The sequence below is a fragment of the Streptomyces sp. NPDC049970 genome (assembly GCF_040660235.1).
Classification (GTDB): Bacteria; Actinomycetota; Actinomycetes; order Streptomycetales; family Streptomycetaceae; genus Streptomyces.
This window is the reverse complement of the sequence record NZ_JBFALP010000004.1, coordinates 227,917-339,193: the sequence shown is the minus strand read 5'-3', so window position 1 is coordinate 339,193 and position 111,277 is coordinate 227,917. Positions and strand designations below refer to the sequence as shown.

The window sequence follows — 111,277 nt, the reverse complement described above, 5'->3', positions numbered from 1 at the left end:
CTCCGGCGGCCCCGTCGGTACGCAGGGGCGGCGAGCGCGTCGCGCGGCTCTGGACGCGGGCGGCGGTCTGTTTCGGGGTGCTGCTCATCGGGACCACGGCCTTCACGCTGCGCACGGCCCCCACGCAGTACGAGCAGCCTCTCTCGCCCCCCGAACGGGTGGGCGGCGTGCCTCCGAGGGGCGGACCGGAGCGGCTGACACCTCAGGACCTGAAGTTGCAGAAGGCGCTGCGGGAGAAGCTCGTACACGGACCGGAACGACTGGTTCCCCGCATCCCCTGAGACGCGTTCTCCGGCCGGCACTCCCTGACCGATGCTCCCTGGCCGACGTTCCCTGCTCCGCCCGCCCCGACGCGCGTGGGCACCGGTGTCCGCTCCGCCGTCCGGCCACCGGGTACGGAAACGGCGCGGGCCCGCGCCCCGTCGTGAACGGGGTGCGGGCCCGCGCCGTTTCCGCGCGGTGACGCGGTGACGCTGCGGCGGTCAGCCGCCGAGGATCGCGCGCGCGAGCTCGGCGGTCTCGGTCGGCGTCTTGCCGACCTTGACGCCGGCGGCCTCGAGGGCCTCCTTCTTGGCCTGCGCGGTGCCGGAGGAACCGGAGACGATGGCGCCCGCGTGGCCCATGGTCTTGCCCTCCGGGGCGGTGAAGCCCGCGACGTAGCCGACGACCGGCTTCGTGACGCTCGATGCGATGTAGTCGGCGGCACGCTCCTCGGCGTCGCCGCCGATCTCGCCGATCATCACGATGAGGTCGGTCTCGGGGTCCGCCTCGAACGCCGCGAGGGCGTCGATGTGCGTCGTGCCGATGACCGGGTCGCCACCGATGCCGACGGCGGACGAGAAGCCGATGTCACGGAGCTCGTACATCATCTGGTAGGTCAGCGTGCCGGACTTGGACACGAGACCGATGCGGCCGGGCTTGGTGATGTCGCCCGGGATGATGCCGGCGTTGGACTGGCCGGGGGTGATGAGGCCGGGGCAGTTCGGGCCGATGATCCGGGTCTTGTTGCCCTTCGAGCCGGCGTACGCCCAGAAGGCCGCCGAGTCGTGGACGGCGATGCCCTCGGTGATCACGACGGCCAGCGGGATCTCGGCGTCGATCGCCTCGACGACGGCGGCCTTCGCGAACGCCGGCGGGACGAAGAGGACGGACACGTTCGCGCCGGTCTTCTCGATCGCTTCCTTGACGGAACCGAAGACCGGGACCTCGTTGCCGTCGAAGTCGACGGAGGTGCCGGCCTTGCGCGGGTTCACGCCGCCGACGATGTTGGTGCCGTCGGCGAGCATGAGCTTGGTGTGCTTCATGCCCGTCGCGCCGGTCATCCCCTGGACGATGACCTTGCTGTCCTTGGTGAGGAAGATAGCCATGGTGTTGGAGTCCCTCGTCCCTTACTTCGCAGCCGCGGCGAGCTCGGCGGCCTTGTCGGCCGCGCCGTCCATGGTGTCCACGCGCTGCACGAGCGGGTGGTTGGCGTCGGAGAGGATCTTGCGACCCAGCTCCGCGTTGTTGCCGTCGAGGCGCACGACCAGCGGCTTGGTGACGTCCTCACCCTTGGACTTGAGCAGCTCCAGGGCCTGGACGATGCCGTTGGCGACCTCGTCGCAGGCGGTGATGCCGCCGAAGACGTTGACGAAGACGGACTTGACGTCCGGGTCGCCGAGGATGATCTCGAGGCCGTTCGCCATGACCTCTGCGGAGGCGCCGCCACCGATGTCGAGGAAGTTGGCGGGCTTCACGTGGCCGTGCTTCTCACCGGCGTACGCGACGACGTCCAGGGTCGACATGACCAGACCGGCACCGTTACCGATGATGCCGACCTCGCCCTCGAGCTTGACGTAGTTGAGGTTCTTGGCCTTGGCGGCGGCCTCGAGGGGGTTGGCCGCGGCCTTGTCCTCGAGCGCATCGTGGTCGGGCTGGCGGAAGTCGGCGTTCTCGTCGAGAGACACCTTGCCGTCCAGTGCCAGGATCCGGCCGTCCTTGGTCTTCACCAGCGGGTTGACCTCGACGAGGAGGGCGTCCTCGGCGACGAAGGTGTCCCACAGGGTCACCATGGCCTCGGCGACACCCTCGGCGACGTCGGCCGGGAACTTCGCCTGGGCCACGATCTCGCGGGCCTTGACGATGTCGACCCCGTCGACGGCGTTGACCGGGACCTTCGCGAGGGCCTCGGGGGTCTTCTCCGCGACCTCCTCGATGTCCATGCCGCCCTGCACCGAGGCCATGGCCAGGAAGGTGCGGTTGGTGCGGTCGAGGAGGTACGAGACGTAGTACTCCGCCTCGATCTCCGGGGACAGCTCGGCGATCATCACGTTGTGGACCGTGTGGCCCTTGATGTCCATGCCGAGGATGTCGGTCGCCCGGGCGACCGCCTCGTCGGGGGTGGCGGCCAGCTTGACGCCGCCGGCCTTGCCGCGGCCTCCGACCTTCACCTGCGCCTTGACGACGGACTTGCCGCCCAGCCGCTCGGTCGCCTCGCGGGCTGCCTCAGGCGTGTCGATCACTTCACCGGCCAGCACCGGTACACCGTGCTTGGCGAAGAGGTCCCTCGCCTGGTACTCGAACAGGTCCACGCGCGTCCGTCCCTTTTAGTGGTCTCGCGGTTCGTTTTCTGCGTGGGCGTGCCGCGAGGGCAACGTGACTGCGCAGTCACTAGGGAGGCGCACACGGTGACCCGGTACGCGGCATGTCCATCCGGCAGGTTATCCCCGCGCCCGGTCGGACCCTAAATTGCAGATCACACCTGAGCGGTGATAACAGTCACAGATCGCGCTGGTGACCGCCGTACGAGGGACAAAACGCCACGTCCTCGGGGCGGGCCGGAGCGACCCGCGCCCTGGAGCACGGACCGGTCGCGCCGCCGGACGGACGCGCCGGTACGCCGACGATCCGCCCCGGCGGCCTCATCCTCCGTGGTCGGGTATCGGCAGGGGCCGCCTCTCGAGCGCAGCGGCCATGACCTCGGGGAAGAGGTCGGGCGTGCAGGCGAAGGCCGGTGCGCCGAGCGCCGCCAGTGCGGCGGCGTGCTCCCGGTCGTAGGAGGGGGCGCCCTCGTCCGACAGCGCGAGCAGGGTCACGAACTGCACCCCCGACGCCTTCATCGCTGCGGCCCGCCTGACCATCTCGTCGCGGATGCCCCCCTCGTGGAGATCGCTTATGAGGACGACGACCGTCTCCGCAGGGCGGGTGATCCTCGACTGGCAGTAGGCGAGGGCCCGGTTTATGTCCGTACCGCCGCCCAGCCGGGTGCCGAACAGCACGTCGACCGGGTCGTCGAGCTGGTCGGTGAGGTCGACGACGGACGTGTCGAAGACGACGAGCCGCGTCGACAGGGTCCGCATGGAGGCGAGGACCGCGCCGAAGACGGAGGCGTGGACGACGGAGGACGCCATGGAACCCGACTGGTCGACACAGAGGATGACGTCCTTCTTCACCGATCGGTCCGTACGCCCGTATCCGACGAGTCGCTCGGGAACCACCGTGCCGGCGCCGTGCTGTCCGGGGAGCGGGACGTAGTTCCTGAGGTTGGCCCGGATCGTGCGGTCCCAGTCGATGTCCCGGTGGCGTGGCCTGCGGGCCCTGGCCGAACGGTCCAGCGCGCCGGTGAGCACGGCCCTCGTCCGGGTGGCCAGGCGGCGCTCGAGGTCCTCGGTGACCTTGCGCACGACGGCTCGCGCGGTCTCCCGCGTCGTCTCCGGCATGGCCTTGTCGAGGGCGAGCAGCGCGCCGACGAGGTGCACGTCCGGCTCGACGGCCTCCAGCATCTCCGGCTCCAGCAGCAGTGCGGCCAGCCCGAGACGGTCGATCGCGTCACGCTGCATGACCTGGACGACGGGGACCGGGAAGTACGTACGGATGTCGCCGAGCCAGCGGGCGACCGAAGGGGCGGACGCCCCGAGCCCGGCGGACCGCTCGGATCCGCCACGGCCGCTCTGTCTCCTCCCGCCGCCGTACAACGTGCTCAGCGCGCCGTCCATCGCCGCGTCACGGCCGGTGGGCGTGTGCCCCGTGCCCTCGGCACCGTCCGCGCCGAGCACCATGCGCCAGCGCCGCAGCCGCTCGTCGTCCCCTGATGCCCCGGTCATCGTCCTCTCCTCCTCCGCCTCCCTCTGCTCCGTCGTGGGCCGCGTCCCACCGGCCCCGGTGCCCGCCGTCGGGTGCGCGGTCATCCCGCCACCGCCCGTTCCTCGGGGGCGGGGAGGCCGAGCAGCAGCCGGACCACCGGGGTCACGGCGTCCGCCCGCTCCTCGTCGAGTCCCTCGCCGAAGCCCGGTGCCGGCGTTCCGCCCCCGCCGGCCGCCCTCCCGGGGCCCGGTCCGCGACGGACGAGTTCGCCCAGCGTCCGCCGGACACCTGGCTCGTACGACGCGAACGTACGGCGCAGCAAGGGGAGTACGCCGGTGAACGTCTCGGCCGGTATGCCCGTCAGCCAGGCGTCGACCAGGCCGAGGAGCCGTGTGTCGTGGACGAGCAGCATGCCGCCGCCCGAGGCTCCCCCGACGAAGCCCTCGATCCAGGCCGCCGCCTCGGCGGGTGGGGCGCCCGGGGACAGAGCCAGGGCCATCAGCCGTGCCGCCTCCTCCTCGGTCGCGCGCCCTTCGTCGAGGAGCACTCGCGTGGCGCGTCCCCGGACCGGAGGGGCGACCGTGTCCCTGGAGGCGAGTCTGCGCAGGGTCCCCGTCCAGCGCTCCGTCAGCCCGTCCGCCCCCACGGCGTCGCCGAGCAGTCCGATCGCGCCGTGGACACCGTCCAGCCGTCGGCGCGCCAGGTCGGCACTCTCCGCGTCCAGGCCGGTGCAGGCGGGCGGCAGACCCACGCAGACACGGCGGGCGAGACCGACCGCGACCTCGCCGAGTGCCGTGGTGCCCGTGGACCGCACGTCCCCGTACCTCATGGAGCGGGCCAGGGCGGGCAGGGCGTCCGCGAGGTGGCCGACGTCCGCGTCCAGGGCCGCCCGGTCGGCGAGTGCCCGCATCACGACGGGCAACGCCTCGGGCAGCCCGGCCAGGAGGCACTGCTCGGCGAGCGTGGTGACCTCGGCGAGTGAGGACGCCGAGACCGCATCCGACTCGGCCCTGGCGGTCGCGGCGCCCAGCACGGTGGTGCCCCACACACCGGCTTCCGCGACCCGCACGAGGAGTTCGGGCTCCCAGCGCAGCCGCCAGCTCTCCCGGAACGTGCCCGTGCTGCCCCGACCGGCGGCGGGTGTGCCCCACGACACATCGAGGAGCCGCAGCCGGTGCAGCAGCCTGCTGCGGGCCGCGTCGTTGTCCTTGCGCAGATCGAGCTCCAGTTCGCGCGGCTCCGCCTCCGGCCCGAGCCGCAGGGAGCGTTGCTGCCGGGTCAGGTCGCGCTGGAGGGGAACGGCGGGGGCGCCGTCCGGGACCTCACCCAGGATCTCGCCGACGACCAGGCGGTCGTGCACGAGGGCGAGCGGCACGTCGGAGCCCCCGCACATGACGGCCCTGACAGCGTCGGTGGCCTCCGCGAGCCCGACGGCCGGGCGCCCCCGGAGGGCCGCCAGTGTCCCGGCCAGCCGGACGGCCTCGATGACATGGGCCGAGGAGACTGGCATGTCCTCCCCGCGCAGGAGTCCGGCGACCCTGGTCATCCAGCGTTCGACGGGGCGGTCGGGCGAGCCGAAGAGGTGCCCGTACCAGCCGGGTGACTCGATGCCCGCGCCGTATCCACTGCGCCGGGCGAGCCTGCGATGGGTCCACGGCACCCAGGTCAGCTCGGTCCTGATCCTGGGGATGCCTCTGAGGAGGGAACGGTCGGCGGCGACCGTCGTCCTCGCGGCGAGCGCGGGGACGTGCCAGGCGCCGCAGACCACGGCGATGTCGTCTCCGAACTCCTTGCGGGCGGAGCGCAGTCGCAGGCGCATGCAGGCCTCCCGGACGGCGTCCTGGGGGTGTCCCCCGTCCCCGTACGCCTCGCGCAGCGCCGTCATCGCTTCGGCGAGTGCGGCGAACGGCGCACACGCGTCGGTCCGCGCCCCGGCCTGAGAGCGGTGCTCGACGACGTCCTCCCACCATCGCTCGGGGTCGTCGTACCCCGCGGTCCCGGCCAGGATGCCGATGGGGTCGATGCCCAGGTCGCCGTCGTCCTGGCCGTCCTCAGGACGCTCCCTCATCGCAAGGGAGTTGGCGGCGGGCAGGTCCACGAAGCGCACCGGCACCGCGTGCGCCAGCGCCCAGCGGATCGCCACCCACTCGGGCGAGAACTCGGCCATCGGCCAGAACGCGGCCCGCCCGGGGTCGTCCACGGCATGGGCGAGCAGCGCGACGGGTGGCCGCATACGGCCGTCGGCGGCGAGCGGCAGCAACGCGTCGCCCTCCGGCGGCCCTTCGACGAGCACCGCGCGCGGGCGCGCCGCTTCCAGGGCGGCCAGCACCGCGCGGGCGGACCCCGGACCGTGGTGGCGCACCCCCAGCAGCAGCGGTCCCCCGGACGGGGCGGCGGCCCCCGGTGCGCGGGGCGTCATACGGAGGCCTCTCGGCAGGCGCGGTAGAAGTCCTTCCAGCCCTCGCGCTCCCGGACCACGGTCTCGACGTACTCCTGCCAGATCACGCGGTCCGCGGTGGGGTCGCGGACGACGGCGCCGAGGATTCCGGCCGCCACGTCGTCCGGACGCAGGACGCCGTCGCCGAAGTGGGCCGCCAGCGCGAGGCCTCCGGTGACGACGGAGATGGCCTCGGCCGTGGACAGCGTCCCGGAGGGGGACTTGAGTCTGGTGCGGCCGTCGGTGGTGACGCCGTCGCGCAGTTCCCGGAAAACGGTGACGACGCGGCGGATCTCGGCCATTCCGTCCGGGGCGGCGGGCAGGTCGAGCGAGAGTCCGATCTGGGCGACGCGCCGGGACACGATGTCCACCTCGGCCTCGGCGGTCGCGGGCAGAGGCAGCACCACGGTGTTGAACCGGCGGCGCAGGGCGCTGGAGAGCTCGTTGACCCCCCGGTCGCGGTCGTTCGCGGTGGCGATGAGGTTGAACCCCCGGACCGCCTGGACCTCCTGGCCGAGCTCGGGGACGGGGAGCGTCTTCTCCGAGAGGACCGTGATGAGCGCGTCCTGGACATCGGCCGGGATACGGGTGAGCTCCTCGACCCTGGCGGTCATCCCCTCGGCCATGGCCCGCATGACGGGGCTCGGCACCAGGGCCTCCCGGCTGGGCCCGCTCGCCAGCAACTGCGCGTAGTTCCAGCCGTAGCGGACGGCTTCCTCGGGGGTGCCGGCGGTGCCCTGGACGAGCAGTGTGGAGTCCCCGCTGACGGCCGCGGCGAGATGCTCGGAGACCCAGGTCTTGGCGGTGCCCGGCACGCCGAGGAGCAGAAGGGCGCGGTCCGTGGCGAGTGTGGTCACGGCGACCTCGACGAGTCGGCGCGGGCCCACGTACTTCGGCGTGACGAGCGTGCCGTCCGGGAGCGTCCCACCCAGCAGGTACGTGGAGACGGCCCAGGGCGACAGCTTCCAACGGGTGGGCCGAGGACGGTCGTCGGCTGCCGCGAGCGCCTTCAGCTCGTGGGCGAAGGCATGCTCGGCATGCGGTCTCAGAACTTGGCCGCCGGCTGCGCCGGTCTGTGCGGACACGGTCATGGATCCCCCTCCGAATCGGTCGAACCGATGCGGTTTCCACCGTGCACCACGGCACTGACAATCGGTCCCGGCCGCCGCTCGCTCGGAACTGCTCCCCTTCGCCCGGACGTCTCCCAAAGACTCCGCAGGCTCACTCCGCGGCAGGCATGACCGCAGGTCCGACGGCATTGTCAGTGGGGCGCTCTACCGTCGGTCCCATGCTGCTTTCACAGGGGGAGGAACCCGCGCGGACCGCCGACCCGGCGACCGGCCGGACCGTGGCGGACCGCCTCGGCGGGGCTTCGGGAGGCCGGGCTTCGGACGGCGGGGCTTCGGACGCCTCGGCCGCCGGGCGGTCACGCGCGGCGGAGCGGCGCGCCGACCGCAGGGCCGAGCGCATCACGGGCGGGGCGCGGGAGCTGGAACAGCGCCTCGCCGATCTGCTGCGCGGTGGACTCGCGTCAGCGGAGAGATCCGACCACACGCTCTGGGAGGAGACGGCGGCCCGCATGGTCGACGCCCAGGCGCCCGGACTCGCCGGCCGTGTTCGGGAGTTGGGATCGGTCCCGGCATCGGGGCCGGGCTGGCCGGCGCGGCTGCTGGAGGAGTGCGCGCTGCTGCACCTGCTGGACACCGCCTGGATCGGACTGGACGGGCTGCCCGCCCCGCTGGCCGCCACCGTGCGTACGAGAGTGGGGCTGACGGCTTCGGCCGAGGGCCCCGCCGTCCGCGACCGCTGGCTGGTCCTCGCGCAGCACGACGCACCGGACGGCCGGATCGTCACCCGCCGCATCTGGCTGTACGGAGGTGAGTCGGGGCAGACCGCGCTGCTGCTGTCCTTCGGGGCTGCCGGACGCGCTCCGGCGCTGAGCCTGCCGGCGGGTTCCGTGATCGACGCCGAGGTCACTCCTTACCCCGGGGGCGGGCGGCTGAGGGCCGAACTGGGACAGCGGTTCGGCGATCCCGCGCCGGCGGCCTCACCTCCAGTCGGCGGTACGACGGCCGACGCGGTCGCCGCCTACGGCCGGGCGCTGAGGGACGACCCCTGGCTGGACGCCTGGCCGGTCGTGCTGCGCGAGGTCATACCCGCGCCGTCCGGGGACGGCTGGCGGTTGATCAGCTCGGTGGACGGCTCCGCCCTGCCGGTCGCGCCCTCAGCGTGGGCACGGCCGGGGCTGTGGCGGCTCGTGGCGTTCTCCGGCGGTGAACCCCTGACCGTGTTCGGCGAGTGCGGGCACCGGGGCTTCGAGCCGCTCGCGGCGTGGTTCCCCGAGTTGTCCGACGGCATCGGCGCGAGGGGGATCGTGACGCTCGCCTGACGCACCGGCCGACGGTCCACGTCGACGCCGGACCCTGCGGCGGCAATGCATGCCCACGACCCGCGATCCCCGATTCCCGGACGACCGGAGGGAACCCGATGCCCATCACCAGCACGACAGCCGGTGCGCCGACGAGCCCGGCAGCGCCGATGAGCGGCCCCTGGGAGGATCTCGTCACCGCGGCGCTGCTCGGCACAAACCGCCGCCCCCTACGGGCGGACGACGGGAAGCCGGCCGGTCCGGTCGCGCTCCTGGATGCGGCGGCTCTGCACACCGTCCGGCGCCGTGCCGCTCTGCGCCCGGCACCGAAGGCCGTGCCGCCCGCTCCCGCACCCGCCGATCCCCGGCCGCCGATCCCGGCGGCCGCCCGGCTCCGGCTCGCACAACTGCTCGCGGACCGCTCGGGTTCGTCGGGCGGCGGACGCCGGGGCACGGCTCCCGATCTCACCGAGCTCATCCCCCAGTGGCTGGCCTCGGCGGGTGCGCGCGGTTACCGGGCGCCGGCCGAGCTGCTGCCGGCGCTGCTGGACGCGGCCAGAGCACGCACGGATCTGCGTCCGCACGTGCTGGCGTTCGCCGGGCCGCGCGGGCTCTGGCTGGCAGGGCTGAACCCCGAGTGGAGGTTCGCGCTGCGCGCCACGTCACGTGGGGCGCACCGGCCGGACGCTGCGGACCCGGAGTCGGTGCGCCGACTTTGGGCGGAAGGGCTCTTCGCGGAACGGGTGGCGCTGCTCGGTGCCGTACGGGAGCGTGATCCAGGCGCGGCCCGGGCCCTGCTCGCCGGAACATGGTCCACGGAACGGGCGGAGGACCGGCTGATGTTCCTCGACTCCCTGCGGGCGGGCCTTTCCGGTGCCGACGAGCCCTTCCTGGAGGAGGCCCTGACGGACCGCAGTCGGATGGTCCGCACCACTGCGGCCGAACTGCTCTCCGCGCTGCCGGAATCGGCACTCGCCGGGCGGATGGCGGCCCGCGCGACGTCGTGCGTGAATCCCGACCGCGCGGGGGACGTCCTGTCCGTAGCCGTGGAGGCGCCGCACGAGTGCGACGCGGGGATGGAGCGCGACGGCCTCGTGCCGGTGCCTCCCTCGGGTCGGGGCGAGCGGTCCTGGTGGCTGGGGCAGTTGGTGGAGGCGACTCCGCTCGGCGTCTGGCGCGTGAGGTTCGGGGGCCGGGGGGCGCGGGAGCTCGTGGCGCTCCCGGTCGCCGACGGCTGGGGCGCTGAACTGCACGCCGCCTGGTGCCGGGCGGCAGTGCGGCAGCGGGACCCTGAATGGGCGCGGGCTCTGCTCGGCACCCCGTCGACACCTCCGGCGAACGGCCCGGGGACCGCGTCCCTGGCGCAGCGCTCGCAGCTCCTCGCCACGCTGCCCCCGACCGAACGGGCCCTCTGGGTGGCGGACTTCATAGCGGCGCACGGTCTGTCCGAGGCGTTCCAACTGCTCGGCGTCTGCCCCGTGCCGTGGGAGGGCCCGCTCGGCCGGTCGGTGGTCGACGCCCTCGACATCGCGCGGGACGCCGGGAGTTACCCGTGGAGCTTCAGCGGGGTGATGGGCCTCGCGGAGCGCTGCCTGGACCCCGCCGAGGCGGACCGGCTCGCGGTGCTCACCACCACACCGGACGAACCGGAAGGGGCGTCACCGGGCGCGGGCGGCTACTGGTCGGAAGCGTTCCAGCGCCTGGTGTCCACGCTGCGCCTGCGCGCCACGATGGAAGCGGAACTGACGCCGGACAGCGCGGACTGAGCGCTCGCCCCGACCCGGGCGGCCCGGCAGAGGGACGGCCCGGCAGGGGCGCCCGGCAGCGCCATCAGGCCCCCGCGGCGCGGAGCCCGAGCCGCCCGGGCACCGATCCCGGGCGGGCCCTTCCCGAGCACCTGCTTCGGGGCCTCGCCGGGGGCGGGCACAAGGGGGCCTCGCCGGGGCCACACCGGGACACCGCCGGGCGGCATGCGGACCTCGCCGGGGCCTCCGGGCGGCATGCCGGGCCGTGTCCCGCCGGCGTACGGGCGGTGTTCCCGGGCAGCCCGCCGGCGGACGCTCCGGTTCAGGCCTCGGCGGGCTGGCGGACGTGAGCGTTGACCCAGTCGACGATCGAGGTCGTCGTCGCACCAGGGGTGAAGATCTCCGCGACGCCCTGCTCCTTCAACGGCGCGATGTCCGCCTCGGGGATGATGCCGCCGCCGAACACCTTGATGTCCTCCGCGTCGCGCTCCTTCAGCAGCTCGATCACCTTCGCGAAGAGCGTGTTGTGCGCGCCCGAGAGGATCGAGAGGCCGATGGCGTCGGCGTCCTCCTGGATCGCCGTGTCCACGATCTGCTCGGGGGTCTGGTGGAGCCCCGTGTAGATGACCTCCATGCCCGCGTCACGCAGGGCCCGCGCGATCACCTTTGCACCTCGGTCATGGCCGTCGAGGCCCGGTTTGGCAACCACCACACGGATCGGACCGGTCACACCCATCAATGCCTCCACACGCGTCTCCCGTACCTGAAGGGCCGGGGATGTGAACGAACGTTATCCACAGCATCCCGCACAGCGTCGTTTCGCGGTGGACCGGGAGGGGGAAATCACACACGGGACATGTTCGCCAAGCGTCGTTCTCCGCACCGAGCGGCCCAGGGGCCGTGCGGTGAACGGCGCCAGGGGAGCCGCAACGAGGTCGTCGTACCACCGTGCCGTCAGCCGCACGGCACGGTGGTACGGCCCCGGCCGCTCAGGCCGCGGGCCGCCTCCGCAGCGACTCCCCGTGAGGGCGTACGGGGCAGGGAGCCGCCTCCCCCGCATGCCGGTGCAGGAGGTCGGCCATGAAGGTCCTGTCCTTCCTACCCCCGTTGCTGCGCGGGCCGTGCCCGCGTCCCACCTGGCTGTCCTCGGCGCTGGTCAGAGCCACCGCCCTGGAGCTGGCGATCCTGGCCGGGCACGTGCTCATCTATCCCACGGGCCTCACTCCCGAACGCAGAACCCCCATCGCGCCGTCCGACCGGACATCCGGAACCCGGCCCCGTACACCACCGAAGCCGGACTCCGGACCGGCCGGCGGCGCGGAACCGGGTCCCGCGCCCGCAACCACGCCCCCGCCCACATCCGCACCCACGCCCGCATCCGGATCCGGCAGGATCACCCGTTCGGCCGACACGTCCGCCCCGCCCACGGCGATCGGCGAGCGCCCGCCGGTCGTCCTGCTGCACGGTTTCATCGACAACCGTTCCGTGTTCGTGCTGCTCCGCCGCTCACTGGCGCGAAACGGCTGGCGTCGCCTGGAATCACTCAACTACTCGCCGCTGACCTGCGACATCCGCGCGGCGGCCGAGCTGCTGGACCGCCATGTCGAGGAGATCTGCGCCCGCACCGGGCACGATCGGGTCGATGTCGTGGGCCACAGCCTCGGCGGCCTGATCGCGCGGTACTACGTGCAGCGGCTCGGCGGCGACCGCAGGGTGCGCACGCTCGTCACCCTCGGCACACCGCACGGCGGCACCGCCGTCGCCCCACTGGCCGGGGCGCACCCCATCGTCCGGCAGATGCGCCGCGGCTCCGACCTGATCGAGGAACTCCGCCTCCCCGCCGCTGGTTGCAGCACACGGTTCGTCAGCTTCTGGAGCGAACTGGACAGGGTGATGCTCCCGGTGGAAACGGCCTGCGTGGACCACCCCGACCTGGACGCGGTGAACGTGCGCGTCACGGGCATCGGTCATCTGGCCCTTCCGGTGCATCCGGCGGTCGCCACCGCCATACGCGAGGCACTGGGGGCCCCGCTCGGGTGCGCACCCGAAGGCACGCCCGAGTCGGGCAGTTCGGCCATCCGCACCCCGGGGGCCGCCTCCGTGGCCTGATTCCTGGCGGCAGATCACCCGACATCTCCGACGGAAAGGACCGCGAACCGCCCCTCGATTAGAACGAATTTCGAACATAGAGCCAAACATGGTTCCGCCGTCCACCGAAAGGCAGCCGATTGCCCGATTCCTGAGCGGCTGGAGGCCGCCGAAGATTGTCGTCCCCTCGTACCGCCGGGTACAGTCGCGGCCACTGCTCACCCCGGGATCCCCCCACAGACCCCGGAAGAGGTCCTGCTGCCGAGGCGAGAGAGAAGTTGGTGAACGACCAGCACCCCCACGCCGGGTACGTCGGATACGACAGTCCCACCGGCAGCTACGAAGTCGACCCGCTCTTCGGAAACCTGCCGGGTCAGCAGGACAGCAGCCATGAGACGTACGGCGGCGGTTACACCACGTACGACGGTTCCTACGGCGGCAACGACGTCGGGTCCTGGGACACCGGAGCGCACCAACAGGCCCAGTACGACGCCTATGCCGCCCAGGCCCACCCACAGGCCCCGCAGAGCTACGACACCGCCGACACCGCGGCCTGGCAGCCCGGTTCCGGGATCCCCGCCCAGTACGGCGCGCCCGACGCGACGGGCCAGTGGGACACGAGCGGTTGGGACCACACCGGCGGCGCCGACCAGTGGGCCACGGGCGACACCGGCGCCTTCGCCACCACGACGTTCGACAGCACCGTCTACACGACAGGCACCTACGCCGCCCCCGCCTTCGAGACCGCGGGGTACGAAAGCTACGCGGCCCCCGACACCGGCACCTACGACGCCACCGCCTGGAACACCGGCGCCACGCCCGAGAACGCCGCGTACGCACCCGAACAGACGTCGTATCCCTCGTACGAACACCAGCCGGCTTCCTACGAGTCGTACGGCACGGCCGAGTTCGGCCCCCAGGACACCCCCGGCTCGCACGAATCCCCCGGCTCGCAGAGCACCGGCTTCTACGACTCCCCCGGCGCGCACGTCGATTCCGGCACCGCCGACACCGGGCAGACCGATCTGTACGCCCCCGAGGCAGGCCGGACCGACGGGTACGACACGCGGTCCTCGCAGACCGAGGCGTACGAGGCCGAGCACGCGCACCCCGCCGACCGCGACGAGGCCCACGAGGCGGGGACGGGGCACGCGGAGCAGACTCAGGACGTCGCCGACCTGACAGCCGAACCGGCGTCCGTCCCCGTACGCCCCGTGAGCCGCTCCGCCCCGCGCAACGGCGGCGGCCGGGGCCGCCGCCGTACCCCGGCGAAGCGCTCCGCGCTCCTCACCGTCGCCGTGCCCTCCGCCTGCGTCATGAGCGTCGCCGGTATCGCCGCGGCCTCCGTCGGCGGTGTGGGCGGTGCCGAGGAGACCAAGGAGGACACCACGTCGATGGCGGCCGCCGACACGGTCAAGCCGGCCGTCGCCAACAACAAGCTGGACACCCAGCTGGCCAACCTCAGCGCCGACGCGGAGAACTTCGCCGACCGTGCCAGCCGCACCCAGGAGCGCATCGACCTGAAGGAGCGTCAGGCCGCTGACAAGAAGAAGCGCGAGGAGGACGCCGCGCGCCGCGAGGCCGCGCGCCCCAAGTTCGCCCTGCCCGTCTCACAGCACGGCCTCAGCGCCAGCTACGGCCAGGCCGGTGTGAACTGGATGTCCGTGCACACCGGTATCGACTTCCCGGTCACCTACGGCACGCCCGTGATGGCGGCGACGGACGGCACCGTGCGGACCCAGTGGAACAGCGCCTACGGGAACATGGCCATCGTGACCGCGGCCGACGGCACCGAGACCTGGTACTGCCACCTCAGCACCACCAAGATCCGGTCGGGTCCGGTCAAGGCGGGCGATGTCATCGCCTACTCGGGCAGCTCGGGCAACTCGACCGGCCCGCACCTGCACTTCGAGGTACGGCCCGGCGGCGGCTCGGCGATCGACCCGATGCCGTGGCTCGTCAGCCACGGCCTCAACCCGAACTGAGACCGTCCGGCACCTGGAGGACGGCGGTGCAGGACCGCGGTGCAGGACGGCGGGGGCCCGGCGCGCGGCCCCACGCCGTCTCCACGTACACGACAACTTCGCGCGCACGCCACGCCCCCGCACGCGAAAACGGCACGCGACCCTGCGCCGCCCCCCGCACGCGACAGCGGAACGCAGCCCCGGCCCTCCCAGCCGGAGGGCCGCCCGCAAGCACGCCCCCCGTTCCGGCGGGTCCGGGTCAGAGTTTCTCGACCGGTGCGTAGCGCAGCAGAAGCTTCTTGGGCCGCTCGTCGCCGAAGTCGACCGTCGCCTTCGCCTGGTCGCCGAACCCGTCGACCGCCGTGACCGTCCCCAGGCCGAACTGGTCGTGCGTGACCCGGTCCCCCACCACCAGCGTGACGACGGGCTTCTCGGAGGTGCGCCGGGTCGCGAACCCCGCCGGCCCGGACTTCGAGCGCGACGAGGACAGCGACGACGTGATCCCCGAAGTCGGGCCCGCCGGAGCCGCCATCGGCCCCTTGCGCTTCCACTCCAGGTGCTGGTCCGGGATCTCCTCCAGGAAGCGTGACGGCGGGTTGTACGCGGGCTGACCCCACGCACTGCGCATCGCCGCCCTGGTGAGGTAAAGGCGCTCACGGGCACGCGTGATGCCCACGTACGCCAGCCTGCGCTCCTCCTCCAGCTCCTTGACCTGTCCCAGCGCCCGCATGTGGGGGAAGACGCCGTCCTCCATGCCGGTCAGGAACACCACCGGGAATTCGAGCCCCTTGGCGGTGTGCAGCGTCATCAGCGTGACGACACCGGAGCCGTCCTCGTCCTCGTCGGGGATCTGGTCGGCGTCTGCGACGAGCGCGACCTTCTCCAGGAACTCGGCCAGTGTCCCGGAACCCTCGTCCTCCGCACGCTCCTGCTCGAACTCGAGCGCGACGGCGGCGAGTTCCTGGAGGTTCTCGATACGGGTCTCGTCCTGCGGATCGGTGGAGGCCTGGAGCTCGGCGAGATAGCCGGTCCGCTCCATGACGGCCTCCAGCACGACCGCCGGACCGGCGCCGGACTCCACGATCGTGCGGAGTTCCTCCATCAGCGTGTTGAACCGCCTCACGGCGTTGGTCGACCGGGCCGCCATGCCGTACGCCTCGTCGACGCGGCGCAGGGCCTGCGGGAAGGAGATCTTCTCGCGCATCGACAGCGCGTCGATCATCGCCTCGGCCCGGTCGCCGATACCCCGCTTGGGCACGTTGAGGATGCGGCGGAGCGGGACCGTGTCCTCGGGGTTGGAGAGGACCCGGAGGTAGGCCAGGACGTCCCTGACCTCCTTGCGCTCGTAGAAGCGCACTCCGCCGACGACCTTGTAGGGGAGCCCGACCCGGATGAAGATCTCTTCGAAGACACGGGACTGGGCGTTCGTACGGTAGAAGACGGCGACGTCGCCCGCCTTCGCCTCCCCGGCGTCCGTGAGGCGGTCGATCTCGGTGGCGACGAACTGCGCCTCGTCGTGCTCGGTGTCGGCGACGTAGCCCGTGATCCGGGTTCCGGTGCCGGCGTTCGTCCAGAGGTTCTTGGGGCGGCGGCTCTCGTTGCGCTCGATCACGGCGTTGGCCGCGGAGAGGATCGTCTGGGTGGAGCGGTAGTTCTGCTCCAGCATGATCGTCTTCGCGTCCGGGTAGTCCTCCTCGAACTGGAGGATGTTGCGGATGGTCGCGCCCCGGAAGGCGTAGATCGACTGGTCCGCGTCACCGACGACACACAGCTCGCCGGGGGCGTCTGCCTCGCCCGCGGGTCCGACCAGCTCGCGCACCAGGGTGTACTGCGCGTGGTTGGTGTCCTGGTACTCGTCGACCATCACGTGCCGGAAGCGGCGGCGGTAGTGCTCGGCGACGTCGGGGAACGCCTGGAGCAGGTGGACCGTGGTCATGATGATGTCGTCGAAGTCCAGTGCGTTGGCTTCGCGCAGCCGCGCCTGGTAGAGCGCGTACGCCTGCGCCAGGGTCTTCTCGAGACCCTCGGCGGCCTGACCGGCGAAGGTCTCCTCGTCGATCAGCTCGTTCTTCAGGTTCGAGACCTTCGCCGTGAACGACTTCGGCGGAAAGCGCTTCGGGTCGAGGTCGAGATCGCGGCAGACCAGTGCCATCAGTCGCTTGGAGTCGGCGGCGTCGTAGATCGAGAACGACGAGGTGAAACCGAGGAGCTTCGACTCGCGGCGCAGGATCCGCACGCAGGCGCTGTGGAACGTCATGACCCACATGGCGTTGGCGCGCGGGCCGACGAGGTCCTCGACGCGCTCCTTCATCTCGCCCGCGGCCTTGTTGGTGAAGGTGATCGCGAGGATCTGCCCCGGGTGCACCCCGCGCTCGGCCAGCAGATGAGCGATGCGGTGGGTGAGCACCCTGGTCTTGCCCGACCCGGCACCCGCGACGATGAGCAGCGGGGACCCGGCGTGCACGACGGCGGCGCGCTGCTCGGTGTTCAGCCCGTCGAGCAGCGCGGCGGAGTCGACGACGGGGCGCGGCGCGCCGTCGCGGTAGTAAGCGTCGCGGGGCTGCGGCGGGGCGTCGAAGACCTCCCCGAAGAGGCCCTCCGGCACCGCTTCGGGCGCGTGCTCCTCGGGGGGCGGCGGGGGGCCTGCCTCTGCTTGCTGGAGGCCGGTCAGGAAACTGTCGTCAAAGAGGCTGCTCATCGCCTCACAAGTCTAGGCGGACGCACCGACAGCCCGGGCCGCATCGGTGACAAGGACCCGCTCCGCGCACGCAACGGGACGAACCGCCGACGGTGCGTGAGTATCCGGACCGCCGCGCGACGGCCCGGAACCGCGTCGGAGAAAGGTCACGAAAACGTATCGGGCATATCGACCATCAACCTTCACACAGGCACCACAAGTTGGTTAGCGTGCTGCGACGGGTGTCCCGTAACCGATCGAGGCGAACCACGCCGCGCGGGCACCCTCCGCCGAATCCGTACTCCCACGAGGGAGCGCGGAACCGGGGACCCACACGCAACACCGGGGTGAATCGGTCCGTCTCCGCCGGACCGTAGGGCAGCCTTCCGTTCCGCCCGAACCCGACAGCTAACCCGGTAGGCGGTCCACGGAAGGAGATGCCGGTCTTGGCATCGCATCGCAAGCGGCGCACGCGGCTGCGCACGACCACACCTGTGGTCGGTCTCACGACGGCGGCGCTCGCCTCCGTCACCCTGCTCTCCACCCAGAGCGCGACGGCTGCCCCGGCCGAGCCCAAGCCCAGCATCGAGGAAGTGCAGAAGAAGGTCGACGCCCTGTACCGGCAGGCCGGTACCGCGACCCAGCAGTACAACCAGGCGAAGGCGTCGTCGGCCGAGCAGCGCTCGAAAGTGGACGCACTGCTGGAGGCGGCGGCCCGGCGGGCCGACAAGCTCAACGAGACGCGCCGCGAACTGGGGGGGTACGCCGCGGCCCAGTACCGCAGCGGCTCGATCGCCCCGACGGCGACGTTCTTCCTGGCGGACGACCCGCAGTCGTACTTCGACCAGGACCAGCTGATGGCAAGGATGACCAGCCAGCAGCAGAAGACGGTCACCGACTTCCGTACGCAGCAGAAGGAGGCGGCGGCGAAGCGCGTCGAGGCGACGAAGAGCCTCGAGACGCTGACCAAGTCGCAGGCCACCCTGCGCGGCAGCAAGCAGCAGGTGCAGACGAAGCTCACCGAGGCGCGCTCGCTGCTGTCGAAGCTGACCGCCGAGGAGAAGGCGCGGCTCGCCGGGCTGGAGCGCAGGAAGGAGGCGGAGGCCAAGCGCAAGGCCGACGAACTGGCCAGGCAGCAGGCCGCCGCGGACAAGGCGCGGTCCGGGCGCGCCTCGAAGGAGACCGCCCAGAAGGACGCGGGCTCCGGCACGGGAACCGGCTCCGACAGCGGCTACGCGTCGAAGGCCGACAAGGTGCTGGCCTTCGCCCGCGCCCAGATCGGGAAGCCGTACGTCTGGGGTGCGACGGGGCCGTCCTCGTACGACTGCTCCGGGCTCACCCGGGCGGCCTGGAAGGCGGCCGGTGTCGATCTGCCGCGTACGACGTGGGACCAGGTCAAGGTGGGCACACGGGTATCGACCTCGAATCTGCAACCCGGTGACCTGGTCTTCTTCTACGACGACATCAGCCACGTCGGCATCTACAAGGGCGGCGGCATGATGATCCACGCGCCCAAGCCGGGTGCGAACGTCCGCGAGGAGTCGATCTACTACATGCCGATCTACGGCAGTGTGCGCCCGGCGTGACACGTCGGGGGCGACGCACCCGGTGACCGCACCCGGTGCGACACACGACTGACGGCTCACCGCCGGGAGCCGTGGAGGGGGCCGGGATCGCTCCCCGGGCCCCTCCACCCGCACGAACAGGCCGCTCGGGCCGCCTCGGGGGCCGGGAGCCCGGCCCGACCGCTCAGGTCCAGAGCACGGCGATGAAGATGTTGGCGACGGTGAGCCCGCCGACCGCGGCGAAGGCCCCCTTGCCGGCCTTCTCGTCGTCGCGCTTCACATAGACGAGCGCGAGGATCACGACGAGGATCAGCAGCTTGATCCCGATCTTGACGTTGTTCACGCTCTGGTCGTCGGCCTGGTTGAGCCCGACGAGGGCGATGCCCGTGACGAGCATGGTGAGCGCGCCGTGCAGCATGGCCGGAACGAACCGGGCCGTGCCCGCGCCCATGGCCTTCGTCTGGGTCAGGAACCCGCCCAGCAGGGAGGCGATCCCGATGATGTGCAGGGCCACGAAGACATTGATGAGTACGTCCATGGCCGCAGCCTAGGGCCCGGCCATATCACCACTCTCCACCAGGTACTACTTACCGATGAGTTGACGCGAGGCCTGCGCGGATTGCCGGACTCCGACTGAATTTCCCGGTCATTCGGTGGAAACGAAACCGCATCCGAGGGCAATAGCTGTCATTACGCCTCTTCCTCGCGCCCCGGGCTTAGCGTCCATCCCAGGTGACCGATTCTGAACCGCCGCTCCCCGTACCGAGCGGCATCCCGGTCGCCCCGCCAGGAGATCCGGCGGCGGGCCACTCCCCCCTGTGGTGGCCCGCCGGCGGACCCGGGCGGGCCCGCCGGTCCCCCCGACGGGCAGTCGAACGGAAGGACGCACCACCCCCGTGGCCGCCCATCGAGAAGCCGCTCACCGCAAGCCCAGACAGCGCCTGTTCACCGGGCCCGCCGCTCGGACCGCAGCCACCCTCGCCCTCGCGGGCGCGGCGTCCGCGACCGCTCTGGAGGGTGCGGCCCAGGCCGATCCCCAGGTCACCCCGGCCCAGGTCCGGAGCAAGGTCGACCGGCTCTACCACGACGCCGAGGTCTCCACCGAGCGGTACAACGGCGCGAAGGAGAAGGCCACGGCGTCCGAGAGGTCCCTCGACGCCCTGCGCGACGAGGCCGCCCGCAGGACCGAGCGCCTCAACGCCGCGCGCGACGCCCTCGGTGCGTTCGCCACCGCCCAGTACCGCAGCGCCGGCATCGACCCCGCCGTCCGGCTGGTCCTCTCCTCCGACCCCGACGAGTACCTGGAGCGCGCCTCCTACGAGGACCGGGCGGGCGACCGCCAGGCCGGCGCGATCAACGGTGTGCGCAGGCAGATCAGCGACATCGCGCAGCTGCGGGCACGGGCCGAGGACGAAGTGGCGGTCCTCGCCTCGCGCCGGGCCGAGCTGAAGAAGCACAAGGACGCGGTCCGCACCAGACTGGCCGACGCCCGCAAGCTGCTGGCCACCCTCACCGCCGAGCAGCGCGCCGACTACGAGCGCTCCGCCGACGCCGCACACGGCGGCACCGTCCGCGCGGACCGCGGCACCCCGCGCGGCTCCGTGGCAGCGCCCAACGCCCGCGCAGCGCAGGCCGTCGGCTTCGCGTACGGAGCACTCGGCAAGCCGTACGTCTGGGGCGCCACCGGCCCGGCCTCCTTCGACTGTTCCGGCCTCACCCAGGCCGCCTGGCGCGCGGCGGGTGTCTCCCTGCCCCGTACGACGTACACCCAGATCAACGCGGGCCGACGTGTCTCCCGCTCCGAACTGGCCCCGGGTGACCTGGTGTTCTTCTACTCAGGGGTGACCCATGTCGGGCTCTACATCGGCGGCGGCCAGATGATCCACGCCCCCCGCCCCGGCGCCCCCGTACGTATCGCGCCGATCTCGGAAATGCCTTTCGCCGGGGCGACCCGGGTGGCATAGGGTCCCGGTCCCATGGACACCGCCATTCAGCAGTACGCGCGTACGAACACCCTGCGCTCCCCGGACCACTACCGGGTGGGCCCGTTCACGGTGCGTCACAATCCGGGCTGGGAATTGAAGTTCGCCAACTACGCCATCCCCGACCGGGACGCGGAACCCACCGAGAGGGATGTGGCCGAGCTGGTCGCGGCGTTCCGCGAGCGCGGGCGGCTGCCCAGGCTGGAGTTCCTGCCCGCCTGGGCGCCCGCCGTCGAACCGGCGCTGCTGGCGGCCGGTTTCACGGTGGAGAACCGCGCGCCGGTCATGTCCTGCGCCCCCGACGGCCTGCTCGTACCGAAGCCGGTGGACGGGCTGCGCGTCGCCGAGCCCGTCACCGACGCGGAGTTCACGTCGGCCGCGGCCGTGCAGCACACGGGCTTCGGCGGCGAGGGCGGTCCGGACGACGGCGAGATCGCCTGGCTCAGGGCGGCGACGGAGGGCGGCGGGGTCTCGGGGGTGGCCACCGTGGGCGGCACACCCGCCGGTGCGGGCGGCTGCTCGGCGCCCGTCGACGGCATCGGCGAACTGGCGGGTCTGGCCGTCGCCGAGGGCTTCCGCCGCCGGGGCGTCGGCGCGGCGCTGTCGGCCTGGCTGACCCGCACCGCCTTCGACCGGGGCTTCGACGCCGTCTGGCTGGAGCCGGGCGGTCCGGAGGTCGAGCGGATCTACGCGCGCATCGGCTACCGGAGGGTCGGCGAGAAGCTCAACATCTCGCTCGACCCCGCGTGAGATCGCCACGGCCGCCCGCCCCTCGTGAGATCGCGCCGCCCGAGCCCCGACCCCGGGGTAGGGGCTCAGACCAGTCGGCGCGCCGTCGCCCACCGGGTCAGCTCGTGCCGGTTGGACAGCTGGAGCTTGCGCAGCACCGCCGAGACGTGCGACTCGACCGTCTTCACCGAGATGAACAGCTGCTTGGCGATCTCCTTGTACGCGTATCCACGGGCGATCAGCCGGAGCACCTCCCGCTCGCGCTGGGTCAGCCGGTCCAGGTCCTCGTCGACCGGCGGCGCGTCGGTCGAGGCGAAGGCGTCGAGGACGAAGCCCGCCAGCCGCGGCGAGAACACGGCGTCGCCCTCCTGGACCCGGAAGACGGAGTCGACCAGGTCGGTGCCGGTGATGGTCTTGGTGACGTAGCCACGGGCGCCGCCGCGGATGACGCCGATGACGTCCTCGGCCGCGTCGGACACGGACAGCGCCAGGAAGCGCACCGGGTTCTCCACCGCGCCCGTCATCGGGGCGCAGCGCCGCAGCACCTCCACGCCGCCGCCTCCGGGGAGGTGGACGTCGAGGAGGACGACCTCGGGCCGGGTCGCGGTGATCACCGTGACCGCCTGGTCGACGTCGGCGGCCTCACCGACGACCTCGACCCCGGTCTCCTCGGTGCGGCCGATCTCGGCCTGGACCCCGGTGCGGAACATCCGGTGGTCGTCGACGAGCACGACCCGTACCCGGCGCTCCGGGCCCCCGGTCGCTTCGGTGTTCTCGGTCATTCGCTCGCCCTCTCCATCTCCAGCTCGACTTCCGTGCCCCCGCCGGGCACCGAACGCAGCCGCGCGGTACCGCCGTTGCGCTGCATCCTGCCGATGATCGACTCCCGTACGCCCATCCTGTCGTCCGGCACGGCGTCCAGGTCGAACCCCGGCCCCCTGTCCCGTACGGAGACGAAGACCGTGCGGCCCTCGACCTCCGCGTAGACCTGGACGGCGCCGCCCTCGCCACCGTACTTGGCGGCGTTGACCATCGCCTCGCGTGCGGCCTGCATCTGTGCCGCCAGCTTCTCGTCGAGCGGGCAGTCGCCGACGACCACGACCTCCAGCGGGACGCCGTGCTTGTCCTCGACCTCGGCGGCGGCGCGCTTGACCGCGTCGGCGAGGTTCGACGGCTCGTCGCCCTCGTCCTTGCCGGTGCCGGTCGGGTCGTACAGCCAGTTCCGCAGCTCGCGTTCCTGGGCGCGGGCCAGCCTCCGGACCTCGGCGCCGTCGTCCGCGTTGCGCTGGATCAGTGTGAGCGTGTGCAGGACGGAGTCGTGGACGTGTGCGGCGACCTCGGCACGCTCCTGGGCCCTGATGCGCATGAGGCGTTCCTCGGAGAGGTCCTGCATCATGCGCACGAGATAGGGGCCGGCGAGCAGCGCGATGCCGGTGAGCACGGCGACGGCGGCGGTCAGGGCGGTGCCGAGCTGGGCCGCCGAGCCGCGCACCACCAGGAAGGCCGCCAGGCCGAGGCCGACGAGGGCCACGCCGGCGAGCCCGCGGGCCAGGTGCAGCACACGGCGGCGCCGGCCGACCTCGATCCAGCGGGCGCGGCGCGCGTTGTCCGCCTGGCGCCACACCAGGACGGAGCCCGCGCCGATCAGCAGGGCCGGCCAGACGTAGCGGTCCGCCTCGCTGCCCATGTCGACGTTGCCGACGAAGATCACGGCGCCGACGAGCAGGCCGATCAGGGCGAAGACCTGGCCCTTGTCCGGCTTGCGGAGCCTGCGTCGGCCGTCGGGTCCGGTGTCGAAGACGGAGCGCGTGGTCTCGACCCCGCCGACTCCGAGCGGCACGACGATCCAGAACACGGCGTACAGCAGGGCGCCGAGGCCGTCCGCGAAGAACAGGCCGAGGAAGACGAACCGGACCCAGGCGACGGGCAGGCCGAGGTGTCCGGCGAGCCCGCGCGCGACGCCGCCGAGCATCCGCCCGTCGGCGCTGCGGTAGAGCTTGCGCGGCGCCGGCTCCTCCTGCTCCGGGGCGTGCGGGCCCGGGGCCCGGGTCGTGGCTGCTGGCATGGAACGATCGTCACATGTCCGGGTGGGCCGCTGCATCAGGGTCGGCCCCGGACTCGACCCTGATGCCCGCGGGCTCGGAAGCTCCCGGCGCGGCGGCCCGCTCGCGGGCTCGGGCGGGCCTCAGGGGCCTGAGGGCGCAATATCAGGGATCGGCCAGGGTCGTCGCGGGTCCCACGAGGGCGTACGGACCGTCACCATGGAGCCATGACCGTTCCTCAGGACGCCTCTCCCGGCGTCACCCCCGCCGAGCCGGTACCGCGGCTCGAGCGCACCCGGCGCCAGAAGGTGGTGGCCGGGGTGTGCGGCGGGCTCGGCAGGTACTGCGACGTGGACCCGGTGATCTTCCGGATCGTGCTGGGCGTCCTGGCGGTGACGGGTGGAATCGGCCTGATCGTCTACGGCTTCGCGTGGCTTCTGCTCCCGCTGGAGGGCGAGGAGGAGAACGAGGCGCGCAGGCTGCTCTCGGGCCGGGTGGAGGGCGCCTCGCTGATCGCTCTCCTGCTGGCCCTGGTGGGCTGCGGGCTGCTGCTGTCGATGCTGCACAACGGCGGGATGCTCGCCTTCGCCGCGATGCTGACGCTGACCACGATCGGCTTCGCCGTCTGGACCCAGCACCGCAGGACGGTCCCCCCGCAGAGCACACCCGGCGCCACGGCTCACACCCCCAGGAGCACTGCGCACCCCCCCGGCCACGGGGCGCCGCCCGAGGTGAAGGCTCCGCCCACACCCACCGGGCCGTCGTGGTGGCGGGACCCGATCGTCAAGGACGGCACGACGGGCCCGTCCGCCAGCGGCTATCTGTGGGGCCCGGCGAGCGCGGTGGCCGAGGTGGCGGACCTCGGCCGGAGCCGGGCCGCACCGGACGCCCCCTACCGCGTCCCCCGCCGCACGCCGGGCACCCGGGGCCCGCGTCCGATCGGCGGCTTCGTCTTCCTGCTGGCGCTGACCGCGGGTGGTCTGGGCACGGGGCTGAGCTGGCAGAGCCACCCGCTCGGGCCGAGCCTGCAGATCGGTCTGGCCGCCGCGCTCGGGGTGTTCGGCCTCGGTCTGCTGATCGCGTCGGTCATCGGCAGGACCGGATTCGGCACGATCCTGCTGGCCATGACCACGGCGGTGCTGCTGGCCGGGGCCTCCGCCGTCCCCGAGGACATCGGTACCGACTGGGCGCGTGAGCAGTGGCGTCCAGCCTCGTCGGCCACGGTCGAGCCGCGGTACAAGCTGGGTACCGGCGTCGCGAAGCTCGACCTCTCCCGGATCACCGTCCCGAGGGGCGAGACCCTGCGTACCCGTGTGGAGGTCGCGGCGGGCCGCGCGCTGGTCGTCGTACCGGCGGGGGTGACGGTGAAGGTGGACGCCGAGGTGGGCTTCGGGGACATCAGGTTCCCCTCGGATCCTCGCGGGGACGTGGACATCGCCCCCGACCTGCGTACACGGCGCACCCTCGTGCCCCCGAAGGGCAGCGAGCCCGCCGGTACCGTCGAGCTGGGCATGGGAATGGGCGTCGGACAACTGGAGGTCACCCGTGCCGCGTCATGAGACCAAGCCGGGCCGCGCGGTGGCGGGCCTCGTCATGCTGACCCTGGCGGGCGGTTACGCGGCGGACGCGGCGGGGTTCTGGGACGCCCCGTGGACGTTCTTCGCCCCGGTGTTCCTCGGCGGCCTGTGGCTGGCGGCCACGGTGACCTGGGTGAGCTACCGGCTGCGGCGGCGGCGCGCGGCGCGGAAGGCGTCGGCGGAGAACTCGGGGGCGCCCGCGAGCAGCAGGGGCAGCCAGGCCATGAGGTAGACCAGGTCGTTGCCGTAGTAGTACGGCTCGGTCTGCCAGCTCACGGTCAGCCACAGGCTCAGCGAGATGAGCGCTCCGCCGAACGCCGCGAGCCGTGCCCACAGTCCGACGAGGGTGCCGAGGCCGACGAGGAGCTCGCCGATCGCGATGGCGTAGCCGAATCCCTCGGGGCTCTTCAGGGCCAGGTCGACGAGGCCCGGGACCGCCGCGCCGTCGCGCACGGCGTTCATCATCTCGCCGATGGATCCTGCGCCGCTCGCCGACAGGAACGCGCTGTCGGTCAGCTTGTCGAGCCCCGCGTAGACGAACGTGACGCCGAGGAAGATCCGCAGGGGGATGAGCGCGTGCTCCCGTGCCCGGTCCCGGAGACTTCGCGGCTCGTCCAGTCCGTAGGAACCGCCCCTGTACCCGTACATCACTGCTGCCCGCCTTCCGTTGACCTCCGACAGACGATACGTACGCCGGTCGGGCGACGCTCACCTGGTGTGCGGTTCAGTCCGTGACGTCGATCGGGCAGGGGCTGGTCTCCACCCCGGCGGCCGTGACCACCTGCACCTCGACGACACCGGGTTCGACCTCCACGGGCACGGGAACGGTGAGCGCGGTGTCCGAGGGGTTGGCGAAGCCGCCGGTGACCGGGATCAGGGGGACGTGGACGTGTACGCGCCCGATCCTGACCACCACCCGCGCCAGCCGGTCGGGGCTGCCGGCCCCGGGCGGCACGAATCCGGCGCCCCGGATCTCGATGTCGTCGCCGGTGCGGATCGGGGCGTCCAGGTCCCCGGCCTCCCTGGCCCGGACCACCGACAGGATGACCGGACGGCCGCCCTCCGCGTACTTCCCGGCGAAGTACGTCGCCGCCGAGACGGCCACCAGGACCGCGAGGCCCCACGGCAGATCGGGCAACTGCTCGGGGCGCCGGGCCAGCCGGACCGCGGCGAACAGCACGGCGACGGCGCTGACCAGCACGTACTGCACATCCGTGAAGCTGCCGCGGCCGGAGTCGTCCGTCAGCAGGTCGGCGGCCCGGGGACGGTCGGCGCGCAGCTTCTGGAGCCGTTGCGCGAGCACCCTGACGGTCACCACCCGGCGTACGACGACGGCGACGGCGCACACCAGCGCGAGCACGGTCAGCACACCGGCCGAGCGGACCAGGTCCAGGCCCTCGATGAGCGCGTCCCGGTCCGCGTGCTGGGACGCACCGGCGAGCTGGAGGGCGAGGACGAGTACGGCGAAGACGGCGAGCAGCACCCAGGAGGCGGCGACCGTGCGTGAGGTGGAGAGCCGGTTGTCCTCGCCGATGAGCGGGGCGAGGAGGCCGCCGCGGGCTCGGTGGACGCGGGCGGCCACGGTCAGGAGGCCGGCGGTGACGAGGGCGGCGATCAGCCCCGCGGTGCGGGCGGTGGACCAGCCGGCGCCGATGGCGGTGAAGGACTCCGCGAGGGCCAGCAGGACGACCCCGCCCCAGACCACGGCGAGCGTGCGCCTCCAGAGCGTGTGGAGCCATGCGTCACCGGCCTCGCGGCCGCGGGCGGCGACGGCGCGGGCGGACTCGGTCAGCTCGTCGGACACCCACTGCCGGGAGGCCGACACGGATCGGGCGACTCCGGCGGGCAGGCCCTGACCCGCGGCGAGTTCGTCCCTCTTCGTGAGGAAGGCCGCGACCGCGCGCCGGTGTCCCTCGTGTGCTCCGTGCGGGCAGTCGCCGCACGTACAGCCACCGCCGTGCGCACTTCTCGCCCTCGCCTCGTCCAACGCCACGGAGAACGCCGCCCTTTCCCGCCCCGGTACAACCAACTCGCCTGTGATTTCTGCGAATTGTGCCGTACGGAGTGGGCCCGTCCCGCATCGGGGCGGGCTGCGCGTACATGTCGTCCACATGTGCGAATGTCAGGAGCTGGGCACACGGGCCGGGGGCCCGGACCTCTTCGGCGGGCAGGGCGGTGGAGCGTTCCACGGACGAAGAGCGGGTGCCACGGGATCGGCGCGGGCGTCGGATCGCGGTGACGTCGACGCCGAGGGGAAAGGAGATGCCGCTGCCGCCGCCCGAACGAACGGGCGACGGCAGCGGCACCGACCTCAGGGGGTGGGGGTCACTCCCACTCGATGGTCCCCGGCGGCTTGCTCGTCACGTCGAGCACCACACGGTTGACCTCGGCGACCTCGTTGGTGATGCGGGTGGAGATCTTCGCCAGCGTCTCGTACGGCAGGCGCGACCAGTCGGCCGTCATGGCGTCCTCGGAGGAGACCGGGCGCAGCACGATCGGGTGGCCGTAGGTGCGGCCGTCGCCCTGGACCCCGACGCTCCGGACGTCCGCGAGCAGGACCACGGGGCACTGCCAGATGTCCCGGTCCAGGCCGGCCGCTGTCAGCTCCTCGCGGGCGATGGCGTCGGCCTCGCGCAGCAGGTCGAGCCGCTCCTTGGTGACGTCGCCGACGATGCGGATCCCGAGGCCGGGGCCGGGGAACGGCTGACGCTGGACGATCTCCTCCGGCAGGCCGAGTTCCTGGCCGACCATCCGGACCTCGTCCTTGAACAGCTGGCGCAGCGGCTCGACGAGCTGGAACTCGATGTCGTCGGGGAGCCCGCCCACGTTGTGGTGGGACTTGATGTTGGCGGTGCCGGTGCCGCCGCCGGACTCGACGACGTCCGGGTAGAGGGTGCCCTGGACGAGGAAGGCGACCTCGGGGCCGTCCTCCTGGAGGATCTCCAGCTGGGCCTGCTCGAATACGCGGATGAACTCGCGGCCGATGATCTTCCGCTTCTGCTCCGGGTCGGACACACCGGCCAGGGCGTCGAGGAAGCGCTTCTCCGCGTCGACGACCTTCAGCTTCGCGCCGGTCGCGGCGACGAAGTCCTTCTCGACCTGCTCGGTCTCGCCCTTGCGCATCAGACCGTGGTCGACGTAGACGCAGGTGAGCTGGGAGCCGATGGCCTTCTGGACCAGGGCCGCGGCGACCGCGGAGTCCACGCCGCCGGAGAGGCCGCAGATGGCGCGCTTGGTGCCGACCTGCTCACGGATGAGGGCGACCTGCTCCTCGACGACGTTGGTGGTCGTCCAGGTCGGCTCGATGCCCGCGCCGCGGTAGAGGAAGTGCTCCAGGACCTGCTGGCCGTGGGTCGAGTGCATGACCTCCGGGTGGTACTGGACGCCGTACAGCCTCTTCTCGTCGTTCTCGAAGGCGGCGACCGGTACGACGTCCGTGGACGCGGTGACGGTGAAGCCCTCGGGGGCGGCGGAGCAGGCGTCGCCGTGCGACATCCACACCGGCTGCTCGGAGGGCGTGCCCTCGAACAGGGTGGAACCGGCCTTGGAGACCGCCAGTGCGGTGCGGCCGTACTCGCGCGCGCCGTTGTCGTCGACCGTGCCGCCGAGGGTCGTGGCCATGAGCTGGAAGCCGTAGCACATGCCGAAGACCGGGACCCCGGCCTCGAACAGCGAACGGTCGATACCGGGCGCGCCCTCCGCGTACACCGAGGACGGACCGCCCGACAGGATGATCGCCCGGGGGTTCCTGGCCAGCATCTCCGCCACGGGCATCGTGGACGGGACGATCTCGCTGTAGACCCGGGCCTCACGGACGCGGCGGGCGATGAGCTGGGCGTACTGCGCGCCGAAGTCGACAACCAGGACGACGTCGGTCGCGGTGTCGGGGGCGGCGGGGGGTGCTGCTGGCACGGGGCGGCCTTCCGGCGGTGGAGAAGGGGGTCGGTCCTCCCGATTCTACCGGCCGTGGAGCACCGCCCCACCGGGCTCCCGTCTCACCATCCGGGCCCGGCGTGGAACCGGCCCCGGGTCGGGTCCATACTTGCCCCCATGCGTCAGCACACGACCTTCGTCTTTACCTATGGCACCCGGCCCGCCGGCTGCCATGGTCGTGCTGCTTGAGCAACTGACGAGCAAGCTTTCCAAGGCGCCCCGGGCCACAGGCCCGGGGCGCTTCGGCGTTCCTGACCTGTGGAGCCGGGGCCACGGGCCCACCAGGAGTCACGGATGAACAGCACCGCACCCACGAAGACGGCCGCCGAGCGGACCGGCGCGCACAGCGACGAGGCCGCGTCCCTGATCGGGGACGCCCGGACCCGCATCGACGCGCTGGACGACAGGATCATCGGACTCGTCCAGGAGCGGATGGCGGTCTCGGCGGTCATCCAGGAGGCCAGGATGACGTCGGGGGGACGCCGGGTGAACCTCTCCCGCGAGATGGACGTCCTCGGCCACTACAGCGACGCCCTGGGCAGGCCGGGCACGGCGCTCGCCATGACACTGCTGGAGCTCAGCCGCGGCCGGGTGTGACGCACGGGAAGGCTGTACGGACGCACCCGCGTTCGGGCCCGGTCTCACCCGTACGGCGCGTGACCGGGCCCGCGGCAACCTCGTTGGTCCGTGTGTCCGTGCCGGCCAGGCGCGGCGACGGTGGGATCCACGCGTGGCTCCGCCGGATCGTGTGGCGCACCTCTGGTACGCCGTGGGACCGCGGTCCGGCGCGTGTGGCCGGTCGGCAGGGGACAGCAGCCCGGTCACCGATGTGCGGCCGGCTCCGGGGACGCCCGGGACCGGCCGTCCTCGACCCGCGTGGCCGGACCGTCAGCCCCGTCCGGCCCGGCGTCGGGCAGTGGTGAGGAGCACCCCGCCCGCGAGCAGCGCTGCCGCCGCGGCGGCAGCGGCCGCCGGTGCGGCCGAACCGGTCGAGGCGAGCACACCCCCGGTGCCGGCGGAGCTGGAACCCGACGTGCCGGAGGCGCCCGTGGAGGCGGCCGGACCGGCGGAACCCGAGGTGGACATGGAGCCCGGGGTGTCGCCTCCGGTGGAGCCGCCCGCCGACGTACCGCCGGTGTCCCCGGAACCGGACCCGGAACCAGGTCCGGAGCCCGTGGGGTTCAGCACGATCCGCGCGGTGTTGTCGCCCTCGCGGGGGTCGAAGGGCAGTGCAGGCTCGCCGGGCGAAGTGTTCCGGACCGTGACCGCGCCGGAGGCGTCCGGGACCACTTCACCGATCTCCAGCTCGAACCGCAGCCCGATGTCCGCCCCGTCCCGCACGGTCGTCGACGTGTCGCAGAGGTAGCGGGGCGCGCCCAGCTGCTCCTCGCGGTACCGGCCTGCGACCGTCACGCCCTGGCAGGAGTCCGGCTTCCCGGTGACCTCCGCGCCGGCGGGGACCGTGACGTCGAGGGTGGCGACGGGCTCGCCGGAGCGGAGGTTGGAGATCCAGGCGGGCCCCTCGTTGCGGAAGCCGACCTCGGCTGTCACCGTGTCGCCCTCGGCGCCCCCGGCCTCGGCCCCGTACGCCGCGAAGTCGGCCGTGTTCTCCGTGTGGAAATCGGCTTCCTGCTGGTTGTCGCCGGGTTCGAGGTCCGTGCGCAGGACCGTCGCCGTGGCCTTCCTCAGGGTCAGTTCGGGGCCGGCGCCCCGGGTGGAGGGCCCACCGGAGCGGAGCGCCGGGCGCCGCGCCGCGCCGTCCTCGTCGATGCGGTAGACGAACGTGTCGTCGTACGCGCGCTCGGTGGCGCCGACGGAGAGCGGCACCCCGAGCGTGTAGGTGGCGCCGGGCTCGTAGGAGCCCTCGACGGAGCACAGCGCGGTGGACCACGCGAAGGCGTTCCGCGGGTCGTCCCCCGCCTCGGCGTCGTAGACGCAGTTGGCGTAGCGCTCGGGGATGTCGAGACCGCGCGAGTACTTCAGGGTCAGCAGGACGCCGTCGGCGGCCCTGGTGCCCTTGTTGGTGAAGGTGATGGGGGCCGGCTGCAAGTCGCCCGGTTTCAGCTGCCGCTCGAACGGGAGCCGCCGCATGACCAGGTCGGGTCCGCCGACGGTGACCTTCGTGGAGAACGGCGTGAAGGTGGCGCCCCGCGCCGTGCCGGTGACCCGGATGACGCCGGACGCGCCTTCCTCGGCGCCCTTCGCGGCGGTGAGGTCGAAGTCCGCGATGCCGCCGAGTCCCGCGTGCACGCCGTGGCCGTGGCAGACGGCAGTGGCTCCGGTGATCTCGCAGTCCGCGCCGGTGTCCTCGGCGACGGCCACGTCCGCGAGGCCCGCGACGCCGCTGAGGTCGACGGTGTAGGTGGCGTCGCCCTCGAAGCTGTCGCCCTCCGCGTCGTCCGCGTCGGGGTTGTCGACGGTGAGTCCGAGCGTGGCCTTCTGCGGGGCGCCGCTCGCCGGGTACGGATGCAGCGCGGTCTCCGCCGGGCCGCCGAGCGTGAGGACCGGGCCGTCGGCCCGCGCGGGGGCGCCGAAGGCCAGTGAGCCGGCGGCGAGGAGCCCGACGGCGAGGCCGCCCGCCGTGCGGCGTGGCGCGGTCCTCGGGGAAGGCGGCACTGCTTTCGGGGAAGGGCGTGTCATCGCGGACCTCTGGAACTCGGCGGAGCTGTGCGGCTGCTGTGGCTCGTCATGGGTTCGACCACGGCACGGCACCGAGAGTTGCCTCGAACAAGATCACGAATTGGGTACGGCGGCCGAGTGTGGCGAGGGACACATGAGGATTCCGCGAAGGCCGGGACAACCGTTGCCCCTGTTCACAGGTCATGCATGACAACCACACGGCGGGTAGGCCGAGGGGCTGCACTCGGAGGGGGGTGCAGCCCTTCGGCGTTCCCGTGCTCAGGCGTCGGTGGCGGTCTTCCTGGGCGGGACCACGGGCATTCCGAGGAACGGCAGCCGCAGCGCGCCGAAGGCCTTCTCGGGGACCGTCGGAGCCAACGGCTCGACCGCCGGCAGCCGCCGGTACGCCTCGTCCTGCGCCGGACGCGGATCCGTCTCGCCCTTGTTGGGCCAGAAGGACATCGCGCGCTCCGCCTGCGCCGTGATGGTCAGGGACGGGTTGACGCCGAGGTTGGCGGAGACTGCGGAGCCGTCGACCACGGAGATGCCCGGGTGGCCGTGGAGCCGGTGGTAGGCGTCGATGACGCCCTCGTCCGGGCCCGCTCCGATCGGACAGCCGCCGAGGAAGTGCGCGGTGAGCGGGGTGCCCATCAGCTCACCCACGTTCGAACCGGCGAAGCCGTTGATCTCCTGGGCGAGCAGCGTGGCGCCCCGGGTGGCCTCGGCGATCTGCGTCGGGTTGGGCGCACCGTGTCCCTGCCGGGCCGTGAGCAGGCCCTTGCCGACGCCTCCGGGCTTGCGGTAGGCGATCAGGGAGTTGTCGAGCGACTGCATCACGAGGCCGATGATGGTGCGCTCCGACCAGCGCAGGTTGGACAGCGAACGCATCGTGAGCAGCGGGTGCCTGGCCACGTTGCCGAACCAGCTCAGTACCCGGTGCGTGCTGTACGGCACCTGGAGGATGGTCAGCGCGCCCATCGCGTTGGAGCCCTTGCCGTAGCGCACCGGTTCGATGTGGGTGTTCTCGTCGGGGTGGATCGACGAGGTGATGGCCACGCCCCGGGTGAAGTCGGCCTTGGCGGTGCCGTGCTTCCTGCGGTAGCGGCGGTCGCTGGTCTGCGCGCCCACCAGCCCCTCGGAGTTGGTGCGGGTCAGCTCGCCGAGCCGGGGGGAGAGCCGGGGCAGCAGCCCCTCGTCCTTCATCCGGTGCAGCAGCGTCTGCGTGCCGTACGTACCCGCCGCGACGACCACCTCGCGGGCCCGCAGCACGGACGGCGGCGCCTTGCGGCGCCGGTTCGTCGGCACGGTCGACACGCGGTAGCCGCCGTCCGGGGCCTCGGTGACGGCGGTGACGGAGGTCATGGGGTGGATGACCGCGCCGGCCTTCTCCGCGAGGTAGAGGTAGTTCTCGTTGAGCGTGTTCTTCGCGCCGTGGCGGCAGCCGGTCATGCACTCGCCGCACTCGGAGCAGGCCTTGCGGGCCGGGCCCGCGCCACCGAAGTAGGGGTCGGCGACCTCTCCCCCGGGCTTCGCGCGCACCGAGCCGTCGGCGTCCTCGCCGTCGCCGAAGAAGACGCCGACCGGTGCCAGGTGGAAGCTGTCACCGACGCCCATGGTCTCCGCGACGGCCTTGAGGTGGACGTCGGCGGGGGTCATGCTCGGGTTGAGGCGCACCCCGAGCATCCGCTTCGCCTGGTCGTAGTAGGGGGCGAGCTCGGCCTTCCAGTCGGTTATGCCGGCCCACTGGCGGTCCTCGAAGAAGGGCGCCGGCGGCACGTACAGCGTGTTCGCGTAGTTGAGCGAGCCCCCTCCGACGCCCGCGCCGGCCAGCACCATCACCTTGCCCAGCAGATGCACGCGCTGGATGCCGAACAGGCCGAGCGCCGGTGCCCACAGGTAGTTCTTGATGTCCCAGGAGTTCTTGGGAAGCGTCGCCGGGGTGAAGCGGCGGCCCGCCTCCAGGACGCCGACGCGGTACCCCTTCTCGGTCAGCCGCAGGGCGGAGACCGCGCCGCCGAAGCCCGAGCCGACGACGAGCACGTCGTAGTCGTACGCGTCGTCGTCCGCCGCCGCCCGGGCGGCAGGTCCGGACTGGTTCTGGGCAGGGCTGTCCTGGGACATGGCACTCCTCGGTGCGGAAGGGGCGGGTGGCGGAGTCGTCGGGCGGGTCAGCGCAGCCGGAGGGCCTTCATCACCTTGAGGCTGTTGCTCATGAACGCGGCGTACTTCTCGTCGTCCATCCCGAAGGACGGGGCCAGGGGCATCAGGCGCTGCTGGGCGACCGTCTGGGCCTCGGTGTACTTGAGGATGCCCTCGGAACCGTGCCGCCGGCCGAGGCCCGAGTCCTTCATGCCGCCCATCGGTGACTGGACGCTGCCGTAAGCGGGCGCGTACCCCTCGTTGATGTTGACCGTGCCGGTCCGCAGCCGGGCGGCGACACGGTGGCCGCGTCCCGAGCTCCGCGTCCAGACACTGGAGTTGAGGCCGTACGGGGTGGCGTTGGCGAGGGCGACGGCCTCGTCGTCGTCGCCGAAACGGTAGACGGAGACGACCGGGCCGAAGGTCTCCTCGCCGCAGACGGCCATGGGCGACTCGACGCCGTCGAGGATGGTCGGCTCGTAGAAGAGCGGGCCGATGTCGGGGCGGGCGACGCCGCCGGCGACGAGTGTCGCGCCCTTCTCGACGGCCTCGGCCACGTGCCTGCTGACGGTCTCCAGCTGCCGCTCGCCGACGAGGGAGCCCATGTCGGCGCCGTAGGCGAGGGAGTTGCCGAGCCGCATGGCCTTGGTGCGGGCGGCGAAGCGCTGCACGAAGTCGTCGGCGACCGACTCGTGGACGTACAGCCGCTCGATGGAGATGCAGAGCTGCCCCGCGGAGGAGAAGCAGGCTCGGACCGCTCCCTGGGCCGCCTTCTCCACGTCCGCGTCGTCCAGGACGATCATGGCGTTCTTGCCGCCGAGTTCGAGGGATACGCCGACGAGCCGGGCGGCGGCGCCCTGGGCGACCTCGCGGCCGGTGCGGGTGGAGCCGGTGAAGGAGACGTAGTCCGCGCGGGCGACCACCTCGGGGCCGACCACGGGGCCCTCGCCGATGACGACCTGGAACACCTCGGCGGGCAGCCCGGCCTCGATCATGAGCTCACGGGCCCACAGGGCGGTCAGCGCGGTCTCGGTGTCGGGCTTCATCACGACGGCGTTGCCGGACACGAAGGCGGGCAGCGCGTCCCCGATGGAGAGTTCGAGGGGGTAGTTCCAGGGGGCGATCTGGCCGACGACCCCGCGCGGCTGGCGCAGTTCGGTGACCTTGGTGAGGGTCGGGACCACCCCGGTGTGCCGCTTGGGCTTCAGATACGCGACGGCCCCGCGCCCGTAGTGCCGGGCCGAGACGGCGACGGCCAGCACCTCCTCGTGGGCGTGCAGCCTGGCCTTGCCCGTCTCCAGCTGGACGAGGTCGAGGACCTCGGACTGGCGCTGCAGGACCAGGTCGTGGAAGCGGAGCAGCACGGCGGCCCTGGCACGGACGGAGGTCGCGGCCCACGCGGGCTGGGCGGCCCGGGCGCGGTCGAAGGCGGCCGCGACGTCCTCGGGGGTGGACTCGGGCAGGTCGGCCAGCTTCTCCCCGGTGAAGGGGCTGTGGTTCGCGGTGCGGCCGGAGCCGGCCACGCCACGGGTCAGCCGGGCGATCACCTCGGAGGTGAGCACGTCGGCCGCGGTGCGCGCGCCCGCGGGCGCGGCGGCGACCGGGTTGGTGCCCACGCGGGCGGCGGGCGTGGTCGTGGAGGCCTGCGAGTCCGTCATGAGGGCGAGAGTATGTCCACGCGCCCACTTTTGGTACCCGTGGGTAACAGGTTTTCACAGACCCTGCCAGGGTGCCCCGCAGCACCCGGTCATTCAGCCAGTGATCACTGGCCGAATAACAGCTGATCAGGGGCGATCCACTGTCGATATCGGCAGCGGCGGCCGGGAACCGTGAATCTTCGGCGGCCCGGCCGGCTCCGGGCGGATCCGCCCTGCGACCGCGCCGGGCCCGGCCCGACCCGCGGAGCTCAGTCGGTCTGCTCCGGCGGCTCCCAGCCGCGCAGCATGGTCTCGAAGACCTTCCGGGTCTCGGCCCGGTCCTCCTCGGGCCCGGTCATGTAGAGCGCGTACTCCGGCCCGCCGGTCTCGGCGAAGTACATCTGGTCGATGCCGTGGCGCGGGCCCGGATGGTCCTTGGACTCGACCCAGGTGAACTCCCAGCGGGAGCCGGAGCGGTCGCGGAAGACGTTCTCCTCCAGCGCGATGCGTTCGTACTCCGGCAGACGCACGGACAGGTCCTTCTCGATGCTCCGCATGTGCGCGTACGAGCTGTCGAAGTCCGGCTGCGGATCGAGGCTGATGCGGAGGCTGTGCGCACCGTTGTCCGGGCTGTAGTCGATCTGGTCGCTGCCCGTCCGCCGCTCCCAGCCGTCGGGGACGGCCAGGCTGAAGCCCTCGGGGGCGGTGATCCGCTTCCAGCCGTCGGGGACCTTCTTCAGGACGGGCTCGTCGTCCTTCCCGGTGGAGCCGTCGACCTGGTCCGCGGAGGCGGAGGGGACCGGGCCCGACCGGCCGCCGCTCGTGTCACCGTCGCCGTCCGACGCCTTCATCGCGACCAGACCCGCCGCCCCGCCGATGACGGCGGCCGCCGCGACGACGACCATGACGGTGCGCCACCGGCCCTGGTCCCGCCGGGCGGTGGGGGCCGAGGCGTGCGGGGGCGCGGGAGGCGGTGACTGGGGCTGCGGCAGCCGGGCGGTGGAACCGTCCGGTGTGGCGTAGTAGTCGCGCAGGTCGTCCTCGGAGACCCGCTGCGTCGGCACGTGCGCCTGCGCGGCACGGGGTCTGCGCCCCTCCATCGCGTCCAGCAGCATGCGCTCCGTCTCCCCGGCCGTCGGACGGTGCGCGGGGTCCTTGCGCAGCAGCGCGGTGATCACGGGTGCCAGTGCGCCACCGCGCCGCGGCGGGGCCGGCTCCTCGGTGACGACGGCCTGCATGGTGGAGATGGGGGACGTACGGCGGAAGGGCGAGGTGCCCTCGACCGCGGTGTAGAGCGTGGCCCCGAGCGACCACAGGTCCGACGCGGGGCCCGGATCGCCGCCGCGGACCCGCTCGGGGGCCAGGTAGTCGATGGAACCGACAAGTTCGCCCGTCCTGGTGATGGTGGAGTCGCCCTCTATGGCGGCGATCCCGAAGTCGGTCAGCAGGACCTGGCCGTCGCGGGCGAGCAGGACGTTGCCTGGCTTGACGTCCCGGTGCAGGACTCCGGCGTCGTGGGCCGCCCGCAGGGCACTCAGCACGTGGAGACCGATCCTGGCCGCCTCGCGCGGCTCGACCTCGCCCGACTCCTTCGTCGCGTCGGCGAGCGAGGGGCCGTCGACGTACTGCATGACGATCCACGGGCGGTTGTCGTACTCGATGACGTCGTGGACGGTGACGACCCCCGGATGCGTGATCCTGGCCGCGGCGCGCGCCTCCTTCTGCGTGCGGGCGTGCAGCACCGCACGGTCCGCCTCGGCGGCGTACAGCCCGGCGGTCAACTCCTTCACCGCCACCGTCCGATGGAGCACTTCGTCATGGGCCCGCCAGACCTTGCCCATGCCGCCGCGGCCCAGGACGTCACCCAGCCGGTACCTGCCGGCCAGTACGATCCCCGCGTCCGTTCCCTGCGCGTGTTCCACGTGTGTCCTCGCCCCGTTCCTTGGACGACAGGTTACGGAGGGCAGGCCGCCGCACGGAACCTCACATCGCGCACGAGACCGCACTGTGATGCTTGACGCGCGCGGTCGACGTCCGGTCAGGATCCGGCACGGTAACTGGAGATGGCCTGACCGTAGATCTCGGAGACCTTGTCGCGGTCGTTCTCCGGGCCGATGACCTGGACGATGTGGTACCTGCCGTCCACGATCATCACCAGGTTGCGCACGTACACCTGACGGCCGCTGCCCTCCTGCCAGGTGAACTGCCCCTCCGCCATGACCTGTCGGCCGACGTCCACCCGGCGCAGACCGGTGGAGGTGGCCCAGCTGGACTCGCGGAAGGGCTTCAACTCCGGTTCGCCGGTCCGCTGGTAGTCCAGCGGGTCGCTGCCGTTGGCCTTGACGGTGTCCCGGCCGGGCACGATCAGGACGCTGAACCCGTCGCTGCCGTAGAGGATCTGACGGTCCGAGTTCGCGGGACTGCGCTGCCATCCCTTCGGTACGCCGATCTCGAAGCCCTCGGTGTCCTTGCGCAGTTCGTACCCGGAGGCGAGCGCAACGGCGGAGCCGCTGGTCTGCGGCTTCTGCGAACCCGACGAGCCCGACGAGCCCGACGAACCGGCCGAGTCGCTCGGACCGGCCGACGCGGTCGGCCCGCCGGCGGTCTCCCGGCCCGCGGGTGCCGCGGAGTCCGAGGGCGCGGCGCCCGTTCCGGAGCCGTCCTTGGGCATGAACAGCATCGCGTAGGCGACGGCGGCGGCCATCACCAGCAGGATCAGGACCAGGAGCAGCCGTCCGAGCCTGCGCGGGGGCCGGCCACCGGGCGGCGGCTGGCGCAGGACCTTGGGGCCCTTGGGCTCACGCGGCGGGCGGGGCGGCTTCTCGTACCTCCGCGGCTCGTCCTGGTGCTGCGGCCTGCCCTGGCGGTGCCGGCCGTGCGTCGCGCCCCGGCCCCGGCGCCTGCGCACCAGCTCGCCCCGGCGGCGGACGACCGGCAGGCGGGTCGCGTCGGCGGGGGGCAGCGTGACGACGTCGGCGCCGGCCTCGGGTTCCGGCGCCGAGCGGACGAGGGAGCGCAGCCAGCCGCGCAGCTCCTCGAAGTCCGGTCGCTCCGTGGGGTCCTGACGCAGCAGCGACTCCACGACGGGGCGCAGCGGACCGCACTCCTCCGCGAAGGCGGGCGGCTCCCCGCAGACCATCTGGACCAGCTCGGCGGCGTTCTCCTCCGGATAGGGGGCGTGGCCCTGCACGGCGCGGTAGAGCAGCGCTCCGAGCGCCCACAGGTCGGTGGACGGGCCGATGGGCGGAGCGAGCTGCCAGTTGTCGTGGACGGGACCCGCCTGCTCGGGGGCCCACCGCTCGGTGACGGCGCCGACGACCGCGATGCGGGCCTGCCGGGCACGCTCGGCTGCGAGGGGCGTGGCGGGGCCGCGATACGCGGGGGTGCTGCCTTCGGCGACGACCTCGTCCCACCCGGCCGCAGGGGCGCCGGCCATGACCGGGCGCGGCAGCCGGTCCGTGCGCTCCGCGGGTCCGCTGCCGAGGCGCCGGGCGTCGGCGCGCAGCGCGTCCTCGCCGTAACCGCCGGAGCCCGAGGAGCCTCCCGCGGGCACGGGGCGGCCGGAGCCGGGCCCGTCGTCCCAGGTACCGGCGAGGTGGACACGCCGGCCGGAGTGCCCGGGGCCTTCGTCGTCATCGTCGTCGTCACCGTCATCGTCGGTGTCTTCGTACGGATACGGGTCGTCGGCCGCCTGCCCCCAGCCGCCGGTCAGCCGAGGGAGTCCCGGGGCCGGGGAGGGGCCGGGGGCGGGCTCGTCGTGGTCCCGCTCTGCTCCGGGGAGCGCGCCGGTCTCCTCGCGTCCGTCCGGAGCGGCGCCGGTCCCACGCTCGCGCTCCGCCCGCTTCTGGTCCTCGCCTGCCCGTGCGGCGGCGCGGGCCCCCGCCCGGTACGCGGCGATGGCACCGGCTCGGGCGGCACGCAACTGCGCCGGGCTCCCCGCCCCCGGCGCCGCGGGCAGGGACGGCGGCGCCACCTCGGCCTCGGCACTCCGGGCGGGCGCGGGCATGACGCCGGTGGACGGCCTGGGCGCGGGCAGAGCCTCCGGCCCTGCGGCGGCACGCGGTTCCGGCGCCCCGTACGACGTGGGCGGGCCCGAGGGATCGTGGTCGTCGTCGGGGTCCTGCGGCTCGTAGGCACCCGGCTGCCCGTACGCGTCCCGCCGGTCCGGCTCGTGCGCGTCGGACGGCTCACCGGTGCCGTGCGGCCCGTAGGGATCGGTCGTCGGCTCACCGCTGGCCCGTGCCCCGTAGGACTCGGGCGGATCCAGCGGCCCCAGCGCCCCGTAGGCCTCGGACCGCTCGTACGGGCTCGGCAGCTCCGGCAGTTCGTACGGCGTGGCAGGCCGCTGCGGGCCGGGGAGCCCCGGCGGCCCGTAGGACGCGTACGACTCCTGCGGACCGAACGGCTCCGGCGGTCCGAACGACTCCTGCGGGCCCGTCAGCTCCAGCGGCTCGTACGACTCATGCGGGTCCGGCAGCTCCGGTGGCTCGTACGGGCCGGTGGGGCCCGATTCGACCGCCGGGGGCCCGTAGGCGTTCTCCTCGTCGGGCCGCGGCGCCGGGACGTAGCCGCACAGCGCCTCCTCGGCGGCGCCGGCCGCGAGTCCCGTCAGCACGACCCGGCCGTCGTCGCAGACCAGGACCGTGCGCGTGGTGATGTTGCGGTGCGTCCAGCCGTGGGCGTGCAGCACCCGAAGTGCCGTGAGCACGTCGGAGCCGATCTCGGCGGCCCGGTACGGGTTGAGGGGCCGCTCCGCGAGGAGCGCGGCGAGCGGCCGGGCTGCGACGAGCTCGCTCACTATCCAGAGCGATCCCGCCTCCGCGAACACGTCGAAGACCTGGTCGAGGCGGGGGTGGTCGGGCACCTGGGCGGCGGCCTGCGCGGCCTCGATCGCCCGCCGGACCGCGGGGTCCGTGGGCCGGCGCACCGCCCGCCCGGTGGAGCGCCTCGTCGCCGAGGGGAGCCCGTCGGCGTCGAGCACCTCCGCGTCCACGACTTCCGGCAACGGCACCTGCCGTACGAGGACTTCCTGCCCGCTGTATGTGTCGAACGCCCGGGTGACGACCAGTTCGTACCCATCGGACGGGGGCAGCGGAAGGCGGTAGCGGTCGGCGAGTACCCGACCCGCGTAGTCGTCCACGACGCCTCCCCAGAGCGCACTGTCCCCCGGTCACGGAGACCGCGTGAATCCATGAATTGCGGTCACTTGCTGTGCAGTTGATCAATGATTCCGGCCGCGTACGGTCCTCGGTCTCTCACCATACGTGGCAAGTACCGGCCGCGCGGCCGGGTCACGGCAACCCGGCCCACTCCGTCTCCTGCCCGCCTACCGCCTGTCCACCGCCCCGAGTCCGGTCAGTCGGTGGGGGCGAACGTCGCGTACGCCGTCTTGCGCAGCGTCTTGCACTCCTCGCCGTCCCAGGCGTCCGCCTTGCAGCTGATCATGATCGAGTAGCCGTGGTCGGCGTCCGCCTTGAAGCCCCGGTTGAGTACGTGGACCGGCACGCCCTGCTGGGTGCGGGTGAACTCCCAGTCGGCGACGGTCGGGTAGCCGTTGTACTCGACCTTCCTTATCCCGATGTGCTTGTAGCCGTTACTGAGGCTCCTGGTGGCCCCCACCGCCGCCTTCCAGGCAGCCGCGGCGTCGCTCTTCGGGGAGGGGTTGTAGTCGATCTGGACGCGCGGGAAGCCACCGTCCGCGTTGTAGATGGCACCGGAGTTCTGCCCCGCTATGGCGTCGAACCGGAAGTCCCCGGGCATCGCCATGGAGAAGTGGAACTGCTTGTTGGTGACCTTCTTGTAGCCGGCGGGCAGTGCGTCCGGGTCCGGGGCGGCCTCCCCCGTCTCCGCCGAGGGCGAGGCGTCGGCGGACGCTTCCCCCTTGTCGTCGCCCTGGCCGTCCTTGCCGCCGTCCTGCGTGTCGCTGTCCTTGTCCTTGCCCGCGCCTCCACCGGTGGCGGCCTCGGCGTCGCCGCCAGACCCGGCGCCCGCCGACGCGGCGGTGTCGCCCTTCGATCCGGTGCCCTCGTCACCCGCACTGCCGTCACCCAGGGTGAGGGCGAGGACCGTGCCGAGGACGGCGAGGACGACGACGCCGGCGATGATCGCCAGCGTGCGGCGCGGCACGACGTCGGTGATCGAGGCGCGCGTCCGATCGGGCCGCCCGCCGGGACCGGCGGCGGAAGCCGTGGCGGCCTGGGTGCCCGAGTCCTGCGCGGGCACCGGGGCTACGGCGCCTGCCGGGGCCTTCGCGTTGCGCACGGACCGGAGCGCGCCGCGCAGCCGCTCCCGGGTGCCCTCCGAGGTCCCGGATCCGCCCGTCGCGTCGCTCGCGGAGGCGGTGCCGGACGCCTGCCCGGTCCGGCCCGCGCTCCCGGCGTCGGCGACGGACGCGCCGACGGCCGCCGCGGAGGCCGCTGCCGCGGCCTTCCTGGCACCGCCGCCCGATCCGCCCCGGTCGCTCCTGCTGCTCTTGGGGCCCTTGCCGCTCTTGGGCGTCCTGGGGTCGCCGATCTTGGGCAGCGCCATGATCTGGGTGCGCTCGGCCGGGGGCGTGACGGGCGCGTCAGGAGCGTTGATCACTGCGTTGAGCAGGACACGCGCCCCGGCGTCGTCCAGTCGCTGGTCGGGGTCGCGGGTCAGCAGGCCGTAGATGACCTCTTCCAGCGGGCCCGCGTGCTCCGGCGGCTCGACCGGCTCGGTCATCACGGCCGTCAGCGTGGCGATGGCCGAGCCCTTGTCGTACGGCGGGCGTCCCTCGACGCTCGCGTACAGCAGTCCGCCGAGGGACCACAGGTCGGCGGGCGGCCCCGGCTTGTGTCCCCGGGCCCGCTCGGGCGAGATGTACGAGGGTGCGCCGACGAGCATGCCGGTCGAGGTGACGGAGGGGTCGCCCTCGACCTGCGCGATGCCGAAGTCGGTCAGGACGACCCGGCCGTCCTCGGAGATCAGTACGTTGGAGGGCTTCACGTCCCGGTGCAGGATGCCCTCCCGGTGCGCCGAACGCAGCACGTCGAGAATGGCCAGGCCGACCTCGGCCGCACGCCTGGGCGTGAGCGTCCCGTCCTCACGGATCACCTCGGCGAGGGACTTGCCCTCGATGAGCTCCATGACGATCCACGGCCGGTCGTCCTCGTCCACCACGTCGTAGACGGTCACCGCGCTGGTGTTGCGGATCCGCGCGATGGCCTTCGCCTCACGCAGGGTCCGCGTGATCAGACGGCGCTTCTCGTCGTCGTCGATGGCCGACGGGAACCGCAGTTCCTTGACCGCGACGGTCCGCCCCAACGTCTCGTCGGCAGCACGCCAGACCGTGCCCATGCCGCCCCGGCCGAGCACCTCCCCGAGGCGGTAGCGCCCCGCGAGGAGACGTCCTTCCTTGTCCCGTTGGGGCTCCTGCGCCTGCTCCGCCTCCGACATGCGTCCCCTCTGCGATCAACCCGCCCTGGCAGAGCGTTCATTGTCCCTCACCCCGGGACCGGTCATGGTGCCGGGTCCGGGGTCGGCCATCATGTGGCCGGAGGAAGGAACCCCCTGCCATGCCGATTTCCAGGGCGCTGCTCGCCACCCCGCTGGTGCTGTTACTTCTCGCCCTGGGAAGCACGAGTATGCCCAGCGAACCACACCTCACGTCCGCATCGTCCTACCTCCCCCGGCTCGTCGTCGAGGGCCGCGCTCCGGCGGCCGCCTTTCTGGCACGTCACAACGGCCGTGGCCACTACGGGATCTACGACTCGGCGGGGTCCGGGATCCGGGCCGCCGATCGCTTCCGGGCGGGCAGCGTCACGAAGTCGTTCGTCGCGACGGTCGTCCTCCAACTGGCCGAGGAGGGTGCGCTGCGGCTGGAGGACAGCGTCGAGGACCACCTGCCGGGTCTGGTGCGCGGCCACGGGAACGACGGCACCCGCATCACGCTGCGCGCCCTGCTGACCCATACCAGCGGCCTCTACGACTACACGGCGGCCCTGCCCGCCGACGACCCCGCGTTCACGGGCGCCGCCGGTCCGTCCGCGCAGCCGCTGAGCCCCGAGGCCGCGATCCGTACGGCGACGGCCAGGCCCCCGGCGGCGCGCGGCTCCTACGCGTACTCGAACACCGACTACGTCCTGCTCGGCATGGTCGTCCAGCGCGTCACCGGGCGCTCGTACGCCGCCGAGATCGGACGCCGCATCCTCACACCGCTCCGGCTGACCGGCACATCGCTGCCCGGCGCCCGCACCACCCTCCCGCTCCCGCACTCGCGGGGCTATCACCGCTCCGCCGCGGACGGGACACTGCGCGACGTCACCGCCATGGACCCGAGGTTCGCCGGCGCCGCCGGGGAGCTGGTCTCCACCCTGGAGGACCTCGACCGCTTCTACGCGGCGCTGCTGGGCGGCCGGCTCCTGCCACCGGCCCGGCTGGCCGAGCTTCTCGACACCCGGGCCACGGAGGGCTGGTACGGCATGGGTGTCTATCCCCGGAAGCTCTCCTGCGGCACCACCGTCTGGGGCCACAACGGGCACTTCACCGGCAGTTACGTCCGGTCCGCAGCGACCCGCGACGGCCGGCACGTCTTCACCTTCCGGGTCAACATGGACACCTTGTCCGCTCCCGGCCTGGAAACGGTGCTGCTGGAGGCGGAGTTCTGCGCCCGGAGGCGTCCGTAGCCCTCCGGGCGCAGACCCGGAGCCGCAGAACCGAAGCCGCGGCACCAGGGGACGCGGCACTCCGGCGCGGGCTCAGACAAAGCCCGCACGCCCCCACCGCCGCCTCCCGTAGCCGCCCTCAGAGCGGCGAGATGTCCGGCGCGCCCAGCCGCGCCGCGTCAGCCGTCAGGTCGTCGGGCTGCCGCTGCGACTCCCGCTCCGCCTCGACCCGCTTGCGGTAGTGCTCCACCTCGCGCTCGACCTGGTCCGTGTCCCAGCCGAGGACCGGCGCCATGAGATCGGCGCACTCGCGCGCGCACCGGGTGCCCCGGTCGAAGGTCTCGATGGAGATCCGGGTGCGCCGGGTCAGGACGTCGTCGAGGTGCCGGGCGCCCTCGTGCGACGCGGCGTAGACGACCTCGGCTCGCAGGTAGTCCTCGGCGCCGGCCAGCGGGTCGCCCAGCGAGGAGTCGGCGGCGATGAGTTCCAGGAGCTCCTCGGTCATGGAGCCGTACCGGTTGAGCAGGTGCTCCACACGGACCACGTGCAGTCCCGTCCGGGCCGCGAGCCTGGCGCGGGCGTTCCACAGGGCCCGGTAGCCCTCGGCGCCCAGGAGCGGGATCTCCTCCGTGACGCATTCGGCCACCCGCTGGTCGAGTCCGTGCACGGCCTCGTCGACGGCGTCCTTGGCCATCACCCGGTACGTCGTGTACTTGCCGCCCGCCACGACGACCAGCCCGGGCGCCGGGTGGGCGACCGTGTGCTCGCGTGAGAGCTTGCTCGTGGCGTCGGACTCGCCGGCCAGCAGCGGACGCAGCCCGGCGTAGACCCCCTCGACGTCGTCCCTGCCGAGCGGGGTGTTCAGCACCGAGTTGACGTGTTCGAGCAGGTAGTCGATGTCGGCGCTGGAGGCGGCCGGATGCGCCTTGTCGAGGTCCCAGTCGGTGTCCGTCGTGCCGATGATCCAGTGCCGGCCCCAGGGGATCACGAAGAGCACGGACTTCTCGGTCCGCAGGATGAGGCCGGTCGAGGAGTGGATGCGGTCCTTGGGCACCACCAGGTGGATGCCCTTCGACGCCCGGACGTGGAACTGCCCGCGCTCCCCGATCAGCGCCTGGGTGTCGTCCGTCCACACCCCGGTGGCGTTGACGACCTGCTTGGCCCTGATGTCGTACTCGCCGCCGTTCTCGACGTCCTGCACGCGCGCGCCGACGACCCGCTCGCCCTCCCGGAGGAAGCCGGTCACCCGCGCGCCGTTCGCCACGTGCGCGCCGTATCCCGCGGCCGTGCGCACCAGGGTCGCCACATAGCGCGCGTCGTCCATCTGGGCGTCGTAGTACTGGAGGGCCCCGACCAGTGCGTCCTTCTTCAGGGCGGGGGCGACGCGCAGCGCGTGGCGGCGGGAGAGGTGCCGGTGCACGGGCAGACCCCGCCCGTGGCCGGAGGAGACCGACATCGCGTCGTACAGCGCGACGCCGGAGCCCGCGTAGAGCCGCTCCCACCCCTTGTGCCGCAAGGGGTAGAGGAAGGGGACGGGTTTCACCAGGTGCGGGGCGAGCCGCTCCAGCAGCAGCCCTCGCTCCTTGAGCGCCTCGCGTACGAGCGCGAAGTCCAGCATCTCCAGATAGCGCAGGCCGCCGTGGACCAGCTTGCTCGACCTGCTGGAGGTCCCGGACGCCCAGTCGCGCGCCTCGACCAGCCCGGTGGAGAGTCCTCTGGTCGCCGCGTCCAGCGCGGTCCCGGCGCCGACCACGCCCGCTCCCACGACCAGCACGTCCAGTTCGCGCTCGGCCATCGCGGCCAGCGCTTCGGTGCGCTCCGCGGGTCCCAGTGTCGCTGTCCTCACTGCTGCCTCCCGGTATTCCCGGTACGTCGGGGTGCTACGGCACCGAAGCGGCACCGGCCGGAGAGCCGGGCGCATGTGCCCACCACTCGATTCTGTCCGCGGTCGGCCACTTCAGCCACCGCCTGTGGACAACACCCGGCCCACAGGACCCACAGAATGCGACATATAGGTCATATTTACGCCTAGTCTGACATAGCACTGTCCACAGCAGTTGCGCTTTCAGCCTCTTGGTCTTAGGGAAAGGACGGCTTTCCGCATGCCCGCAGACCTCGCTGTCATCGGACTCGGTCACCTCGGCCTGCCCCTCGCCCAAGCGGCAGTCGGCGTGGGGATCCACACCGTCGGCTACGACACCGACCCACGCCCCTACGCGGAACTCTCGGCCGGCCGTACGCCGGTCGAGGGATCCCTCAGCGCCTCCGACATCCGCAGGATGGTCTCGGGCGGCTTCCGGCCCACCGCGGACCCGGCCGAGCTGGGCCGGGTCCGTACCGCCGCGATCTGCGCCCCCACCCCGCTCGGACCGGACAGGACCCTCGACCTCGGCGCCGTGACCGACGCGGCCCGGGCCCTCGCCGCCCGGCTCAGACCGCACACCACGGTCCTGGTGGAGTCGGCGGTGCCGCCCGGCACCACCGAGAACATCGTGCGTCCGCTCCTGGAGGAGGGGTCAGGGCTGCGCGCCGGACGCGACTTCCACCTCGCCCACTCCCCCGGCCGCCTCGACCCCGGCAACCGCACCCACGTCTACGCCAACACCCCCAAGGTGATCGGCGGGCTCACCTCCGCCTGCACCGAATCGGCCGCCGCCTTCTACGGACGGCTCACCGACAAGGTCGTCCGGGCCCGGGGACCGCGCGAGGCGGAGATGACGAAGGTCCTCGAAACCAACTTCCGGCACGTCAACATCGCACTCGTCAACGAGATGGCGGTGCTCTGCCACGACCTCGGTGTCGACCTCTGGGACGTCATCAGGTGCGCCGAGACCAAGCCCTTCGGCTTCCAGCCGTTCCGCCCGGGGCCGGGCGTCGGCGGCCACGGCGCCCCGGTGGACCCCGGTTACTTCCCCTACAACAGCCGGACTCCCGGCCATCCGCTGCGCATGGTCTCGCTGGCCAAGGAGATCAACGACCGGATGCCCAGCTATGTGATCCAGCGCTGCGCGACGCTGCTGAACGAGCACGGCAAGTCCGTCAGGGGGGCCAGGGTCCTGCTGCTCGGCATCACGTACAAGCCCGACCTCGCCGACCAGGAGGCCTCCCCCGCCCGCGAGATCGCGACCCGGCTGATGGACATGGGCGCCCAGATCGGCTACCACGACCCGCACGTCCTGGACTGGCGCGTACGCGATCTGCCCGTGCCCCGCGCCGACTCCCTGTACGAGGCCGCCGCCGGGGCGGACCTGACGGTGCTCCTCCAGCACCACCGCACCTACGACCTCCAGGGCCTCGCGGTGAAGGCCCAACTCCTCCTGGACACACGGGGTGCCACCCCGGCGGGAGCGGCACACCGGCTGTGACCACCCCTGGGCCGCCAGGATCGCCGGGCGGTCGTGTCGGCGCGGGCTGCTAGCCTGCGGCGTCACTTCTCGCACAGCCGTGCGCATTGCCCCAGGGGGAGCACCACCATGAGCCAGCCCGTACCACCGAACCAGCAGCCGCACGGCGGACAGCCCGTCGACGGAAACCCGTACGCGGACCAGCAGCCTCCGGCCCCCACCGGCAACCCGTACGCCGGACAGCAGCCGCCCGCTCCCACCGGCAACCCCTTCGCCGGACAGCAGCCGCCCGCTCCGACCGGCAACCCGTTCGCCGGACAGCAGCCCGGCCAGTTCGGCGGGGGCCCGTTCCCGCACGCCCCGCAGCCCTCGCGCAACAACCCGGGCCTCGGCCTGCTGGCGGCTCTCGGCGCGGCGGTGGTCGCGGCGATCCTCTACGGCCTGCTCGCAGGCTCGATCGAGCGCGAAGTCGGCTACGCGGCCGTCGGCGTCGGCTTCCTGATCGGCTTCGCGGCGAGCAAGGCCGGCGGACCGCTCCCGGCCGTCAGCGTCGTCAGCGCCGTCGTCGCCCTGGGCGCGGTCCTCATGGGCCAGCTCATCGGCATGGCCATGATCGTCGCGGAGGCCAACGGAGTCGGCTTCTCCGAGGTGTTCTTCGACCGCTTCGGCGACCTCTTCAACGCCTGGAAGGAGCTGTCGGACTTCATGACGTACCTCTTCCTCGTCCTGGGCCCCATCGGCGCGATCGGTGGTGCCAGGAAGGGCGCCTGACACCTCGTGGCACGCAGGACGGCCCGGACCACTTCCACGGTCCGGGCCGTCCTGCGTGCTGCGTGCTGCGGGGCGGTGTGTCAGCGGCGGTGCTGCGAGTCCGCCACCGTCACCTCGACGCGCTGGAACTCCTTGAGGTCGCTGTACCCAGTGGTCGCCATCGCCCGGCGCAGCGCGCCGAAGATGTTCATCGAGCCGTCGGGGTTGTGCGAGGGGCCCGTGAGGACCTCCTCCGTCGTGCCGACGGAGCCCAGGTCGACCAGCTTGCCGCGCGGCACGTCCTCGTGGACGGCCTCCATGCCCCAGTGCCGGCCACGGCCGGGCGCGTCCGTCGCGCGGGCCAGCGGGGAGCCCATCATCACCGCGTCCGCGCCGCAGGCGATGGCCTTCGGCAGGTCGCCGGACCAGCCGACGCCGCCGTCCGCGATGACGTGCACGTAACGGCCGCCGGACTCGTCCATGTAGTCGCGGCGCGCCCCGGCGACGTCGGCGACGGCGGTGGCCATCGGGACCTGGATCCCGAAGACGTTGCGCGTGGTGTGCGCGGCACCGCCGCCGAACCCGACGAGGACACCGGCGGCACCGGTCCGCATGAGGTGCAGGGCCGCGGTGTACGTGGCGCAGCCGCCGACGATGACCGGGACGTCCAGCTCGTAGATGAACTGCTTCAGGTTCAGCGGCTCCGCTGCACCCGAGACGTGCTCGGCGGAGACCGTCGTGCCGCGGATGACGAAGATGTCCACACCCGCGTCGACGACGGCCTTGGAGAACTGCGCGGTGCGCTGCGGTGACAGCGCGGCGGCGGTGACGACACCGGAGTCGCGCACCTCCTTGATGCGCTGCCCGATCAGCTCCTCCTGGATGGGGGCGGAGTAGATCTCCTGGAGCCGCGGGGTGGCGGTCTCGACGGGCATCTCGGCGATCTCGTCGAGGAGCGCCTGCGGGTCGGCGTGCCGGGTCCACAGCCCCTCGAGGTTGAGGACTCCGAGGCCGCCCAGCTCACCGATGCGGATGGCGGTCTGCGGGGAGACCACCGAGTCCATCGGCGCGGCCAGGAACGGCAGCTCGAAACGGTAGGCGTCGATCTGCCAGGCGATCGAGACCTCCTTCGGGTCACGGGTGCGTCGGCTCGGTACGACGGCGATGTCGTCGAACGCGTATGCCCTGCGGCCGCGCTTGCCGCGCCCGATCTCGATCTCAGTCACGATGGTGTGGCCTTTCCTCTACGTCTGCGCTGACCAGTATCCCCGACGCACGCGTGAGGGGCGGTCCCGGGAACACCGGTCCGCCCCTCACCTGCGCTGATGCCTTACTTCCTGCTGTAGTTCGGTGCTTCGACCGTCATCTGGATGTCGTGCGGGTGGCTCTCCTTGAGACCCGCCGAGGTGATCCGGACGAAGCGGCCCTTGGTCTCCATCTCGTCGACCGAGGCGGCGCCGACGTACCCCATGGTCTGGCGGAGGCCGCCGACCAGCTGGTGGAGGACGTTGGCCAGCGGGCCGCGGTAGGGCACCTGCCCCTCGATGCCCTCGGGCACGAGCTTGTCGTCCGAGGAGACCTCGGCCTGGAAGTAGCGGTCCTTGGAGTACGAACGCCCCTGCCCGCGGGACTGCATGGCGCCCAGCGAACCCATGCCGCGGTACGACTTGAACTGCTTGCCGTTGATGAACATCAGCTCGCCCGGCGACTCCTCGCAGCCCGCGAGGAGGCTGCCCAGCATCACGCTGTGCGCACCGGCGGACAGCGCCTTGCCGATGTCGCCGGAGTACTGGAGGCCGCCGTCGCCGATCACGGGGACGCCCGCGGCACGGGCGGCGAGCGCGGCCTCGTAGATCGCGGTGACCTGGGGGACGCCGATGCCGGCCACCACGCGGGTGGTACAGATCGAGCCGGGGCCGACGCCGACCTTCACGCCGTCGACACCGGCGTCGATCAGGGCCTGGGCGCCGTCGCGGGTGGCGACGTTACCGCCGATGACGTCGATGGCGACGCTCGACTTGATCTTCGCCATCCAGTCCAGGGCGTTGCTGCTGTGTCCGTGCGAGGTGTCGACGATCAGGAAGTCGACGCCCGCGGACGCCAGCGCCTGCGCACGGTCCAGCGCCTCGGGGCTGGCGCCGACGGCCGCGCCGACCAGGAGACGGCCTTCGGCGTCCTTGGCGGCGTTCGGGTACTGCTCGGCCTTCTTGAAGTCCTTGACCGTGATCAGGCCCTTGAGGATGCCCGCCTCGTCGACCAGCGGCAGCTTCTCGATCTTGTGGCGGCGCAGCAGTTCCATGGCCTCCACACCTGAGATGCCGACCCGGCCGGTGACGAGGGGCATCGGCGTCATGACCTCGCGCACCTGGCGCGCCCGGTCCGACTCGAAGGCCATGTCACGGTTGGTCACGATGCCGAGGAGCTTCCCCGAGGCGTCGGTGACCGGCACCCCGCTGATGCGGAACTTCGCGCAGAGCGCGTCCGCCTCGCCGAGCGTGGCGTCGGGGTGCACGGTGATCGGGTCGGTGACCATGCCCGACTCGGACCGCTTGACCAGGTCGACCTGGTTCACCTGGTCCTCGATCGAGAGGTTGCGGTGCAGTACGCCGACGCCGCCCTGACGGGCCATGGCGATGGCCATCCGGGCTTCGGTCACCTTGTCCATGGCGGCCGACAACAGGGGGATGTTCACCCGCACGTTGCGCGAGATGAGGGTCGAGGTGTCGACCGCGTTGGGCAGCACCTCGGACGCGCCCGGCAGCAGCAGCACGTCGTCGTATGTCAGCCCGAGCGTCGCGAACTTCTCAGGCACTCCGTCGACGTTTGCAGTCATGACACCTTCCCCAAATGGTCTTGATCGGTGCGGATGTCCATGCTAACGGGCTCCCGGGGTGTCTCATTCCACGATCGGGAGCGGTCGGCGCTTCTGTGGCTCGCCCCACACGGCGGGAGCCTCCGGAACCGGTCCCTACTGGCCCGCGAGGGCCCGCAGCCGACTCAGCGCGCGGTGCTGGGCGACCCGGACCGCGCCGGGGGACATGCCGAGCATCTGCCCCGTCTCCTCGGCGGTCAGCCCGACCGCGACCCGCAGGACCAGGAGCTCGCGCTGGTTCTCCGGCAGGTTGGCGAGCAGCTTCTTCGCCCAGGCCGCATCACTGCTGAGCAGCGCCCGCTCCTCCGGACCGAGCGAATCGTCGGGCCGCTCCGGCATCTCGTCGGAGGGCACGGCCGTCGACCCGGGGTGCCGCATCGCGGCGCGCTGGAGGTCGGCGACCTTGTGTCCCGCGATGGCGAAGACGAACGCCTCGAAGGGTCTCCCGGTGTCCTTGTAACGCGGCAGCGCCATCAGGACCGCGACACAGACCTCCTGCGCGAGGTCCTCCACGAAGTGACGGGCATCACCGGGCAGCCGGTTCAGCCGGGACCTGCAGTAGCGCAGCGCGAGGGGATGGACGTGGGCCAGCAGGTCGTGAGTGGCCTGCGCGTCGCCGTCGACGGCCTGGTGCACCAGAGCACCGATCACCGTCGTCCCGTCCTCGCGCATCGGACCATGGTGCCTTGACACCGTCCGATCCGCCGCATCGCGTCCGGAGTTGTGCACCGAAGCGTTATCAGCGGGTGTAACCGCACTGCCGGCGGGCGCCTCGGCCCGGTCGGCCCGCGCGTCGGGTTGTACGTCGTCGGCGCTGGGAGCGGGTGCTCCAGCGTTCTGAGCGGGTGCGCCGGATGTCATGCCCTGCGCCCTCCCCTTCCGCTCGACCGAATGTCCCCGGAGGAACTCCACGCCTCAAGGATGCGGCATCGGCCGGGAAGCGTCACATACCGCCGGCGGGGAGGGCCCGGCCGCGGGTCCGTCACCACCGCCGCCCGTCCGCCGGTGTGCGGACGGGATCACGCGGCTACCGGGTGGCCCGCCGGGTCAACGGACCAGGCCCCAGCGGAAACCGAGCGCCACCGCGTGCGCACGGTCGGAGGCCCCGAGTTTCTTGAACAGGCGCCTGGCGTGGGTCTTCACCGTGTCCTCGGAGAGGAAGAGCTCGCGCCCGATCTCCGCGTTGGAGCGGCCGTGGCTCATGCCTTCCAGCACCTGGATCTCCCGCGCGGTGAGCGTCGGCGCCGCACCCATCTCGGCGGACCGCAGCCGGCGCGGGGCGAGCCGCCACGTCGGATCGGCGAGCGCCTGGGTCACGGTCGCGCGCAGCTCGGCGCGGGAGGCGTCCTTGTGCAGGTAGCCGCGGGCCCCGGCGGCGACCGCGAGCGCGACACCGTCCAGGTCCTCGGCGACGGTCAGCATGATGATCCGGGCACCGGGGTCGGCCGAGAGCAGTCGCCGGACCGTCTCCACACCTCCCAGACCGGGCATGCGCACGTCCATCAGAATCAGATCCGAACGGTCGGCCCCCCAGCGACGGAGGACTTCCTCACCGTTGGCCGCCGTAGTCACACGCTCGACGCCGGGAACGGTCGCAACCGCGCGGCGGAGCGCCTCCCGGGCGAGAGGGGAGTCGTCGCAGACGAGAACGGATGTCATGACCGTCCTCCGCAGCTGATGCGCGTCACCTTGAGCCTCCAGGCTGATACAAGTCGTCACCTGTGCGGTTGACCCCCTCGGACATCTGCCCGAGCTCGTTCTCCGTCAACCGCCTCCCCCTCATCAACGATGGTCACTCGAAAGAGTTACGGTCCGAGGTGCCCGGTTCGGCACTCTAAGTGAGGGGTCGCACACGGAGGGGGTTCGACACGGGATCCCCCGCCGTCCGATCGACTCCTCACACATCGATCTGCCCCATTTAGCGGGTTTTCTTCACTTTTGCTGGCGTCTATGGCTAGATTCGTAATCAGTCATATTTACATCTACTAACACCGTAGATGTACCGTCGGGACTCCAGGTCGCCGACGAGCACCGACGGTCGAGGACACCGTTTCCGAAGCAGCAAGGTTTCGAGGGGACACGCAATGGCAGATTTCTCCCGCCTTCCAGGACCCAACGCGGATCTGTGGGACTGGCAGCTGCTGGCCGCCTGCCGCGGGGTCGACAGTTCGCTGTTCTTCCACCCCGAGGGAGAACGCGGCGCAGCCCGGAGTGCCCGTGAGACCTCGGCGAAGGAGGTCTGCATGCGCTGCCCGGTACGCGCCGAGTGCGCGGCGCACGCCCTCGCGGTCAGGGAGCCCTACGGCGTGTGGGGCGGACTGACCGAGGACGAGCGCGAGGAGCTCATGGGCCGCGCCCGCAACCGTCTGATCTCCGCCCACTCCGCGCCGGCCGAAGGGTCAGGACCCACCTGACAACCCGCACGGCCCATCGAGCGCAGAAACGTTTCCTCAGACCCGGTGCACCCTCGGCACGACGTGCGCCGGGCACCGCGTGGTGCGCCCGTCAGCGCGCGGCCGCCAGGGACAGCTGGTCCAGGGTGGCCGCCACCGCCGGAACCCGCGCGAGGTCGGGCAGGGTCAGCGCGACGATCTCCCGCTCCACCGCCGGCTCCACCGTCACCGTCCGTACCCCCTTGGGGCGTACGGACTCGAGGGCCAGCTCGGGCAGGACGGCCACGCCGAGCCCGGCTCCGACCAGACCGATCACCGCCGGGTAGTCGTCGGTGGCGAAATCGATCCGGGGGGTGAATCCGGACTCCTCGCAGACCTCGACCAGCTGGCGCCGGCAGCGCGGGCAGCCGGCGATCCAGGACTCCTCGGCCAGCTCCGCGACTCCCACGACGTCCGCCCCGGCCAGCCGGTGCCCCTCGGGGACCAGTCCGACCAGCCGGTCGGTGAGCAGCGGGCGCACGACGAGGTCCTCCCACTCGCCGCCGCCGGCTCCGTAACGGAAGGCGAGCGCGATGTCGCAGTCACCGTCGCGCAACAGCTCCACCGAGCGCGGCGGTTCGGACTCGACGAGCGACACCCGGGTGCCGGGGTGTGCGGCACGGAGCGCCGCGAGGGCACCGGGGACGAGGGTGGAGCTACCGCTCGGGAAGGACACGAGCCGGACCCGGCCGGCCCGCAGCCCGGCGATCGCGGCGACCTCCTCCTCGGCGGCGGTGAGCCCGGCGAGGATCCCGGAGGCGTGACGCACCAGCGCCTCGCCCGCCTGCGTGAGCCGCATCTCGCGTCCGGTACGGATGAGCAGCGGCGTGCCGGCGGAGCTCTCCAGTGCCTTCATCTGCTGGCTGACGGCGGGCTGGGTGCAGCCCAGATCACGCGCGGCGGCGGAGAACGATCCGGTGGTGGCCACGGCACGCAGTACACGGAGATGACGGGCTTCGATCACCCCTCAACCATAAGCGACGCTTGCAGAACTGTCCGATAAATCATGAGCGGCTTTGATTACCGCACGCTAACTTGTCCGGCATGAAGGTGCTCACCGTGAACCTCGGCCGTCCCACGCCCTCCGCGCACTCCGACGCGGCCGACCGCCTCACCGGGATCGGCAAGCAGCCGGCCGACGGCCCGGTGCGGGTCGCGGACCCCGGCCCCAAGGGCACCGGCGGCAGCGGCCTGTCCGGGGACGCGGTGTGCGACCTGCGGCACCACGGCGGCACCGACCAGGCGGTGTACGCCTACGCCCGCGAGGAGCTCGACGCCTGGGAGAAGGTGCTCGGCCGGCCCCTGGCCAACGGCGCGTTCGGCGAGAACCTGACGACCTCCGGCCTCGTCGTCAGCCACGCCCGGATCGGGGAACGCTGGCGGATCGGTGACGAGCTGGTCCTGGAGGTCACGTCGGGCCGCATCCCGTGCCGTACGTTCGCGGGCCACATGGGCGAGTCCGGGTGGGTGAAGCGCTTCACCCGCGAGGCGGCCACGGGCGCCTACCTGCGGGTGATCCGGCCGGGGACGATCAGTTCGGGCGACCCGGTCGAGGTGGTGCACCGCCCCGGCCACGACATCACCGCGGCCATGGAGTTCCGGGCGACGACGACGGAACGCACCCTGCTGCCGGGCCTGCTCGCCGCCGGGGACGCGCTGCACGGCGAGACGCTCCGGCGTGCGCGGGCGTACGCGGCCGACGCCGACACCGCCTGACCCGCTCCCCGGCCCGTGCGGTGCCCGCATGCCCGCAGGTCGGGCTGGTCGTCGGCCCACACGCGCGGGGCACTAACGTGCCGCCTATGACGACTGCACTGATTACGGGCGCGACGGCGGGGATCGGGGCCGCCTTCGCACGGCGGCTCGCGAGTGACGGGCACAACCTGGTGCTGGTGGCCCGTGACACGGAGCGGCTGCGGGCCCAGGCCACTGAGCTGCACGACGGACACGGCATCGAGGCCGAGGTCCTGACGGCCGACCTGTCCACGGACGCCGGGATCGAGGCGGTCGAAGCACGGTTGACGGACCGTCACAGCCCGGTGGACCTGCTGGTCAACAACGCCGGATTCGGCAACAAGGGCCGCTACCTCGACGTGTCCGTCGCCGACGAGCTGACCATGCTGAAGGTGCACTGCGAGGCGGTGCTGCGGCTGACCTCCGCCGCCGCGGGTTCGATGCGGGAGCGCGGTCGCGGCGGAGTGGTCAACGTGGCGTCGGTGGCCGCCTTCCTGCCCCGGGGGACGTACGGGGCCTCGAAGGCGTGGGTCGTGCAGTTCACCCAGGGCGCGGCGAAGGACCTGGCCGGTTCGGGTGTGCGGCTGATGGCGCTCTGCCCCGGCTTCGTACGCACGGAGTTCCACGAGCGGGCCGGGATGGGCACGGGCGACATCCCGGACTGGATGTGGCTCGACGCGGACAAACTGGTGACCGCCGCCCTGGCGGACCTGGCCCGGGGGAGGTCGGTGTCGATCCCGGATCCTCGGTACAAGGCGCTGATGGGCCTGGTGAAGCTCACGCCCCGGAGCCTGCTCGGCGGCGTGACCACACGCGCGGGCCGGACGTACGGCCCGAAGTAGGCGGAAGGTCGGGCACCCGCCACCGGAAACGCACCGAGGCCCGGTGCCCCCGCGACGGGGGTACCGGGCCTCGGCGGCGTACCGGAGGTACTAGTGCGAGTGGCCGTGGCCGCCGTGACCGGCGTCGGCCTCTTCCTCGGCCGGCTTCTCGACGACCAGGGTCTCGGTCGTGAGCAGCAGCGACGCGATGGACGCGGCGTTCTCCAGGGCGGAGCGGGTGACCTTGACCGGGTCGATGACGCCGGCCTTCACCAGGTCGCCGTACTCGCCGGTCGCGGCGTTGAAGCCCTGACCCTTGTCGAGCTCGGAGACCTTCGAGGTGATGACGTAGCCCTCGAGGCCCGCGTTCTCCGCGATCCAGCGGAGCGGCTCGACGGCGGCGCGGCGCACGACCGCGACACCCGTGGCCTCGTCGCCGGTCTTGCCGAGGTTGCCCTCGAGGACCTTGACGGCGTGGACCAGAGCGGAGCCACCACCGGAGACGATGCCCTCCTCGACCGCGGCGCGGGTCGCGGAGATGGCGTCCTCCAGACGGTGCTTCTTCTCCTTGAGCTCCACCTCGGTGGCGGCACCGACACGGATCACGCACACGCCGCCGGCCAGCTTCGCGAGGCGCTCCTGGAGCTTCTCGCGGTCCCAGTCGGAGTCCGTGGACTCGATCTCGGCCTTGATCTGGTTGACCCGGCCCTTGACGTCGGCGGAGTCGCCGCCGCCGTCGACGATGGTCGTGTCGTCCTTGGAGACGGTGACGCGGCGGGCGGTACCCAGCACCTCGAGACCGGCGCCGTCGAGCTTGAGGCCGACCTCCTCGGCGATGACGGTCGCACCGGTGAGGGTGGCGATGTCGCCGAGCATGGCCTTGCGGCGGTCACCGAAGCCCGGGGCCTTCACCGCGACGGCGTTGAAGGTGCCACGGATCTTGTTGACGACGAGGGTGGAGAGCGCCTCGCCCTCGACGTCCTCGGCGATGATCAGGAGCGGCTTGGAGGCGCCGGCCTGGATGACCTTCTCCAGCAGCGGGAGAAGCTCCTGGATGGAGCCGATCTTGCCCTGGTGGATCAGGATGTACGGGTCGTCGAGGACGGCCTCCATACGCTCCTGGTCGGTCACCATGTACGGGGACAGGTAACCCTTGTCGAAGGCCATGCCCTCGGTGAACTCGAGGTCCAGACCGAAGGTGTTGGACTCCTCGACGGTGATGACACCGTCCTTGCCGACCTTGTCCATCGCGTCCGCGATGAGCTCGCCGACCTGCGGGTCCTGCGCGGAGAGCGCGGCCACGGCGGCGATGTCGGCCTTGTCGTCGATCGGGCGGGCGGTCGCGAGGAGCTCCTCGGACACGGCCTTCACGGCGGCGTCGATGCCCTTCTTCAGGGCGGCCGGGGAGGCACCCGCGGCAACGTTGCGCAGGCCTTCGCGGACGAGGGCCTGGGCCAGCACGGTGGCGGTGGTGGTGCCGTCACCGGCTACGTCGTTGGTCTTGGTCGCCACCTCCTTCACCAGCTGGGCACCGAGGTTCTCGTACGGGTCGTCGAGCTCGACCTCGCGCGCGATGGTGACACCGTCGTTGGTGATGGTGGGGGCGCCGAACTTCTTGTCGATGACGACGTTGCGGCCCTTCGGGCCGATCGTCACCTTCACCGTGTCGGCAAGCTTGTTGACGCCGCGCTCAAGGGCGCGACGGGCGTCCTCGTCGAACTTCAGAATCTTCGCCATGGGCTGAGCTGTCCTCTCGAACGAACTGCGCCCCTCACCACCCGGCTAGTTATCTCGCAGGGGGCCAGGGGCGCAGAACAGAAGCAAACGTGGGTGAACTACTTCTCGACGATCGCGAGAACGTCGCGCGCCGAGAGGACGAGGTACTCCTCGCCGTTGTACTTCACCTCGGTGCCGCCGTACTTGCTGTACAGGACGACGTCGCCGGTCTTGACGTCGAGCGGAAGGCGCTCGCCGTTCTCGAAGCGGCCCGGGCCCACGGCCAGGACGACGCCCTCCTGGGGCTTCTCCTTGGCGGTGTCCGGAATGACCAGGCCGGAAGCCGTGGTCTGCTCAGCGTCGAGCGGCTGGACCACAATGCGGTCCTCGAGCGGCTTGATCGCAACCTTGGAGCTGGTGGTCGACACGATCCGGTCTCCCCCTTCGGAGATCTCACGGGGTTTAACAGTCTGTGGGGTGGCGACCGGGCCGATCCGTCGTCGCGGGTGCCGGACCTGTCCTGTCGCGCGGTTGTGCTGGCACTCTCCATCGGTGAGTGCCAGCACAGAGACTATGACCGGGATTAGCACTCGGTCAAGCGGAGTGCCAATTCACCACCCTCGCGTGGCGCTGCGGGACGCCGTACGCCCGGAGAACGCGGGAGACCTCCGCGGTGTTCCGCGACCGCCGCCGGGCGGTACGGGCCGCACCGCCGTCAGACGTAGTCCTCCAGCCTGGCCACGGCGTAGCCCTTGTCGGTGATCGTCTTCATGACGCGGCGGATCATGTCGGCCATGGACCCCTTCCAGTCCTCGCGGCCGCGGAAGTGGGTGAGGACGATGTCGCCGGGATGCAGGTCCTGGTCCCACTCGCGCCACTCCATGTGGTCGGGGAACGCCTCGGCCGCCCACAGCGGAACGGCCTTGATGCCGCAGGAGCCGGCCACGCGGAGGGTGTCGCCGTTGTAGTTGCCGTACGGCGGCCGGAAGAGGGTGGGCCGCTTCCCGAAGTACTTCTCGATCTTGTCCTGCTCGCCGCAGATCTCCCGCCGCTGTTCGGCCTTCGAGAGCCCGGGGAGGTAGCGGTGGTTGAGCGTGTGGTTGTTGAGGGTGACGCCCCGGGCCTGCATGTCCTTGAAGTAGCCGTAGTCGTCGCTGACCACGTAGTCGCTGAGGAAGGCGCTGTAGGGGATCTTCAACTCCGTCATCATGCGCAGGAGTTCGGGGTCCTTCTCCGCCCCGTCGTCCATCGTCAGGAAGACGATCCGCTCCTTGGTGGGCACGGTGGTGAAGACCGGCGGCAGCGCCTCCCCGCCCTCCACCTCGAACCCCTCGCGGGTGGTGATGCGCGGCTTCTCGGCCGGTGGCGCCGGGGCGGCCAGCGGGGGTTTCGCCAGGCCCCACTTCTTCGCGGCCGCGACACGGGCGGCCTGCTGCCTCTTCAGCCGCTCGGCGCGGGCCTCGGCGGCCGCGGCGGGGCCGGGCCGCGCGGCGGCGGCGCCCGGCTGCCCGGCGGCCGGCTTCCCGTGGTCCGCGGCCCCGCCGTCCGCACCGTCGGCGCATCCCGAGGCGACGGAGGCGACCAGCAGGGCGGCCAGGACCGCGCAGACTGGTCTGCACCGCTTCATGGCGGATTTTTCTTTTTGTCGTACTAGTTGCATGGCGCCGCATCCTGCCAGCCGGTCCCCGGCCGCCTCCCGCGACACCTCCGGGCGACCGGCCGGGTCCCCCGGCTGGCTCACAATGGGTCGTGTGAACGCCCTCCCCCCCGCCGGTCAGCCCGAGCCGCTCGCCTCCTTCGCCGCGCTGCGCACCCCGCAGGGCGCGGCCCTCCTCGACGAGCTGCGCGACCACGACCCCGCGCAGGAGCTGGCCACGGCCACCAGGCTCCGCCGGGCCCACCCCGCAGCCCTGGTGTCCGCGGCGCTCGGCCAGGCGCGGCTGCGGCAGCGCGCGGTGGCGAAGTTCGGTGCGGAGGACGCGTTCCGCATGTTCTTCACCCCGCACGGCGTGGAGCAGGCGACCCGCACCTCCGTGGCCACGTACCGCGCCGAGCGTCTCGCCGGGCGCGGTGTGCGCAGCGTGGCCGACCTGTGCTGCGGCATCGGCGGCGACGCGATCGCCATGGCCCGTGCGGGCATCGCGGTCCTCGCCGTGGACCGGGACCCGCTCACGGCCTCGGTCGCCCGCGCGAACGCCGAGGCGCTCGGCCTCCAGGACCTGGTCGAGGTGCGGTGCGCGGACGTCACCGGGATCGACACCTCGGCGTACGACGCGGTCTTCGTCGACCCGGCGCGACGCGGCGGACGCGGCAGGATCTTCGACCCCGAGGCCTATTCGCCGCCGCTGTCCTGGGCGACCGATGCGGCGCTGCGGGCACCGAGGGCAGCGCTGAAGATCGCTCCCGGCGTCCCGCACGAGGCGATCGGACCGCACGCGGAGGCCGAGTGGATCTCGGACGGCGGAGACGTCAAGGAGGCCGTGCTCTGGTTCGGGGAGGGCTTCACCCCCGGGGCCTTCCGGGCCACGCTGCTCCCCTCGCGCGCGACCCTGGTGGCCGGCGCCCCGCTCCCGGCACCGCCCGTGGGCCCCGTGGGCCGGTATCTGTACGAGCCGGACGGCGCCGTCATCCGCGCCCATCTGGTGGCCGACATCGTGGAGCGGTGCGGGGGGAGGCTGGTCGACGAGACGATCGCCTACGTCACGAGCGACACCGCGTACGAGTCCGACTTCACCACCGCGTACGAGATCACCGACGAGCTCCCCTTCAACATGAAGAGGCTCAAGGCGCTGCTGAGGGAACGTCGGGTCGGCGTACTGACCGTCAAGAAGCGCGGCTCCCCGGTCGAACCGGAGGAACTGCGCCGGAAGATGAAGCTCCAGGGACCGCACGCGGCCACCGTCTTCATGACCCGGGTGGCCGGTGCCCCCACGATGCTGGTCGGGCAGCCGGTGAAGCGGCCCTGATCAGCCGTTGGCCGCGCCGAGCGGCGCGACCGGTGCCCGGAGGAGTACTCGCAGCACCCAGCGGCGGTGGGCGAACACCTCGAGGATGCCGGCGAGGCCGGAGATCCGGGCGTTGAAGCCGAGGCCCATGACGAGAGCCACGAGGCGGGCCAGCCCGCCCGCGCCGCGGGCCGGAAAGGCCACACAGGCACGCGTCCCCCGGCCCGCACCGATTCGCGCCCGCTGTCCGGCGGCGGGGTCAGGCCAGTGGGTACGACGTACGGCCGGACGCCTCGTCGATCTCGTCGTGCGCCTTGGTGAGCAGCTTCATCGCGAGTTCGTTGAGCGCGCGGGCACCGGCGATCTCCTCGCCGACCCTCGGCTGCTCGGAGTCGGAGGGGTGGCGGCTGGCATACCCGTGGGCCCGGACCTCGGTCCCGTCACTGAGCCTTACGAGAGCAGCCGCGCGGGTGCGGTGGGTGTCCTCCTCGAACTCAAGCTCGACATGCCAACCGACCGTGGTCTCCATCATGACGGTCACCTCCCGGACGTTCCCTCCTACAAGGGTGCGCCCGTTCGCCCGCCCGCGCACGGCGTGGCCGAGGGCGGCCGTCAGGCGTCCCGCAGAGCCTGGACATCCAGTTTGCGCATCCCCAGCATCGCCTTCATCGCGCGCTCCGCCCTGGCCTTGTCGGGGTCGGCGAGCACCTCGTGCAGGGCGCGCGGGACGATCTGCCAGGACAGGCCGTACCTGTCCTTCAGCCACCCGCACATGCTCTCCTCGCCGCCCTCGGTGAGCTTCGACCAGAGCGTGTCGACCTCCTCCTGGTCCGCGCAGTCGACGCTCAGCGAGATCGCCTCGCTGAAGGTGAACTGGGGACCGCCGTTGAGGGCGGTGTACTCCTGGCCGGCGAGCACGAAGTCGACCGTCAGCACGGTGCCGGGCTCACCCGGGGAAGCCTCGGTGTAGTACGAGACGTCGACGATGCGCGAGTCGCCGCCGAAGACGGAGACGTAGAACTCCGCGGCCTCCTTGGCCTTGCCGTCGAACCACAGACAGGGCTTGATCTTCTGCATGGTCTCTCTCCCTCACACGGTGCGGTGCGTCGCAGGACGCCGTGCAAGGTAGACCGCGGCGGGGCCCGGAACTCATCGGGACACGCGCCCTGCCCGGACGTGCGGGAGTTTCGTCGCCCGACCGGCGGCTCAGCCGCCCGCCGGCCCCAGCGACTCGAAGCGCCAGCGGTGCACCGGGCGGGTGATCAGGCCGGCATCGGGTTCGGGGAGCTCCGGCAGTTCGTCGTCGTACCCCGCGTCCCACCAGGTCAGGACGAGCACCCGGTCCTGCGGGGCGCGCAGCAGCTCGCTGCGCGCCGGCGCCAGTTCACCGACCCTGGCCGCGGCCCACTCCAGCAGCTCCGCGCCCCGGCCCTGTGCCGCACGGGCCTCCCACATCAGGGCCACGGTCATGAGTAGAGGTTGTCCTTGCTGATCTCGTGCACGTGGTCGTGACCGTGGCCGTGGACCCCCGGCACATGGGGCTCCGTGACGGGAAGCGAGGAGTCGGCCGAGAGGTCCAGGTCCGACACCGGGCGGTTGCGGGCCACCATCTCCGCGCCGAGCGCCGCGACCATCGCGCCGTTGTCCGTGCAGAGTCCGGGCCTGGGAACCCGCAGCCGGATCCCGGCCTTCTGGCACCGCTCCTCGGCGAGCGCCCGGAGCCGCGAGTTGGCCGCGACGCCGCCGCCGATCATCAGGTGGTCCACGCCCTCGTCCTTGCAGGCCCGGACGGCCTTGCGGGTGAGGACGTCCACGACGGCCTCCTGGAAGGACGCGGCCACGTCCCGCACGGGAACCTCCTCGCCCGCCGCGCGCTTCGCCTCGATCCAGCGCGCCACGGACGTCTTGAGCCCGGAGAAGGAGAAGTCGTACGCGGGGTCGCGCGAGCCGCTCAGACCGCGCGGGAACGCGATCGCCTTCGGGTCCCCCTCCCTGGCCAGCCGGTCGATGACAGGACCGCCGGGGAAGCCGAGGTCCAGCACCCGGGCGATCTTGTCGAAGGCCTCGCCCGCCGCGTCGTCGATGGTCGCGCCGAGCGGCCGTACGTCGTTGGTGATGTCCGGGGCCAGCAGCAGCGAGGAGTGCCCGCCGCTGACCAGCAGCGCCATCGTGGGCTCGGGCAGCGGGCCGTGCTCCAGCTGGTCGACGCAGATGTGCGAGGCGAGGTGGTTCACCCCGTACAGCGGCTTGTTCAGGGCGTACGCGTACGCCTTGGCGGCGGAGACCCCCACGAGCAGTGCCCCGGCGAGCCCGGGGCCGGCCGTGACCGCGATGCCGTCGAGGTCGCGGGCGCCGATCCCGGCTTCCTTCAGGGCGCGCTCGATGGTGGGGACCATCGCCTCCAGGTGGGCGCGGGACGCGATCTCCGGCACGACACCGCCGAAGCGGGCGTGCGTGTCGACGCTGGACGCGACGGCGTCGGCGAGGAGCGTGGTCCCCCGCACGATGCCCACGCCGGTCTCGTCGCAGGAGGTCTCGATACCGAGTACGAGCGGTTCGTCAGCCATCAGTCTGTCTCAGTTCCTTGTACGGTCAGCCGCATGACGAGTGCGTCGATGTTCCCCGGCTGGTAGTAACCCCGGCGGAAGCCGATGGGTTCGAAGCCGAAGCGTTCGTAGAGCTTCTGCGCGCGGGTGTTGTCGACCCGTACCTCCAGGAGCACCGCGGCGCACTCGAAGGCCGTGGCGTGCCGGAGGAGGTCGGTCAGGAGCTCGGAGCCCAGGCCGCCGCCCCACTGGCCCCGGCTCACGGCGATCGTCTGGACGTCGGCGAGGTCGCCGGCCGACGCGAGGCCCGCGTAGCCGACGATCCGGCCGTCGGCGGGGTCCTCGGCGACGACGTAGCGGTGGGTGGCCCTGGGCCCGCGGGTCCGGGCCAGCTCGGACCAGAACATGCCGGCCGACCACGCGTCGTCCGGGAACAGCTCCAGCTCCAGCTCCAGCACCTGGTCGATGTCCCACCAGCGCATCTCGCGGAGCACAGCGGTCGCGGTGGTCACTTCGGGGTGACCACCTTGTAGTTCTTCGGGACCTGGGCGTCGGGCCTGCGGAGGTACAGCGGCTGCGGCGGCAGCAGTCCGGACCCGGCGGCCAGGCGCTCGACGGCCAGGGAGGCGAGCGCACCGGCGGAGACGTGCTCGGGGCCGCGGGCGTCCGGGAAGGCCTCGGGGTAGAGCAGGGCCCCGGCGCCGGCCACCGGCAGGCCCGCGAGCCCGTCGGCGATGTCGGCGGGGCGGTCGACCCCGGGCTCGCCGGCCCGCGTACGGGCGTCCTCGTAGCGGGCCCAGTACACCTCCTTGCGGCGCGCGTCCGTCGCGACGGCGAAGGGGCCTTCGAGCCCGGAGGCGTACGCGAGGGCGTCGAGTGTGCACAGGCCGTGCACCGGCACCGACAGGGCGGACCCGAACGTCGCCGCGGTGACCAGGCCGACGCGCAGCCCGGTGTACGGGCCGGGGCCGACGCCGACGGCCACGTCGGTGACGGCGTCCAGTGTCACCCCGGCCTCGGCGAGGACCCGGTGGACGGCGGGAAGCAGGAGTTCCCCGTGCCTCCGGGCGTCGACCTGGCCGGTCTCGGCGACGACGGAGGCCCCGTCGTGGAGGGCGACGGTGACGGCGGGGGTGGCGGTATCCATGGCGAGCAGCAGCACACAAACAGCCTACGGCTCCGCCGACGCGGCCATGGCAGCCCGTTCGACGTCCCGGTCTGCCCCTCCGCTGCTGGTACCGTCGCCCGGGTACCCGCGTGTACGACGTAAATGCTTGTACGACATGCGACGAACGGCATGTGAAAGGGGACCTCACGGTGGCACGGGGCAGCTCGGGAATCGTGGCCGGGCTCACCGCCGCGGCAGTGGCCGCGGTCTGTTTCCTCGCCTACCAGGCGTCGGCGAACGCGCCCGACTCCGTCGCCGCCCCCTCGGCGAGCGCTTCAGGACCGGCCGCGACCCCCTCCGCGAAGCCGAAGCCCGCGAAGGACCCGCTCGCGGTCCCCGAGGACTCGGACACCGGCAACCGTGTCGTGTACGCGCTCAAGGAGCGCCGCGTCTGGATCGTGGACGGCAACGAGAAGCGGCTCAGGACGTTCACCGTGATGCCGAGTTCCGTGAATCCGCTGCCCGGCGTGTACGCGGTCACTTCACGCTCCGGCACCATCAAGGGTTCGGACGGCGTCCTGATCGAGCACGTGGTGCGCTTCGCGAACGTGGACGACGTGTCCGTGGGCTTCAGCGCCGCGCAGGACGACTCGATGAAGAGCCCCGACCCCACGTTGAAGACCGGCGGGGTGCGCATGAAGCGGGCCGACGGGAACGCGATGTGGACGTTCGCGACGGTCGGCGCGAAGGTCGTCGTAGTCCCGTAGCCCCGCAGCCCCGTAGTGCCGTAGTAGCGCCGACCGACCCGTGCTCCCGGCGGACTGTCCGTCGGTTGCCTCGCGCGCCCGCCCTACGCCGCGTCCAGGCCTTCGGCGGGCCGCGACCGCTCGTCGTCCTCGTCCTCGTCGCGGGGCGGCGTCGAGACCGCCGTCGCGGCGGCGCAGGAGGCCAGCAGGTCCTTCATCGACACCGCGGAGACCGGCGGTGTCTCCTGCTGCGGCGACTGCGGCTGCACTTCGCGCTCGGGTGCCGGCATGGATGCCTCCTCGGGCCTCGGTGAGAGACCTGGTTAGGCACACCTAACCAGTCCCTGTACCCCATGTGACCACGACGGGCCTCTCCCGCGCAACATTTTACCGACGGCCTGTCGGAAAGTGTTGGGAAACCCCTGGTACGGGACAGCTCGGCGGGCCGGCCGAACACCTCGCTCAGAGCACCGCCAGCTCCTCGGCCAGCCTCGCCCAGCGCGCCCCGATCCCCACCAGGGTCACCGTGCGGCGTTCGTCGTCCGTGTCGCCGACCGCGCGGTCGATCACCACGCGCAGCCGGTCGTCGGCCAGCTCCTCGACCTTGCCGTCGCCCCACTCCACGACGATCACCGACTCCGGCAACGACACGTCGAGGTCCAGGTCCTCCATCTCGTCGAGGCCGCCGCCCAGGCGGTACGCGTCGACGTGGACCAGCGCGGGACCGGCGCCCAGCGGCGGATGGACCCGCGCGATCACGAAGGTCGGCGAGGTGACGGCACCGCGCACCCCGAGCCCCTCGCCGAGGCCCCGGGTCAGGGTGGTCTTGCCCGCGCCGAGCTCGCCGGTGAGCATCACCAGGTCGCCGGGGGCCAGCACACCGGCGATCCGGCGGCCGAGATCCTTCATCTCTTCGGGGGACTCGACGGCGAGAGCCAGGGTGACGGTGCCCGGTGCGGCGGTGCCGGTCGCCGGGCAGTTGTGCGCTGCTTCCATGCCGACCAACGTTAGAGGATCAGCGCGTCTCGGCCGGTACCGCTCCGATGCGTACCAGCAGGTCCGCGAGCCGGTCGGTGACCGTCTCCGGGTGCTCCAGCATCACCAGGTGACCGGCGTCCGGCACGATGACGAGTTCCGCGTCCGGGAGCCGGTCCGCGATGGCCTCGCTGTGCGAACTGGGCGTGACCAGGTCCTTGTCGCCGGCCAGGATCAGCACCGGGAGAGTGCTGAACGCGGGCAGCGCCCCGCTCTTGTCGTGCTCGGTGAACGCCGGGTAGAACTCGGCGACCACGTCGATCGGGGTCGACTCGATGAGCCGCTCGGCGAAGCGGGCGACCGCCGGGTCCACGTCCCGCGAACCGAACGAGTAGCGCTTGATCAGCCCGGCGAACAGGTCGGCGGTGGCCCGCCTGCCGCGCTCCACCAGCTCCGCCTGCGAGCCGAGCGCCTTCAGCACCCCGGGCAGCACCCGGCGCACCGCGTTCACGCCCGCCACCGGCAGACCGAAGTTCACCTCGCCGAGCTTGCCGCTCGACGTCCCGACGAAGGCCACCGCCGCCACCCGGTCGCGGATCAGCTCCGGGTACCGGTCGGCGAGCGCCATTATCGTCATGCCCCCCATCGAGTGCCCGACCAGCACCAGCGGGCCTTCGGGCGCCGCCGCGTCGATGACCGCCTTGAGGTCGCGGCCGAGCTGGTCGATGCCCACCGGTACGCCCTGGGCCTGGGCCCGGCCGCGCTCGGAGCGGCCGTGGCTGCGCTGGTCCCAGTGGACCGTGCGGACCAGTCCGCGCAGCGCCGCCCGCTGGAAGTGCCAGGAGTCCTGGCCCAGGCAGTAGCCGTGGCTGAAGACGACGGTGACGGCCGCGGGGTCCTTGCGGCCGAAGAGCCTGCGGCGGCGCGACCCGGAGCCCGCGGGGGCACTCGCGCCGGCGCGGCCCTTCCCCGCGTCCGGTTCGGTCTCGTCGACCTCGTAGTACAGCTCGGTGCCGTCGTCGGCGACCGCCCGGCCCGGCAGCCCGCGCAGCGAGCCGTACGGTCCGGACGCGTCCAGCGCCAGGCGGGCCTTCTTGCGCATGCCCCGGCCCACCGTGAGCCGTTCGACGGCGACACCGGCGGCCGCGCCCGCGGCGATGACGCCTATCGCCGCCCCGGCCACGCCCGCCCGGCGCCAGCCGGCCGCCGCGACGGCCGCCGTCGTCACCACGTCCCCCGCGCTGGTCTCGCTCACCGTGCCGTGCTCCTTCGTCGTCGTTGTCGTCGCACCGGGCCGGGGTATCAGGCCCGGCCGGAGTCCTCGTGGAGATGGACGCGCGGGACGCGCGTCCCGATGCGCGTGACGATCTCGTACGCGATCGTGTCCGCCGCCACCGCCCAGTCCTCCGCGCTCGGCTCGCCGCGGTCCCCCGGTCCGAACAGCACCGCCTCCGCGCCCGCTTCGAGCCTGTCGCCCTCCAGGTCGACCACGAACTGGTCCATGGCGACACGGCCGGCGATCCTGCGGACCGCGCCTCCGACGAGGACGGGACCGCGGCCCGAGGCGTGCCGCGGGATGCCGTCCGCGTAGCCGACAGGTACCAGGGCCAGAGTCGTCTCGGCGGAGGTCGTGTAGTGGTGCCCGTAGCTGATGCCGTGGCCCGGGGGCACCTGCTTGACCAGGGCGACGGAGGCCGCGAGCGTCATGACCGGGCGCAGCCCGAAGTCGGCCGGCGTGCCCAGCTCGGGGCTGGGCGAGATGCCGTACATCGCGATCCCGGTGCGTACGAGGTCGAAGTGCGACTCGGGCACCGTGAGCGTCGCCGGAGAGTTGGCGATGTGCCGCACCTCGGGCCTGACGCCCTCCTTCTCGCCGTAGGCCACCATGTCGCGGAAGACGTTCAGCTGGGCGGCGATCGACGGGTGTCCCGGCTCGTCGGCGCACGCGAAGTGCGACCACAGGCCGGTGACGCGCAGGATGCCCGCGGCCTCGGCCTCGCGGGCCGCCGAGACGAGCTGCGGCCAGTCGGCGGGCTGGCAGCCGTTGCGTCCCAGGCCCGTGTCGGCCTTGAGCTGGACCCTGGCGGGCACCCCCGCCTCCGTGGCCGCGGCGACGACCTCGTCGAGCGCCCACATCCCGCTCAGCGAGACGTCGATGCCGGCCTCGACCGCCTCGCGCCAGGGGCCGCCCGGCGTCCACAGCCAGCACATCATCCGGCCGCCGATCCCGGCCGCCCGCAGCGCGAGCGCCTCCTGGGGGGTGGCGGTTCCCAGCCACGCGGCGCCGGCCTGGATCGCCGCCCTGGCGCAGGGCACCGCCCCGTGCCCGTACGCGTCGGACTTCACCACGGCCATGAGCTGCGCCCCGGACGCCCGCGCGCGCAGTTCGCGCACGTTGGCGCGGAGTGCGGCGAGGTCGATCTCGGCACGGGCTCTCAGGGTCGCTGTCTCGTTCATCGCGCCCAGTCTCTCAGAGCCGTACGCCTGTGCCCTCGACCTCCTGTGCCCGGTGGGGCGGTCACCGGTGCCCGAGGGCGCGCTCCAGGCGGCCGGCGGGGACCGGGATCCGGCTGGTCAGGGCTCCCGGCGGTCCGGAAGGTGACCGGGAGCCCGCACCGCTCCACAAGCCCGGATCAGGTCCGTACGTCCCGCCACGCGGCCGGGACGGCGTCCGCGACGTCCTGCGCGGCGACCGGTGAGCCGTCCGAGGCCCGGCGCGCCGCGAGCCCGTGCAGATAGGCGCCCACGGAGGCGGCGTCGCGGGGCGCGAGGCCGGCGGCGAGCAGTGAGCCGGTCAGCCCGGACAGCACATCGCCGCTGCCCGCCGTGGCGAGCCAGGGCGTGCCGGTCGGGTTGACCCGCACCGGCGTGTCCCCCGCCTCGGCGACGAGGGTCGTGGAGCCCTTCAGGAGCACCGTGGCACCGTAGCGGGCGGCCAGTTCCCTCACGGCGGCGAGCCGTGAGGCCTCGACCTCCTCGCGTCCCACACCGAGCAGCGCGGCTGCCTCACCGGCGTGCGGGGTGAGGACGGTGCCGGCGGTCCTCGCGCGGACGGCCCCGGCGTCCATCAGTCGCAGCCCGTCCGCGTCGACCAGCACCGGGACGTCCGCCGCCAGCACGTCGGACACGGCTGCGGCGGCGGCCGAGGAGTCGCCGAGCCCCGGCCCGACGACCCATGCCTGGACCCGCCCGGCCTCCGACGGCCGCCCGGGGTGCACCAATGCCTCCGGGAAGCGTGCGATCACGGCCTCGGCACCCGGGCCCGCGTACCGCACGGCTCCCGCGCCGCCGCGCAGCGCCCCCGCGACCGCGAGCACCGCCGCGCCCGGATACCGCTCCGACCCGGCGGCCACCCCGACGACCCCGCGCCGGTACTTGTCGCTCTCGGCGTCGGGCACGGGCAGGAGGGCGGCGACGTCGGCGTACTGCAGGGCCTCCAGGTCCGGCCGTGCGGGCAGTTCCGTCGCCAGGCCGATGTCCACGAGGCGCAGCGCCCCCGCGTGTTCGGCGGCCGGATCGATGAGCAGCCCCGGCTTGTACGCGCCGAAGGTGACCGTCGCGTCCGCCCGTACGGCCGCTCCGAGCACCTGCCCGGTGTCCGCCTCGACACCGCTCGGCAGGTCCACGGCGAGTACGGGTGTGCGGCCCCGGGTGACCGCGTGCACCAGCTCGGCCGCCCCGGGACGCAGGCCGCCGCGGCCCCCGATTCCGGTGATGCCGTCGACGACCAGGTCGACACGGCCGAACCCGCCCGGGTCGGCGCCGTCGACGACCTGCCCGCCCGCGGCCAGCAGGGCGGCGAGCGCGGCCCGGTGGACCTTGTCCGGCGAGGTCAGGACGGCCCGTACGCCGGCCCCGCGCGCGGCCAGCCGGGCTCCGGCGTACAGCGTGTCGCCGCCGTTGTCGCCGCTGCCGACGAGGAGCAGTACCCGGGATCCGTAGACCCGCCCGCTGCGCCGGAGGAGGTCGCCGCAGGCCACGGCGAGCCCGGCGGCGGCGCGCCTCATGAGCGTGCCCGGCGGCAGTCTCGCCATCAGGGCCTTCTCGGCCGCCCGTACCGTCTCGACGCCGTACGCATGTCGCATACGCTCAACCCTCCGCGATCACCACCGCCGACGCCACCCCCGCGTCGTGGCTGAGCGACACGTGCCAGGCGCGTACGCCGAGCTCGGCCGCCCGCGCCGCGACGGTTCCCCGCACCTCCAGCCGGGGTCGGCCGCTGTCCTCGACGCACACCTCGGCGTCGGTCCAGAGCAGTCCGCCCGGTGCGCCCAGCGCCTTGGCCAGGGCCTCCTTCGCGGCGAACCTGGCCGCCAGCGAGGCGGTCCCCCGGCGTTCCCCTCCGGGCAGCAGCAACTCCCGCTCCAGGAAGAGCCGCTCGGCCAGCTGCGGCGTGCGCTCCAGCGCCGCGCCGAAGCGTTCGATCTCCGCCACATCGATCCCGACCCCAATGATCACGCGCTCACTCACTCACTCGACTGTCACGGACTTCGCCAGGTTGCGCGGCTGGTCCACCTCGTTGCCCCGGGCGGTCGCCAGCTCGCAGGCGAACACCTGCAACGGCACCGTGGCGACCAGTGGCTGGAGCAGCGTAGGCGTAGCCGGGATGCGGATGAGGTGGTCGGCGTACGGCACGACCTCCTCGTCCCCCTCCTCGGCGATGACGACGGTACGGGCGCCACGGGCCCTGATCTCCTGGATGTTCGACACGATCTTGTCGTGCAGCACCGAGCGGCCTCGCGGGGACGGCACGATCACGACGACCGGCAGCCCCTCCTCGACGAGTGCGATCGGACCGTGCTTGAGCTCCCCCGCGGCGAAGCCCTCGGCGTGCATGTACGCCAGTTCCTTGAGCTTCAGCGCACCCTCCAGGGCGACCGGGTAGGCCACGTGCCGGCCCACGAAGAGCACGGTGTCGTGGGCGGCCAGCGAACGGGCGAGTTCCCGTACCGGCTCCATGGTCCCCAGCACCCGGTCGACGGCCGCGGACATCTCCGAGAGCTGGCGTACGACGGTGCGGATCTCGTCGCCCCACTTGGTGCCGCGCACCTGGCCGAGGTAGAGCGCGACGAGGTAGCAGGCGACGAGCTGCGTCAGGAACGCCTTGGTGGAGGCGACGGCGACCTCGGGCCCGGCGTGGGTGTAGAGGACGGCGTCCGACTCCCTCGGGATGGTCGACCCGTTCGTGTTGCAGATGGCCAGGACCTTCGCGCCCTGCTCACGGGCGTGCCGGACCGCCATCAGGGTGTCCATCGTCTCGCCCGACTGGGAGATCGCGACGACGAGGGTGCGCGGGTCCAGGATCGGGTCGCGGTAGCGGAACTCGCTGGCGAGCTCCGTCTCGCAGGGCAGCCTGGTCCAGTGCTCGATGGCGTACTTGGCGATCATCCCGGCGTGGAAGGCGGTCCCGCAGGCCACGACGACGACCTTGTCGACCTCCCGCAGCACACCGGGCGGGATGCGCACCTCGTCGAGGTGGAGCGTGCCCGCACCGTCGATCCGGCCGAGGAGGGTGTCGGCGACCGCCTTGGGCTGGTCGGCGATCTCCTTGAGCATGAAGGAGGCGTACCCGCCCTTCTCGGCGGCGGACGCGTCCCAGTCCACGTGGTACTCGCGCACCTCCGCGGGCCGGCCGTCGAAGCCGGTGACGGTGACGCCGTCCCCGCGCAGCTCGACCACCTGGTCCTGGCCCAGCTCGATCGCCGACCTGGTGTGCGCGATGAAGGCGGCGACGTCGGAGGCCAGGAAGACCTCGCCCTCGCCCACGCCCACGACGAGTGGCGAGTTCCGCCGGGCCCCGACCACCGCGTCGGGCTCGTCCGCGTGCACGGCGACCAGGGTGAAGGCGCCCTCCAGCCGTCGGCACACCTGGCGCATCGCCTCGGCCAGGTCGCCGCACGAGGAGTACGCCTCGGCCAGCAGGTGGGCCACCACCTCGGTGTCGGTCTCGGAGGCGAGGCCGTGGCCCCGCCCGGCCAACTCCTCACGCAGTGCCGCGAAGTTCTCGATGATCCCGTTGTGCACGACCGCGACCCGGCCCGTGTTGTCGAGATGCGGGTGGGCGTTCACGTCGGTGGGCCCGCCGTGCGTGGCCCAACGGGTGTGCCCGATCCCGGTGTTCCCGGCCGGCAGCGGCCGGTCCTTCAGCTCCTTCTCCAGGTTGAGGAGCTTGCCCGCCTTCTTCGCGGAGGCCAGCCCTCCGTCCGAGAGGACGGCGACCCCGGCGGAGTCGTACCCCCGGTACTCCAGCCGCTTCAGCCCCGCGACGACGACGTCCTGCGCCGACTGCGTCCCGACGTAACCCACGATTCCGCACATATCGGCACCATAAGGCCGCGCGGTGGCGGAGGACAGCAGTAGGCGTCCCCGGGCGCGCTCCCCGGGCGCGGGCGGCGTCCCGGCCACCCCCGGCTCGGCCACGTGACCGACCCCACCCCCCACAGTGTTCGAACTCCCGCGACAATGAGCACGTGATCACCTCGTCCGCACGGAGCACCCGCCGCACCGAGCACGCGCCGACGCCCTACGTCGACCTGACCCGGGCGGAGTGGAGCGCCCTACGTGACAAGACCCCGCTGCCGCTGACCGCCGAGGAGGTGGAGAGGCTGAGGGGCCTCGGCGACGTCATCGACCTCGACGAGGTGCGCGACGTCTACCTGCCGCTCTCCCGGCTGCTCAACCTCTACGTGCAGGCGACCTCCGGTCTGCGCGGAGCGCTGAACACCTTCCTGGGCGACGCGGGCAACGGGCACGGGGAGCAGCGCGGCACCCCCTTCGTCATCGGGGTCGCCGGCAGTGTCGCCGTCGGCAAGTCCACCAGCGCCCGCATCCTGCAGGCGCTGCTGGCCCGCTGGCCGGAGCACCCCAGGGTGGAACTGGTGACGACGGACGGCTTCCTGCTCCCGATGAAGGAGCTGGAGTCCCGTGGCCTGATGTCGCGCAAGGGCTTCCCGGAGTCGTACGACCGGCGGGCGCTGACCCGCTTCGTCGCCGACATCAAGGCCGGCAAGGACGAGGTCACGGCCCCCGTCTACTCCCACCTGATCTACGACATCGTGCCGGGCGAGCGGCTCACCGTGCGCCGCCCCGACATCCTGATCGTCGAGGGGCTGAACGTCCTTCAGCCCGCGCTGCCCGGGAAGGACGGCCGGACCAGGGTCGGGCTCGCCGACTACTTCGACTTCAGCGTGTACGTGGACGCGAAGGCCGAGGACATCGAGAACTGGTACCTGCACCGCTTCCGGAGGCTGCGCGAGACGGCGTTCCAGAACCCGTTCTCGTACTTCCGCAAGTACACGCAGGTCTCCGAGGCGGAGGCGCTGGACTACGCCCGCACCATGTGGCGGACCATCAACAAGCCCAACCTGCTGGAGAACGTGGCACCCACCCGGGGCCGTGCCACCCTGGTGCTGCGCAAGGGCCCGGACCACAAGGTCCAGCGGCTCTCGCTGCGCAAACTCTGATCACCGAAAGGGTGCACCGTGCTGCATCTGCGCCTCATCGTGCCCGCCGAACGCACCGACGAGGTGGTCAGGTTGCTGGAGGGGACCGTGGGCACCGCCCATCTCGCGGTGCTGACCGGAGCCGCACGCAACCCGGCGGGCGACGTCGTCCTGTGCGACGTGGCGCGGGAGGCCGGTGACGAACTGATCGGCGAGCTGCGGAAGCTGGGCATCGACGACGTCGGCTCCATCACCGTCGAGAACATGGACCTGACACTGTCCAGGCGCGCCGACGAGGCGGAGCGGGCCGCGCCGGGCGAGGGCGCGGACGCGGTGCTCTGGGAAGAGCTGACGGAGGTGACGCACGAGGAGTCGACGTTCAGCGTCACCTACGTCGCCTTCCTCTCCCTCGCGACGATGCTGGCCGCCTGCGGCGTGATGCTGGACAACGCGGTCCTGATCGTGGGGGCGATGGCGGTGGGACCGGAGTTCGGCCCCCTCGCCGGCATCTCGACGGCGCTGGTGCAGCGCGCGCCGTCACTGGTGGCCAGGTCGCTGTGGGCACTGATCGGCGGCTTCGTGGCGGCGATGGCGCTCACGGCGGGGTTCGCCTGGCTGATGGACGCGCTCGGGCTGTTCACCGAGGAGATGGTCAAGGCGGAGAGGCCGAACACCGGATTCATCTGGCACCCGGACTGGATGTCCTTCGTGGTCGCACTCCTCGCGGGCATCGCGGGGACCCTGTCGCTGACCTCGGCGAAGTCCGGGGCGCTGATCGGGGTGGCGATCTCGGTGACCACGGTGCCCGCCGCCGCCAACGCCGCCGTCGCCGCCAGCTATCTGGACCTCAAGCAGACATATGGGTCGTCGGCGCAGCTGCTGGCCAACCTGGGCGGCATCCTGCTCGCCGGCACTCTCACACTGCTGGTCCAGCGGGCACTGTGGGCCGTACAACGCCGGACGGACCCGGCCGTGCGGCAGGGTCCGTCCGTGAGTTGAGGATCCGTCAGCCGAGCGCGGACTTCACCACGTCGGCCAGCCGCCCCGCGACCGCACGCGCCTGTTCGAGGTCGGCGGCCTCGACCATGACCCGTACGAGCGGCTCGGTGCCCGACTTGCGCAGGAGCACCCGCCCGGTGTCGCCCAGCTCCCGCTCGGCCTCGGTCACCGCGGCGGCGAGCTCGGCCGAGGTGTCCACGCGGGACTTGTCGACGTCCGGGACGTTGACGAGCACCTGCGGGAGGCGCCGCATCACACCGGCCAGGTCGGCGAGCGAGCGTCCGGTCGCGGCGATCCGGGCCGCGAGCATCAGCCCGGTCAGCGTGCCGTCACCCGTCGTCGCGTGGTCCAGGACGATGACGTGGCCGGACTGCTCGCCGCCCAGCGCGAAGCCCTCGGCCTTCATCGACTCCAGGACGTAGCGGTCACCGACGGCGGTCTGGACCAGTCGGATGCCCTCGCGCTCCATCGCCATCTTGAAGCCGAGGTTCGACATGACCGTACCGACGACGGTGTCCTTGCGCAGGTGGCCGGCCTCGCGCATGGCGAGGGCGAGCACGGCCAGGATCTGGTCGCCGTCGATCTCCTCGCCCGCCGCGTCCACGGCCAGGCAGCGGTCGGCGTCGCCGTCGTGCGCGATGCCGAGGTCGGCGCCGTGCTCGACGACGGCGGTCCGCAGGAGGCCGAGGTGGGTGGAGCCGCAGCCGTCGTTGATGTTCAGACCGTCGGGTTCGGCACCGATGGTGACTACTTCTGCCCCGGCGCGGGCGAACGCCTCGGGCGAGACGCGGGCGGCTGCGCCGTGGGCCTCGTCCAGGACGACCTTCAGCCCGTCGAGCCGGTTGGGGAGTACGCCGATGAGGTGGGCGACGTAACGGTCGAAGCCCTCCGTGTAGTCGGTGACCCTGCCCACTCCGCCGCCGGTCGGGCGGGCCCAGGGCTCGCCCGTGCGGTGCTGGTCGTAGACCGTCTCGATGCGGTCCTCCAGCTCGTCGGCGAGCTTGTGGCCGCCGCGGGCGAAGAACTTGATGCCGTTGTCCGGCATGGCGTTGTGACTGGCGGAGAGCATGACACCGATGTCGGCCCCGAGCGATCCGGTGAGGTAGGCCACGGCGGGAGTGGGCAGCACGCCGACCCGCAGCACGTCCACGCCCGCGCTGGCCAGACCCGCCACGACGGCGGCCTCGAGGAACTCTCCGGAGGCGCGGGGGTCCCGGCCCACGACGGCGGTCGGCCGATGCCCCTGGAAGGTTCCCGCCTCGGCCAGTACGTGCGCCGCCGCGACCGAGAGCCCGAGCGCGAGCTCGGCTGTCAGGTCCGCGTTGGCTACACCGCGCACGCCGTCCGTGCCGAAGAGTCGTCCCACTGGTGTCCTCCGAAAGTGCTCCGAAACCACAAAACCAAAGTAAACAAAACAGGGCAAAGCGATGCAAGGCACGGAAAGAGCGCGGCTCATGCGCGGCCATGCCGCCAGCCCTATTGACGTATGAACGTCTTAAGCCGTTATACGCCCGCGAGGGCCGATAAACGAACGCCCCGGCAGCACGAGGTGTGCCGCCGGGGCGAACGTGTAACGCGGATGAGCAGGCGGTTTAGCGCTTGCTGTACTGCGGGGCCTTACGGGCCTTCTTGAGACCGGCCTTCTTGCGCTCGACCGCACGGTCGTCGCGGGAGAGGAAGCCGGCCTTCTTCAGCGTGGCGCGGTTGTTGTCCACGTCCGCCTCGTTCAGCGCGCGGGCCACGCCGAGGCGCAGGGCACCGGCCTGACCGGAGACGCCGCCACCCGAGATGCGGGCGATGACGTCGTAGCGGCCGTCGAGCTCGAGCACCTTGAAGGGCTCGTTGACTTCCTGCTGGTGCACCTTGTTGGGGAAGTAGTCCTCAAGGGTGCGACCGTTGATCTTCCACTTGCCGGTGCCCGGAACGATCCGGACACGGGCGATGGCGTTCTTGCGACGGCCAAGGCCGGCCGCGGGCTGCGGGTCGCCGAAGCGGCCCGCGAGCGACTCGGAGGTGTACTCGCCCTCGACGGGGACCTCGGACTCGAAGGTGGTCACCTCGGCGAAGGTCTCCTCGCCCTCGGTGCTCGCCACGTCCTCGGCGGTCGTCTCAACAGTGGTCTCGGCCACGATTCTCCTCAGATCTTTCTGTACGTCTTAGGGGGGAGGCCGGAACTACTGCGCGACCTGGGTGATCTCGAACGGCACCGGCTGCTGCGCAGCGTGCGGGTGCTGGTCACCCGCGTAGACCTTCAGCTTCGAGATCATCTGACGACCCAGGGTGTTCTTGGGGATCATGCCCTTGATGGCCTTCTCGACGGCCTTCTCCGGGTTCTTGGCGAGCAGCTCGTCGTAACGCACCGAACGCAGACCGCCCGGGAAACCGGAGTGGCGGTACGCCATCTTCTGGGTCTTCTTGTTGCCGGAGAGGTGGACCTTCTCGGCGTTGATGATGATGACGAAGTCGCCCATGTCCATGTGGGGGGCGTAGATCGCCTTGTGCTTGCCTCGGAGGAGGTTCGCAGCCGTGGTGGCCAGACGGCCCAGGACGATGTCCTCGGCGTCGATGATGTGCCACTGGCGAGTGACATCGCCGGGCTTGGGGCTGTACGTACGCACTTCGTAGCCTTCGCTTCTTCAGTGGATGAGGTCCAGACACATGACACCTCTGAAGCGATCATGCAGCTGGGGCCCACAGTGCCGGGAACGGAGCCCGTATGCGAGCCACTGGAAACTGCTCCAGAGAACCTACGTATGGGCCCTTCGTGTGAGAACGACGAAGCCGATACGTAACAACCCCCGACAGTACCCGCCCCTCCCCGGACGGGTCAAAACGCGCCGCCCTACCGCTCCCGCCGGACCCTGCGCTCGTCCCAGACCGGTTCCGCGGACTCCCGCACCACCCCGTCCGAGCCGAAGACCAGATACCGGTCGAAGGACTTCGCGAACCATCGGTCGTGCGTGACGGCCATCACCGTCCCGTCGTACACCTCGAGACCGTCCTGAAGGGCCTCGGCCGACTCCAGGTCCAGGTTGTCCGTCGGCTCGTCCAGCAGCAGCGCGGTCGTGCCGGCCAGCTCCAGGAGCAGGATCTGGAACCGTGCCTGCTGCCCGCCGGACAGCCTCTCGAAGGCCTGGTCCCCCTGCCGCTCCAGCTCGTAGCGCCGCAGCACCGACATCGCGCCGCCGCGGTCCCTGGAGTGCTCCGCCCACAGGATCTCGACGAGCGTCTTGCCCAGCAGCTCCGGATGGGCGTGCGTCTGCGCGAAGTGTCCGGGCACGACGCGCGCCCCGAGCTTCCACTCACCGGTGTGCGCCACCGGCTCCCCGGCCAGCAGCCGCAGGAAGTGCGACTTGCCCGAACCGTTGGAGCCGAGGACCGCCACCCGCTCCCCGTAGTAGATCTCCAGGTCGAACGGCTTCATCAGGCCGGTCAGTTCGAGGTTCGTACAGGTCACCGCCCGTACGCCGGTCCTCCCCCCGCGCAGGCGCATCCTGATGTCCTGCTCACGGGGCGGCTCGGGCGGAGGTCCCGCGTCCTCGAACTTCTTGAAGCGGGTCTGCATCGCGTGGTAGCGGTTCGCCATGTCGGGGCTGTTCGCCGCCTGCTGCCGCATCCGCAGGACGAGCGCCTTCAGCCGGGCGTGCTCCTCCTCCCAGCGACGCAGGAGCTCCTCGAAGCGCGCGAAGCGTTCCTTGCGGGCCTCGTGGTACGTACCGAATCCGCCGCCGTGCACCCAGACGTCCGAGCCGGCCGGGCCCGGCTCCACACTCACGATCTTCTGGGCGGCCCGGGAGAGCAGCTCCCGGTCGTGCGAGACGAAGAGCACCGTCTTGCGGGTCTCCTTGAGCTTCTCCTCCAGCCACCGCTTGCCGGGCACGTCCAGATAGTTGTCCGGCTCGTCCAGGAGCAGCACCTCGTCCGGGCCCCGCAGCAGCGCCTCCAGGACCAGGCGTTTCTGCTCGCCCCCGCTGAGCGTGCGCACCTCGCGCCACTGCGCCTTCTCGTACGGCACGCCGAGCGCGGCCGTGGTGCACATGTCCCACAGCGTCTCCGCCTCGTACCCGCGCACCTCGGCCCAGTCGCTCAGGGCCTGCGCGTACGCCATCTGCGCGGCCTCGTCGTCCACCTCCCCCACGGCCTGAACGGCGTGGGAGGGGCCACCGTAGATGCGTTCCTCGGCGGCGTCGACGGCCTGCGCCGCCGCCCTGATCCGCGGCTGGGCCACGGACACCAGCAGGTCGCGGACGGTGCGCCCGTCGCGCACGGAGCCCACGAACTGGGCCATCACGCCGAGCCCGCCGCTCACCGACACCGAACCGCCGTGCGGCTGGATCTCCCCGGCGAGCAGTTTCAGGAGTGTCGTCTTGCCGGCCCCGTTCGCTCCGACGAGGGCGACGACGGCGCCGTCGGCCACCCGGAACGAGGCGTCGCCGAGCAGCACCCGCCCGTCCGGTAGGTAGTACTCCAGGTGGCCCGCTTCAAGATGTCCCATGCACAGCATTGTCACGGCCCGAGAACCGTTGGCCCAACCGGATTAGGGGCGGTCTAGGATTCGCCGCATGAGCTTTGGGCAAGGGGGGCCCTCCTGGGGGCCGGGAGAGAGCCGGACTCCGGACTGGGCGGCACTCGCGGAGGCGTCCGCGTCGCGGGGCAGGCGCAGGAGGTGGCTGCTGGTCGGCGGTGGGGCACTGGCCACCGCGGTCGTCGCCGCGATCGTGGCCACGGCCGTCATCACGACCGACGGCAAGGGCGGCTCGTCCGGGTCGGACAAGAACGCGAGCGGGCTCCCGGCACCGGCGGACCTGCCCTCGCAGAGCTCCGAGCCGCGGCCCTCCTTCTCCTCGGTGGCCCCGCCGCCCCCGCCGGACCCGAAGGAGTTCATAGCCGACGAGAGGAAGGACAAGGCACCGGTCACCGTCGACGCCTTCTTCCCCGGCAGGAGACTGACCATGGGCGACCGCGCCTACGTCAAGGGCGCCACCGCCCGGACGACGAGCTGCGCCGCCACCACCCAGGGCGCCCTCGGGTCGATCCTCGCCGCCAACGGCTGCGACCAGGTCATCCGTGCGACGTACACCAGGAACGGGGCCGCGGTCACCGTCGGAGTCGCCGTCTTCGGCACCGAGGCGGAGGCCGGGAAGGCGGCCCGGCAGGCGTCCGGCGGCATCGCCTCGCTCAGCGGCGCGGGCGTACCCACCTTCTGCCGCGGCGGATCCGTCTGCCGGCGCACCGCCAACTCCTACGGCCGGTACGCCTACTTCACGGTCGGCGGCTTCACCAGCGGGAAGAACGTCACCACGGCGGACAAGAACGTGTACGCGGTCGGCGACGACCTGACCGACTTCACGTTCCGCCAGATCCGCCACCGCGGAGACGTCCAGGCGTCGTCGGCGGCGGCCGCGCCCGCCACCTGACAGGTCCGCTCCGCCACGCACCAGCCCCGTACCCCTCCCCGCACCGAGGACCCGCCGCCGTGCGTCTGACCTCCCTCCTCAGCATCCCGCGCGTCCTGCGCCACAGCGACGCCATAGGAGCCGACCTGCCGCCGGACGAGGCCATGGTGCTCGACGCACCCGACCCCTCGCTCCGGCAGGCGCTCGCGGCCGCCGCCGCCGGTGACCACGGTCCGGCCGCGGAACTGCTCGCCTCCACCCGCCGCCACGCCCAGTGGGAGCACCGGGACACCTGCGTGTCCCGGCTCGCGCGGGCCTCGCTGCACCATCCCGGCTGGCTGGACAGCTGGCTGGAGGAGTTCCCGGAGAACCCGGACGCCGTCCTGGTCAAGGCCGACCAGTACGTCCACCAGGCCTGGCAGATACGCACGGGGGCCCGGGCCAGGCACGTCGAGGCCGACCAGTTCCGGGCGTTCCACGCGGTGCTGCGGGACGCCGTGCCGGTGATCTCCGCCGCCGCCGAGCTCAATCCCGACGACCCGGTCCCCTGGCGCGTCGCGCTGACCCAGGCCCGCGGCATCCAGGCGCCGCGCGCGGTCTTCGACTCCTACCTGGCCGAGGCGAACGAGCGCGACCCGCACCACGAGGGCTGCCACGTCCAGGCGCTCCAGTACCTCTGCGACAAGTGGTACGGCTCCCACGAGGAGATGTTCGCCTTCGCGGAGCGCGCGGCCGACCAGGCGCCGCCCGGCTCCCGGCTCCACGCGCTGCCGCTCCAGGCGGTCGTGGAGTTCCTCGTCGCCGACGAGGAACTGCGCGCCACCGACCCGTACACCCCGCGCGCCGAGGCGGCGGTGACCCGGGCCCAGGCCCTGTCGGACAGCTACGCGCCGGGAGACCGGGAGGCGGCCGGCTTCCGCAACCACCTCGCCCTGGTCCTGTGGTCGATGAACCGCTACGAGGAGGCCCTCGCGGCCTTCCGCAGTGTGGGAGTGCACGTCACCACCCTCCCCTGGACCTATTTCGGCGAGGCACGGGAGGAGTTCCTGGAGGCCCGCTCCGACACACGGATCGAGCTCGCCATGAAGGTGCCCTTCTTCCGCCGCTCCCCCGGCCCGCCGGCCACGGGCACACCGGACTGGGAGCACGAACTCGCGCCCCGGTCGGTCGCCATCGTCTCCACCGGCCCCACCGAGGTCGCCCAGGCCGCCCTGCTCTGCGGCCACAGCCTGCGCACGGCACCGGCCGGCAGCCGTCACACGTACGTCGAGATCGTCCCGGACCCGGTGCGTGCGAAGCGGGTGGCCCTGCTGCCCCACGATCCGCTCACCTCGGCCGCCGACAACTTCACCACGGGCGAGGACTGGCCGGCCCTGCTCCTGCACCGCACCCCGGAACGCAGCAGCTTCACGCTCCTGCACCGGGGGAAAGCGGTGACCGGCCACGCCTGGGAGACGGCCGCACCCGCCGCCGACCACATGAGCGCGACCGCGACGGCCTCGGCGCTCGCCCGCGTCTACGGGCTGGCCGACCCGCGCCCGCTGGCCCACATCCTGCGGGCCACCGGCGACCCCGCCCGCCACCAGGGCGAACTCGTCGCGGCCCTCGGCCTCCCGCCGCTCCCCCCTGGATACGGCACCGAGCGCGAGGCCCTCACCGCCCTGCCGGGCGCCAGGGTGCTGGCCAGGCGGGGGTTCATCGCGGGGATGCGGGACACCATCGCCACGAAGGACGGCGTGCACCCGGAGGCGCCCGCCCCGGACGAACCGCACCCGGTCGGCTGGTGGGTACTGCGCACCGCCGGCCTGCTGTTCTTCACCGCCGCCGCGGCCTTCGCCTGGTGGACCCCGGACATCGGCTGGTTCCGCTCGTCCGTGTCCAGCGCCCTCGCGGTCCACTTCGCGCTCAGGCTGGTGCGCGCCGTACGCCGCCGGCCGGTCAGCAGCAGCCGGCCCCCGGCAGCGTCCTGACGTTCCGCGCCTCCACCGCCCGGGCCGCGAGCAGCCCGTCCTCCGGATACGCCACTTCCTCCAGCGTCAGCCCGTGCGGCCGGACCACGTGCACGGCGGGGTCCCGCACCTTCGCCGCCAGCACCTCGGACGGCCACTCCGCGGGGCGGCGCCCGTCCCCGACGAACAGTGCGGCGCCGATGAGGGCCCGGACCATGTTGTGGCAGAACGCGTCGGCCCGCACCGTCGCCGTCAGCACACCCGAATCGGCGTCCCGTACCCAGTGGAACCTCTGCAGCGTACGGATGGTCGTGGCGCCCTCGCGCTTCTTGCAGTACGCCGCGAAGTCCCGCTCCCCCACCATCGGCGCCGCCGCCTCGTTCATGGCGTCCGCGTCCAGCGGCCGGTCGTGCCACAGCACATGGCCGCGGGTGAGCGGGTCGACCCCGCCCGGCCGGTCCGCGACGCGGTAGGCGTAGCGGCGCCACAGCGCGGAGAAGCGCGCGTTGAACCCCGGTGGGGCCTCGGCGGCCCGCCAGATCCGCACATCGGGCGGCAGCCGCCCCGCCATGCGCCGCAGCAGCTTCTCCCGGTGCTCCTCCCACACCTCGGCCGGCAGGTCGACGTGCGCCACCTGACCGCGCGCGTGCACCCCGGCGTCCGTGCGTCCGGCGACCGTCAGGTCGTACGTCACCGACGACCGGGTCACGGTCCGCAGCGCGTCCTCGATCTCGCCCTGCACGGTCCGCCTGCTGGTCTGCTTCGCCCAGCCGGAGAAGTCCTTGCCGTCGTACGAAAGGTCCAGCCGTACCCGTACGCGACCGGGCTCTGCCTCGTCACTCACCTGCGAATCCTCTCAGAACAGAACGGGCCCGCACCGCCCCGAAGGGTGGTGCGGGCCCGTACCTGGGTCCAGCTACGCTCAGGCGTCCTTGGAGTCCTTGGAGTCCTTGGAGTCCTCAGCGGCGGCGTCGGCCGGCTTGGCGTCCTCGACGGTCTCGGCCGGAGCCTCGTCCTTCTTGAGGGCGTCTTCCTTGACCGCACGCTTCGTCGCGGCCTCGGCCTCACCGGTGGCGGCCTGCGCCACGGTCAGGGCCTCGACGAGCTCGATGACGGCCATCGGGGCGTTGTCGCCACGACGGTTGCCGATCTTGGTGATGCGGGTGTAACCACCGGGGCGGTTCTCGTACCGCGGGGCGATCTCGGTGAAGAGCGTGTGCACGATGCCCTTGTCCGTGATCGACTGCAGCACCAGGCGACGGTTGTGGATGTCGCCCTTCTTCGCCTTGGTGATGAAACGCTCGGCGACCGGACGCAGGCGGCGGGCCTTGGCCTCGGTCGTGGTGATGCGGCCGTGCTCGAACAGCGACTTCGCGAGGTTGATGAGAAGAAGCTTCTCGTGCGCAGCGCTGCCGCCCAGACGGGCACCCTTGGCGGGCTGAGGCATGGTTTTTCTCCTTGTGTGCTGCACCGGCCGTACCAGGTACCGGTGTCAGTTCCCGCGAGGCGGACGCCCCGCGGAAGTCTTGATTGCCGCACGCACCGAAAATCGGGTCCAAGCCCGAATCTCGAGCCCGTCCGGCGAGTGAGGGCTAAGCCCTCACCCGGTCCGGGGCACCCTGCGAACCCGGGCACCCCGACCGGAGGCGACTCAGTACTGCTCGGTCTCCACGAAACCGGCGTCCGCGTCGTCGTCGGCGCCGAAGGCGTCGGCGGCGGCGGTCGGGTCGAAGCCGGGAGGCGAGTCCTTCAGCGCGAGGCCCATACCGGCCAGCTTCGCCTTGACCTCGTCGATCGACTTGGCGCCGAAGTTGCGGATGTCGAGCAGGTCCGCCTCGGAGCGGGCGACGAGCTCACCCACGGAGTGGATGCCCTCGCGCTTGAGGCAGTTGTACGAACGGACCGTGAGCTCGAGCTCCTCGATCGGCAGCGCCAGATCGGCGGCGAGCGCGGCGTCCGTCGGGGACGGGCCCATGTCGATGCCCTCGGCGTCGATGTTGAGCTCGCGCGCCAGACCGAACAGCTCGACCAGGGTCTTACCTGCCGACGCCATGGCGTCACGGGGACGCATGGCCTGCTTGGTCTCGACGTCGACGATCAGCTTGTCGAAGTCGGTGCGCTGCTCGACACGGGTCGCCTCGACCTTGTACGTGACCTTGAGCACCGGGGAGTAGATGGAGTCGACCGGAATCCGGCCGATCTCCTGGCCCACCTGCTTGTTCTGGACGGCGGAGACGTAGCCGCGACCGCGCTCGACGGTCAGCTCCATCTCCAGCTTGCCCTTGCCGTTCAGCGTGGCCATGACGAGGTCCGGGTTGTGGACCTCGACACCGGCCGGCGGGGCGATGTCAGCGGCGGTGACCAGGCCGGGACCCTGCTTGCGCAGGTACATCACGACCGGCTCGTCGTGCTCCGAGGAGACGACCAGCTGCTTGATGTTGAGGATGAGGTCGGTCACGTCCTCCTTGACGCCCGGCACGGTGGTGAACTCGTGCAGGACACCGTCGATCCGGATGCTGGTGACAGCGGCACCGGGGATCGAGGAGAGGAGCGTACGGCGCAGGGAGTTGCCGAGGGTGTAACCGAAGCCGGGCTCGAGCGGCTCGATCACGAACCGGGAGCGGAACTCGTCGACGACCTCTTCGGTCAGCGACGGACGCTGAGCGATAAGCATGTGGTGATCCTTCAGTCGTGGGCACCCACTATTTGATGCCCGACAGATGAAACAAGGGTACGGGCGGCACGCCCCCGAAGGGACATACCGCCCGGACCCACGCTACTGACGCACGGCCGTCACCGGCCGTAGCGGATCAGACGCGGCGACGCTTCGGCGGACGGCAGCCGTTGTGCGGCGTCGGGGTGACGTCCTGGATCGAACCGACCTCGAGGCCCGTGGCCTGGAGGGAGCGGATCGCGGTCTCACGGCCGGAGCCGGGACCCTTGACGAAGACGTCGACCTTGCGCATGCCGTGCTCCTGCGCGCGGCGGGCGGCCGACTCGGCGGCCATCTGCGCGGCGAAGGGGGTGGACTTGCGCGAGCCCTTGAAGCCGACGTGGCCGGCGGAGGCCCAGGAGATCACGTTGCCCGAGGGGTCCGTGATCGAGACGATGGTGTTGTTGAACGTGCTCTTGATGTGGGCGTGCCCGTGAGCGACGTTCTTCTTTTCCTTGCGACGCACCTTCTTGGCTGCGCCCTGACGACCCTTGGGGGGCATGTCTTGACTCCAGATGGAGAGGGGAGGTGATCGGTCCTACAGCGAAGACCGCTGGTTTCCGCGAACGCCCGGTGACCCGGACACCCGCGGTACGTCCGCTGAGGACTACTTCTTGCCCGGCTTCTTCTTACCGGCGATGGCGCGACGCGGGCCCTTGCGGGTACGCGCGTTCGTGCTGGTGCGCTGACCGTGGACCGGCAGACCGCGACGGTGCCGGATGCCCTGGTAGCAGCCGATCTCGATCTTGCGGCGGATGTCGCCCTGGATCTCGCGGCGAAGGTCACCCTCGGTGCGGAGGTTGGCGTCCACGTACTCGCGGATCTTGACCAGGTCCTCTTCGGCCAGGTCACGAACGCGGGAGTTGGGGTTCACGCCGGCGGCGGCGAGGATCTCCTTGGACCGGGTGCGCCCGATACCGAAGACGTAGGTGAGGGCAACCTCCACGCGCTTTTCGCGCGGGATGTCAACACCTGAAACGCGTGCCATTCAATGGCTCCAGTTGTTATTTCGGGGGTCTTCCACAGGACCTCTCCCGAACGCCGACCCGACCCCTGAGGGTGGGTGGTACGTCCGGGTCCCCGGCCCCCGCCGGAGGTGTCGTCAGCCGTGGCTTGGACGGGCCCTGCGTATGTACGTTTACGTGCGTCGCGCGAAGAACTGCGAGATGCAGGTGGTCGTGCGTCAGCCCTGGCGCTGCTTGTGGCGCAGGTTGTCGCAGATGACCATGACCCGGCCGTGACGGCGGATCACCTTGCACTTGTCGCAGATCTTCTTGACGCTCGGCTTGACCTTCATGGGATGTCAGGTTCTCCGGGTCAGTGCCCACACCACGCCGAAGCGGGATGGCGGCAAGATCTACTTGTACCGGTAGACGATCCGGCCACGCGTCAGGTCGTACGGAGAGAGCTCCACCACGACCCGGTCATCGGGGAGGATACGGATGTAGTGCATCCGCATCTTGCCGCTGATGTGCGCGAGGACCTTGTGACCGTTCTGGAGTTCCACCTTGAACATGGCGTTCGGGAGGGACTCGATCACGGTGCCCTCAATTTCGATGGCACCTTGCTTCTTGGCCACGCTTCGCCCTTCGAATCGGCTACCTTGATCGACTCTCACCACCGTGTGCAGACATACGGGCACACGGATGCACGAGAGCCGACGAGTCAGTCTACGTCAGCCGACCCCAAAAGACGAATCCGTCAAGTTTGCCCACTTCTCCTGATCCTTAGACACGGATCAGCCGGACGGTCCAGTCAGCCAAGCGGATCCGGCGCCGCCTCGACTCCGTACCGGGCGAGCTTCTCGCGGCCGCAGTCCGGGGCGGTCAGGACCAGCGGGCCCTGCTCGGTGAGGGCGATCGAGTGCTCCCAGTGCGAGGACCAGGTGCCGTCGGTCGTGAGGACCGTCCACTCGTCGGCCAGGACCTTCGTCTGCGCCGTGCCCAGGGAGACCATGGGCTCGATGGCCAGGCACACGCCGGGGACCAGCTTGATGCCCTTGCCGCGCTTACGGGAGACGTAGTTCAGCAGGTGCGGGTCCATGTGCATCTCGGTGCCGATGCCGTGGCCGCCGTAGTCCTCGATGATCCCGTACTTGCCGGTCGCCGGGCGGGGCTGGCGGCGGATGTAGGACTCGATGGCCTTCGAGACGTCGACGAGCCGGTTGTTGACCTTCATCGCCGCGATACCGGCCCACATGGACTCCTCGGTCACCCGGGAGAGCTCGACGAGCTCCGGCGCGTGACCGGTGCCCACGAAGGCGGTGTAGGCCGCGTCACCGTGCCAGCCGTCGATGATCGCGCCGGCGTCGATCGAGATGATGTCGCCGTCCTTCAGGACGGTCTTCTCGTCCGGGATGCCGTGCACGACGACCTCGTTGACCGAGGTGCAGATCGTCGCGGGGAATCCCCCGTAGCCCAGGAAGTTCGACTTGGCCCCGTGGTCGGCGATCACCTTGCGCGCGACCTCGTCGAGGTCCTTCGTGGTGGCGCCGGGGACGGCCACCTCGCGGGTGGCGGCGTGAATGGCAGCGACCACGAGGCCCGCCTCGCGCATCTTCGCGATCTGCTCGGGGGTCTTGATCTGCACCATTGCTGGGCGCCTTTCTGCCTGCGGGGGGAACGTCCGATGCCGTAATCCACGATACGGCGCAAACAGTCGGCCGCGACGCCCGAGGGCGCCGCGGCCGGCTACTGGTGGAACAGGGTGGAACTCAGACCTCGTCCGACTTCTTGAGGGCCTCCATGGCACGCTCGGTCACATCGGTGACCTTGCCGAGCGCCGAGATCGTCACCACCAGGCCCTGGGACCGGTAGTAGTCGATGATCGGCTCGGTCTGCGTGTGGTAGACCTCGAGACGCGTTCGGACGGTCTCCTCGGTGTCGTCGTCCCGCTGGTACAGCTCGCCGCCGCAGACGTCGCAGACGCCCTCGGTCTTGGCCGCGTTGTACGTCACGTGGAAGACGTGGGCGCTGTCGTTGCGGCAGATGCGACGGCCGGCGATGCGCTTCACCACCTCGTCCTCGGGAACCTCGAGGTCGAGCACCGCGTCCAGCTCGACGCCCTCGCTGTGAAGCATCTCGTCAAGCGCGACGGCCTGGCCCACATTGCGCGGGAAGCCGTCCAGCAGGAAACCGTTCTCGGCGTCCGGCTGGGACATACGGTCCTTGGCCATGGCGATGGTGACTTCGTCCGGCACCAGCTGACCGGCGTCCATGAAGGCGCGGGCCTGCTTGCCAAGGTCGGTGCCCTGGCTGATATTGGCGCGGAACAGGTCGCCCGTGGAAATGTGCGGAATCGAAAGATTCTTGGCAAGGAACGCAGCCTGCGTTCCCTTGCCGGCACCGGGCGGCCCGACGAGGACGATTCGCATCAGCGGAGGAACCCTTCGTAATTGCGCTGCTGGAGCTGACTCTCGATCTGCTTCACGGTCTCCAGACCCACACCCACGATGATGAGGATGCTCGTCCCGCCGAACGGGAAGTTCTGGTTCGCACCGCCGAAGCCTGCCAACGCCATCGTCGGCACCAGAGCGATCAGGCCCAGGTACAGCGAGCCCGGCCAAGTGATCCTGTTGAGCACGTAGCTCAGGTACTCGGCAGTAGGTCGACCTGCCCGGATGCCCGGGATGAAGCCACCATACTTCTTCATGTTGTCGGCGACTTCCTCGGGGTTGAACGAGATCGCCACATAGAAGAATGCGAAGAACACGATCAGAAGGAAGTACGTCGCGATGTAGTACGGGTGGTCGCCCTTGACGAAGTGAGCCTGAATCCAGGTCGCCCAGCCCGCGGTGGAGTTGGAGAACTGAACGATTAGAGCAGGAATGTAGAGCAGCGAAGAAGCGAAGATGACGGGAATCACACCCGCCTGGTTCACCTTCAACGGGATGTAAGTGGACGTACCGCCGTACGACCGGCGCCCGATCATCCGCTTCGCGTACTGCACGGGAACCCGGCGCTGGGCCTGCTCGACGAAGACGACGAGGCCGACCATCACGAAGCCGATGAGGATGACCGTGATGAACTCGATCCAGCCGTCGGCCAGCTTGCCGCTCTGCTTGATGGCCCACAGAGCGCCGGGGAAGCTGGCGGCGATCGAGATGAACATCAGGATCGACATGCCGTTGCCGATGCCCCGGTCGGTGATGAGCTCACCGAGCCACATGACGGCGGCGGTACCCGCGGTCATGGTGATCACCATGACGATGGTCGTGAAGATCGACTGGTTCGGGACGATCTGGTCGGCGACGGGGCAGCCGCTGAAGAGAGCGCCGCTGCGGGCGGTCGCCACCAGGCCGGTTCCCTGGAGGATGGCCAGCGCGACGGTCAGATAACGCGTGTACTGCGTGATCTTGGCCGTGCCCGACTGTCCCTCCTTCTTGAGGGCTTCGAGCCTGGGGATGACGACGGTCAGCAGCTGGAGAATGATGCTGGCCGTGATGTACGGCATGATGCCGAGCGCGAAGATCGTGATCTGCAGCAGTGCACCACCGCTGAACATGTTCACCAGACCGAAGAGGCTGTTGTTGCCCTTGCTTGCCTGGTCAACACAGGTCTGGACGTTCTCGTAGCTCACCCCCGGTACGGGAATGTGCGCCCCGAGTCGGTAGAGCACGATGATGCCGAGCGTGAAGAGCAGCTTCTTGCGCAGGTCGGGCGTCTTGAACGCCCGGGCGAACGCGGTGAGCACGGTGCCTCCTGCGACCCCCGCGCAAAAGCGTGAGGTGACGGTCTTGAGGATCGACGGTTACGTAACAGCCATAGGGACCCGGGCGTTTGCCCAGGACTTACCACATCAACAACGCACGCCACCTTACCGGCGGACATGCCCCCCTAGGAACGACCAACCGGGGATGCCCCAAATGAGAGGCATCCCCGGTCGGGTGTTCAGGCCACAGACCTGTCCGAGTTGTCTCAGACGAGTTCGGTGACGGTGCCGCCTGCGGCGGTGATCTTCTCCTTGGCGGAGCCGGAGACGGCGTCAACCGAAACCTGCACTGCCACGGAGATCTCGCCCTGTCCGAGGACCTTGACGAGGTGGTTGTTGCGCACAGCGCCCTTGGCGACCAGGTCGGCCACCGTGACCTCTCCACCCTCGGGGTAGAGCGTCGCGAGCTTGTCCAGGTTCACGACCTGGTACTCCGTGCGGAACGGGTTCTTGAAGCCCTTGAGCTTCGGGAGACGCATGTGGAGGGGCATCTGGCCACCCTCGAAGCGCTCCGGAACCTGGTAACGAGCCTTCGTACCCTTGGTACCACGGCCTGCGGTCTTACCCTTGGACGCCTCACCACGACCCACACGGGTCTTGGCGGTCTTGGCGCCCGGGGCAGGCCGGAGGTTGTGGGCCTTCAGCGGGCTGTTCTCCGCCATATCAGTCAACCTCCTCAACCGTCACGAGGTGGCGGACGGTGTGAACCATTCCGCGGAACTCGGGGCGGTCATCCTTGACAACTACGTCGTGCAGGCGCTTCAGCCCGAGCGAACGCAGGGTGTCGCGGTGGTTCTGCTTGCTGCCGATGTACGACTTCGTCTGCGTGATCTTGAGGCGAGCCATTACGCACCCGCTCCCGCACGTGCACGAAGCAGAGCCGCGGGGGCGACGTCCTCGAGCGGCAGACCGCGGCGGGCCGCGATCTCCTCGGGACGCTGCAGGCCCTTGAGGGCCGCCACGGTCGCGTGCACGATGTTGATCGGGTTCGAAGAACCGAGCGACTTCGACAGGATGTCGTGAACGCCGGCGCACTCCAGAACGGCGCGCACCGGGCCACCCGCGATCACACCGGTACCGGGGGAAGCAGGCTTGAGCAGGACGACGCCCGCAGCCTTCTCGCCCTGGATCGGGTGAGGGATGGTGCCCTGGATACGCGGAACCTTGAAGAAGCTCTTCTTGGCCTCTTCAACGCCCTTGGCGATGGCCGCGGGAACTTCCTTGGCCTTGCCGTATCCGACACCGACGCTGCCGTCACCATCGCCCACCACGACCAGCGCGGTGAAGCTGAAGCGACGACCACCCTTCACAACCTTGGCGACGCGGTTGATCGCGACGACACGCTCGACGTACGCGGTCTTCTCGGCTGCGCCGCCGTCACGGCCCTTCCGGTCCCGCCGCTCGCCGCCACCGGCACCGCTTCCGCGGCGCTGGGGTCCAGCCATTGGATTTACCTCTCTCTGTTACGTCCGCTGTGCGTAGGAACCGGAACTTAGAACTTCAGTCCGGCTTCACGGGCGGCGTCAGCCAGAGCGGCAATCCGCCCGGCGTACTGGTTACCACCGCGGTCAAACACGACGGCCTCGACGCCTGCGGCCTTGGCGCGCTCGGCGACCAGGGCCCCGACCTGCTTGGCCAGGGCGCTCTTGTCACCGTCCGCGCTGCGGATGGAAGCATCCAGGGTCGACGCCGAAGCGAGCGTGTGGCCCGCGATGTCGTCGATGACCTGGGCGACCATGTGGCGGTTGGAACGCGTCACAACCAAGCGCGGACGCTCGGGCGAACCGGAGATGTGCTTCCGGACGCGGATGTGACGGCGCTTGAGGGCGGCACGCTTGTAGGCGTCGCCCTTGGCAATCTTTACACCGTATGCCATGGCTTACTTACCCGCCTTTCCGACCTTGCGGCGGATAACCTCGCCGGCGTACTTGACGCCCTTGGCCTTGTACGGGTCAGGCTTCCGCAGCTTGCGGATCTTCGCCGAGACCTCGCCGACCTTCTGCTTGTCGATGCCCTCGACACTGAACTTCGTGGGCGACTCGACCTTGAAGGTGATTCCCTCGGGGGCCTCGATGAGGATCGGGTGGCTGTAGCCCAGGGCGAACTCCAGGTTGGAGCCCTTCGCCTGGACGCGGTAACCGACACCGCTGATCTCGAGCGCCTTGGTGTATCCCGTGGTCACGCCGGTGATCATGTTCGCCACCAGCGTGCGGGACAGGCCGTGAAGGGCCTTGTTCTGACGCTCGTCGTTAGGACGGACGACGCTGAGCACGCCGTCCTCGCCCTTGGTGACCTCGATCGGCGCTGCGACGGTGTGCGAGAGGGAACCCTTGGGGCCCTTCACCGCGACCGTGCGGCCATCGATGGTGACGTCCACACCGGCGGGAACCTGGATGGGGAGCTTGCCGATTCGCGACATGAGCTGTTCCTCCGTTCCCGACTACCAGACGTAGGCGAGGACTTCCCCACCTACGCCCTTCTTGCTGGCCTGCTGGCCGGTCAGGAGACCGTGGGACGTGGAGATGATCGCCACGCCCAGGCCGCCGAGAACCTTCGGCAGATTGGTGGACTTTGCGTATACACGCAGACCCGGCTTCGAGATTCGCTTGATGCCGGCGATCGAACGCTCGCGGTTCGGACCGAACTTCAGGTCGAGAACGAGGCTCTTGCCGACCTCGGCGTCCTCGACCTTCCAGCCGGTGATGAAGCCCTCCTGCTGGAGGATCTCCGCGATGTGCGACTTGATCTTGCTGTGCGGCATTGCGACTTCGTCGTGATACGCCGAGTTCGCGTTACGCAGACGCGTGAGCATGTCTGCGATGGGGTCAGTCATGGTCATGAGTTGGCCTTCGGCCTCTCTCGCCGGGGTTTCCTGTATGCGCCATCCCTCTCCCCACTCTGTGGCGGGACGGGTGCGGTGCGGGGACCTACGGCGTAGTAAGTCGGTCTTGGGCGGCAGGCGCCCAACCCTGCAAGCCTACGGCATGCGGGGAGGGGCTCCTGCCGACCCAGATACTTACCGAGAGTCTCCGGGTGATCCCAACGCCCCTGAGGGCGAAGGAGATCTACCAGGAGCTCTTGGTCACGCCCGGCAGCTCGCCACGGTGAGCCATCTCACGAAGGCACACGCGGCACAGGCCGAACTTGCGGTAGACGGAGTGGGGCCGGCCGCAGCGCTGGCAGCGGGTGTACCCGCGCACGCCGAACTTCGGCTTACGGGCGGCCTTAGCGATCAGAGCCTTCTTCGCCACGGTCAGTTCTCCTTGAACGGGAAGCCGAGGTGACGAAGCAGGGCACGACCCTCGTCGTCGTTGGTCGCCGTGGTGACCACGGTGATGTCCATGCCCCGGACCCGGTCGATCTTGTCCTGGTCGATCTCGTGGAACATGACCTGCTCCGTGAGACCGAAGGTGTAGTTGCCACGGCCGTCGAACTGCTTCGGCGACAGGCCACGGAAGTCACGGATACGCGGAAGCGCGAGCGACAGCGTACGGTCCAGGAACTCCCACATGCGGTCACCACGGAGGGTGACGTGGCAGCCGATCGGCTGCCCCTCGCGCAGCTTGAACTGCGCGATCGACTTGCGGGCCTTCGTGACGGCCGGCTTCTGGCCGGTGATCGTGGTGAGGTCCCTGACGGCACCGTCGATCAGCTTGGAGTCGCGGGCGGCGTCGCCCACACCCATGTTGACCACGATCTTCACCAGACCGGGAACCTGCATGACGTTCTCGTACGAGAACTCCTCACGCAGCTTGCCGGCGATTTCCTCGCGGTAGCGCGTCTTGAGACGCGGCGCAGTGGTGGTCGTCATCAGATGTCCTCACCGGTCCGCTTGGCAACGCGGATCTTCTTGCCCTCGTCGTCAAAGCGGTAGCCGACGCGGGTGACGACCTTGTTGCCGTCCTTCTCCACGACCAGCGACACGTTGCTGACGTGAATCGGGGCCTCGGTGGTGACAATGCCACCCGTCTGCGAACCGCGAGCCGTCTGACCGGCCTTGGTGTGCTTCTTGACCCGGTTGACACCCTCGACGAGGACACGGTCCTGCGTGGGGAAGGCAACGATGACCTTGCCCTGCTTGCCCTTGTCCTTACCGGTGATGACCTGAACCAGGTCGCCCTTCTTGATCTTCATGCTTACAGCACCTCCGGCGCGAGCGAGATGATCTTCATGAACTTCTTCTCGCGCAGCTCTCGGCCCACGGGGCCGAAGATACGGGTGCCGCGGGGGTCGCCGTCGTTCTTGAGAATGACAGCGGCGTTCTCGTCGAAGCGGATGTACGAGCCATCCGGACGGCGACGCTCCTTGACGGTGCGAACGATGACGGCCTTGACGACGTCACCCTTCTTCACGTTGCCACCGGGGATCGCGTCCTTGACGGTGGCGACGATGACGTCACCGATACCCGCGTAGCGGCGACCCGAGCCACCGAGAACACGGATGGTGAGAATTTCCTTCGCACCCGTGTTGTCGGCGACGCGCAGTCGCGACTCCTGCTGGATCACGTCTATCTCCTGATCGTCTGCCGGTTCCCGGCGGGGGCTCCGGTGAAGGAGCCCCCGCCGAGCCTGGCGGAACTGGCCTGAAGGGAGATTCCCTCAGGGATTACTTGGCCTTCTCGAGGATCTCGACGATGCGCCAGCGCTTCGAGGCGGACAGCGGACGCGTCTCCATGATGATGACGCGGTCGCCGACGCCTGCAGCGTTCTGCTCGTCGTGGGCCTTGAGCTTGTTGGTACGGCGGATGACCTTGCCGTACAGCGCGTGCTTGACGCGGTCCTCGACAGCGACGACGACGGTCTTGTCCATCTTGTCGCTGACGACGAGACCCTCACGGGTCTTGCGGAAACCGCGGTCAGTGTTGGTCTCAGTCACAGTCTTCTCGCTCATCAGACGCTCTCCACCGTCTCGATGCCCAGCTCGCGCTCGCGCATCAGGGTGTAGACCCGGGCGATGTCCTTACGGACGGACTTGAGCCGACCGTGGTTCTCGAGCTGTCCGGTCGCCGCCTGGAAGCGGAGGTTGAACAGCTCTTCCTTGGCCTCGCGGAGCTTGTTGAGGAGCTCCTCGTTGCCCAGCTCGCGCAGCTCGGACGCCTTGGTACCGGCCGACATCACGACTCACCTGCCTCGCGCCGAACGATCCGGCACTTCATCGGAAGCTTGTGAGCAGCGCGGGTGAGCGCCTCACGAGCAATCTTCTCGTTCGGGTAGGACAGCTCGAACATCACCCGACCGGGCTTGACGTTCGCGATCCACCACTCGGGAGAACCCTTACCGGAACCCATGCGGGTCTCGGCAGGCTTCTTCGTCAGGGGGCGGTCCGGGTAGATGTTGATCCAGACCTTGCCGCCACGCTTGATGTGGCGGGTCATCGCGATACGAGCTGCTTCGATCTGGCGGTTCGTCACGTACGCCGGGGTCAGCGCCTGGATGCCGTACTCGCCGAACGCAACCTGCGTGCCACCCTTGGACATACCGCTGCGCTTCGGGTGGTGCTGCTTGCGGTGCTTGACCCTACGGGGGATCAGCATTTCGGTCAGGCCTCCGTTCCGGTGCTCTCAGCCGGAGCAGCGGCGGCGGGAGCGTCGGCCTTGGGGGCCTCCGCTGCCGGCGCGGACTGCTGCGGCTTGCGGCCGCGGCCGCCACGCTCGCCACCACGGCCGCCACCACGGCCGGCCGGGCGGTCGGTGCCGCCACGAGCCGGACGGTTGCCGGCGCGGGCCGCGGCGTTCTCGGCGCGAACCTCGGCGATGTTCTTGACGTCGCCCTTGTAGATCCAGACCTTCACACCGATGCGGCCGAAGGTCGTCTTGGCCTCGAAGAAGCCGTAGTCGACGTTCGCACGGAGCGTGTGCAGGGGCACGCGGCCCTCGCGGTAGAACTCCGAGCGGGACATCTCGGCGCCGCCGAGGCGGCCACCGCACTGGATCTTGATGCCCTTGGCGCCGGCCTTCATCGTGCTCTGCATGCTCTTACGCATGGCACGACGGAAGGAGACGCGGGAGGAGAGCTGCTCGGCGACGGCCTGGGCCACCAGCTGAGCGTCCACCTCGGGGTTCTTGACCTCGAGGATGTTCAGCTGGACCTGCTTGCCGGTCAGCTTCTCCAGCTCGCCACGGATGCGGTCGGCCTCGGCGCCGCGGCGGCCGATGACGATGCCCGGGCGGGCGGTGTGGATGTCGACGCGGACGCGGTCGCGGGTGCGCTCGATCTCCACCTTGGAGATGCCGGCCCGCTCCATGCCCTTCGTCATCATGCGACGAATGGCAACGTCTTCCTTGACGTAGTCCTTGTACAGCTTGTCGGCGTACCAACGGGACTTGAAGTCCGTGGTAATGCCGAGCCGGAACCCATGCGGGTTAACCTTCTGGCCCATTACCGGGTTCCTTCCTTGCTGCTGACGACCACGGTGATGTGGCTGGTCCGCTTACGGATCCGGTAGGCACGGCCCTGAGCACGCGGACGGAACCGCTTCAGGGTCGGGCCCTCGTCCACGTACGCCTCGCTGATGACCAGCGAAGAGGCGTCAGGGTGGTCGTAGTTGTGTGCAGCGTTGGCGATGGCGCTGTCAAGCACCTTGCCAACCGGCACGCTCGCGGCCTGCGGGGCGAAACGCAGGACCGCCTGAGCCTCCGTGGCATCCATGCCACGGATGAGGTCCACCACTCGGCGGGCCTTCATGGGCGTGACGCGGATGTACCGCGCCTGGGCCCTGGCTTCCATGGTTGTCCCTTCGGTGTAAGTCATAGTCGTTTCCACCCCGCGCTAGCGGCGCTTCGACTTCCGGTCGTCCTTGACGTGGCCGCGGAAGGTGCGAGTCGGCGAGAACTCGCCGAGCTTGTGGCCGACCATCGACTCGGTGACGAACACCGGGACGTGGATCTTGCCGTTGTGCACCGCGATGGTGTGACCCAGCATGGCCGGGATGATCATCGAGCGACGGGACCAGGTCTTGATGACGTTCTTGGTGCCTGCCTCGTTCTGTACGTCCACCTTCTTGATGAGGTGGCCGTCGACGAAGGGCCCCTTCTTGAGACTGCGCGGCATCTAAACCCGCTCCTAGCGCTTCTTGTTCGTCTTGCGGCGGCGGACGATGTACTTGCTCGATGCCTTCTTCGGCGAGCGAGTACGACCCTCCTTCTGACCCCACGGCGAGACCGGGTGACGTCCACCGGAGGTCTTGCCTTCACCACCACCGTGCGGGTGGTCAACCGGGTTCATCGCGACACCGCGGACGGTCGGGCGGACGCCCTTCCAGCGCATACGGCCGGCCTTGCCCCAGTTGATGTTCGACTGCTCGGCGTTGCCGACCTCACCGATCGTGGCGCGGCAGCGTGCGTCGACCAGCCGGATCTCACCGGAAGGCATACGAAGGTGGGCCATCGTGCCCTCCTTCGCCAGCAGCTGCACGGAGGCGCCTGCGGAACGGGCGAACTTCGCGCCGCCGCCGGGCCGCAGCTCGATGGCGTGGATGGTCGTACCGACCGGGATGTTGCGCAGCGCCAGGTTGTTGCCCGGCTTGATGTCTGCGGTCGGACCGTTCTCGACACGGTCACCCTGCGACAGGCCACGGGGGGCGACGATGTAACGCTTCTCGCCGTCCGCGTAGTGCAGCAGCGCGATACGCGCGGTGCGGTTCGGGTCGTACTCGATGTGCGCGACCTTGGCCGGCACGCCGTCCTTGTCGTGACGACGGAAGTCGATCACCCGGTAGGCGCGCTTGTGGCCGCCGCCCTGGTGGCGAACGGTCACACGACCGGCGTTGTTACGGCCGCCCTTGCTGTGCAGCGGGCGGACCAGCGACTTCTCCGGCGTGGACCGCGTGATCTCGACAAAGTCGGCGACGCTGGAGCCACGACGGCCCGGGGTCGTCGGCTTGTACTTGCGGATACCCATTATCTCTCAGTCCTCGGAAGAATTCCGGATCCTGGACGTCTCGACCTCCGTTAGGAGGTCGGGCCGCCGAAGATGTCGATACGGTCGCCCTCGGCGAGGGTCACGATTGCCCGCTTGGTGTCAGCGCGCTTGCCGAAGCCGGTCTTGGTGCGCTTGCGCTTGCCCTGCCGGTTGATCGTGTTGACCCCGGTGACCTTGACCGAGAAGACCGCTTCCACGGCCTGCTTGATCTGGGTCTTGTTGGAGCCGGGCGCGACGATGAACGTGTACTTGTTCTCGTCGAGCAGCGCGTAGCTCTTCTCGGATACAACCGGCTTGACGAGAACGTCGCGCGGGTCCGAGTAGGTCTTGCTCGTGATGTTCGAGCTGGTGACGGTCGCCTCGCTCATCAGGCGTCGCTCCCTTCGGTCTCAGCGGTCTGGGGGCCAGACACGAAGGACTCGAAGGCGGCCTGGGTGAAGACCACGTCGTCAGAGACGATCACGTCGTACGTGTTCAGCTGGCCCGGCTCCAGGATGTGCACCTGGGGCAGGTTGCGTGCGGACAGCCACGCGGCCTCGTCGGCGCGGTCGACGACCAGGAGCAGGTTGGAGCGCTCCGAGATCTTGCCGAACAGCGTCTTGGCGGCCTTCGTGGAAACTCCACCCTCGACCACGCCGGTGACGACGTGGATGCGGGAGTGACGCGCCCGGTCCGAGAGGGCACCGCGCAGGGCGGCGGCCTTCATCTTCTTCGGGGTGCGCTGCGAGTAGTCGCGCGGCTGCGGGCCGTGGACGACGCCACCGCCGGCGAACTGCGGTGCGCGGGTCGAACCCTGGCGGGCGCGGCCGGTGCCCTTCTGGCGGTAAGGCTTGCGGCCACCACCACGGACTTCGCCGCGACGCTTGGTCTTGTGCGTGCCCTGACGGGCAGCTGCCAGCTGTGCGACAACGACCTGGTGGATCAGCGGAACGCTGGTCTTCGCGTCGAAGATCTCCGCGGGGAGATCGACGGTACCGGCCTTGTCGCCTGCCGGCGAAAGGATGTCAATGGTGCTCATTACCTCAAGCCCCCTTGGCCGCGGTACGGACCAGGACGAGGCCGCCGTTCGGACCGGGGACTGCGCCCTTGATGAGCAGCAGACCCTTCTCCGCGTCAACCGCGTGGATGGTCAGGTTCTGGGTGGTGACGCGCTCGTTACCCATACGACCGGCCATGCGCATGCCCTTGAAGACACGCCCAGGGGTGGCACAGCCACCGATCGAACCGGGGGAACGGTGCTTGCGCTGGACGCCGTGGCCGGCGCCGAGGCCCTTGAAGTTGTGACGCTTCATGACACCGGCGAAGCCCTTGCCCTTGCTCTTGCCCGTGACGTCGACCTTGACGCCGGACTCGAACACCTCGGCAGTGACCTCCTGGCCCAGCGTGTACTCGCTGGCGTCAGGGGTGCGGAGCTCCACCAGGTGGCGGCGCGGGGTCACGTCGGCCTTGGCGAAGTGACCCTTGAGGGGCTTGTTCACCTTGCGCGGGTCGATCTCGCCGAAGGCGATCTGGACCGACTCGTAGCCGTCGCTGTCGTTCGTACGGACCTGCGTCACGACGCACGGACCGGCCTTGACGACGGTCACCGGGACAACCCGGTTGTTCTCGTCCCAGACCTGGGTCATGCCGAGCTTCTCGCCCAGGACGCCCTTGATGTTCTTGCTCATCTCGGCCCGTCCCCTCAGAGCTTGATCTCGATGTCGACGCCAGCCGGCAGGTCGAGGCGCATCAGCGAGTCAACCGTCTTCGGCGTGGGGTCGAGAATGTCGATGAGGCGCTTGTGCGTGCGCATCTCGAAGTGCTCGCGAGAGTCCTTGTACTTGTGCGGCGACTTGATGACGCAGTACACGTTCTTCTCAGTGGGCAGCGGCACCGGGCCCGCGACCGACGCACCAGTGCGCGTCACCGTCTCGACGATCTTCTTCGCCGAGGAGTCGATGACCTCGTGGTCGTAGGCCTTGAGCCGGATGCGGATCTTCTGTCCCGCCATGGCTACTAGTAGTCCTGTCTCTCATAACGCTCTGGAACCCGGGAGTTCTGACAACTCCACCTCCGACCCACGCGGTCGGGCGTGTCGCATCCCCTCTACGAAAATCTCCCGAAGGAAATCCCAGCCAAGGGGGTGCGGGCCTTAGACCTCGCGGCCGGGGGTAGAACACCCACCGGGTGCCTGGTCTGCGCCCTGCTGAACTTCCCGAAAGATTCCCGTACGTCCGACCCTGAGGGTCGACGAGTACTGTGGGACTCGCTTCCGGTCCTCCCGGCGGGAGGCGTGCAGCATTGACACTCAACCGAGCAACCTGGCTAGTGTGCCATACGGGTCGCGGGCCTGGCCAATCGGGCCGGGGATCTTACCCCCTGTGAGGGACCACTCAAACGCAGGCGCGTTTCGAGGCCGCTCACGGCTGGTGGCGACGGCGAGGCGAGCGCACGGAGCGACCACAGCCGAGGGCCTGTTCACGGAGGCCTGGCACAATCCCGGGTCATGTCTACGAGCACCGTCCGGAGCTGGACCCTGCGTCCCGCGGCGTCCGAGGACGTCGAGGCCATGGCCGAGCTCCGGGCCTCCGTCATGCGCCCCGACCTGGAACGCCTGGGCCGCTACGACGAGCACCGGGTCCGGCAGCGCCTGCGTGACGCCTATGCGCCCGAGCACACGTCCGTGGTGGCGACGCATGACGGTGCTTTCGCGGGCTGCGTCACGCTGCGCCCCTCCGAGAACGGCTGGTGGCTGGAGAACTTCTACCTCGCCCCGGAGCTCCAGGGCAGGGGCATAGGCACCGCCGTCCTGGCCGGCCTTCTGGCCCGCGCCGATACGGAGGACGAGCCTGTCCGCCTACAGGTCCTACAGGGCAGCGCCGCCCGAGCGCTGTACGAGCGGCACGGGTTCAGCGTGGAGCGGGAGGACCCGGTGGACGTGTACATGGTCCGCCCGCCCCGGGCCTGACCCCAGCGCCTCGACGGACGCGGCTACGGGATCAGCTGCCCGCCGCGTACCCCACGAAGTGGGTCCAGGCCTGTTGCCCTATGCCGATCTCCGGGCCCGGGACGTTCTTGGAGTCGCGTACGCGGACGGCGCGCGGGGACGCGGCGACCTCGACGCAGTCGTTGTTGTTGCTGCCGCTGTAGCTGCTCTTGGACCAGCGCAACTCGGAGGTGTTACCGGAGAACTCGAGGCTCATGTCTCACCCAGCGCTTTCTCTACGAAGGCCAGCGACTCTCGTGGGCTGAGAGCCTGCGACCGGATGATTCCATACCTGAGTTCGAGCAGCTGAACCTCTTTCGCAGCGGAGACCAGGCGTGTGGTGAGCTGAGCCTCGGAGAAGCCGACCGTCGCACCTTCCCTGAGCTTCAGCACCTGCACCTCGCCGCCCATCCCCGCATGGTCCTCCCGGTCGGTCGGCATCACCTGGAACTCGACGTGCCTCAACTGCGCCATTTCCAGCAGGTGTTCGAGCTGCCGACGCAGCACTCCCCTGCCTCCGAGCGGGCGCCGGAGGGTGACTTCCTCCTGGACGAACGTGAGCGTCACAAGAGGTGACCTGGTGAAGATCTCCTGTCGGGCCAGACGGGCCGAGACGAACCGGTCCAGGTCGTCCGGGGAGAGCGCCGGTCGCCGCATTTCGAAGAGCCCTCGCGCGTACTCCTCCGTCTGCAACAGCCCGTGCATGTTGTGGTTGCCGTAGGCGCCGAGTTCGACCGCTTCGCGCTCCAGTCTCGCCAGATCCCGCACCTTCTTCGGGTACCGGGCCTCCGCCACGTCGCCCCGCATGGCTGCGAGCTTCCCTCCGGCCTCCAGGACCCGGTCGGCGTTGTCCAGGAACTCGGGCTTCGGGGCGCGTCTGCCCCGCTCGACGCAGGAGACCATCTCCTCGCTGTATCCGATGGCGGCGCCCAGCTCGGCCTGGCGCAGGCCGGCCGCCTCCCGCCAGAGCTTGATCTGCCGACCCACCGCCTTCATCACCGCCCCGGAGTCGTCCTCCAGGCCGCTGTCCCAGGACGAGCCGTCCGCACCGTCCGCAAGATGCCCCGATCGCCCCGCACCACCACCGCTGTCCACGCCCGTCCCCCTCGCCTTCGCCCTGCCTGACGTGCAACCGGATCCGCCACCGATGCGTGACGGTGTACAGGGCGGACAGACCCGGACCGCAGCCGGACAAGGGCTTCCCGTACGGCTGTCACTCCTTCCGAGAGTAGCCACCGAATGGCCACGCTGAGTGACATGAGTCCAGAATTCACCCGAACCGAACGTTCCGCTCCTGCCCGGGACTTCACCGTGCTGCTCTCCCCGACCCGCCGGAGCGCGCGCCTCGCCCGCCTGCTGGCCACCGCACATCTCGGCATCTGGGGGCTGCCCTCGGAGGCCGCCGCGCAGATCGTCGCCGAGCTGGCCGCCAACGCCGTGGAGCACGGGCGCGTACCGGGTCGTGACTTCCGGCTCCGCCTGGCGGCCCACCACGACGGGGTGCTGCGCATCGAGGTCTCCGACGCCTCGGGCGAGCGGTTTCCGCGTACGTCCTCCCCCGGGTGCGAGGCGGAGGGCGGACGCGGGCTGCTGATCGTCGAGGCGCTGTCCGACCGCTGGGGCGTGACCTCCGGACCTGCGCCGCGCAAGACGGTCTGGGCCGAGATCGACGCCGTGCTCTGACCGGTCGCACCGGGTCGCGGGGACCCGCGACCCGGTGGACCGCGTCCCGGCTGTCCACGACGTACAAGGCTTTCAAGGACTTGGGGAAACAACCCTCCCCAACCCGACCCCGCTCCGACCTCGTCACTCACACGGGTGACATATGGCAACTGGGCTGGATTCGGGTTGGGTTGACTGGCATAAGCTCGCCACGACAACCACAGACATGCGACGGCCCCCGCCGGGACTGCAATCCCGGGCGAGGGCCTGACCACCGAGGAAGTAAGAGGCTTCCCGATGGGTACCCAGCAGGTTAGCGCGCCCCCGCGCGCCCCGTCCCCCGCTCCGGGGGACCTCGCGCAGCCGTCCGGCGTCGTCCACATCAACGTCCGGCACGCTGCCGCCTTCACCGTCGTCGGCAACCACCTCAGCCAGCACCGAGCGCTGTCGCTGCTGGCGATCGGGCTGGCCGTGCACATCCAGTCGCTGCCCGCGGGAGCGAGGATCGGCATCAAGCACCTCGCCACCCGCTTTCCCGAGAGCGAGGTCCGCATCGCCGCCGCCCTGCGCGAGCTGGAGGCCACCGGCTACCTGAACCGCAGCCGCGTACGCCTCACCGACGGCCGCATCGTCACCCGCACCGTCTCGTACAACCGGCCGGTGGCCGACGCGCACGGCGCCGCGAGTGCGCGGCGGCTCCCGGCGGGGGTCGGCAGGCGCTTCGAACCGGCGGCCGAGGCGGCTCCGGTCGAAGCGGCCCAGGTCGAGGCGGCCCCGGCCACCCCCGCCGAAGCCGCGCCCGTGCCGGTGACAGCCGTGCCCGCGCCCGGCACCACGGCGCGGGACGCCGGCCCGGTCGTGCCGCTGCCTCTGCTGCCCGTGCAGCCCGTGACCGGCCGTGCGGAGGTGCCGCCCTCGGTCCCCGTGGCCGTATCCGCCGCCCCCGTGGTCGCCGTACCGGCACCCACCTCACGCCCGGCGCCGCCTCGGCCCCTGCCGGAGCCGAGCACGTCCGACCCCGGGCTCCGCCTCGCGGCCTCGGCCCTCCTGGCGGACCTCCGCAGGCTGTCGCCCCAACTCAGCCTGTCGGAGCGGGACATCGCGACGCTGGCCCCGGGTGTCGCCACCTGGCTGGAGCGGGACGCCCACCCCGACACGATCCGGCGCGTCCTCACGACGGATCTGCCCGTCCCCCTGAAACACCCGGCCAAGCTCCTGCGCCACCGGATCACCGCACTGCTGCCGCCCCCGCTGCCGGGTGCGGAGGCACTCGTACTCGTCCGGCCCGACGTGATCGTCATCCCGCTACAGAACTGCGACCGCTGCGACCGGGCCTTCCGCTCCCGCCACCCCGGCCACTGCCGCGACTGCCGAACCGAGGGCACGTCGCTTCCTGACGGGGCCGCTCCGGCTCACCTCAGGTACGGCTGACCGTGCCGCAGGACCCGTCGGGCTGCCATTCGCTGCGGTCGTAGGGGTCGACCTCCTGCCCGGCGGGCCGCCGGTTCGGGCCGTCGCTCGGGAAGGAGGGGTGCAGGAAGCCGTCGTCCAGCTCGCAGTCGGTGTTCATGAAGTTCTGCCCGGAACCGACGACGGAGAGCTTGTCCCGCGTCGAGACGAACCGCTGCGGGTCGTGCAGCGCGGTCGTCAGGCGCCGACGCACGATCGTGCGCGTCACCTCGTCGCCGCCGGGCTTCAGCAGCGGATAGACGAAGGTGTAGTCGGCGTGCACCTCGACCGAGCCGGTGGCGCCCGCTTCGAACGTCATCCGGCCCCGCGTCTTGACGACGTCCCCCACCAGCCGCGCCTCGTCCGGGTCGAACCGGGTGAACATCATCAGCGGATCGTTCTTCTCGTCCGGCTGGGCGATCGACCGTTCGAGGTGCTCCCGCTCCCCCTGTTGCAGGGGATCGAGCAGTTCCAGCGCCTCGCGGGGCTTCTCGCCCCGCAGTGTGACCGGGTCCAGGTTCGCCGCGACCAGCAGCTGCCTGGTCGCCCGCAGCGCGTGCTCGACCTGGTCCTCGCTCATCCCGCCGGACGCCTTCGCGGCCGGTATCTCGATCCCGGCCGCGCCGTCCGCCCACCGCACTGCGGGAGATCCGCGGAACGGTTCCTCCCGGGTCGGCCGGTCGGCGACGGGCCCGTCGGCGGGCGCGGCGGTCGGCGGTGCCGTCTCGGCGGGCAGGGTGCCGGCCGAGGTGTCCGCTCCCGGCAGGTGGTCGGTCACCAGGCTCGGCCGCATGGTGACGACCAGGGCCCCGGCGACGACCATGATCCCCAGAACCCCCGCAAGGCGCCGCCGCCCGGCTGAGCGGCTCTTCGAGTCCTGCCGGGCGGGACCGGTGCGCCAGCCGTCCGGTTGCCAGGCCTCCCGCTGATCGCCCTTCCGCCCACGGCGCCCCGCTGCGGCCTCGGCGTCCAGCGCGCGCAGCCGCGCGGTGACCATCCGCGCCCGGGCCGACGGCTCCTTCGGCGCCTCGGCCCCGCCCGACTCCACCTGCCGGACCAGTTCCGCCCACTGCTCGTCGGACACCGGAGCCGCGCCGCCGTCGCCGGAAGGTCTTTCAGGCGTGTTCGTACCCATCGTCCTGCCCACTCCCCCGGATGAAGACCTCGGTGCGACTGCATGCCGCGCAACTGATCACGGACAAGGTAGTTGACCCCTGTGACACCACCGTCCGCAGGTGCCAACCGCCCCGCGAGACAACCCACTTCGCGTACGGTGCGACGAGAGGCGCGCCTCGGCGGGCGGACCGGGACGGCGGTTGCGCGGACCACGGCGGCCGAGCGGATCACGGGGTGCGCACGTCCACAGGGGGGAAGCAAGGTGCGTCTGCTGATCGACGTGGTCGAGGGTGACCATTCCGACTTCCACGGCCCGTACGGCGCCAGGACCGCCAGGCGGATGCGGGGGTCGGAGCTCTTCGGCACGGCACCGCGGGCACCGCGGGCAGCGGGGGACCCGGCGGACCGGTGGCGGGAGCTGCACTGCACCGCTCTGGGCCGGGCGTTCGAGATGTCCGTGGACCCGTCGGCGACCGTGGCGGAGTGCCTGGCCGCCGTGCTGGACGAGGCCCGGCGGCGAGGGGCGGCCGGGCCCGAGCCCGAGCCCGACCACGAGCCGGTCCTCCCGTGGGCCGGCCACGAGCTGCGCACCTGGCTGGCGGACCCGGCCACGGACGAGAGGCTCGACGAGCGGCTCACACCGGAGTCGTACGGCCTGGCGGACGGCGATCTGATCGTCCTCTGCATCGAGCACCCACCCGAGAGCATGTACAGGCTGGGCCGTGCCTCCAACCCGGCCGCGCTGCTCGAACGCATGCAACTGGCGATGAACGCGACGGCTCCCGACGACGGAGGCAGGCTGTGGGGCGTCCTGCTCTACACCTCCGTCGACATCGAGCTGGCGACGTACGTCCGCACCAACTTCGAGGACCTCGACGCGCTCTCCGGGCCCTCCACCCGTGTGTTCGTCGTGGAGCGCCGGGCGCCGTGGGCCGAAGCCAGGAGGTACTGGCGCGAGCGGCTCGAACCGGAGCTCTACCAGGTGATGACCTCCTTGCAGTGGCTGCGCTGGCAGCCGTACGACCCCCAGGGCGCCTACCGGATCGCCTCGCTCCTGAAGGTGGACCCCGCGCTGCTGCCGTGCCTCGTCCTGTTCAACGGACGGGCCGACCTGCCCTGGGGGAAGCAGAAGGTCGTGTTCCCCGTGGAGGAGGCCACTCCCCGGTACTTCCGCACCCTGTTCGGACGCATCGCCGAGACGTTCGGCGGGCCGCCGGGCACCGGACGCGGTCCGCTGGAGTACGACGACGTGCGGGCCGGGGCGCGGGCCGACGGCCCGACCGTGCTGCGCGACCTGCTGCTCCGCAACGCCCGCGACCGGGACGAGGAGGCGTTCGCGAGGGTCGCCGACGCCCAGCGCGCGATCAGCGCGGCGCTGGAACCGACTCCGGCGCCGTACAACGGGTATGAGCTCAACAACTGCAAGGTCATTCTCACTTCGGGGGCCGCCATGACGGAGAACTTCAACTTCAACGGGCAGAACACGACGTTCGTCAACCGTCCCCGGGACACCGTCGTCCAGGACTTCCAGAACCAGCACGGAACCACGCTGTGCGCCGATGATCTGCGACAGCTCCTCGGTCTGACGCTGTCCAGCACCGACCTGTCCGACACCGAACGCGACGAGGCCGCCCAGGCGGTGCACGACCTGGCCACGCTCTCCGGCGAGCCCGACGTCGGCGCCTTCCGGCTGCGCGCGGAACGCCTCAGGGAGCTGCTCTCCGGTGCGGCCGACATCGCCCAGCCGGCGCTGGCCCTCATCACGTCCGTCGTCGCCGCCGTGACCGGATAAGCCCGTCCGACCCGCCGCAGGGCCGTCCGACCCCGCCGCCCGGGAGGTGTGGCGGCCGTAGGGACGGCAGCGGTCCCCCGGGCACGGCGAAGGGCCCCGCACCTCTCTCGCGAGAGGTGCGGGGCCCTTCTGGTGCTCTTGTGCGGAGCAACCAGGTCAGACGATCAAGTGACTACTTGATGATCTTGGTGACCTGGCCGGCGCCCACGGTCCGGCCACCCTCACGGATGGCGAACTTCAGGCCCTCTTCCATGGCGACCGGCTGGATCAGCGCGACGTCCATGAGGGTGTTGTCACCCGGCATGACCATCTCGGTGCCCTCGGGAAGGGTCACAACGCCCGTCACGTCCGTGGTACGGAAGTAGAACTGCGGGCGGTAGTTGTTGAAGAAGGGGGTGTGACGGCCACCCTCGTCCTTCGACAGGATGTAGGACTGCGCCTGGAACTCCGTGTGCGGCGTGACCGAACCCGGCTTGATGATGACCTGGCCGCGCTCGACGTCCTCGCGCTTGATGCCACGGAGGAGCAGACCGACGTTCTCACCGGCCTGGCCCTCGTCGAGCAGCTTGCGGAACATCTCGATGCCGGTGACCGTGGTGGTGGTCTTCTCGGTCTTGATACCGACGATGTCGACGGTCTCGTTGACCTTCAGGACACCACGCTCGATGCGGCCGGTGACGACCGTACCGCGACCGGTGATCGTGAAGACGTCCTCGATGGGCATGAGGAACGGCTTCTCGACGTCACGCTCGGGCTGCGGGATGGACTCGTCGACGGCCTTCATCAGGTCGAGAACGGTCTTGCCCCACTCGGCGTCGCCCTCGAGGGCCTTGAGCGCCGAGACCTTGACGACCGGAAGGTCGTCGCCCGGGAACTCGTACTCGGAGAGGAGCTCACGAACCTCGAGCTCGACGAGCTCCAGGATCTCCTCGTCGTCCACCATGTCGGCCTTGTTCAGGGCGACGACGATGTACGGCACGCCTACCTGGCGGGCCAGGAGCACGTGCTCCTTGGTCTGCGGCATCGGGCCGTCGGTGGCCGCGACCACGAGGATGGCGCCGTCCATCTGCGCCGCACCCGTGATCATGTTCTTGATGTAGTCGGCGTGACCCGGGCAGTCGACGTGCGCGTAGTGACGCGACTCCGTCTGGTACTCGACGTGCGCGATCGAGATCGTGATACCGCGCTGACGCTCCTCAGGAGCCTTGTCGATCTGGTCGAAGGCCGAAGCCTCGTTCAGGTCCGGGTACGCGTCGTGAAGCACCTTGGTAATGGCGGCCGTGAGGGTCGTCTTACCGTGGTCGATGTGACCGATGGTGCCGATGTTGACGTGCGGCTTAGTCCGCTCGAACTTGGCCTTCGCCACTGGGGTCCTCCTGAGTGGTTCTGTACGCCTTGCTTCATCGGCGCCAGGTGATCTTTGCTGGAATGCCGGGGCCCGGGGGCATTCGGCGCATTGCTTGCGCTCTGCGTCAAATGCCCCACCGGGCTCCGGTGACAAGCCTAAAGCGTGAGCTCGGGAGAGTTACTCGCCCTTGGCCTTCGCGATGATCTCCTCGGCGACGTTCCGCGGAACCTCGGCGTAGGAGTCGAACTGCATCGAGTAGCTTGCGCGACCCGAGGTCTTGCTGCGGAGGTCTCCGACGTAGCCGAACATCTCCGAGAGGGGCACGAGGCCCTTCACGACGCGAGCGCCGCTGCGCTCCTCCATGGCCTGGATCTGGCCACGGCGGGAGTTGAGGTCGCCGATGACATCGCCCATGTAGTCCTCGGGCGTGGTGACCTCGACGGCCATCATCGGCTCGAGGAGCACGGGGGACGCCTTGCGGGCACCCTCCTTGAACGCCTGCGAACCGGCGATCTTGAAGGCGAGCTCCGAGGAGTCGACCTCGTGGTAACCACCGTCGAGAAGGGTGACGCGGACGCCGACCATCTCGTAACCGGCCAGGATGCCGAACTGCATGGCTTCCTGAGCACCCGCGTCCACCGAGGGGATGTACTCACGGGGGATGCGGCCACCGGTGACCTTGTTGACGAACTCGTAGGAGGCGTCGCCACCCTCGATGGGCTCGAGGGCGATCTGCACCTTCGCGAACTGGCCGGTACCACCAGTCTGCTTCTTGTGCGTGTAGTCGATGCGCTCGACGGTCTTGCGGATCGTCTCGCGGTACGCGACCTGGGGCTTGCCGACGTTCGCCTCGACGCGGAACTCGCGCTTCATGCGGTCGACGAGCACCTCGAGGTGAAGCTCGCCCATACCACCGATGATGGTCTGGCCGGTCTCCTCGTCGGAGTGCACCTGGAAGGAGGGGTCCTCCTCCGAGAGGCGCTGGATGGCGACACCCAGCTTCTCCTGGTCACCCTTGGACTTGGGCTCGATGGCGACCTGAATGACCGGCGCCGGGAAGTCCATGGACTCCAGGATCACCGGGTTCTTGTCGTCACACAGCGTCTCACCGGTGGTGGTCTGCTTCAGGCCCATGACGGCGACGATGTCACCCGCGCCCACCGAGGGGATCTCCTCACGCTTGTTCGCGTGCATACGGTAGATCTTCCCGATGCGCTCCTTCTTGCCCTTGACCGAGTTCAGCACCGCGGTGCCGGCCTCGAGGCGACCGGAGTAGATCCGGACGAAGGTGAGCTTGCCCAGGTGCGGGTCGCTCGCGATCTTGAACGCCAGGCCGGAGAACGGCTCGTCGTCCGAAGGCTTGCGCTTGATGACCTTCTCCGGGTCCTTGACGTCGTGGCCTTCGATGGCCTCGACGTCCAGGGGGGAAGGCAGGTAGCGGACGACCGCGTCGAGCAGGGGCTGGACGCCCTTGTTCTTGAACGCGGTGCCACAGAACACCGGGGACACGGTGACGGAGTCGGCCGTGCCCTTCGATGCGAGGGTGATGCGACGGACAGCCTCGTGCAGCTGGTCCTCGGTGGGCTCGACGCCCTCGAGGTACAGCTCCATCATCTGGTCGTCGTTCTCCGCGACGGCCTCAAGGAGCTTGCCGCGCCATTCCTCGGCGGCCTCCTTGTGGGTGTCGGGGATCTCGACGGTGTCGTACATCTCGCCCTTGGCGGCTTCTTCCGACCAGACGAAGGCCTTCATCGACACGAGGTCGACGACGCCCTTGAAGTCGGCTTCGGCACCGATGGGGAGCTGCATGACCAGCGGAACCGCACCGAGGCGGTCGACGATCATGTCGACGCAGCGGTGGAACTCGGCGCCGGTGCGGTCGAGCTTGTTGACGAAGCAGATGCGCGGGACGCCGTAGCGGTCCGCCTGACGCCAGACGGTCTCGGACTGCGGCTCGACGCCGGCCACACCGTCGAACACGGTGACGGCACCGTCGAGGACGCGGAGCGAACGCTCCACCTCGACGGTGAAGTCGACGTGACCGGGGGTGTCGATGATGTTGATGGTGTGGTCAACATCATTGAGCGGCCAGTGACAGGTCGTCGCGGCGGACGTGATCGTGATGCCGCGCTCCTGCTCCTGCTCCATCCAGTCCATCGTGGCTGCGCCGTCGTGGACTTCACCGATCTTGTACGAAACGCCGGTGTAGAAGAGGATCCGCTCAGTGGTGGTCGTCTTGCCCGCGTCGATGTGGGCCATGATCCCGATGTTGCGGACCTTGGCCAGGTCAAGCGAAGTGGTGGCCATAAGGCTCAATCTTCTCTCGGTCTCGATGGGGTGAGCGACTACCAGCGGTAGTGCGCGAAGGCCTTGTTGGACTCGGCCATCTTGTGGGTGTCCTCGCGCTTCTTGACGGCAGCGCCAAGACCGTTGGAGGCGTCGAGCAGCTCGTTCATGAGGCGCTCGGTCATGGTCTTCTCGCGACGGGCGCGGGAGTAACCCACGATCCAGCGCAGCGAGAGCGTGGCGGCGCGACCGGGCTTGACCTCGATCGGCACCTGGTAGGTGGCGCCACCGACACGGCGGGACTTGACCTCGAGCGAGGGCTTGACGTTCTCGAGCGCGCGCTTCAGCGTGATGACCGGGTCTGCACCGGTCTTCTCGCGGAGGCCTTCCATGGCGCCGTAAACGATGCGCTCGGCGGTGGAACGCTTGCCGTCGAGCAGGATCTTGTTGATCAGCGACGTGACAAGAGGAGAGCTGTAGACCGGGTCGATGATGACCGGGCGCTTCGGGGCGGGGCCCTTACGAGGCATTCTTACTTCTCCTTCTTGGCGCCGTAGCGGCTGCGGGCCTGCTTGCGGTTCTTGACACCCTGGGTGTCGAGAGAACCGCGGATGATCTTGTAGCGAACACCCGGCAGGTCCTTCACACGGCCACCACGCACGAGCACGATGGAGTGCTCCTGCAGGTTGTGCCCCTCACCCGGGATGTAGGCCGTGACCTCGATGCCGGAGGTCAGACGGACACGCGCGACCTTACGGAGCGCCGAGTTCGGCTTCTTCGGGGTGGTCGTGAAGACACGCGTGCAGACACCGCGACGCTGGGGCGAACCCTCGAGCGCGGGCGTCTTGTTCTTCTCGACCTTGTCCTGCCGGCCCTTCCGGACCAGCTGCTGGATCGTAGGCACTACTTCTCCGGTTTCTGTGTGCCGTTCGTGAAACTAACCTGGAACACTCGCCGACCCACGCGGTCGGGTGTGTCGAATACTGCACGCCCCTGCGGTGAAGCAGTGGAGACGCAGATTGCGGTGGCCACTTACGGACTCGCCATGCGGTTGAGGACACGCACCCGAGCCCAGGCACACCCCAGGCACAAGGCTTGAGCGTACCTACCTCACGGAGCTGGGTCAAAACAAATGCCGCCCACCCCCGGTACCCGGCGTCCGGACGGCGAGGCGGCGGAGCGTCACCGGTCGGAGCGGGGGCGGCCACACGGCCGGCACAGCCTCTCCGACCAGCATGAACGACTCCCCGTCGGGCAATCCCGCACCAGGCGACCCCGTAGCGGCGCCCTTGTTCCGGTCACCCCGGGTGACCGAGCTCACGGCCTCCCGGGGCGGGCACACAGAAGGGCG

111 protein-coding genes and 1 riboswitch (1 of these 112 cut by a window edge) are annotated in these 111,277 nt (G+C 70.9%); of the genes, 27 read left to right on the top strand and 84 right to left on the bottom strand.

Annotated elements, in window-relative coordinates; all coding sequences use genetic code 11:
- Positions 1 to 281, top strand: the 3' portion of a protein-coding gene (locus AB0I83_RS10275) for a helix-turn-helix domain-containing protein (RefSeq protein ID WP_363304278.1). The gene continues 1,063 nt to the left of window position 1, outside the view; only the last 281 of its 1,344 coding nucleotides appear in the window; the start codon falls outside the window, past its left edge; it ends in the stop codon at positions 279 to 281.
- Positions 282 to 482: 201 nt separating this feature from the next.
- Here the strand turns inward: AB0I83_RS10275 and sucD are convergent, their stop codons facing one another.
- The 5 genes from sucD to AB0I83_RS10250 all read right to left on the bottom strand — a co-directional run bounded on the left by sucD (position 483) and on the right by AB0I83_RS10250 (position 7,590).
- Entirely contained in the window at positions 483 to 1,367 is an 885-nt protein-coding gene (gene sucD / locus AB0I83_RS10270) for a succinate--CoA ligase subunit alpha (RefSeq protein ID WP_363304277.1), read from the bottom strand.
- A gap of 21 nt (positions 1,368 to 1,388) precedes the next feature.
- A complete protein-coding gene (sucC, locus tag AB0I83_RS10265; RefSeq protein ID WP_363304276.1) occupies positions 1,389 to 2,570 on the bottom strand; it encodes an ADP-forming succinate--CoA ligase subunit beta in 1,182 nt (393 codons plus the stop codon).
- Between the two features lie 330 nt (positions 2,571 to 2,900).
- Positions 2,901 to 4,082 carry a VWA domain-containing protein gene (locus AB0I83_RS10260; RefSeq protein ID WP_363304275.1) on the bottom strand — a complete coding sequence of 394 codons (1,182 nt, stop codon included), beginning with the start codon at positions 4,080 to 4,082 and terminating at the stop codon, positions 2,901 to 2,903.
- 80 nt (positions 4,083 to 4,162) lie between these two features.
- Positions 4,163 to 6,481: a DUF5682 family protein gene (locus tag AB0I83_RS10255; RefSeq protein WP_363304274.1), complete on the bottom strand. Its 2,319-nt coding sequence runs from the start codon at positions 6,479 to 6,481 to the stop codon at positions 4,163 to 4,165.
- Positions 6,478 to 7,590 (bottom strand): AAA family ATPase, encoded by a 1,113-nt coding sequence (locus AB0I83_RS10250; protein ID WP_356532835.1) that lies wholly within the window; start codon positions 7,588 to 7,590, stop codon positions 6,478 to 6,480. The genes AB0I83_RS10255 and AB0I83_RS10250 overlap by 4 nt, the downstream gene beginning before the upstream one ends.
- A gap of 197 nt (positions 7,591 to 7,787) precedes the next feature.
- Between AB0I83_RS10250 and AB0I83_RS10245 the strand changes: the two genes are divergently transcribed.
- Complete coding sequence (locus AB0I83_RS10245) at positions 7,788 to 8,888, top strand: hypothetical protein (protein ID WP_363304273.1); 1,101 nt, start codon at positions 7,788 to 7,790, stop codon at positions 8,886 to 8,888.
- 98 nt (positions 8,889 to 8,986) lie between these two features.
- On the top strand, positions 8,987 to 10,633 hold the full coding sequence (locus AB0I83_RS10240; RefSeq protein WP_363304272.1) for a DUF5691 domain-containing protein: 1,647 nt from the start codon (positions 8,987 to 8,989) through the stop codon (positions 10,631 to 10,633).
- 301 nt (positions 10,634 to 10,934) lie between these two features.
- On the opposite strand, the gene AB0I83_RS10235 is transcribed toward AB0I83_RS10240, so the two are convergent.
- Positions 10,935 to 11,348, bottom strand: a complete 414-nt coding sequence (locus AB0I83_RS10235) for a cobalamin B12-binding domain-containing protein (RefSeq protein WP_031096529.1) — start codon at positions 11,346 to 11,348, stop codon at positions 10,935 to 10,937.
- A gap of 344 nt (positions 11,349 to 11,692) precedes the next feature.
- Between AB0I83_RS10235 and AB0I83_RS10230 the strand changes: the two genes are divergently transcribed.
- On the top strand, positions 11,693 to 12,721 hold the full coding sequence (locus AB0I83_RS10230) for an alpha/beta fold hydrolase (RefSeq protein WP_363304271.1): 1,029 nt from the start codon (positions 11,693 to 11,695) through the stop codon (positions 12,719 to 12,721).
- Positions 12,722 to 12,981: 260 nt separating this feature from the next.
- The gene (locus AB0I83_RS10225) at positions 12,982 to 14,685 is read left to right on the top strand and encodes a peptidoglycan DD-metalloendopeptidase family protein (RefSeq protein WP_363304270.1); all 1,704 of its coding nucleotides are present in this window, start codon (positions 12,982 to 12,984) and stop codon (positions 14,683 to 14,685) included.
- A gap of 238 nt (positions 14,686 to 14,923) precedes the next feature.
- Here the strand turns inward: AB0I83_RS10225 and pcrA are convergent, their stop codons facing one another.
- Positions 14,924 to 17,362 carry a DNA helicase PcrA gene (gene pcrA, locus AB0I83_RS10220; protein WP_356840107.1) on the bottom strand — a complete coding sequence of 813 codons (2,439 nt, stop codon included), beginning with the start codon at positions 17,360 to 17,362 and terminating at the stop codon, positions 14,924 to 14,926.
- A gap of 257 nt (positions 17,363 to 17,619) precedes the next feature.
- Positions 17,620 to 17,780: riboswitch (cyclic di-AMP (ydaO/yuaA leader) on the top strand.
- Here pcrA and AB0I83_RS10215 point away from each other — a divergent pair.
- The gene (locus AB0I83_RS10215; protein ID WP_356532847.1) at positions 17,779 to 18,927 is read left to right on the top strand and encodes an NlpC/P60 family protein; all 1,149 of its coding nucleotides are present in this window, start codon (positions 17,779 to 17,781) and stop codon (positions 18,925 to 18,927) included. Its footprint overlaps the riboswitch before it by 2 nt.
- A gap of 163 nt (positions 18,928 to 19,090) precedes the next feature.
- On the opposite strand, the gene AB0I83_RS10210 is transcribed toward AB0I83_RS10215, so the two are convergent.
- Entirely contained in the window at positions 19,091 to 19,444 is a 354-nt protein-coding gene (locus tag AB0I83_RS10210; protein ID WP_363304268.1) for a hypothetical protein, read from the bottom strand.
- Between the two features lie 358 nt (positions 19,445 to 19,802).
- Here AB0I83_RS10210 and AB0I83_RS10205 point away from each other — a divergent pair, with 358 nt between their 5' ends.
- A complete protein-coding gene (locus tag AB0I83_RS10205) occupies positions 19,803 to 20,870 on the top strand; it encodes an NlpC/P60 family protein (RefSeq protein WP_363304267.1) in 1,068 nt (355 codons plus the stop codon).
- 12 nt (positions 20,871 to 20,882) lie between these two features.
- Positions 20,883 to 21,638 (top strand): GNAT family N-acetyltransferase, encoded by a 756-nt coding sequence (locus AB0I83_RS10200; RefSeq protein WP_363304266.1) that lies wholly within the window; start codon positions 20,883 to 20,885, stop codon positions 21,636 to 21,638.
- Positions 21,639 to 21,703: 65 nt separating this feature from the next.
- Here AB0I83_RS10200 and AB0I83_RS10195 read toward each other — a convergent pair whose 3' ends face one another.
- Both AB0I83_RS10195 and AB0I83_RS10190 read right to left on the bottom strand, forming a co-directional pair.
- On the bottom strand, positions 21,704 to 22,399 hold the full coding sequence (locus AB0I83_RS10195; protein WP_363304265.1) for a response regulator transcription factor: 696 nt from the start codon (positions 22,397 to 22,399) through the stop codon (positions 21,704 to 21,706).
- Entirely contained in the window at positions 22,396 to 23,682 is a 1,287-nt protein-coding gene (locus AB0I83_RS10190) for a PspC domain-containing protein (RefSeq protein ID WP_356532855.1), read from the bottom strand. The genes AB0I83_RS10195 and AB0I83_RS10190 overlap by 4 nt, the downstream gene beginning before the upstream one ends.
- Before the next feature lie 204 nt (positions 23,683 to 23,886).
- Here AB0I83_RS10190 and AB0I83_RS10185 point away from each other — a divergent pair, with 204 nt between their 5' ends.
- Both AB0I83_RS10185 and AB0I83_RS10180 read left to right on the top strand, forming a co-directional pair.
- Entirely contained in the window at positions 23,887 to 25,218 is a 1,332-nt protein-coding gene (locus AB0I83_RS10185; protein ID WP_363304263.1) for a PspC domain-containing protein, read from the top strand.
- On the top strand, positions 25,205 to 25,468 hold the full coding sequence (locus tag AB0I83_RS10180) for a hypothetical protein (protein WP_363304262.1): 264 nt from the start codon (positions 25,205 to 25,207) through the stop codon (positions 25,466 to 25,468). The genes AB0I83_RS10185 and AB0I83_RS10180 overlap by 14 nt, the downstream gene beginning before the upstream one ends.
- On the opposite strand, the gene AB0I83_RS10175 is transcribed toward AB0I83_RS10180, so the two are convergent.
- The 3 genes from AB0I83_RS10175 to guaA all read right to left on the bottom strand — a co-directional run bounded on the left by AB0I83_RS10175 (position 25,375) and on the right by guaA (position 29,148).
- Entirely contained in the window at positions 25,375 to 25,884 is a 510-nt protein-coding gene (locus AB0I83_RS10175; RefSeq protein WP_356532860.1) for a DoxX family protein, read from the bottom strand. The two genes, AB0I83_RS10180 and AB0I83_RS10175, sit on opposite strands and share 94 nt — an antisense overlap.
- Positions 25,885 to 25,960: 76 nt before the next feature.
- Complete coding sequence (locus AB0I83_RS10170; protein ID WP_363304261.1) at positions 25,961 to 27,229, bottom strand: hypothetical protein; 1,269 nt, start codon at positions 27,227 to 27,229, stop codon at positions 25,961 to 25,963.
- Between the two features lie 332 nt (positions 27,230 to 27,561).
- Positions 27,562 to 29,148, bottom strand: coding sequence for a glutamine-hydrolyzing GMP synthase (guaA, locus tag AB0I83_RS10165; protein WP_356532864.1), 1,587 nt, complete (start codon positions 29,146 to 29,148; stop codon positions 27,562 to 27,564).
- Positions 29,149 to 29,463: 315 nt separating this feature from the next.
- On the opposite strand from guaA, the gene AB0I83_RS10160 reads away from it, so the two are divergent.
- The gene (locus tag AB0I83_RS10160; RefSeq protein WP_363304260.1) at positions 29,464 to 29,766 is read left to right on the top strand and encodes a chorismate mutase; all 303 of its coding nucleotides are present in this window, start codon (positions 29,464 to 29,466) and stop codon (positions 29,764 to 29,766) included.
- 291 nt (positions 29,767 to 30,057) lie between these two features.
- Here AB0I83_RS10160 and AB0I83_RS10155 read toward each other — a convergent pair whose 3' ends face one another.
- The 6 genes from AB0I83_RS10155 to AB0I83_RS10130 form a co-directional block, all read right to left on the bottom strand.
- Entirely contained in the window at positions 30,058 to 31,809 is a 1,752-nt protein-coding gene (locus AB0I83_RS10155) for a peptidase (RefSeq protein ID WP_363304259.1), read from the bottom strand.
- Positions 31,810 to 32,067: 258 nt separating this feature from the next.
- The gene (locus AB0I83_RS10150; RefSeq protein ID WP_363304258.1) at positions 32,068 to 33,909 is read right to left on the bottom strand and encodes a GMC family oxidoreductase; all 1,842 of its coding nucleotides are present in this window, start codon (positions 33,907 to 33,909) and stop codon (positions 32,068 to 32,070) included.
- A 47-nt stretch (positions 33,910 to 33,956) separates the two neighbouring features.
- Positions 33,957 to 35,585 (bottom strand): succinic semialdehyde dehydrogenase, encoded by a 1,629-nt coding sequence (locus AB0I83_RS10145; protein WP_363304257.1) that lies wholly within the window; start codon positions 35,583 to 35,585, stop codon positions 33,957 to 33,959.
- A gap of 248 nt (positions 35,586 to 35,833) precedes the next feature.
- Positions 35,834 to 37,486, bottom strand: a complete 1,653-nt coding sequence (locus AB0I83_RS10140) for a serine/threonine-protein kinase (RefSeq protein ID WP_363304255.1) — start codon at positions 37,484 to 37,486, stop codon at positions 35,834 to 35,836.
- A 116-nt stretch (positions 37,487 to 37,602) separates the two neighbouring features.
- Positions 37,603 to 40,704 (bottom strand): protein kinase, encoded by a 3,102-nt coding sequence (locus AB0I83_RS10135; protein ID WP_363304254.1) that lies wholly within the window; start codon positions 40,702 to 40,704, stop codon positions 37,603 to 37,605.
- A 215-nt stretch (positions 40,705 to 40,919) separates the two neighbouring features.
- A complete protein-coding gene (locus AB0I83_RS10130) occupies positions 40,920 to 42,983 on the bottom strand; it encodes a serine/threonine-protein kinase (protein WP_363304253.1) in 2,064 nt (687 codons plus the stop codon).
- 119 nt (positions 42,984 to 43,102) lie between these two features.
- On the opposite strand from AB0I83_RS10130, the gene AB0I83_RS10125 reads away from it, so the two are divergent.
- Entirely contained in the window at positions 43,103 to 44,212 is a 1,110-nt protein-coding gene (locus AB0I83_RS10125; protein WP_356840125.1) for a serine hydrolase domain-containing protein, read from the top strand.
- Between the two features lie 118 nt (positions 44,213 to 44,330).
- Here the strand turns inward: AB0I83_RS10125 and AB0I83_RS10120 are convergent, their stop codons facing one another.
- On the bottom strand, positions 44,331 to 46,037 hold the full coding sequence (locus AB0I83_RS10120; protein ID WP_356532877.1) for a glycerol-3-phosphate dehydrogenase/oxidase: 1,707 nt from the start codon (positions 46,035 to 46,037) through the stop codon (positions 44,331 to 44,333).
- A 256-nt stretch (positions 46,038 to 46,293) separates the two neighbouring features.
- On the opposite strand from AB0I83_RS10120, the gene AB0I83_RS10115 reads away from it, so the two are divergent.
- Positions 46,294 to 47,556, top strand: coding sequence for a nucleotide sugar dehydrogenase (locus tag AB0I83_RS10115; RefSeq protein WP_356532879.1), 1,263 nt, complete (start codon positions 46,294 to 46,296; stop codon positions 47,554 to 47,556).
- Positions 47,557 to 47,664: 108 nt separating this feature from the next.
- Complete coding sequence (locus tag AB0I83_RS10110) at positions 47,665 to 48,306, top strand: hypothetical protein (RefSeq protein ID WP_363304251.1); 642 nt, start codon at positions 47,665 to 47,667, stop codon at positions 48,304 to 48,306.
- Positions 48,307 to 48,386: 80 nt separating this feature from the next.
- On the opposite strand, the gene AB0I83_RS10105 is transcribed toward AB0I83_RS10110, so the two are convergent.
- The 4 genes from AB0I83_RS10105 to AB0I83_RS10090 form a co-directional block, all read right to left on the bottom strand.
- The gene (locus AB0I83_RS10105) at positions 48,387 to 49,511 is read right to left on the bottom strand and encodes a GuaB3 family IMP dehydrogenase-related protein (RefSeq protein ID WP_104788355.1); all 1,125 of its coding nucleotides are present in this window, start codon (positions 49,509 to 49,511) and stop codon (positions 48,387 to 48,389) included.
- Between the two features lie 104 nt (positions 49,512 to 49,615).
- The gene (gene guaB, locus AB0I83_RS10100; protein WP_363304250.1) at positions 49,616 to 51,118 is read right to left on the bottom strand and encodes an IMP dehydrogenase; all 1,503 of its coding nucleotides are present in this window, start codon (positions 51,116 to 51,118) and stop codon (positions 49,616 to 49,618) included.
- A gap of 135 nt (positions 51,119 to 51,253) precedes the next feature.
- On the bottom strand, positions 51,254 to 51,829 hold the full coding sequence (locus tag AB0I83_RS10095) for a sigma-70 family RNA polymerase sigma factor (RefSeq protein WP_356532885.1): 576 nt from the start codon (positions 51,827 to 51,829) through the stop codon (positions 51,254 to 51,256).
- A 375-nt stretch (positions 51,830 to 52,204) separates the two neighbouring features.
- A complete protein-coding gene (locus tag AB0I83_RS10090) occupies positions 52,205 to 52,816 on the bottom strand; it encodes a response regulator transcription factor (protein WP_003948568.1) in 612 nt (203 codons plus the stop codon).
- 425 nt (positions 52,817 to 53,241) lie between these two features.
- Between AB0I83_RS10090 and AB0I83_RS10085 the strand changes: the two genes are divergently transcribed.
- Complete coding sequence (locus AB0I83_RS10085) at positions 53,242 to 53,571, top strand: WhiB family transcriptional regulator (protein WP_356532886.1); 330 nt, start codon at positions 53,242 to 53,244, stop codon at positions 53,569 to 53,571.
- 91 nt (positions 53,572 to 53,662) lie between these two features.
- On the opposite strand, the gene AB0I83_RS10080 is transcribed toward AB0I83_RS10085, so the two are convergent.
- Positions 53,663 to 54,553: a LysR family transcriptional regulator gene (locus tag AB0I83_RS10080; protein ID WP_356532888.1), complete on the bottom strand. Its 891-nt coding sequence runs from the start codon at positions 54,551 to 54,553 to the stop codon at positions 53,663 to 53,665.
- An 80-nt stretch (positions 54,554 to 54,633) separates the two neighbouring features.
- Here AB0I83_RS10080 and AB0I83_RS10075 point away from each other — a divergent pair, with 80 nt between their 5' ends.
- The gene (locus tag AB0I83_RS10075; protein ID WP_363304248.1) at positions 54,634 to 55,305 is read left to right on the top strand and encodes an MOSC domain-containing protein; all 672 of its coding nucleotides are present in this window, start codon (positions 54,634 to 54,636) and stop codon (positions 55,303 to 55,305) included.
- Between the two features lie 86 nt (positions 55,306 to 55,391).
- A complete protein-coding gene (locus AB0I83_RS10070) occupies positions 55,392 to 56,165 on the top strand; it encodes an SDR family oxidoreductase (protein ID WP_356532891.1) in 774 nt (257 codons plus the stop codon).
- Between the two features lie 90 nt (positions 56,166 to 56,255).
- Here the strand turns inward: AB0I83_RS10070 and groL are convergent, their stop codons facing one another.
- From groL to AB0I83_RS10055, 3 genes are all read right to left on the bottom strand, one after another.
- Entirely contained in the window at positions 56,256 to 57,881 is a 1,626-nt protein-coding gene (gene groL / locus AB0I83_RS10065; protein WP_363304247.1) for a chaperonin GroEL, read from the bottom strand.
- 98 nt (positions 57,882 to 57,979) lie between these two features.
- Positions 57,980 to 58,288, bottom strand: a complete 309-nt coding sequence (gene groES, locus AB0I83_RS10060; protein ID WP_003966899.1) for a co-chaperone GroES — start codon at positions 58,286 to 58,288, stop codon at positions 57,980 to 57,982.
- A 287-nt stretch (positions 58,289 to 58,575) separates the two neighbouring features.
- A complete protein-coding gene (locus AB0I83_RS10055) occupies positions 58,576 to 59,487 on the bottom strand; it encodes a polysaccharide deacetylase family protein (RefSeq protein ID WP_363304246.1) in 912 nt (303 codons plus the stop codon).
- Positions 59,488 to 59,602: 115 nt separating this feature from the next.
- Here AB0I83_RS10055 and AB0I83_RS10050 point away from each other — a divergent pair, with 115 nt between their 5' ends.
- Positions 59,603 to 60,826: a methyltransferase domain-containing protein gene (locus tag AB0I83_RS10050; RefSeq protein WP_363304245.1), complete on the top strand. Its 1,224-nt coding sequence runs from the start codon at positions 59,603 to 59,605 to the stop codon at positions 60,824 to 60,826.
- Here the strand turns inward: AB0I83_RS10050 and AB0I83_RS10045 are convergent, their stop codons facing one another.
- The 7 genes from AB0I83_RS10045 to tsaB all read right to left on the bottom strand — a co-directional run bounded on the left by AB0I83_RS10045 (position 60,827) and on the right by tsaB (position 64,498).
- Positions 60,827 to 61,009, bottom strand: coding sequence for a hypothetical protein (locus AB0I83_RS10045; protein WP_363304244.1), 183 nt, complete (start codon positions 61,007 to 61,009; stop codon positions 60,827 to 60,829).
- 55 nt (positions 61,010 to 61,064) lie between these two features.
- Positions 61,065 to 61,337, bottom strand: coding sequence for a DUF1876 domain-containing protein (locus AB0I83_RS10040; RefSeq protein WP_356532899.1), 273 nt, complete (start codon positions 61,335 to 61,337; stop codon positions 61,065 to 61,067).
- 80 nt (positions 61,338 to 61,417) lie between these two features.
- Positions 61,418 to 61,882 carry a VOC family protein gene (locus AB0I83_RS10035; protein ID WP_363304243.1) on the bottom strand — a complete coding sequence of 155 codons (465 nt, stop codon included), beginning with the start codon at positions 61,880 to 61,882 and terminating at the stop codon, positions 61,418 to 61,420.
- 129 nt (positions 61,883 to 62,011) lie between these two features.
- On the bottom strand, positions 62,012 to 62,275 hold the full coding sequence (locus tag AB0I83_RS10030) for a hypothetical protein (RefSeq protein WP_363304242.1): 264 nt from the start codon (positions 62,273 to 62,275) through the stop codon (positions 62,012 to 62,014).
- A complete protein-coding gene (gene tsaD / locus AB0I83_RS10025; RefSeq protein WP_356840134.1) occupies positions 62,272 to 63,372 on the bottom strand; it encodes a tRNA (adenosine(37)-N6)-threonylcarbamoyltransferase complex transferase subunit TsaD in 1,101 nt (366 codons plus the stop codon). Before tsaD ends, AB0I83_RS10030 begins: the two co-directional genes overlap by 4 nt.
- Complete coding sequence (gene rimI / locus AB0I83_RS10020) at positions 63,372 to 63,863, bottom strand: ribosomal protein S18-alanine N-acetyltransferase (RefSeq protein WP_363304241.1); 492 nt, start codon at positions 63,861 to 63,863, stop codon at positions 63,372 to 63,374. Before rimI ends, tsaD begins: the two co-directional genes overlap by 1 nt.
- Positions 63,860 to 64,498, bottom strand: coding sequence for a tRNA (adenosine(37)-N6)-threonylcarbamoyltransferase complex dimerization subunit type 1 TsaB (gene tsaB, locus AB0I83_RS10015; RefSeq protein ID WP_356840213.1), 639 nt, complete (start codon positions 64,496 to 64,498; stop codon positions 63,860 to 63,862). The genes rimI and tsaB overlap by 4 nt, the downstream gene beginning before the upstream one ends.
- 170 nt (positions 64,499 to 64,668) lie before the next feature.
- Between tsaB and AB0I83_RS10010 the strand changes: the two genes are divergently transcribed.
- Complete coding sequence (locus tag AB0I83_RS10010; RefSeq protein WP_363304239.1) at positions 64,669 to 65,226, top strand: hypothetical protein; 558 nt, start codon at positions 64,669 to 64,671, stop codon at positions 65,224 to 65,226.
- An 83-nt stretch (positions 65,227 to 65,309) separates the two neighbouring features.
- Here the strand turns inward: AB0I83_RS10010 and AB0I83_RS10005 are convergent, their stop codons facing one another.
- The 7 genes from AB0I83_RS10005 to glmS form a co-directional block, all read right to left on the bottom strand.
- Positions 65,310 to 65,495, bottom strand: a complete 186-nt coding sequence (locus tag AB0I83_RS10005) for a hypothetical protein (RefSeq protein ID WP_356532909.1) — start codon at positions 65,493 to 65,495, stop codon at positions 65,310 to 65,312.
- A 172-nt stretch (positions 65,496 to 65,667) separates the two neighbouring features.
- The gene (gene tsaE / locus AB0I83_RS10000; protein WP_363304238.1) at positions 65,668 to 66,201 is read right to left on the bottom strand and encodes a tRNA (adenosine(37)-N6)-threonylcarbamoyltransferase complex ATPase subunit type 1 TsaE; all 534 of its coding nucleotides are present in this window, start codon (positions 66,199 to 66,201) and stop codon (positions 65,668 to 65,670) included.
- A gap of 19 nt (positions 66,202 to 66,220) precedes the next feature.
- Complete coding sequence (locus AB0I83_RS09995; RefSeq protein WP_363304237.1) at positions 66,221 to 67,435, bottom strand: alpha/beta hydrolase; 1,215 nt, start codon at positions 67,433 to 67,435, stop codon at positions 66,221 to 66,223.
- A gap of 47 nt (positions 67,436 to 67,482) precedes the next feature.
- Positions 67,483 to 68,637 (bottom strand): alanine racemase, encoded by a 1,155-nt coding sequence (gene alr / locus AB0I83_RS09990; protein WP_363304236.1) that lies wholly within the window; start codon positions 68,635 to 68,637, stop codon positions 67,483 to 67,485.
- Between the two features lie 176 nt (positions 68,638 to 68,813).
- On the bottom strand, positions 68,814 to 70,265 hold the full coding sequence (locus tag AB0I83_RS09985) for an NAD(P)H-hydrate dehydratase (RefSeq protein ID WP_363304235.1): 1,452 nt from the start codon (positions 70,263 to 70,265) through the stop codon (positions 68,814 to 68,816).
- A gap of 4 nt (positions 70,266 to 70,269) precedes the next feature.
- Entirely contained in the window at positions 70,270 to 70,638 is a 369-nt protein-coding gene (locus AB0I83_RS09980) for a holo-ACP synthase (RefSeq protein WP_356533072.1), read from the bottom strand.
- A 12-nt stretch (positions 70,639 to 70,650) separates the two neighbouring features.
- A complete protein-coding gene (glmS, locus tag AB0I83_RS09975; protein ID WP_363304234.1) occupies positions 70,651 to 72,498 on the bottom strand; it encodes a glutamine--fructose-6-phosphate transaminase (isomerizing) in 1,848 nt (615 codons plus the stop codon).
- Between the two features lie 152 nt (positions 72,499 to 72,650).
- Between glmS and coaA the strand changes: the two genes are divergently transcribed.
- Both coaA and AB0I83_RS09965 read left to right on the top strand, forming a co-directional pair.
- On the top strand, positions 72,651 to 73,643 hold the full coding sequence (gene coaA, locus AB0I83_RS09970; protein WP_363304233.1) for a type I pantothenate kinase: 993 nt from the start codon (positions 72,651 to 72,653) through the stop codon (positions 73,641 to 73,643).
- 18 nt (positions 73,644 to 73,661) lie between these two features.
- On the top strand, positions 73,662 to 74,621 hold the full coding sequence (locus AB0I83_RS09965; RefSeq protein ID WP_363304232.1) for a DUF389 domain-containing protein: 960 nt from the start codon (positions 73,662 to 73,664) through the stop codon (positions 74,619 to 74,621).
- A gap of 7 nt (positions 74,622 to 74,628) precedes the next feature.
- Here AB0I83_RS09965 and glmM read toward each other — a convergent pair whose 3' ends face one another.
- From glmM to AB0I83_RS09945, 4 genes are all read right to left on the bottom strand, one after another.
- Complete coding sequence (gene glmM / locus AB0I83_RS09960) at positions 74,629 to 75,987, bottom strand: phosphoglucosamine mutase (RefSeq protein WP_356532922.1); 1,359 nt, start codon at positions 75,985 to 75,987, stop codon at positions 74,629 to 74,631.
- Between the two features lie 226 nt (positions 75,988 to 76,213).
- The gene (rpsI, locus tag AB0I83_RS09955) at positions 76,214 to 76,714 is read right to left on the bottom strand and encodes a 30S ribosomal protein S9 (RefSeq protein WP_356533073.1); all 501 of its coding nucleotides are present in this window, start codon (positions 76,712 to 76,714) and stop codon (positions 76,214 to 76,216) included.
- A gap of 81 nt (positions 76,715 to 76,795) precedes the next feature.
- Positions 76,796 to 77,239: a 50S ribosomal protein L13 gene (gene rplM, locus AB0I83_RS09950; RefSeq protein ID WP_024490227.1), complete on the bottom strand. Its 444-nt coding sequence runs from the start codon at positions 77,237 to 77,239 to the stop codon at positions 76,796 to 76,798.
- 224 nt (positions 77,240 to 77,463) lie between these two features.
- A complete protein-coding gene (locus AB0I83_RS09945; RefSeq protein WP_363304392.1) occupies positions 77,464 to 79,125 on the bottom strand; it encodes an ATP-binding cassette domain-containing protein in 1,662 nt (553 codons plus the stop codon).
- Between the two features lie 58 nt (positions 79,126 to 79,183).
- Between AB0I83_RS09945 and AB0I83_RS09940 the strand changes: the two genes are divergently transcribed.
- Together AB0I83_RS09940 and AB0I83_RS09935 are read left to right on the top strand one after the other, a co-directional pair.
- Complete coding sequence (locus tag AB0I83_RS09940) at positions 79,184 to 80,038, top strand: hypothetical protein (protein ID WP_363304230.1); 855 nt, start codon at positions 79,184 to 79,186, stop codon at positions 80,036 to 80,038.
- Between the two features lie 59 nt (positions 80,039 to 80,097).
- The gene (locus AB0I83_RS09935) at positions 80,098 to 81,987 is read left to right on the top strand and encodes a DUF4034 domain-containing protein (protein ID WP_363304229.1); all 1,890 of its coding nucleotides are present in this window, start codon (positions 80,098 to 80,100) and stop codon (positions 81,985 to 81,987) included.
- Here AB0I83_RS09935 and truA read toward each other — a convergent pair.
- From truA to rpsJ, 31 genes are all read right to left on the bottom strand, one after another.
- Positions 81,956 to 82,810, bottom strand: a complete 855-nt coding sequence (truA, locus tag AB0I83_RS09930) for a tRNA pseudouridine(38-40) synthase TruA (RefSeq protein ID WP_356532928.1) — start codon at positions 82,808 to 82,810, stop codon at positions 81,956 to 81,958. The genes AB0I83_RS09935 and truA overlap by 32 nt on opposite strands.
- Before the next feature lie 78 nt (positions 82,811 to 82,888).
- Positions 82,889 to 83,413, bottom strand: coding sequence for a 50S ribosomal protein L17 (gene rplQ, locus AB0I83_RS09925; protein ID WP_356840147.1), 525 nt, complete (start codon positions 83,411 to 83,413; stop codon positions 82,889 to 82,891).
- A 204-nt stretch (positions 83,414 to 83,617) separates the two neighbouring features.
- Entirely contained in the window at positions 83,618 to 84,640 is a 1,023-nt protein-coding gene (locus AB0I83_RS09920; protein ID WP_024491600.1) for a DNA-directed RNA polymerase subunit alpha, read from the bottom strand.
- Between the two features lie 136 nt (positions 84,641 to 84,776).
- The gene (gene rpsK / locus AB0I83_RS09915; RefSeq protein WP_003956432.1) at positions 84,777 to 85,181 is read right to left on the bottom strand and encodes a 30S ribosomal protein S11; all 405 of its coding nucleotides are present in this window, start codon (positions 85,179 to 85,181) and stop codon (positions 84,777 to 84,779) included.
- 105 nt (positions 85,182 to 85,286) lie between these two features.
- Positions 85,287 to 85,667 carry a 30S ribosomal protein S13 gene (rpsM, locus tag AB0I83_RS09910; RefSeq protein ID WP_031096399.1) on the bottom strand — a complete coding sequence of 127 codons (381 nt, stop codon included), beginning with the start codon at positions 85,665 to 85,667 and terminating at the stop codon, positions 85,287 to 85,289.
- 195 nt (positions 85,668 to 85,862) lie between these two features.
- A complete protein-coding gene (rpmJ, locus tag AB0I83_RS09905) occupies positions 85,863 to 85,976 on the bottom strand; it encodes a 50S ribosomal protein L36 (protein ID WP_003956441.1) in 114 nt (37 codons plus the stop codon).
- Positions 85,977 to 86,036: 60 nt separating this feature from the next.
- Positions 86,037 to 86,258 carry a translation initiation factor IF-1 gene (gene infA, locus AB0I83_RS09900; RefSeq protein WP_003956442.1) on the bottom strand — a complete coding sequence of 74 codons (222 nt, stop codon included), beginning with the start codon at positions 86,256 to 86,258 and terminating at the stop codon, positions 86,037 to 86,039.
- 176 nt (positions 86,259 to 86,434) lie between these two features.
- Positions 86,435 to 87,271, bottom strand: a complete 837-nt coding sequence (gene map, locus AB0I83_RS09895; RefSeq protein ID WP_356532933.1) for a type I methionyl aminopeptidase — start codon at positions 87,269 to 87,271, stop codon at positions 86,435 to 86,437.
- A 121-nt stretch (positions 87,272 to 87,392) separates the two neighbouring features.
- A complete protein-coding gene (locus tag AB0I83_RS09890; RefSeq protein ID WP_356840149.1) occupies positions 87,393 to 88,052 on the bottom strand; it encodes an adenylate kinase in 660 nt (219 codons plus the stop codon).
- Complete coding sequence (gene secY / locus AB0I83_RS09885) at positions 88,052 to 89,371, bottom strand: preprotein translocase subunit SecY (protein ID WP_356532937.1); 1,320 nt, start codon at positions 89,369 to 89,371, stop codon at positions 88,052 to 88,054. Before secY ends, AB0I83_RS09890 begins: the two co-directional genes overlap by 1 nt.
- Positions 89,372 to 89,595: 224 nt before the next feature.
- Positions 89,596 to 90,051: a 50S ribosomal protein L15 gene (rplO, locus tag AB0I83_RS09880; protein WP_073866664.1), complete on the bottom strand. Its 456-nt coding sequence runs from the start codon at positions 90,049 to 90,051 to the stop codon at positions 89,596 to 89,598.
- Position 90,052: 1 nt separating this feature from the next.
- Positions 90,053 to 90,235, bottom strand: a complete 183-nt coding sequence (rpmD, locus tag AB0I83_RS09875) for a 50S ribosomal protein L30 (RefSeq protein ID WP_093594204.1) — start codon at positions 90,233 to 90,235, stop codon at positions 90,053 to 90,055.
- Positions 90,235 to 90,834, bottom strand: coding sequence for a 30S ribosomal protein S5 (gene rpsE, locus AB0I83_RS09870; RefSeq protein ID WP_356532939.1), 600 nt, complete (start codon positions 90,832 to 90,834; stop codon positions 90,235 to 90,237). Before rpsE ends, rpmD begins: the two co-directional genes overlap by 1 nt.
- Before the next feature lie 47 nt (positions 90,835 to 90,881).
- Complete coding sequence (gene rplR, locus AB0I83_RS09865; protein ID WP_031096385.1) at positions 90,882 to 91,265, bottom strand: 50S ribosomal protein L18; 384 nt, start codon at positions 91,263 to 91,265, stop codon at positions 90,882 to 90,884.
- 3 nt (positions 91,266 to 91,268) lie between these two features.
- On the bottom strand, positions 91,269 to 91,808 hold the full coding sequence (gene rplF / locus AB0I83_RS09860) for a 50S ribosomal protein L6 (RefSeq protein ID WP_356532943.1): 540 nt from the start codon (positions 91,806 to 91,808) through the stop codon (positions 91,269 to 91,271).
- A gap of 21 nt (positions 91,809 to 91,829) precedes the next feature.
- Positions 91,830 to 92,228, bottom strand: coding sequence for a 30S ribosomal protein S8 (gene rpsH / locus AB0I83_RS09855; RefSeq protein WP_031096381.1), 399 nt, complete (start codon positions 92,226 to 92,228; stop codon positions 91,830 to 91,832).
- A gap of 226 nt (positions 92,229 to 92,454) precedes the next feature.
- Positions 92,455 to 92,640 (bottom strand): type Z 30S ribosomal protein S14, encoded by a 186-nt coding sequence (locus tag AB0I83_RS09850; protein ID WP_003948630.1) that lies wholly within the window; start codon positions 92,638 to 92,640, stop codon positions 92,455 to 92,457.
- Positions 92,641 to 92,642: 2 nt separating this feature from the next.
- Positions 92,643 to 93,200 carry a 50S ribosomal protein L5 gene (rplE, locus tag AB0I83_RS09845; protein WP_014047789.1) on the bottom strand — a complete coding sequence of 186 codons (558 nt, stop codon included), beginning with the start codon at positions 93,198 to 93,200 and terminating at the stop codon, positions 92,643 to 92,645.
- Positions 93,200 to 93,523 carry a 50S ribosomal protein L24 gene (gene rplX, locus AB0I83_RS09840; protein ID WP_356532946.1) on the bottom strand — a complete coding sequence of 108 codons (324 nt, stop codon included), beginning with the start codon at positions 93,521 to 93,523 and terminating at the stop codon, positions 93,200 to 93,202. The genes rplE and rplX overlap by 1 nt, the downstream gene beginning before the upstream one ends.
- Before the next feature lie 2 nt (positions 93,524 to 93,525).
- Positions 93,526 to 93,894, bottom strand: coding sequence for a 50S ribosomal protein L14 (rplN, locus tag AB0I83_RS09835; RefSeq protein ID WP_003974257.1), 369 nt, complete (start codon positions 93,892 to 93,894; stop codon positions 93,526 to 93,528).
- A gap of 100 nt (positions 93,895 to 93,994) precedes the next feature.
- Positions 93,995 to 94,279, bottom strand: a complete 285-nt coding sequence (rpsQ, locus tag AB0I83_RS09830; protein ID WP_073718385.1) for a 30S ribosomal protein S17 — start codon at positions 94,277 to 94,279, stop codon at positions 93,995 to 93,997.
- On the bottom strand, positions 94,279 to 94,503 hold the full coding sequence (gene rpmC, locus AB0I83_RS09825) for a 50S ribosomal protein L29 (protein ID WP_031096372.1): 225 nt from the start codon (positions 94,501 to 94,503) through the stop codon (positions 94,279 to 94,281). Before rpmC ends, rpsQ begins: the two co-directional genes overlap by 1 nt.
- A complete protein-coding gene (gene rplP / locus AB0I83_RS09820; RefSeq protein WP_014047785.1) occupies positions 94,503 to 94,922 on the bottom strand; it encodes a 50S ribosomal protein L16 in 420 nt (139 codons plus the stop codon). The genes rpmC and rplP overlap by 1 nt, the downstream gene beginning before the upstream one ends.
- A 5-nt stretch (positions 94,923 to 94,927) precedes the next feature.
- Positions 94,928 to 95,767 carry a 30S ribosomal protein S3 gene (rpsC, locus tag AB0I83_RS09815; RefSeq protein ID WP_356532949.1) on the bottom strand — a complete coding sequence of 280 codons (840 nt, stop codon included), beginning with the start codon at positions 95,765 to 95,767 and terminating at the stop codon, positions 94,928 to 94,930.
- On the bottom strand, positions 95,767 to 96,114 hold the full coding sequence (rplV, locus tag AB0I83_RS09810; protein ID WP_026290933.1) for a 50S ribosomal protein L22: 348 nt from the start codon (positions 96,112 to 96,114) through the stop codon (positions 95,767 to 95,769). Before rplV ends, rpsC begins: the two co-directional genes overlap by 1 nt.
- A 42-nt stretch (positions 96,115 to 96,156) precedes the next feature.
- Positions 96,157 to 96,438 carry a 30S ribosomal protein S19 gene (gene rpsS, locus AB0I83_RS09805; RefSeq protein WP_023539342.1) on the bottom strand — a complete coding sequence of 94 codons (282 nt, stop codon included), beginning with the start codon at positions 96,436 to 96,438 and terminating at the stop codon, positions 96,157 to 96,159.
- 12 nt (positions 96,439 to 96,450) lie between these two features.
- On the bottom strand, positions 96,451 to 97,287 hold the full coding sequence (rplB, locus tag AB0I83_RS09800; RefSeq protein ID WP_056796589.1) for a 50S ribosomal protein L2: 837 nt from the start codon (positions 97,285 to 97,287) through the stop codon (positions 96,451 to 96,453).
- A 50-nt stretch (positions 97,288 to 97,337) separates the two neighbouring features.
- Positions 97,338 to 97,676, bottom strand: a complete 339-nt coding sequence (gene rplW, locus AB0I83_RS09795) for a 50S ribosomal protein L23 (protein ID WP_356532951.1) — start codon at positions 97,674 to 97,676, stop codon at positions 97,338 to 97,340.
- Positions 97,676 to 98,326, bottom strand: coding sequence for a 50S ribosomal protein L4 (gene rplD / locus AB0I83_RS09790; RefSeq protein ID WP_356532953.1), 651 nt, complete (start codon positions 98,324 to 98,326; stop codon positions 97,676 to 97,678). The genes rplW and rplD overlap by 1 nt, the downstream gene beginning before the upstream one ends.
- 4 nt (positions 98,327 to 98,330) lie before the next feature.
- Positions 98,331 to 98,975 carry a 50S ribosomal protein L3 gene (gene rplC, locus AB0I83_RS09785; RefSeq protein ID WP_014154591.1) on the bottom strand — a complete coding sequence of 215 codons (645 nt, stop codon included), beginning with the start codon at positions 98,973 to 98,975 and terminating at the stop codon, positions 98,331 to 98,333.
- A 14-nt stretch (positions 98,976 to 98,989) separates the two neighbouring features.
- The gene (rpsJ, locus tag AB0I83_RS09780; RefSeq protein WP_003948644.1) at positions 98,990 to 99,298 is read right to left on the bottom strand and encodes a 30S ribosomal protein S10; all 309 of its coding nucleotides are present in this window, start codon (positions 99,296 to 99,298) and stop codon (positions 98,990 to 98,992) included.
- A 495-nt stretch (positions 99,299 to 99,793) separates the two neighbouring features.
- Here rpsJ and AB0I83_RS09775 point away from each other — a divergent pair, with 495 nt between their 5' ends.
- Positions 99,794 to 100,255, top strand: coding sequence for a GNAT family N-acetyltransferase (locus AB0I83_RS09775; protein ID WP_363304226.1), 462 nt, complete (start codon positions 99,794 to 99,796; stop codon positions 100,253 to 100,255).
- A gap of 31 nt (positions 100,256 to 100,286) precedes the next feature.
- On the opposite strand, the gene AB0I83_RS09770 is transcribed toward AB0I83_RS09775, so the two are convergent.
- Entirely contained in the window at positions 100,287 to 100,490 is a 204-nt protein-coding gene (locus AB0I83_RS09770; protein ID WP_356532957.1) for a DUF397 domain-containing protein, read from the bottom strand.
- On the bottom strand, positions 100,487 to 101,269 hold the full coding sequence (locus AB0I83_RS09765) for a helix-turn-helix transcriptional regulator (protein WP_363304391.1): 783 nt from the start codon (positions 101,267 to 101,269) through the stop codon (positions 100,487 to 100,489). The genes AB0I83_RS09770 and AB0I83_RS09765 overlap by 4 nt, the downstream gene beginning before the upstream one ends.
- Positions 101,270 to 101,530: 261 nt before the next feature.
- On the opposite strand from AB0I83_RS09765, the gene AB0I83_RS09760 reads away from it, so the two are divergent.
- Both AB0I83_RS09760 and AB0I83_RS09755 read left to right on the top strand, forming a co-directional pair.
- Positions 101,531 to 101,956 (top strand): ATP-binding protein, encoded by a 426-nt coding sequence (locus tag AB0I83_RS09760; RefSeq protein WP_363304225.1) that lies wholly within the window; start codon positions 101,531 to 101,533, stop codon positions 101,954 to 101,956.
- Between the two features lie 276 nt (positions 101,957 to 102,232).
- Positions 102,233 to 103,366 (top strand): helix-turn-helix domain-containing protein, encoded by a 1,134-nt coding sequence (locus AB0I83_RS09755; RefSeq protein WP_363304224.1) that lies wholly within the window; start codon positions 102,233 to 102,235, stop codon positions 103,364 to 103,366.
- Here AB0I83_RS09755 and AB0I83_RS09750 read toward each other — a convergent pair.
- Positions 103,353 to 104,519 carry a hypothetical protein gene (locus AB0I83_RS09750; RefSeq protein ID WP_363304223.1) on the bottom strand — a complete coding sequence of 389 codons (1,167 nt, stop codon included), beginning with the start codon at positions 104,517 to 104,519 and terminating at the stop codon, positions 103,353 to 103,355. The genes AB0I83_RS09755 and AB0I83_RS09750 overlap by 14 nt on opposite strands.
- Before the next feature lie 243 nt (positions 104,520 to 104,762).
- Here AB0I83_RS09750 and AB0I83_RS09745 point away from each other — a divergent pair, with 243 nt between their 5' ends.
- Positions 104,763 to 106,292, top strand: a complete 1,530-nt coding sequence (locus AB0I83_RS09745; protein WP_363304222.1) for a hypothetical protein — start codon at positions 104,763 to 104,765, stop codon at positions 106,290 to 106,292.
- Between the two features lie 172 nt (positions 106,293 to 106,464).
- Here the strand turns inward: AB0I83_RS09745 and tuf are convergent, their stop codons facing one another.
- From tuf to rpsL, 4 genes are all read right to left on the bottom strand, one after another.
- A complete protein-coding gene (gene tuf, locus AB0I83_RS09740; RefSeq protein WP_327115692.1) occupies positions 106,465 to 107,658 on the bottom strand; it encodes an elongation factor Tu in 1,194 nt (397 codons plus the stop codon).
- 159 nt (positions 107,659 to 107,817) lie between these two features.
- Complete coding sequence (gene fusA / locus AB0I83_RS09735) at positions 107,818 to 109,947, bottom strand: elongation factor G (RefSeq protein ID WP_356532967.1); 2,130 nt, start codon at positions 109,945 to 109,947, stop codon at positions 107,818 to 107,820.
- A 38-nt stretch (positions 109,948 to 109,985) separates the two neighbouring features.
- Positions 109,986 to 110,456 (bottom strand): 30S ribosomal protein S7, encoded by a 471-nt coding sequence (gene rpsG, locus AB0I83_RS09730; protein WP_014154599.1) that lies wholly within the window; start codon positions 110,454 to 110,456, stop codon positions 109,986 to 109,988.
- Between the two features lie 2 nt (positions 110,457 to 110,458).
- Positions 110,459 to 110,830, bottom strand: coding sequence for a 30S ribosomal protein S12 (gene rpsL / locus AB0I83_RS09725; protein ID WP_003948652.1), 372 nt, complete (start codon positions 110,828 to 110,830; stop codon positions 110,459 to 110,461).
- Positions 110,831 to 111,277: the final 447 nt, after the last annotated feature.

What these genes read in the sequence shown, in the direction of transcription:
- sucD (WP_363304277.1), bottom strand. Translation starts at nt 1,367, where the DNA reads ATGGCTATCTTCCTCACCAAGGACAGCAAGGTCATCGTCCAGGGGATG.
- AB0I83_RS10260 (WP_363304275.1), bottom strand. Translation starts at nt 4,082, where the DNA reads ATGACCGGGGCATCAGGGGACGACGAGCGGCTGCGGCGCTGGCGCATG.
- AB0I83_RS10255 (WP_363304274.1), bottom strand. Translation starts at nt 6,481, where the DNA reads ATGACGCCCCGCGCACCGGGGGCCGCCGCCCCGTCCGGGGGACCGCTG.
- AB0I83_RS10250 (WP_356532835.1), bottom strand. Translation starts at nt 7,590, where the DNA reads ATGACCGTGTCCGCACAGACCGGCGCAGCCGGCGGCCAAGTTCTGAGA.
- AB0I83_RS10245 (WP_363304273.1), top strand. Translation starts at nt 7,788, where the DNA reads ATGCTGCTTTCACAGGGGGAGGAACCCGCGCGGACCGCCGACCCGGCG.
- AB0I83_RS10240 (WP_363304272.1), top strand. Translation starts at nt 8,987, where the DNA reads ATGCCCATCACCAGCACGACAGCCGGTGCGCCGACGAGCCCGGCAGCG.
- AB0I83_RS10235 (WP_031096529.1), bottom strand. Translation starts at nt 11,348, where the DNA reads ATGGGTGTGACCGGTCCGATCCGTGTGGTGGTTGCCAAACCGGGCCTC.
- AB0I83_RS10230 (WP_363304271.1), top strand. Translation starts at nt 11,693, where the DNA reads ATGAAGGTCCTGTCCTTCCTACCCCCGTTGCTGCGCGGGCCGTGCCCG.
- pcrA (WP_356840107.1), bottom strand. Translation starts at nt 17,362, where the DNA reads ATGAGCAGCCTCTTTGACGACAGTTTCCTGACCGGCCTCCAGCAAGCA.
- AB0I83_RS10215 (WP_356532847.1), top strand. Translation starts at nt 17,779, where the DNA reads ATGCCGGTCTTGGCATCGCATCGCAAGCGGCGCACGCGGCTGCGCACG.
- AB0I83_RS10210 (WP_363304268.1), bottom strand. Translation starts at nt 19,444, where the DNA reads ATGGACGTACTCATCAATGTCTTCGTGGCCCTGCACATCATCGGGATC.
- AB0I83_RS10200 (WP_363304266.1), top strand. Translation starts at nt 20,883, where the DNA reads ATGGACACCGCCATTCAGCAGTACGCGCGTACGAACACCCTGCGCTCC.
- AB0I83_RS10195 (WP_363304265.1), bottom strand. Translation starts at nt 22,399, where the DNA reads ATGACCGAGAACACCGAAGCGACCGGGGGCCCGGAGCGCCGGGTACGG.
- AB0I83_RS10190 (WP_356532855.1), bottom strand. Translation starts at nt 23,682, where the DNA reads ATGCCAGCAGCCACGACCCGGGCCCCGGGCCCGCACGCCCCGGAGCAG.
- AB0I83_RS10185 (WP_363304263.1), top strand. Translation starts at nt 23,887, where the DNA reads ATGACCGTTCCTCAGGACGCCTCTCCCGGCGTCACCCCCGCCGAGCCG.
- AB0I83_RS10175 (WP_356532860.1), bottom strand. Translation starts at nt 25,884, where the DNA reads ATGTACGGGTACAGGGGCGGTTCCTACGGACTGGACGAGCCGCGAAGT.
- AB0I83_RS10160 (WP_363304260.1), top strand. Translation starts at nt 29,464, where the DNA reads ATGAACAGCACCGCACCCACGAAGACGGCCGCCGAGCGGACCGGCGCG.
- AB0I83_RS10155 (WP_363304259.1), bottom strand. Translation starts at nt 31,809, where the DNA reads ATGACACGCCCTTCCCCGAAAGCAGTGCCGCCTTCCCCGAGGACCGCG.
- AB0I83_RS10150 (WP_363304258.1), bottom strand. Translation starts at nt 33,909, where the DNA reads ATGTCCCAGGACAGCCCTGCCCAGAACCAGTCCGGACCTGCCGCCCGG.
- AB0I83_RS10145 (WP_363304257.1), bottom strand. Translation starts at nt 35,585, where the DNA reads ATGACGGACTCGCAGGCCTCCACGACCACGCCCGCCGCCCGCGTGGGC.
- AB0I83_RS10130 (WP_363304253.1), bottom strand. Translation starts at nt 42,983, where the DNA reads ATGTCGGAGGCGGAGCAGGCGCAGGAGCCCCAACGGGACAAGGAAGGA.
- AB0I83_RS10125 (WP_356840125.1), top strand. Translation starts at nt 43,103, where the DNA reads ATGCCGATTTCCAGGGCGCTGCTCGCCACCCCGCTGGTGCTGTTACTT.
- AB0I83_RS10115 (WP_356532879.1), top strand. Translation starts at nt 46,294, where the DNA reads ATGCCCGCAGACCTCGCTGTCATCGGACTCGGTCACCTCGGCCTGCCC.
- AB0I83_RS10110 (WP_363304251.1), top strand. Translation starts at nt 47,665, where the DNA reads ATGAGCCAGCCCGTACCACCGAACCAGCAGCCGCACGGCGGACAGCCC.
- guaB (WP_363304250.1), bottom strand. Translation starts at nt 51,118, where the DNA reads ATGACTGCAAACGTCGACGGAGTGCCTGAGAAGTTCGCGACGCTCGGG.
- AB0I83_RS10095 (WP_356532885.1), bottom strand. Translation starts at nt 51,829, where the DNA reads ATGCGCGAGGACGGGACGACGGTGATCGGTGCTCTGGTGCACCAGGCC.
- AB0I83_RS10090 (WP_003948568.1), bottom strand. Translation starts at nt 52,816, where the DNA reads ATGACATCCGTTCTCGTCTGCGACGACTCCCCTCTCGCCCGGGAGGCG.
- AB0I83_RS10085 (WP_356532886.1), top strand. Translation starts at nt 53,242, where the DNA reads ATGGCAGATTTCTCCCGCCTTCCAGGACCCAACGCGGATCTGTGGGAC.
- AB0I83_RS10075 (WP_363304248.1), top strand. Translation starts at nt 54,634, where the DNA reads ATGAAGGTGCTCACCGTGAACCTCGGCCGTCCCACGCCCTCCGCGCAC.
- AB0I83_RS10070 (WP_356532891.1), top strand. Translation starts at nt 55,392, where the DNA reads ATGACGACTGCACTGATTACGGGCGCGACGGCGGGGATCGGGGCCGCC.
- groL (WP_363304247.1), bottom strand. Translation starts at nt 57,881, where the DNA reads ATGGCGAAGATTCTGAAGTTCGACGAGGACGCCCGTCGCGCCCTTGAG.
- AB0I83_RS10055 (WP_363304246.1), bottom strand. Translation starts at nt 59,487, where the DNA reads ATGAAGCGGTGCAGACCAGTCTGCGCGGTCCTGGCCGCCCTGCTGGTC.
- AB0I83_RS10050 (WP_363304245.1), top strand. Translation starts at nt 59,603, where the DNA reads ATGGGTCGTGTGAACGCCCTCCCCCCCGCCGGTCAGCCCGAGCCGCTC.
- AB0I83_RS10040 (WP_356532899.1), bottom strand. Translation starts at nt 61,337, where the DNA reads ATGATGGAGACCACGGTCGGTTGGCATGTCGAGCTTGAGTTCGAGGAG.
- AB0I83_RS10035 (WP_363304243.1), bottom strand. Translation starts at nt 61,882, where the DNA reads ATGCAGAAGATCAAGCCCTGTCTGTGGTTCGACGGCAAGGCCAAGGAG.
- AB0I83_RS10030 (WP_363304242.1), bottom strand. Translation starts at nt 62,275, where the DNA reads ATGACCGTGGCCCTGATGTGGGAGGCCCGTGCGGCACAGGGCCGGGGC.
- tsaD (WP_356840134.1), bottom strand. Translation starts at nt 63,372, where the DNA reads ATGGCTGACGAACCGCTCGTACTCGGTATCGAGACCTCCTGCGACGAG.
- tsaB (WP_356840213.1), bottom strand. Translation starts at nt 64,498, where the DNA reads ATGGATACCGCCACCCCCGCCGTCACCGTCGCCCTCCACGACGGGGCC.
- AB0I83_RS10005 (WP_356532909.1), bottom strand. Translation starts at nt 65,495, where the DNA reads ATGCCGGCACCCGAGCGCGAAGTGCAGCCGCAGTCGCCGCAGCAGGAG.
- tsaE (WP_363304238.1), bottom strand. Translation starts at nt 66,201, where the DNA reads ATGGAAGCAGCGCACAACTGCCCGGCGACCGGCACCGCCGCACCGGGC.
- alr (WP_363304236.1), bottom strand. Translation starts at nt 68,637, where the DNA reads ATGAACGAGACAGCGACCCTGAGAGCCCGTGCCGAGATCGACCTCGCC.
- AB0I83_RS09985 (WP_363304235.1), bottom strand. Translation starts at nt 70,265, where the DNA reads ATGCGACATGCGTACGGCGTCGAGACGGTACGGGCGGCCGAGAAGGCC.
- glmS (WP_363304234.1), bottom strand. Translation starts at nt 72,498, where the DNA reads ATGTGCGGAATCGTGGGTTACGTCGGGACGCAGTCGGCGCAGGACGTC.
- AB0I83_RS09945 (WP_363304392.1), bottom strand. Translation starts at nt 79,125, where the DNA reads ATGCTGTGCATGGGACATCTTGAAGCGGGCCACCTGGAGTACTACCTA.
- AB0I83_RS09940 (WP_363304230.1), top strand. Translation starts at nt 79,184, where the DNA reads ATGAGCTTTGGGCAAGGGGGGCCCTCCTGGGGGCCGGGAGAGAGCCGG.
- rplQ (WP_356840147.1), bottom strand. Translation starts at nt 83,413, where the DNA reads ATGCCTCAGCCCGCCAAGGGTGCCCGTCTGGGCGGCAGCGCTGCGCAC.
- AB0I83_RS09920 (WP_024491600.1), bottom strand. Translation starts at nt 84,640, where the DNA reads ATGCTTATCGCTCAGCGTCCGTCGCTGACCGAAGAGGTCGTCGACGAG.
- rpsK (WP_003956432.1), bottom strand. Translation starts at nt 85,181, where the DNA reads ATGCCCCCCAAGGGTCGTCAGGGCGCAGCCAAGAAGGTGCGTCGCAAG.
- rpsM (WP_031096399.1), bottom strand. Translation starts at nt 85,667, where the DNA reads ATGGCACGCGTTTCAGGTGTTGACATCCCGCGCGAAAAGCGCGTGGAG.
- rpmJ (WP_003956441.1), bottom strand. Translation starts at nt 85,976, where the DNA reads ATGAAGGTCAAGCCGAGCGTCAAGAAGATCTGCGACAAGTGCAAGGTG.
- map (WP_356532933.1), bottom strand. Translation starts at nt 87,271, where the DNA reads ATGGTGCAGATCAAGACCCCCGAGCAGATCGCGAAGATGCGCGAGGCG.
- AB0I83_RS09890 (WP_356840149.1), bottom strand. Translation starts at nt 88,052, where the DNA reads ATGCGAATCGTCCTCGTCGGGCCGCCCGGTGCCGGCAAGGGAACGCAG.
- rplO (WP_073866664.1), bottom strand. Translation starts at nt 90,051, where the DNA reads ATGGCGGAGAACAGCCCGCTGAAGGCCCACAACCTCCGGCCTGCCCCG.
- rpmD (WP_093594204.1), bottom strand. Translation starts at nt 90,235, where the DNA reads ATGGCTCGCCTCAAGATCACGCAGACGAAGTCGTACATCGGCAGCAAG.
- rpsE (WP_356532939.1), bottom strand. Translation starts at nt 90,834, where the DNA reads ATGGCTGGACCCCAGCGCCGCGGAAGCGGTGCCGGTGGCGGCGAGCGG.
- rplR (WP_031096385.1), bottom strand. Translation starts at nt 91,265, where the DNA reads ATGGCATACGGTGTAAAGATTGCCAAGGGCGACGCCTACAAGCGTGCC.
- rplF (WP_356532943.1), bottom strand. Translation starts at nt 91,808, where the DNA reads ATGTCGCGAATCGGCAAGCTCCCCATCCAGGTTCCCGCCGGTGTGGAC.
- rpsH (WP_031096381.1), bottom strand. Translation starts at nt 92,228, where the DNA reads ATGACCATGACTGACCCCATCGCAGACATGCTCACGCGTCTGCGTAAC.
- rplE (WP_014047789.1), bottom strand. Translation starts at nt 93,200, where the DNA reads ATGACGACCACCACTGCGCCGCGTCTCAAGACGCGCTACCGCGAGGAA.
- rplX (WP_356532946.1), bottom strand. Translation starts at nt 93,523, where the DNA reads ATGAAGATCAAGAAGGGCGACCTGGTTCAGGTCATCACCGGTAAGGAC.
- rpsQ (WP_073718385.1), bottom strand. Translation starts at nt 94,279, where the DNA reads ATGAGCGAGAAGACTGTGACTGAGACCAACACTGACCGCGGTTTCCGC.
- rpmC (WP_031096372.1), bottom strand. Translation starts at nt 94,503, where the DNA reads ATGTCGGCCGGTACCAAGGCGTCCGAGCTGCGCGAGCTGGGCAACGAG.
- rplP (WP_014047785.1), bottom strand. Translation starts at nt 94,922, where the DNA reads ATGCTGATCCCCCGTAGGGTCAAGCACCGCAAGCAGCACCACCCGAAG.
- rpsC (WP_356532949.1), bottom strand. Translation starts at nt 95,767, where the DNA reads ATGGGCCAGAAGGTTAACCCGCATGGGTTCCGGCTCGGCATTACCACG.
- rplV (WP_026290933.1), bottom strand. Translation starts at nt 96,114, where the DNA reads ATGGAAGCCAGGGCCCAGGCGCGGTACATCCGCGTCACGCCCATGAAG.
- rpsS (WP_023539342.1), bottom strand. Translation starts at nt 96,438, where the DNA reads ATGCCGCGCAGTCTCAAGAAGGGGCCCTTCGTCGACGGCCACCTCATC.
- rplB (WP_056796589.1), bottom strand. Translation starts at nt 97,287, where the DNA reads ATGGGTATCCGCAAGTACAAGCCGACGACCCCGGGCCGTCGTGGCTCC.
- rplW (WP_356532951.1), bottom strand. Translation starts at nt 97,676, where the DNA reads ATGAGCGAGGCGACCGTCACCAGCTCGAACATCACGAGCAAGACCTAC.
- rplD (WP_356532953.1), bottom strand. Translation starts at nt 98,326, where the DNA reads ATGAGCACCATTGACATCCTTTCGCCGGCAGGCGACAAGGCCGGTACC.
- rplC (WP_014154591.1), bottom strand. Translation starts at nt 98,975, where the DNA reads ATGAGCAAGAACATCAAGGGCGTCCTGGGCGAGAAGCTCGGCATGACC.
- rpsJ (WP_003948644.1), bottom strand. Translation starts at nt 99,298, where the DNA reads ATGGCGGGACAGAAGATCCGCATCCGGCTCAAGGCCTACGACCACGAG.
- AB0I83_RS09775 (WP_363304226.1), top strand. Translation starts at nt 99,794, where the DNA reads ATGTCTACGAGCACCGTCCGGAGCTGGACCCTGCGTCCCGCGGCGTCC.
- AB0I83_RS09770 (WP_356532957.1), bottom strand. Translation starts at nt 100,490, where the DNA reads ATGAGCCTCGAGTTCTCCGGTAACACCTCCGAGTTGCGCTGGTCCAAG.
- AB0I83_RS09765 (WP_363304391.1), bottom strand. Translation starts at nt 101,269, where the DNA reads ATGAAGGCGGTGGGTCGGCAGATCAAGCTCTGGCGGGAGGCGGCCGGC.
- AB0I83_RS09760 (WP_363304225.1), top strand. Translation starts at nt 101,531, where the DNA reads ATGAGTCCAGAATTCACCCGAACCGAACGTTCCGCTCCTGCCCGGGAC.
- AB0I83_RS09755 (WP_363304224.1), top strand. Translation starts at nt 102,233, where the DNA reads ATGGGTACCCAGCAGGTTAGCGCGCCCCCGCGCGCCCCGTCCCCCGCT.
- AB0I83_RS09750 (WP_363304223.1), bottom strand. Translation starts at nt 104,519, where the DNA reads ATGGGTACGAACACGCCTGAAAGACCTTCCGGCGACGGCGGCGCGGCT.
- fusA (WP_356532967.1), bottom strand. Translation starts at nt 109,947, where the DNA reads ATGGCCACCACTTCGCTTGACCTGGCCAAGGTCCGCAACATCGGGATC.
- rpsG (WP_014154599.1), bottom strand. Translation starts at nt 110,456, where the DNA reads ATGCCTCGTAAGGGCCCCGCCCCGAAGCGCCCGGTCATCATCGACCCG.